Below are 115,343 nucleotides of genomic sequence, written 5' to 3' on the forward strand. Positions count from 1 at the left end.
ATGAGATTTTGACATCGGTTAATCTAATAGGCGGAACTGATGCAATTACATTTGAAGCTTTTATTATCAGAAAACTTGTGCCAAAACTCTGGAAAGGTGCTTGTGTAGTGATGGATAATTGTCCCATTCACTTGGGAGAAGAAGTGAAAAAAGCGATCGAAAAAACAGGGGCAAAATTAATATACTTATCACCTTATTCACCAGATTTTTCACCAATTGAAAATCTGTGGTCAAAACTTAAAATCATTCTCCGTTCTATCAAGACTACTAATTATCAAGAATTAGGAAAAGCCATAGATTTTGCGTTCGGACAAGTTACATCGTCAAATATTTTTAACTGGTTTACACACTGCTGTTATTGTACCTCATCTTTTTGAGAAAGGCTATAAAACTTTCTCGAAACTAACATCTACTGTAGCATTTCTGTCTGCGATCGCACTTTCAGCTTCCAAGATAACGTCTGTCAGTGCAGCAAAGAGTTATGGAATTTGGTTTGTGGCTCTTGACAGCCATGTATTACGAATGTAGTATTGAGTTACGGTAGAAAAGCTCGATCGACCGACACCAGTAAACAAAATTTAGAAAAAACCTATGCAGCCCATCCGACAAGGCGACGTAATTCTCACCCCAGTACAGCAAATCGAAGGAGAAAAAAAATCTCACCTAACTCTCGCCGAAGGTGAAGTCACCGGACATTCTCACCAGATTATTGAGGGACAAGCAGAACTGTACGAAAAAGACGGGACTCTGTACTTGCGGGTGCTTTCACCGACAGCTTTATTGAGTCACGAAGAACACCATGCGATCGCAATTCCCGAAGGTAATTGGATGGTGCGAATTCAGCGCGAATATGAGCCGCAAGGTTGGAGGTATGTCGCAGACTAAGGTTAAAAAACTAACGCCTGAACAAGCAGCTTTGATTCCAGTTTATCGGGAAAAGTGGAGAGCGATATCGCTTTCCACTTTTCCCGATAAATCGCTCGCAAGCTGCGGAAACAATAAAATCGGCTTACAGTGCGATCCGCAAAAAAGCACCAGCAATCATTTTTGTCGATCGTCCCTACGAAGCGGCCGATATAATCGTCAGTCGAGTTGATAATCCCAGCAGCCAACTGCGGAGCGAATTCGAGAGAAAACTTCGCAGCCAGCTAGAAAAACAACTGCGAGGTTATTTGGGGAGCCAACTAGAAACCGAACTGCAAAGCCAACTGCCAACTCAACGGTCAGCTCGACTTTATACTCAACTGCAAACGCAAATGTGGGAGGCGCACCGCAATTATTTAGCTGGCTTCATAGCAAGCCAATTGCCACCGGAAGAGGTGTTCAATGAGCCGAGTCGAGACTTTTACTGGCAAAGATTAGGAACAGAACTATTCAGTAATTGCATTCAACCAGTATTGTGGGCTGCTTATGGCAGTTTCTTGGATTTTTGCATTTCGGTTCTTAATTTACCTCATTCCTACGGCAGAAATTGGATAGTTTTTCAATCGATTGTCCGGGATTGTGGCTTGATTTATCCCTATGACAAAGTTTGCATTGTCTGTGAAAAGCCGAGCGCACTTTCCGCAGACAGCAACTACCGCTTGCACGCCGAAGGAAAACCAGCGGTACAGTTTGCCGACGGTGTTTCGATTTACGCCTATCACGGCGTGATTTTGCCCGAATGGTACGGCAGGCTGCACCCGCACCAGTGGCAGTCTAAGTGGGTGTTGAAGGAACAGAATGCAGAAGTTCGGCGCGCCTTAATTCAGGGAATTACTTACGATCGCATTTGTCAAGAATTAGAGGTGACAGAATTAGATAGTTGGCAGGAATACAGTCTATTAAGCATCGAGTTTGACGATGATTTGGATTGGGTGGGTAATGCAAAGCCAGTTTATTTGTTAAAAATGACTTGTCCAAGTACGGGACACATTCACGCTTTGCGAGTGCCGCCTGATGTGCGATCGGCTCAAGAAGCAATTCGCTGGGTAAATTGGGGAACCGACCCAGAGGAATTTAGCGTGCAAACTTGAAGATTTTTCATTGCCACACAGGCCGGCAGGGGTTTAAACCCCTGCCGGCCTGAAATTTTACCAAACTCAAGTCAGAATTTATCATGTCAGAACCACAAACAAACCAACCAATTAATCTCAGTAGCTTTGCTGAATGGTGAAAACACAAAGATAGTCTTTCAGAAGAGGCAATATATACAGTTGAAGTGCTGTTAAACAAGGCTGGCACTTCTGACTGCAATGAAGCCGATCGGATACTTTCAAACCTCACTGAACTGAATCTTAACTGGAAGGAAATTACCGATATTACTCCGCTTTCGGCACTCACTAACCTGACATCTCTGAATCTCGGCAGCAATCAAATTACCGATATTACTCCGCTTTCGGCACTCACTAACCTGACATCTCTGAATCTCTACTGCAATCACATTACCGACATCACTGGGCTGTCGGCACTCACTAACCTGACCAAACTGGATCTCTCGGAAAATCAAATTACCGACATCACTGGGCTGTCGGCACTCACCAACCTGACACACCTGAATCTCTACCAAAATGAAATTACCGACATCACTGGGCTGTCGGCACTCACAAACCTGACCTACCTGAATCTCTACAACAATCAAATTACCGACATCACTGGGCTGTTGGGACTCACCAACCTGACATACCTGGCTATCAGCGACAATCAAATTATCGATATAACTGGGTTGTCTAGACTCACCAACCTGACATACCTGGCGCTCGGCCAAAATCAAATTATCGATATAACTGGGCTGTCTGGACTCACCAACCTGACAAAACTGGAACTCGGTTGCAATCAAATTATCGATATAATTCCGCTGTCAACACTCACCAACCTGACCGAACTGTGGCTCAGCCAAAATCAAATTACCGACATCACTCCGCTGTCAGGACTCACCAACCTAACCAAATTGAGTCTCTATAGCAATCCTAAATCATTATCATGATTGTGATACAATTATATGCAATACTCGATCGTGACCATAAAAAAATGAATAACTTACAACTGCAACAAAAAGATAGGCAAAAAGAAATAGATTGTTTAGAATCTTTCATTAAAAGCGATATAGATGCCAGAGAACTAAAACGAGCAATAGCTGTAAGGATGGCGCTCTCAGGTAATATCTACCATGAGATCAGCAAAATTTTAGGTGTAAGTAATTTTTTTATTGGTTATTGGAAAAAACAATTTAAAACCAAAGGCATCGCCGGAATCAAACTAGGACATAAAGGGTCAAAAGGGTATTTAACAGCTCTACAAAATACTGAAGTAATCGAGTGGTTAAGAAATAAAGAATATGGGAATTTAGATGAGCTAGTTACTTATTTAGAACAAGAATTTGGTGTGATATATAAATCAAAACAGAGTTACTATGAACTTTTTGACCGGGCGAAAATTAGTTGGAAAAAAACTCAAAAAATTAATCCTAAATTTGATAAAGAACTGGTAAAAAAAAAGACGGAAGAAATTAACGATATTTTATTTAAAAACAAGGCTGGTATAGAGTCTGGGGAAATAATAGTATTGTTTTTAGATGAATGTCATCTACTTCATGGTGATCTGACTGGTTATGTTTGGGGTCAATCCCAAATCCGAATTGAAGTCCCAATTACCAATGAAAAAGATAGACAAACTTATTTTGGCGCACTCAATTATCAAAGCAAAGAATTCCATGTTCAGAGCCATCCATCTGGTGATGGAAAATCAACAGTTAAATTCATAAAATACTTACAAGATAAATATAAAAATCGCAAGATTATCTTGATTTGGGATGGAGCTAGTTATCATAAATATGGAGAATTTAGAGACTTTTTATTAGAACTCAATGCTGCCAAAGAACCTGCTAATTGGTCAATTACTTGTATTTTATTTGCTCCCAATGCTCCCCAACAGAACCCCGTTGAAGATATTTGGTTACAAGCTAAAAACTTTTTAAGAAAGTATTGGTATTTATGTAGGTCTTTTAAGATTGTCAAGTTTCTGTTTGAGTTTTTTACTAACGAACATAAATTTGATTTCCCCAAAATACGTCAATATACTTACACACAGAAAATCATTTAGGATTGCTCTAGATATAGAAAATCATTTAGGATTGCTATACGACAATCCAATTACCGATATAACTGGGCTGTCAGGACTCACCAACCTGACAGACCTGAATCTTCAATGCAATCAAATTACCGACATCACTCCGCTGTCAGGACTCACCAACCTGACCATACTGCGTCTCTACAACAATCCAATTACTGACTTAAATCTGTCGATCGAACTTACACAGAAGTACCTGACGCTCTCCACGACGCCAATTGATGCTAAAAAAGCTACAGAAACCGTGAAAAATATTTATGTAGCTATTGGTCACAAAGCACCCCAAGTTATTGTTTGCAGCAGCCCGCCGGTAGCTGATTTAAATTTTCTCAAACAACTCAAAATTGACTGTATGTCGCAAAATCAAATATCGCCAAAGGCGACTGGTAATTTAGGATGGGGAAAGTCGTTGCTTAAGGAGTTATTTCAATCGGTGGATGTAGGATTAAGTCGGAGGTTTTGGAAGGAGCTGTGCCATCAAATAATACTAGAGCCGGATACCGATTGCACACTCGTGTCAGAATTTCAGGAATTGGCAAAAAATTACCCTGAATCGCGCAAATCTGAGTCTGGATCGTATTCTAACTATCTACAGCCACTAACCCCTACGGATTTGTTGAAGGAAATCCATTTGACTGAATTTGCGATCTCGAAATTTGGTATCACTCTCGACCAAAAAGCCCAAGAATTACTTGGCTGCAAGCAACAGTTGTTCGAGGATTGCGGGTGGATATTTCCGTTTGAGAACATTTGCTTAGTTTGCGATCGCCCCCTGCACCTTCGCTTTGACGCTGAAAATCGGCTACACGCTGAAGGAGAACCGGCGATCGCATTTGCCGACGGCTACAGTTTATACTTTCACCACGGCGTTAAATTACCCGAAAAATACGGAAGAGTACACCCCGATCGGTGGCAACCAGAATGGCTTTTATCTGAAGAAAATGCCGAACTTCGTCGATTGTTAATTCAGAGAATTGGTTACGATCGCATTTGTCAAGAATTAGCGGTGACAGAATTAGATAGTTGGCAGGAATACACTTTATTAAGCATCGAGTTTGACGATGATTTTGATAACGAGGGCAATGCAAAGCCAGTTTATTTGTTAAAAATGACTTGTCCGAGCACGGGACACATTCACGCTTTGCGAGTGCCGCCTGATGTGCGATCGGCTAAAGAAGCAATTCGTTGGGTAAATTGGGATATCGATCCAGAGGAATTTAGCGTGCAAACTTAAAGATTTTCAATCGCCTAATCCATCCAACACAAATCAATGCCCCGCAGTGTGCCAGTTCAAAGGGTGGAATGCACAAACCAGCGATCGCCCAAAAACAGTTAATAACATGAAGAAGAAGCCCACCCTCGATCGAAGGTGGGCTCTGTTCATGCCAGCTTACCGACAGCTAGGCAATCGGGTCTCTTCGCTGGTAGACGTAAAATATCCGAAAAAGATCCGAACGTCCGAAAAAACTTATCGCCCACCATTAAGCTTCAGTTTACCCAACCGGATTGGGAAAATTGCCCCCGTAGCGATGTTCCCCTGAAATTGGGGAACACTGGGGCTTCAACTTTTCAATAGACTTCTGCAAAAAAGCTCGTCTTGAGCCGACAGGATGCCCAACCCCTACTCCGCACAAGAATTAAAATTTTTCGAGAAGTCTCCTAATTCTCCTCTTTAACTTTGATTTCCCAGCCGGTTAGGCATCGTGATCATGTGCAAAGCGACGGAACAGGAAATCTAGGGCGTAGTTCCGCAAATTGTAGTATTCCGGATCTTCCATCATTTGAACCCGATCGCGCGGACGCGGAAAAGGAATCTCCAACACTTCGCCAATTGTCGCTGATGGGCCATTAGTCATCATCACCAGTCGATCGGCCAAAAACAGCGCTTCGTCAATATCGTGAGTAATCATCAACACCGTACAGCGGTGATCGTTCCAGATTTTCAGCAATTCTTCCTGCAATTCCTCCTTAGTAATTGCGTCCAGAGCACCAAAAGGTTCGTCTAAAATCAGCACTTTCGGGCGAATTGCCAAGGCGCGGGCGATCGAAACCCGCTGCTTCATCCCCCCCGAAATTTGCGGCGGTCTTTTCTCAGCAGCTTCCGTCAATCCCACCATCGCCAAATGCTCTTTGACGATCGCATTTTTTTCCACCTTCGACTTATTCGGAAATACAGCATTAACCGCAAGGTAAACATTTTCAAACACCGTCCGCCAAGGCAGCAAAGCGTAACCCTGAAACACCACCATGCGATCGGGGCCCGGCTTCGTAATCCGCTGCCCGTTAATCGACACGGTGCCCTGGCTGGGATGACTAAAACCCGACACCATATTTAACAGTGTTGATTTGCCGCACCCCGAGTGTCCGATCAGAGCAATAAACTCTCCCTCAGCTACATTCAGATTGACGTTTTCTAAAGCCCTGTAACCGTTTGGATATACTTTATAAACATTGTCCATCACCAAAAAAGGTTGGCGGCGGTCTTTTCCTCGCTGGATCTGAGTTTTGGTGTTCGTCTGGTTCTTAGTGGTGTTGAGCATGGGTTTAGGAAATGGTGAATGGGTGATTCGCAAAGAAAGAAGGAAGTTCTGCAACTGATTTAACGGATCTCACGGAGGTCATAAAGAGGGAATTACTAACTAGCAATTAGCAGTTTAAAATTAACAACTAACCGCTAAAAACCAACAACTAACAATTAGCAATTACCCTGTTTTTGTCGAACTAAAAAGCGCTCTAAGCAGCTCGGCGGCCGGAATCGAGTATAACTTCAGCCATCGTGAAATCGCGTTTAATCGCCAGATTGTTGAGATAGCCGATCGGATCGTCAGCATTAAACACCGAGCCGTCAAACAAGCTGAGAGAACCGCGAGTGTAAGTAATATCAGCCATCCCCAGCTCTCGCGCCGCCGTGCTGAACGCACCCACTTTTACCACCCGCTCCAGAATTTCCACCCAGTTGCGCGGGAACACAGTATCGCCCCAGCGCGCCATCTGCACCATGTGCCACAGTTGTTCGGTGCGGCTTGGGCGATTCACCCCCTCTCCAGAAAACAAGTGGTGGGCGTATTCCCGCATCGGAGTATCGAGGTTGCAAGCAACAGATTTCGGGTCGCCTAGTTGGATGTAACTCTTATCAGTAGCGACGTATTCCCTTCCCGCGACAATTTCCGAAACCTCGGCGGCGTGATTTGGATCGGCGCAATAGTGGCAAGCTTCCAGCAAAGCTTTGACTAGAGCAATGTGAGTGTTGGGATAAGCATTTGCCCAGTCTTCCCGCACCCCGAGAATTTTCGCGGGGTGTCCCGGCCACAGTTCCAAATCTGTCGCCACCGTAAAGCCGACTCCTTCCATCGAGGCGCGCAAATTCCAAGGTTCGCCGACGCAGAAACCGTCAATAGTGCCGCCCTGCAAGTCAACGATCATCTGAGCCGGTGGGATATTTTTCAGCAACACATCGCGATCTGGGTCAATGCCACCGGAAGCCAGCCAGTAACGCAGCAACAGGTTGTGCATCGAAGAAGGGTGAACGATGCCCATACGGTGCGTTTGCGCGGGCGTTCTCTGGAGCATTTTTTTGAAATCGGCCAGAGTGTAGATTCCTTGGTCGTAAAAGCGCCTCGCGAGGGTAATTCCGTTGCCATTGCGGCTCATGGTGAGGGCTGTAACCGTCGGAATCGGCTTCTCTTGGTGGCCTCCCAAGCTCAACCACATCGCCATCCCAGAGGGCATTTGAGCTGCGTCTAAGTAACCTGCGGCGATGCCGTCTACAATGCCGCGCCAGCTTGTTTCCCGCACGAGGTGGACTTCATCGAGGCCGTGCTTGGCAAAAAAGCCTTTTTCTTTGGCGATCGCGAGAGGAGCGCAGGCTGCGAGGGGAATAAAGCCGAGTTCGAGGTTGACTTTTTCCAGGCCGTGGCGGGCGATCGCGGGTACTTTCCGTGCCCGCAGTTTTTTCACCCGCTTCTGCTGGTTGAGGAAGTAAATCATTTCGCTACGTAGAGCGTAGTAGCTGGGGTGTGAGACGACTTCCATACGCTTGCGGGGGCGGGGGATGTCTACTTCGAGAATCCCGCCAATCTTCGATTCTGGGCCGTTGGTGAGCATGACGATGCGATCGCTCAGCAACACGGCCTCATCCACGTCGTGCGTTACCATCAGGGCGCTGATTTCGTACTCTTGGCAAATTTCCATCAACTTTTCTTGCAAGTTGCCGCGAGTCAAAGCATCCAAAGCGCCGAAGGGTTCGTCTAAGAGTAACAGTTTGGGGCGCAGGGCCAGAGCACGGGCGATCGCCACGCGCTGTTTTTGTCCGCCTGATAGCAGTGCGGGTTGTTTCTCGGCGTGGGGAGTTAAGCCCACCATATCGATGTGTTTTTGAATGATTTCGAGGCGTTCCGCCTTGGGTAAGCCGCTCATTACCGAGTCTACGGCTAGGGTAATGTTTTCTCTGACCGTCCGCCAAGGTAGCAGCGAATAATTTTGGAATACTACCATGCGATCGGGGCCTGGCTGGGTGATTCTTTGCCCTTCAATTGTCACCAATCCGGATGTCGGCAAATCCAAACCTGCCACCATATTGAGCAGCGTAGATTTGCCGCAGCCCGAGTGTCCAATTAATGATATAAATTCGCCTTTTTTTATTTCCAGATCGATGCCTTTGAGAGCAATGTATGTGCCACCGTCTGATAAATTAAAAACTTTTTCGACTTGTTCTACTGCAATCAAAACAGACATGATTTTCTTGCCTTTTGTGTAGGGGTGTTATTTGACCGTTGACTGTTGACTGTTGACTGTTCGCTGTTCGTTGTTGATATATAACAGCTAATAGTTAATACATGACTGGATACAACAACCTGTTTCTTAAACCAACCAAAAAACTTTTTTTAATCCATTAACAAGAGTTTAAAAAAAAGGTTTGTCAGCCTGGGAGTTCGTAATTCCTGTAACAGTCAACCGTCAACCGTCAACAGTCAACCGTCAACAGTCAACAGTCAACAGTCAACATATCTAATTAGCTACTTTCCTTGACTAGGAGCAATCTTTTGCTGCAACCAAGCCATCATGCGATCGAGCAACAAACCAACAGCCCCAATGTAGAACACCGCTAATAGAATTTCGCTGATGTAGTTTTGCTGGTAAGCATTCCAAATAAAGAAGCCGATACCCGTAATCCCAGACATCACAATTTCCGCAGCAATAATCGCCAGCCAAGCCAAACCGATCGCAATTCTCAATCCTGTGAAGATATAAGGAAGCGCTGAGGGAAACAAGATGTTGATGTAATATTCCTTCCGAGAAAGTTGCAGAACTTTCGCCACGTTGTTATAGTCGTCGGGAATTTGGCGAACACCTTCAGCCGTGTTGATTAAAATCGGCCAAACTGAAGTGATAAAAATCACGAACAAAGCAGCAGGTTCGTTTTGTTGCAGTGCAGCCAGGGCAATGGGCACCCAAGCCAAAGGTGCAACCATCCGCAAAAACTGAAAAATTGGGTCTAAAGCCTTGTTCAGAATGGGATTTGTACCTACCACAACTCCCATGCTAATTCCCACAGCGGCCGCGAGAGTGTAGCCTTTTGCCACCCGTTCCAAACTAGCCAAAGTTTGCCAAAATAAGCCGACTCCGTAGGTTTTGGAGTTCATGAAAGGATACAGCAACAAAATCCGCGTCCGTTCGTCAGTCCAAACGCTGATCGGCCCGGGCAGTTTGATCAGTCCGGTGCTCGACAGGAATTGCCAAACTAACAGAAATCCAATTACTCCCAAAATTGGCGGCAAGATATTCGAGGAATTCTTCTTCCAAAACTCGCCAAATGCTCCTTGGACATCGACTCCGCCTCTCCGACTTGTACTTACAGCCATGCTGCTAATCTCCTATCTCTGGTGCTGTGTATTTTCTAGACTAAATTTCGAGACTAAATTATGGGAAGCTAAGACCCCATCACACTTTTTTAATTGCCAAACTCTTGAGATAAGCTTCGGGATTTTCCGGGTTGAATTCTTTGCCGTCAAAGAACTTTTCAACGCCGCGAGACGTAGTTTTTGGAATGTCAGCATCAGCAACTCCGGCTAATTGAGCTGCTTTTTTCCAGATATCTTCGCGGTTGACTCGATCGATGAGTGTCTTTTTGTCTGCCAAGGTTTTTGTCGGCAGGAAACCCCAGCGCACGCTTTCGGTAATGAACCACAAATCGTGACTCTTGTAGGGATAGGAAACGTTGCCGAGGTCGTCTTTCCAGTACAGCGGACTGCTCTTGAAGTCGTTGATGTCTGGTTTGCCGTCGCCCATAACATAATTGCCTTGATAAGGAGGCGTCAAAACCGTCGGAGATACGTCAAAGAAGTTTCTTCCAGAAACAATGGCGACTAATTCGGCTCGATGTTCGGGCTTGTCGCACCACTGCTGGGCCTCAATTAGTCCTGCGAGTAAGGCTTCGGTGGCTTTGGGGTGTTTGTCTACCCAGTCGCCGCGAATTGCTAGATATTCCTCTGGGTGATCTTTCCAGATTTCGGAGGTGAGGGCGCACATGAAGCCGATGTTTTCTTTGACAATCCGCAGGGGCCAGGGGTCGCCGGTGCTGAAAGCGTCCATACTTCCAGTTTTCATGTTGGCGACGGTTTGGGCAGCGGGTACTGTTAGCAACTCGGCATCGGCGTCGGGATCGATGCCGTTAGCGGCTAGCCAGTAGCGAATCCAAAAGTCTTGGTTGACTTTGGGAAAAGTGTAGGCTGCTTTGAACGGCGTGCCTGCTTGTTTGAGGCCTTTGATGTAGTCTTGGGCCGCTTGATCTAGTTTAAGTCCGAGGCCTTTGCCTTGGTGTTTGGCCGCGATCGCAATTCCATTTCCGTGAGTGTTCAACTGGGCTAGAACATACATCGGGATTTGGACGCTGTTTTTGGTAATCAGGCCTTTACTAATTAGATAAGGCATCGGCATTTGCCACTGGCCACCGTCAATGCCGCCGCCTGCAGATCCGATTTCTACGTTATCTCTTGCCGAACCCCAGTTTGCTTGCTTGGCAATCGTGACTTCGGTCATGCCGTATTTGGCAAAAAAGCCTTTTTCTTGGGCAATGATTAAAGGTGCTGCTTCGACGATCGGGATGTATCCCAATGTGATTTTAGTGCTTTCAATTCCTTCGACTCTTTTCTCGTTGGCAACAGCCACTACTGAGGTAGCTGCGGGTATTGCGCCGTCACCACTGGCAATTGCACCGGGTTCTGGGGGATTTCCCAAACAACCTTTGAGCAGTATGGAACCCAGGGCAGATGCACCTGCTTTAACCATAAATTTACGCCGAGAAAGCGCAGAAAATTCATCTGAAAATCTTGTCATAGCCTAGCCTCGCTGCAATTCATAATCTTCTGTAACAACATTCACTGAAGGTTATCAACACGCTTTTTTGCTGTTCGCTAATTGGGTTTAGCTAACTGTTTTGAGCGCTGGTTGGCAGGAGGGAGCAAAAGATTTATCGCTAGTATAAGTTTATCGCTAGTATAAGTCTTTAAACTATCCCTGCTGATTTGACTTGTTTGATTAATATCGATATTTCGATCGGCCGAGTTGTGTTAACTCACTTTTTGCGAGCCGTACGTTTTCTTGGCTTCGTTATTAGCTTACCGTACTCTTGCAGAAATTATAAAACAATTATTAAATTTAATTGATAAGTAAATCTTTTGGGACTGCGCTATCGATAAGGAGCCGTTGGGAAGAGCGATCGGGTTTGCTTATCAAAACTGGTTCAAACCAAGACTTACTGGGAGATGGTTGTAGCGAAGGACGATCGGGGGGCATTCACATCGATTGTCAATAAGTGGCAAACATCTGAGCGATCGTACATTTACTTTGTTAATATATCTCTACTTTTTTTAAGGTGGCGGTTAATTGTATTTTAAGATACAGAAATAATTACTTTTTTACGATAATGCTGTTTTCTAAGGGTTAACTGGTTTTCATTGGTGGACTAAGATTGGCGCTTAATCGTAAGTGATTTACAAAACTAAATATTAAATCCTAAAACTTTAAAGTTCAGAAAATTAGAGGTACAAGATTATGACGCTTATAGTTGCAAACAAACACATTAATTTACAAAAGTCGATCGCAATTACTTGTAGTGCGATCGCCCTAACATTATGTGGAAGTGGATTATCTGCTTGTGGCGCCGAAACGCGATCGGAAAATAGTAGACAAACATTTGCGGATTGGTGTCGCCAAAAAGCTGATTTGAGTCCGGAAGCTAAACATACTGTTGATGTGCTGTTGAAGAAAGCTGAGACTACTGAGTGCGATGCGGCTAATCAGAAACTTTCGAGTCTCACGGAACTAGAACTCAACAACAATCAAATCAGCGACATCAAACCGCTAGCATCCTTGACTAACCTGACTAAGCTCAACCTGAGATCCAATCAAATCAGTGATATCAAACCGCTAGCATCTTTGACTAACCTAACTTCGCTCGACCTCAGCTTCACTGAAATTAACGACATCAAACCGCTAGCATCCTTGACTAAACTGACTGAGCTCCACCTCAGCGCCAATAAAATCACCGACCTCAAACCGCTAGCATCTTTGACTAACCTGACTCGGCTCGACCTCAGCGTCAATCAAATTAGTGACATCAAACCGCTAGCATCTTTGACTAACCTGAATAAACTCTACCTCAGCTTCACTGAAATCAACGACATCAAGCCGCTGGCATCTTTAATTAACCTGACTTCGCTCAACCTCGGCGACAATCAAATCAGCGACATCAAACCGCTAGCATCTTTGACTAACCTGACTTCGCTCTTCCTCTGGAGCAATAAAATCAGTGACATCAAACCGCTAGCATCTTTGACTAACCTGACTGAGCTCAACCTCGACAGCAATAAAATCAGTGACATCAAACCGCTCGCATCTTTGACTAACTTGACTATGCTCGTCCTCGGCGACAATCAAATCAGCGACATCACACTACTAGCATCTTTGACTAACCTGACTGAGCTCGACCTCAGCAGCAATAAAATCAGCGACATCAAACCCCTAGCATCTTTGACTAACCTGACTTTGCTATTACTCGGCGACAATCAAATCAGCGACATCAAACCGCTAGCATCTTTGACTAATCTGACTTTTCTCAACCTTAGCGGAAATCCGATCGCCCCCAAAACTTGCCCTCTCAAGCCAGAATCTATCTGTAAGTGGTAACCAGAAGCTAAACCATAAAACTTGAGAGTTCAGAAAATTAGAAGTAGAAGATTATGACACTTATAGTTACAGAAAAGCACATGAGTTTACAAAAGTCGATCGCCATTACTTGTAGTGCGATCGCCCTAGCATTATGTGGAAGTGGATTATCTGCTTGTGGCGCCGAAACGCGATCGGAAAACAGTAGACAAACATTTGCGGATTGGTGTCGCCAAAAAGATTCTTTGAGTCCTGAAGCTAAACATACTGTTGAGGTGCTGTTGAAGGAAGCTGGGACTACTGAGTGCGATGCGGCCGATCAAATACTTTCGAGTGTCACGGAAATAGACCTCTGGAGCAATAAAATCAGTGATATCAAACCGCTAGCATCTTTGACTAACCTGACTTCTCTTGACCTCGACAACAATAAAATCAACCACATCAAACCGCTAGCATCTTTGACTAACCTGACTTCGCTCTCTCTCAGCTTCAATAAAATCAGTGATATCAAACCGCTGGTATCTTTGACTAACCTGACTTCTCTTGACCTCGACAACAATAAAATCAACGATATCAAACCGCTGGTATCTTTGACTAACCTGACTTCACTCTCTCTCAGCTTCAATAAAATCACCGACATCAAACCGCTGGTATCTTTGACTAACCTGACTGCTCTTAACCTCGGTGACATTCAAATCAGCGACATCAAACCGCTAGCATCTTTGACTAAACTAACTGACCTCAATCTCAGTGACAATCAAATCAGCGACATCACACTACTAGCATCTTTGACTAACCTGACTTTGCTCAACCTCAACAAGAATAAAATCAGCGACATCAAACCGTTGGTATCTTTGACTAACCTGACTTCACTCTCCCTCAGTGACATTCAAATCAGTGACATCAAACTGCTAGCATCTTTGACTAACCTGACTTCGCTCTCCCTCACCGACTTTCAAATCAGCGATATCAAACCGCTAGCATCTTTGACTAACCTGACTTTGCTCTACCTCGACAAGAATAAAATCAGCGACATCAAACCGCTGGTATCTTTGACTAACCTGACCTCGCTCTCCCTCAGCGACAATCAAATCAGCGACATCAAACCTCTAGCATCTTTGACTAACCTGACCTCGCTCTTCCTCGACAGCAATAAAATCAGCGACATCAAACCGCTGGTATCTTTGACTAACCTGACTTCGATCGAACTCGACAACAATCAAATCAACGACATCACATTGCTAGCATCTTTGACTAAGCTGACTTGGCTCCACCTCGACAACAATAAAATCAGCGACATCAAACCGCTGGTATCTTTGACTAACCTGACTTCACTCTCCCTCAGTGACATTCAAATCAGCGACATCACATTGCTAGCATCTTTGACTAAGCTGACGGAGCTCAACCTCGAAAACAATAAAATCAACGACATTAAACCATTGCAATCTTTGACTAACCTGACTAATCTCTACCTCGGCGGAAATCCGATCGCTCCCAAAACTTGCCCGATCGAGCCAGAGTCTATCTGTAAGTGGGAACCCAGAAATTAAATGCTAAAATTTCACAGTTTCTGTACGACAGAGAAACCGGGTTTCTGAACACCCAAAATTACTAATGGGTGTCAGGCGGTAGGGTGCGTCAGTGGGAAAATCAGAGTTTGTCGTGTTAACGACAAGCCTGACGCACCCTACAGATTAATGGTGAATTAGTTGGGCGGATCGAACCGGTTGACAGACAGAGCAACACCGATCATAGGCAGAGCAACACCGAAGCAAATCAGCCACTGATCCAGATTCATCGGAGCCGTCTCAAATATGCGATTGACAAACGGAGAGTTAGCAAAGATAATCTGCAAAATTATCGCCAGGACAATTCCCACACCGAGGGCGGGCGCGCCGCTAACTTCTTCCTTAGAACCGCTAAATTTAGCAATCAAAGAAGGCAACAACTGGCTGAGACTCAACAGGTAAAAAATTCTCCCCATTACCAAAGCTTGAATCGCCATCGTGCGGGCCAGTTCCAAAGTTCCCCAATCCGCTTGGCGCACCCATTCAAACATTCCGAAAATCAGAGTCCAGTTGTAAAGAGAAATAGCGATGATCCGCTTGATCCGATTTCCGGTGAGAAAAGGTTCGTTTACCGGTCGGGGCTGCTGTTTCATGACTCCCGCTGACTTGGGCTCGAAAGCCAGAGGAACAGTCATGGTGATCGAGTTGAGCATATTCAGCCAGAGAATTTGTAGCGACAAAATCGGCAATTCTCGACCGAGGAGGGTGCTGAGCAAAATTGTCATCGATTCTCCGCCGTTGACTGGGAGAATGAAGCTGATTGCTTTGAGCAGATTTTTGTAAACAGATCGCCCTTCTTCGACAGCAGATTCGATCGACGCAAAGTTATCGTCGGTAAGAATCATGTCGGCGGCTTCCTTAGAAACCTCGGTACCGCTGCCCATCGCAATGCCGATATCCGCTTGTTTGAGGGCTGGCGCGTCGTTAACGCCGTCTCCCGTCATCGCCACGATTTCGCCTTGAAGTTGCAAAGCTTCTACGAGGCGGAGTTTTTGTTCTGGGGCGACGCGGGCAAAAACTGAGCCGGCTTCTACGGCTTCGCCGAGTTCCTGCTTGCTCATTTCGGCGAGTTGAGCGCCGGTATAGGCTACAAGTTCTCTGTGGTGTTTAGTTTTGCGGAATCCCATGCGGCGGGCGATCGCCTTGGCTGTAGCGATGTGGTCGCCGGTAATCATTTTGACTTGGATTCCGGCGGTTTGACAAGCTTGGACGGCTGCGATCGCTTCTGCCCGCGGCGGGTCAATCATGCCTTGCAGTCCCAAGAAAATCAGCCCTGACTCCACATCCGAGTGATCGACGGAATTTTGGCTTTCGGGTACTGGCTTTTTTGCTAAAGCCAAGACGCGCAAGCCTTGCTTTGCCATTTCATCGACTTGATGGTGAATTTGGGCCCGATCGACTTTTAACGGATTTCCTTGGGTATCGAGACTGGAACCGCAGCGGCCGAGAAGTGATTCTACTGAACCTTTGACGTACAAAATTTTGCCACTGGGAGTTCGGTGCAGCGTCGCCATGTATTGAAACTGAGATTCAAAGGGAATTGAATCCAGCCGCTGCATTGACTTGGACAAAACTTGCTGACTCAAATCAGCTTTTTTGCCAACAGCAATTAACGCTCCTTCTGTCGGATCTCCGACGACTATCCAATCATCATCTTTAAATTCCAAGTGAGAGTCGTTGCAAAGGAGTCCGGCTTGCAAACATTCTTGCAAAGTTGGAGCTTGACTGACAGTAATTGGCAGTTGGTTGAGTTGAATTTCACCTTCGGGGCTGTATCCCGTACCGGTGACAGAGTAGGATTCGCCGCCAGAATAGATTTCTTGCACCGTCATTTGGTTTTCCGTCAAAGTTCCGGTTTTGTCGGAACAGATGACTGTAGCGCCGCCGAGGGTTTCCACTGCGGGCAATTTGCGGACGATCGCGTGGCGATTTGCCATCCGGGAAACGCCTACGGCTAGGGTGACGGTAATGACGGCGGGTAAGCCTTCGGGAATTGCGCCGACAATCAGGGCGACTGCGGGTTCGACTGCTTCTTTAAAGGCTGAAACTCCCGCAGGGACTGGCCTCCCCAATCGAACGGCGAAGGTCAAGGTTGCCATTCCCAGCACGAATAACAGCCAGTTTTGACTGAATTGGTTGAATTTGCGGGTTAAGGGGGTGGTGAGGTCGATGTGCCGATCTAATAGTTGGGAGATTTTGCCGGTTTCGGTTTTATTGGCGATCGCAATTACGATGCCGTTACCTTGGCCAAAAGTGACAAAACTGCCGGCATAGGCCATGTTATCCCGTTCTGCTAGTGGCGTTTCTTGTGGCAGAACCAAGTCTCCAGATTGTCCTAATTCTTTTTCGACAGCAACAGATTCGCCGGTGAGTCCCGATTCGTCGATTTGCAAGTCGCGCACTTTCACTAAGCGCAAGTCTGCCGGTACTTTGTCGCCGGAAGTCAGCATTACTAAGTCGCCGACAACGAGTTCTTTGGAGGGAATTCTTAATTTTTTGCCACCCCGAATGACTGTGGCTTCGGTGGTGACAGCTTGGGCTAGGGCTTCAATTTTTTTCTCGGCTCCAGCTTCTTGGATGAAACTAATAGTAGCGTTGGTGGTTGTTACGCCCCAAATTACGCTAGCGTTTAGCCATTCTCCGATCACTGCTTTGATTAAACCTGCACTCAGCAAGATGATCAGGAGGGGTTGGTTAAATTGCAGGATGAATTTTAACCAGGCGGGTTTCCCTGCTTTAACCGTTAGTTCGTTGGGCCCGAATTTCTGTTGGCGATCGTTGGCTTCTGTCGGTTCTAAACCGCTTTCCAGGTTGGTTCCTAAAATAGTTGCAACCTTGGATATTTCTAGGTAGTGCCAATATTGCTCTGCTACGTCTACATCGTTGGCGGCTCTTGATGGCATGATTCTTCCTGAATATTTGGGGTGTCTGACGAGCTTTGATCGCTCCTTAATAGGCACGGCACGCTCAATACAACTCACCGCTCGTTGGAGCGTGAATATATTGAGCGACCTAATTGTGGGTTGATTACTTTAACGGGCTGTGACTTACATCTATATTACAACGGATGTGGCCGTTTGTGGCAAGAGATTTTGGGTATGTTTTCCGGCGCTAAATCTTGTTTGGGACTTGGTGGCTAAGGTGGGGAAAAGTCGATCGAGTTTCTTGACATTTGGCAAATTTTAGGTGTGGTTAAAGAAAGAGGGAATAAGGCCGGAGGCAAAAGAAAAATACTCCCACTCCCCCAGTCTCCTCCTGCCCCGCTCCCCCACGGACGATCGCCGATCGTGTTACAACCTAGTTAAGCGACCATATTCTGAACTTATCGAAATAGTAGTGACGCTGGTGCTGGGTTCGGTGCTGTTAGTCTAGGGAATTCGGTTTGGGCGGGTGTTAGTTAGATCGTCCGTTACTGCTAAGGATTTGTTTAAGCGCAGAAATTCATCGTCCTGGCTTTCGCGATGCGATCGCCTGCAAACATTTTGACTTCAATGCCGGCTGTTTAACAAGCTGGGAGGGCTGCCAGATCAATTCATGACTCAATGCTATATATCGTTTCCGGTTGCATCGGAATAATAAATTCGAGTCAACAGTTAACACTCAACCATTCAGTTTTTCGATCCCTAGTCAACTGTCAACAGTCAACAGTCAACAGTCAACAATAATTCCGGTGCAACCGGAATTGATATCAATTGCTAGTCTGCTAGCCCAAAAGACTGAGAACCCTTTAGACAATTGAATTGAGATTTTGGGCTGCATCGTTCAATTGTTGAGTGCCTACTTTGGTTTGAGTAATACCACTAGCGGTTTCTTTTGCCGATAGGTTGAGGCTGTTCATCGCCTCCACTACTTGTTTAATAGCAACTGCTTGTTGTTGAGCAGTTAGAGAAATTTGTTGATTGTTCAATACCACATTGTTAACAGCATTTGCTATTTCCGAGAAAGCTGCTGCCGTTTCTTGACTAATTTTGGTTCCTTCTTCTACTGTTTTCGTACCTTCCTTTGTCACCGTTACGGTGGAATTTATCGCAGTCTTGATATCATCGACTAGGCGGTTAATTTTCTCGGCCGATTTCTTACTTTGGTCTGCTAGTTTGCGGATTTCTGTGGCTATGACAGTAAAACCTTTGGCATTTTCGCCCGCCCGGACTGCTTCTACTGAGGCATTCAGTGCCAGCATATTTGTTTGATTGGCTAAATCTGTGACAGCAGTAGAGATATTGCCAATCTGATGGGTTTGTTCGCTCAATCGCAGAATTTGTGTCGCGATCGCCCCGACATTTTCTTTCAATATTATCATCGATTCCAAGGTTTGCTCTACTGCTAGGGTTCCCTTTTCAGTGATATTTAAAGCTTGGCGTGCAGAGTCAGCACCAGCTTGGGCTTGCTGGGCTGATTGTTGGGAAGCTGTGCCCAACTCATCCATTGTGATTGTAGTTTGATTTACAGAACTAGATTGCTGTGCGGCTGTACGTTCCTGCTGTTCAACTGTGGCAGCAATCTCTGTGGAAGAACTAACAATCATATTGACGGACTGATTCAGTGTCTTTGCAATGCCTGAAGCAATCCACCGAGCGATCGCAATTGCCATAATCGCCGCTATAGCAGTGCTTAAAATCACCACTGTAGTCAGGAACTCCAAAGCTTGGATTTGCCTTTTTTCTTTTTCTAACAAAATTATTTCTTCAGTGCTTTGAAACTCATTAGCTATAGCATCAACCTGACGAAGCTTTGGTACAATTTGTATTTTCCATAAGTTAACTCCCTCGTCTCGCTTACCTTGATCGACCAAAGAAAACGCTTGTTTGTAGCCTTTGTCTATCTGATCTTGTAAGACATTCATTTCATCTAGCCGCTGGCGCTGTTGCGGGCTTTGAACCCGCTTGACTAAATCTTCATGGAATTGATCGAAGGTTTTTACAGCTTCATTGTATTCAGTTAAGAAACCACTCTCTTGTGCCAAAAAATAGCCACGAGCAGCTTTCTGCATACCTGAAAATCCCAGTTCAAGATCTTTTAAATCTATAACAACCGCATTAGAATTATTTAGCAATTTTGCTTTTTCGCTGACTTCTTTAGCGTTAAAAAAAACCAAAGTAGCAGCTCCCACTGAAAGCAAAATCGGTATGGAATATCCCCACAGGATACGCTCTTTTAATTTTGTGGTTTTGAAGTTAAGCATCTTAAAGTTTTCCTATAATTACACAAAAAATTACTTAATCGCCTTCAAATCAAGGGGAACTCCATCTCCGAGTAACATCTGGTTTCTCAGATTTAAGTTGGCAAACATAGCAATATCTCCTTTTGGGTTAGGTAGCTGAATTATCGGATTGTCAACCATTGATTCACACTCATCAATAAAAACCTGGCAAAACTTAATGTCGAGCAAGCGATGCAGGTCAAGCCTTTAGGATTAAGAATTGTTCTACCTGCTTCAATGTTGGATAAATCCTGTTTATTCGATTGTAGCGAGAAATTGAGGAACGACACCCAAACATCATCAAATTCTCTCCCCCACTCTTTTTATCTCCCACTATTGATTGGGGTTCAAGTCCATCGCATAAATGTTACAACCTAGTTAAGCAACAAAATTTTGAGTTCATGGAAATAGTAGTGACGCTGGTGCTGGGTTCGGTGCTGTTTGTCTGGGGAATGCGGTTCGGGCGAGTGTTAGTTCGCTCTGGAGTGACCGCTAACGATTTGTTTAAGGGCAAAAACTCGCTCGCCCTGCTGTTTTTGGGTTTTTATATTGCTTTGCTGCTACTGGCTCTAAATATGCCTCAAATGCCAGTTTTGCCGATCGAGTGGCGCTTTCACGGGATGCGAGTTACTTGGACTTTGCTACGAGTGATGCTGATGGGAGTCTGCGGTATTGGCTTTACTGTAAGTTGGCAGACGGCGCGATCGCAAGTAATCGCAGTAATTTTAATTTGCTTGTTGGGATTGGGAGGATTTACAGGCGCTGAAAACTATTTTCTGGCGCCAATTTATGCTGATTTAATAGATAATTTGCAGCCCAACGGTGTATTTCGACAAACATCTAGCAGCAGTTGCGCGCCGGCGGCGCTAGCAACAGTGTTGAGGCGTTGGGGAATGGATGCGACGGAATCGAGTGTAGCGCGTTTTGCGGGCACGAGTCGCTTGGGAACTTCGATGCCACAGTTAATAATAGCAGCCAGAGCTTTGGGCATAAATGCGATCGAACTAACGCCCACTTGGGAGCAAATTCAGCAAATTAATCGCCCCGGAGTGCTAGCAGTTTGGCTATTTGACGGCCCTCGGAAGCTACCGCACGCGGTGGCTTTGCTGGGAATGAATGACAGTGTAGCTGCCATTGGAGACCCGGCGCGGGGCAAGATTTTCTATTTAGATAGGGAAACTTTTGCCCTGGTTTGGCGAGAGGAATACGTGCCGATTTTTCGGTCGGCGGATATCTTGTTAAGCGACAAACAAGCAAGGGATTATTTGAGTAAATTAGGATATAATAGCGGGAATTTAAAAGCAGATATCGAGCGCTTTCAAACCGATAAAAAATTGCCAGTCAGCGGCAATTTAGACCGGATGACTGAGTTAATGTTGAGCGGCAGTTTTTTGGAAGGAGTCCCCCGATTGGATGGGAAATAGTTATTAAAAATCATCAAGCCCATAGGCACTCTTGACCCACAGAAAATAGGAATCATGCGGTTTTTTTTCAAACAATCTTTGAGTCATTCGTTCCTAGCGAGCGCAAATATTTGATCGCCCTAGCAGATGAGAGACGATCGCACATTCGTAGCATGGCTGCATGAAATTACCCATATAACCGTAGGCAGTTGCATCTAATTCCTCCTCTACTTTTGGCGTTGCAGAATTTGAGGAGGATTCTTCTGGGGAGTAGGGTTAGGCGTCCCGCCTGCTGTGAAAATACACGCCTTCGGGGTACGAGAGTCCATGCCACAAAACCATCAAAATCATCCCGCAATTATGCAACACCCTATTTTTAGGGTCGATCGCACCTGGGCCACCCCTCACCGTTTTTGACAATTGGGAACAGTTGAATCGCTCTTTTTAGGCTCAGACAGCTTGACTTCCCATCCAGGTAAATTCCACCAATTAACTCGCTGATTCGGCTGAATCCAAAAGTTTAGTTGCGTGATCTTGCCATCCTCAAATCTGAGTGTGGGAAAGGTAGGATAACTGGTATCATCGGTTTCGCGATAAGTGCGTCCCAGGTAATTTAGGCAGGTCGTTAATCCCTCAGCAATTCCCAATTCTTCCACTCCCGTTCCTTTCAATTTTGCATCATCGTAGCTGAAAGAACCGTTGAATGAATTTCCCGCTAACCCGCCTTTGGTAACAGTGATGGTGAAATCGTAGGTTACGGGAACTGCGTAGGCTTGGGTTGCAGTGACAACTGTGCTCAGAAGAGTCGTGGCGATTGCCACCGAGAGTTTTGAAATTGCTTGTACACTCGCCTTCCGAAAAAGAACAACACTATAAATTTCGCTTTCAGCCATCGGAAAACTCCTTGATTACACTTCTCTAGTAAGTGATTTAGCGGATATGATATCATAAGTAATCAGTTAAATGCGATCGCAGCAGACTTCCAAGCTAACAAAAATTATCGCCTCTGCTTAATAATGTAGACTTTTTGGGTACTGAAAACCCCAAGAGTCAACCCTCGTCTTTAATCGCCCAGAATTAACTCAGTAGATTGAACAATATTCATTCCCGCGGCCGCAAATCTTTGAAAAGCCGCATCTGCTTGTTCCGTAAAATCAACAACACCCGGAACAACCACAGGCGAAGTGCAATCTTCCAGCAAATAAACCTTATTTGCAAAATTCGGATCTCGCGCCCAAATTTCCGTTAACAAATCATCAATTGTCCAAGCAACGCAGTGACTTTTGGCTTGTCCGGCAATAATTACTGCATCAAAATCGAGCAATTTATCCATAAACTTAGCATTCTTTTCGGCAATCGGATTGCCGTCGAATCCATCTAAAACTTCCGGTCGCAAAACCGAATAATTTTCGGTTAGCGGATTCCCACCTTTGATTTCAAAAAGTGCTTGGCTGTTGCGGGCGATGCTGTGGAAAAATATTGCTTCTTCCACCGCCGAAACCAGCGCGTGTCCGATGCCGCCCAGCATCGAGTGATAGGGCCAAATTGTCAGAGGATATTTCCCATCGTCGCTGAGTTTTTTGAGGTAGTGGCAAGCCTGTTTTTCGAGTGCGGAAAAATTGCCGCCACTAATGCTATCGGCGACGGCGGGAGTGACTTTCCAAATGCCTTTTTGGACATCTTCAATTGTAATAGAAGTTGCGGCGGGTACGGGGTGTTCGCCTGCTTGGTCGATCCAAAAAATTGGATGAAAAATTTGCAGGGCGGTGTGGGTATCCATTGTGGGCGCAATGGTGGTAATTGCATTTAAATTGCGGTAAATAAATTCGCACAGCCGCCAGTTATCATCAACTGCACCGCTACCGGAACGCCCGCCCACAAATAGTTCAAATTCGGGTAAACAAAAGGTATTTTGGGCATCGATTATCATCAAACAAATGCGGTTTGTGTCCCTTGCGGCGGGCTGGATGTTGTGCTGTTTGGCCCAATCTTTCGCTTGGGTGGCCCGTTCTTGGTAGGGGACTCGCCAGACTTCGCCTACTTTTTTCTGGTCGAAATGTTCGGGGATTGGAAGTTGGGCTTTTGGTGTCATGACCTATCGCTTGTAGGGTAGTTTACACTAATAATTTAAGTTTCGAGTATAATGCTGATAAATACTTGCGAGTAAATCATGACCAAAGAACGAATCCAAGATTATGCTAGGGTAAAACTTAAACGCATAGTGTTGTTTTTTTCGATCGCACTTTTGCTCGCTCTCTTAATTGTAGCAACGAGATCTGCCTACGTTCAAGAGGTTTTGAGAACTCTGTTAATGCGGATCGAGGATTTAGGGTGGTGGGGGCCAGTGGCTTTTGTAGCTACTTATAACTTGGCTACTGTGCTGTTTGTACCGGGTTCCGTACTGACGCTGGGAGGAGGGGCGATTTTTGGTTTTTGGTGGGGTTCTGTTTACGTCTTTGCGGCGTCCACTTTAGGTGCTGTATTTGCTTTTGCGATCGGGCGCTATTTGTGCCGCGATCGCGTGGTAAAATATATGGAATCTCACCCCAAGTTTAAAGCTCTCGATCGCGCAGTTTCCCAACAAGGATTAAAAATAGTTTTTTTGACTCGTCTTTGTCCTTTATTTCCTTTCAATTTATTGAATTACGCTCTGGGAATTACTCAGGTTTCTTTGAAAGATTACGTGCTGGGTTCCTTTGGCATGATACCGGGCACAATTATGTACGTTTACTCGGGTTCTTTGGTGGGAGAGGTTGCTGCGATAGGTAGAGAAACTCTGTATACAAGCCCTCAAGATTCCGCCGTAAAATGGTTGATTAATATTATCAGTTTTATTGCTACAGTCGCTGTTACTGTCTTTATCACTCGCCTAGCCAGCAAAGCTTTGGAAGAAAGTATTTAATTAGGAGAATTTGCGAATGTCGCAGTCAAAAGTCGATCGCGTAACTGTCCCCCCGATGGACGAACACAACCAGAAATTAGTCTCCTATTTGCATCCCTCCGATTGGGTAAATCCCCAGCCGGCTAGTTCTTATAATTTAGTAGTAATTGGCGCGGGTCCCGCCGGATTAATTGTGGCTGCGGGTGCGGCAGGTTTGGGCGCGAAAGTTGCTTTGATTGAAAAACATTTGATGGGCGGCGACTGTTTAAATGTCGGTTGTGTACCCTCAAAAGCTTTAATTCGCTCGTCTCGCACTGTTGGCGATATCTGGGAAGCAAATAAATTTGGTGTTAATGTTTCTGACAGTGTAGAAGTGGATTTTGCCGCTGTGATGGAACGGCTGCGCCGCATCAGGGCGGGAATCAGCGATGTTGATTCGGTTCAACGATATCAGGAGAAATTAGGAGTAGATGTTTTTCTGGGTTCTGGTCGTTTTACTAGCAATAATACAGTTGAAGTTGCAGGTCAAACTCTCCGCTTTAAAAAAGCAGTTATTGCTACAGGCGCAAGGGCGCTACAACCACAAATTCCAGGTTTACAGGAAGCTGGATATCTGACAAATGAAACTGTTTTTAACCTCACGGAAAGACCTCAACGTTTGGGAGTAATTGGCGCAGGGCCGATCGGCTGCGAATTGGCTCAAGCATTCCGCAGGCTGGGTTCGGAAGTCGTATTGCTGCACAAAAATGCTCAGATTTTAGACAAAGAAGATGCGGATGCTGCTAAAATCGTGCAGCAGGCTTTTCTACGCGAAGAAATTCAACTAATACTAGAATCCCAAATAGAGCGCGTTGAGAAGACAAATGCAGGCAAAGTAATTTATTATAAATCTCAAGGTAACGAAGCATCGGTAACAGTAGATGAAATTATTGTGAGTACAGGGCGATCGCCCAACGTCGAAGGATTGAATCTGGAGGCTGTGGGCGTAGAATACGATACACACACGGGCGTATTTGTCAACGACAACTTGCAAACTACTAATCCCCGCATTTATGCCGCCGGGGATATTTGCATGAAACATAAATTTACTCACGCTGCTGATTTTGCCGCGAGAATGGTAATTCAAAACACTCTATTTTTCGGGCGCAAAAAGCTCAGCGCTTTGACGATACCTTGGTGTACTTACACAGATCCGGAAATTGCTCGCGTCGGATTGGGCGATCGCGAGTTGCAAGCCGCAGGGATTGATATCGATACATTTTTAATTCCTTTCAGTCAAGTCGATCGGGCAATTATTGACGGCGAAGAGGAAGGATTTGTGAAAATTCACGTCAAAAAAGGCAGCGATAAAATATTAGGTGCAACTATTGTAGCGCGCCACGCTGGGGATATGATCAGCGAGATTACTTTGGCAATGGTTAACAATATTGGTTTGGGAAAGATTGCTAGCACAATTCACCCGTATCCGACACAAGCTGATGCAATTCGGAAAGCGGGAGATGCTTACAATCGCACTCGTTTGACGCCGTTTGTTAAGAATTTGTTTAATCGTTGGCTGGCTTGGACGCGATAAGTAAATAATTGTGGAACAGGCATCTTGCCGGTTCATTATCGGCTTTTATGGGCGGCGTCTAAGCCTACCACAAAATAAAATTCACTCTCTGTGGAACAGGCATCTTGCCTGTTCATAAAAAAGCTGCAAAATTAGGTGTGTTTTTATCCTTGTGTTTCTGTTTCTGTTTCCAATCCAACACTTTCATACAAAAGTGCGATCGGCAAATCAAACCCAATACTTGATAAAGTGATCATCTCCCCAGCAGTGTAAGAATAGTACAGCCACATTCTGCCCTCTCCCCGACAGTAACGCTCAACAAAAATCTTTTGTGAATCAATCAAGATATACTCTTGCAAAGTCGGATTTTTCAGGTAACAAGTAAATTTTTCATCCCTATCTTTAGCACTTGTACTAGGAGAAAGAACTTCCACAATGATTTTAGGATTCTGAATGAATGTGCGGGAATTCATGTCTTGAGGGTCGCAACTGACTATCACATCAGGATAGTAGTAACGGCTTTGAAAACTGACTTGCAATTTCACATCTGACACGTTCATCCGACAGCCTCTGGAACGCAGATGTGGGCGCAATGCAGTGTAAAAGTTAAGTGCAACATCGTTATGAGGAATTGTACTGCCCGTCATGGCAAAAACTTCGCCGTTGACATATTCGTAGCGAATCTCTTGTTGAGCTTCCCATTCGAGATATTCCTCAACGGTCATTTTTTGGGGTGCTTGGGGAATGGATATCATAACAAAATTTTTTGCAATGTTACTTTGATTTTAGCATTAGGAGTTGGGAGAGCTGCCACGCAAACAAACCCTGCCTTAAAAATCCCCTTCATCTACTTGGAATACAGTCAATCCTAAGCTTCTCCACATATCAACAACTTGCTGGCGATCGTCGAAAACAAACTTAACATTATATTTCCCTACAATATGCCGCCGATAGAACTCCTCTTTAATAATCGAATCCTTCCTCATATCTCCGGTTTTCCGCATATAAAGAGCGGCATAATTAACCTCGTACTGCTGCAACCATTTTTTAGTTTGAGGCTGGCAGTCATCTGTTCGGCCCGACACTATAATAATATGGGCGCTGGACTGCCACTTGCGAACGGTATCTAAAACTGGCGGATTGGGCAAATCGCGATCGCACGTAGAAGCATCAAAAGGATTTCTGCCGTTGAGAAGTGCCAGCGTACCGTCCATATCAACAATAATTGCATCCGGCCAATCCGGGTTATATTCCGGCGGCACAACGGGAACCCGCACGTACTTATTGTACATCTTCATTATCACCTCTTTGCCCACAGAATTAAGCCTTTTCAAATCCCGTTTAATACATTCCTCAACCGGAACTTGCAGGAAAGAATCATTAACTTCGACGATGGCTTTACCTTTTACCAACTGTTTGATATGCTCGATGTGAGACCCGAAATTAGTATCATCAACAATGACGTGCTTGCCGCTTTCCAAAGCCATCAAAATAATCGTATCTCTCAACTGCAAAATAAACTTTTCATTCGCCGGCGACCAATGAGAAGCGTGAGCCATTTCTCTGAGCAAATCTTTATTGCTACGCACCCACTTTGCAGGTTCAGACAGCAGCAATTCCCTAGCAAATTGAGATTTTCCCGAAGCAGGTAAACCGACAAGTACAATAACTCTTTTCATGGTAATTAGAAAGAAGAAGGATGAAGGAAGAATGCTCGTACAGCAAGCTTTTTAGCTGTATCTTAGGTTTAATTAGGTGCATTTCTTTCTTCTGCCACCTAAAATATAATGTTAATCTTCGATCGTAGTGACGACTAAAGTCCTCATTCAAGAAAGGACTGTAGTCGTTACTACAAACCTAGATGGATGTAATCTAAACCCAATAGCTCCTCTATTTTATACATATTAACATCGCGGAGAGCTTCTTTCACTCCCGCAACTCTGCGAGCCCGCAAAGAAAACAAAATCCCAGAATACGGCAAATGTTTTACAGCTAACGCAAAATCTTTCTGAACTTCAATATGTTCGTGCTGTCGGTAAACCTCCTCGATTTCTTGAACTAACAATTCATATTTATCCTTAACTTTTTGATACAACCCAATCCATTCAGGAAAATAAGCTAAAAACTCTTCTCCTTCATTAGTTAAAACAATTTCTATCAGGCGGCGGGTCGAAAACCCTTCGCGCAGATGGGAAATCGCGACATATTGCGGAGACTTAACTTTAACTCGGTTGAAGTTAGCGTCGCAGATAATATAGCCTTCCGAATTCATCGGATCTAAATGTTGAGCCGCTTCGATAACTTCTTTCCAGCTAGTTAAAGGATAGGATGCAACCAATTCCCATCCGTATTTATTTGCCCAAATACTCGCGTCGGTTTCTAGCAGCGTTTGAGTGTTGCGAACCCCGTGCAGCACGATTTGATTGTTTTTGGGCTGGACAACTATTCTATTGTAAGGCGTGATCAATTCAAAGATAAAACACTGGTCGGTTTCTTCCGGCAATTGATATCCCAATTCTTGCCAGACTTTCCAAAAAAGTTCGGCAAAGCTGAACCCAAAACCATTAACTTCGCCGGCGGCGTCGGGAGTGCCGCTAGATTGCACTCTCCATTCTCCTTTGTAAAAATACAGTACAGTCAGAGAACCGTCTAGTTTTTCGTAAACTTTGGCATGACTCCAATCAATTGCAGCCGCGTGAATTTCTCCGTAATTAAAAAATTTGTCGTAGGGATAAGAAACTATCTGCCAATTTTGAGATGAATCTAAAATAATGCCTCGGCACTGCTGGACTATTTTTTCGCCCAGGGGAGATTCTATCTGCGAGTATTTCAGACATACTAGATCGGGATATTGGCGGTGGCGGGTAACTTTGATATGATAAGTTTCGGACAAAGTTTCCAATCCGTGCTGGCGTAAATACTCTTGTAGTTCCACGTTCTATCCCTAAATTTATCTCCTTCTCTATTTTATCTGTAACTGCATATTTGAGGAGTTTTGTAAAAAAAAATTAAACTAGCTTTTGGGCGGAATGCCTATTTTGACTTTGGTATTTTGGAGTATCCTTGTCAATAGGTGAATGCGCTTCACCGAAAAACAGGACTATTTCGAGAGTAAGGAAAAAAATAATGAACAATAAATTATTACTTTTGGCGACTTCGGCGTGTGTATTGACTGTTTTAGTACCTGTATCGCGAGTTTTGGGTGCGTGCGAATTGTCGCAGCGACCGCCGGAAACCAAATCTGTTGCTGTAGCGGGTACTGTTGTGCCGATAAGTCAAATCTTGCAGCAGTTAAAAGGCAAAACACAAGTACCAATTTTCCTCCCCAGCCGGCTTCCTATTTCGCAGAAGCTTTACTATCAAAGCGAAGCGAAAACGGACAGCTATACTATTTCTATGGAGTATACAGCAGATTGCCGAGGTGGCGGAGCTTGCACTTTTGGGGAAATTCGAGGTCACAAAGGCGGTGAGTTTTCTACCAAAGTAGAAGGGGTAACTAAGACTTTAAAAAATGTTCAACTGGCTGACCGAGTGAAAGGAGTTTTTCACAATGGTTGCGGCGCTTACTGCACAGCAACACTTGAGTGGAAAAGTCAGGGCTTTATGTATACCGTAGCCCTTAAGAACGGACGAGAATCTGATTTAATTTTAATAGCAAATTCTGCTATTCTAGCTCGGAAGCGTTAAGTTTTGTAGTGGGGGACGCACAACTTCTATCTGTAGGGTGCGTAAGGGCGCACCTTACCTTTATTGTATGATATATCTTAACTCGCACTCGCCCCTTACAAGATGCTATGGTTTTTTTGCGCTTACCTACTTAGGGAGAAATCAGGATGAGGGGAAGATGGCTATGTGCGGCGATTTTTGCTTGTGTGGTGACTGCTTTTACGATTCCCTTCGGGATAGCTTCGCTTCACGCACCTTTGACACCAAACTCAGCGTTAGCAAGGACTGAACTCCCGATTGCAGAAATCCGCTGGTTTAATTTTTCCCCTGAAGATAGCTGGCAACCGATACAATTTATTGTACCCGATCGCAACACTGCAAAATCGACCGGCAGCCGCAAGTTGCGGTTGTACGATGTTCATATTGCCAAGATGTTTGAGATTTCTCACTTTCTGTGCGATCGCGATCGTGCTTCTGAGGGTTACAATTGGTCTTATCAAGCCGAAAATGGCAATATTGAAATGGGACGCTTCAAAATTAGCTGCAATCTCGCCCGTTCCATAGCCACAGCTTACGGCTTAGGAAAACCAGAAATTACAGTGCTTCGCCGCAGCTTCAATATGAAAAACGGTCGCCCTTCTATTGCGGTAGAAAAATATTCAATTCCCACTTTGAACATTGCTAAAAATAGAGTTTTGCAGTGGAGGGATTTTGTGCAAAAGCTGCCCCCAATTACGGATAATTCAGCAAAACAAGCTAACACTCCTTTTCCGGCGAGTAACATATTTCGGCAAATCAAAGGCAAAACGCGAGTGCCTGTTTTTCTTCCGAGTAGACTTCCTTTATCTGACATTCAGCAACTTGATTTTGATGTGCAAGCGGGGGCCGAGGGTTACATTGTGGGAATGTATTTAGGCAAAGGATGCCGCGCCGGAGCTTGTTATTTCGGCACAATCGAAGCTAAAAGAAATGAACCGTTTTCGCCTCCTTCGCAATTGCCACAGGATACTTACAGAAGCGTTGAATTGGCGGGCGGATTCAGGGGGATGTATTTCAATAATTGCGGTGCTTACTGCACTGTTTTTGTTGAGTGGCAAAGGCTGGGGGTGCTGTACCGAGTCACAAGGAAAAACGCACGGCAGCAAGAAGTTGTCCAGATAGCAAATTCTGCACTTCAAGCAGGGCAACGTTAAATTTTGGTTAGAAATGGAAAAGGGACGCGCGAGCGAAGCTATCTTCCCACAGGGGTTCCCGAAGGCTAGGGAATCGACCTTTTTCGTATTAAATATCCCGTTGCTGTACAATTAAAAAGTAGCTAAAAAACTAATGAGATGCCTGCGATTAGCGTTGAAGAAGCCAAGCAGAGTCTGCAAGCTATCTTGGAAAAGGTGGCCAAAGGAGAAGAAGTGACAATCCTACACGAAGGCCAAGTAGTAGCTCGCGTAGTTCCGCCGCTATCCAAGGAGCAGCGGTTAGCTAGGCGTAAAGCATTCCGAAACTCCATTAATGTCAAGGGCGAGCCGATGAGTGCAACAGTCATTAGGCTAAGAGAGGAAGCACGGTATTGATTTATATAGATACTATTAAAGTAAAATTCAGTTATTAATTGCCGTAGCTGAGGGCTAAAAGTTCGATCGCCCTTTTGTCAACGAAGCTGCACTTATGCCTCCACCAAAGGTGCATAGCAGGATTTCATATCCTCGCGGGAGATGATTTTAGTTGATGTTTCCGCAGGTTCTAATCCCTGGCGAGCGTTGAGCCAAGGTGTCTCGGATTGCGTCAATTCTGCAAGATGTTTAGCACTTAATTCTCCATAAGCATTCCAAACTTCTTCGAGAACCTCGATTTCATCTTCATCAAATTCTTCTTCAAAATTATCGGGAGCGGGAATATCGCTATATTTGTAAGCTTTGTACTCATCCCAAACATCGCGGACAATGGGGCCGGAAACCCAAGCTTCAATATCTTGATCAAATAGCGGCTGGCTTCTAAAGACTAAACTCCAAGCTTGTGCATAATACACGAGCTTTTGCAGTTTCAGCCCAGAAATGGTATCGCCTGCTTCTCGATCGAGACGGCATAAAAAGTAACGAGCTACGTCAAGAGCACTTTTCATAGTTTTAGGATTTGAGTAATTGGACAAATTCACTTTTGATGCTAAGCTATTTGGTGCCTTTAAAAGTACGATCGCAATTACGATCGCCCTTTTCCCCTCACAACTACATTTCTCTCCCCAACTCTCGCAACCTTTGAGCTAATTCTTTCGAGCTGCTGCTGAGCTAACTCGTCATGCCAACCAGGTTCATCCGGCTCGACCCTAGGTAAATCTTACATCGCCGGCAGCCTTTGCTTCGGAATGTCGATCGCCCCCATGCCAGCGACGCACAATGCTGGATGGGAAACATCCTCAAGACTCACTGCTACTGGCAGTCATACCATTTTAGACTTGAGATTTTAGATTTTAGATTGGCAATGACTTATTATGTAAAGGTTTGGAGCTGGCCTACCGTTGCATCCTTTTTTCAAACTGGCGGTCAAAATCTGGTAGTTCTATTTTATCGCCCGAATTATCCCAACCAGCAATTAAAGTCCCCACCTGCGGTACGCTAGATCAGGTGAATATATTGGCTGATTTCAAGCTATCCTCCGATCGATCTTATGTCCCCAACCACATCTGCCCCTTCCCGAACCGTTCGCATCGGTTCCCGCAAAAGCCAACTCGCTCTCGTGCAAACCCACTGGGTGCAAGAACAGCTACAGAAACACTTCCCGGAACACACTTTTGAAGTCCACACCATGTCAACCCAAGGGGACATAATTCTTGATGTCGCCCTTGCTAAAATTGGCGATAAAGGACTTTTCACCAAAGAATTAGAAACGGGGATGATTAACCATGAAACGGACTTTGCCGTTCATTCCCTCAAAGATTTGCCTACCAATTTGCCCGAAGGTTTAATTTTAGGATGCGTCACCGAACGGGAAAATCCCGCTGACGCCTTGGTAGTTCACTCCAAGCACAAAGACAAGCAACTCGACACTCTCCCAGAAGGTTCCGTAATCGGCACTTCTTCCCTGCGGCGGCTGGCTCAACTTCGGCATCATTTCCCTTATTTTGAATTTAAAGATATTCGCGGCAATCTCAATACTCGACTCGCTAAATTAGATGAGGGCGGTTACGACGCGATTATTTTAGCAGTTGCCGGCCTCGAAAGATTGGGAATGGGCGATCGCATCCACCAAATTATCCCTGCTGAAATTTCCCTTCATGCCGTCGGACAAGGTGCTTTGGGCATCGAATGCCGCGCCGGAGACACAGAAATCATGGCAGTGATTAAAGCTCTCGAACACTCGGAAACCGCCCAAAGATGTTATGCCGAACGCGCATTTCTGCGGGAATTAGAAGGCGGCTGTCAAGTGCCGATTGGTGTAAATACCAAAATAGAAAACGGTCAATTAACCTTAACTGGAATGGTATCGAGTCTCGACGGCCAGCGATTCGTCAAAGATACTGTTTCCGGTGCCGCCGAGACGGCTGAAATGCTGGGAATTGACCTCGCTCACCGCCTGCGGCAACAGGGAGCTAGTGAAATTTTGGAGGAAATATTTGTCCAAGTTCAACGTGGTTCCTAAACCCGCTTGGCATTTCTTTGTCAATGCTTTTAGACGCGATATATCGCCTTTTATACAATAAAAATAACAGGCGGTTCGCTTTTGCTTTCACAGGTAGAGTAACAGTATGATTGTAGATTTTTGGTAGGGACTTGAGAGAGGACTTGCGCGATAGATTTCAAAAATATCTGACTAATGTATGACGCTCCGCACGGGTGTTAATTAACCCGGTTTCTGATGTAAGTCTCGCTGTATAGCCCAAGATTTATGGTAAAAACCGGTTTTTTGTCGTAAGTCCTAAAATTCTCAACCGGCCCATCCAAAATCTACAATCAAACATCCAAAATTAATCAGCAATTTATTTCAGGTAAAGGTCAAATATGAGCGCTAGAGAACTTCAATTAAAGCTGGAATTGAAAAAGGTTCAGCAACTGTATAGCAAAATGCAGGCAGACCAACAAGCTTTGCAGAAGCAATTGAAAGAGTTCAAAACTCAAGCAGGAAATTTTTCGGATGTAGTCGAGCAAGTCTTGCCGTCCCTAGTTTCAATTTACGTCATGGATTGGGATACACAAGAAGAGATTTCTTCAGGGAGCGGGTTCTTTGTATCGCCGGACATAATTGTCACTAACTATCACGTTGTAGAAGATATTGCGGATCAAGATTACTTCTATGAAGAAGATGAAATCGAACAGGTTTTAGTGGAAACTAACGACGGAAAATTGAGATTGGCAGAGGTGGTGTTTACTGGTAATGCCGAAGAAGATTTAGCATTACTCTTAATTAGCGATTTTACCTTCGACCCGAACACAGGGGAACAAGTGGAATCTCCTCAAGAATATCCTCCCCTAGAGTTGTCTTTTGATGTGAAAGTCGGAGATAGAGTAATTGCTGTGGGCAATCCTTTGGGGCAGTTTGCTTCAACTGTAACTCAAGGTATTGTGAGTGCAATTCGCCAACCCGAGGAATATGAAGAAGGCGATGACGACGAAGATGATGTGGGTGAGGTAAAGGTGTTGCAAACTGATGCGGCTATTAATCCCGGCAATTCCGGCGGCCCGCTGATTAATATGGCCGGTCAAGTGGTTGGGGTGAATACGTGGGGATGGGAAGATGCTGATAATATTAATTTGGCGATCGCCTCTGAAGCTTTGGATGATTTTCTAGCGGGATTTGAGGAGACTTTTGAGGACAATTCTCAGAATTAGTCGGGAGTTATCCGTAATATGTGATTCGGGCGTTGGCGAAGTTTGCAGAAGAGGATCGCTCTTTTTATGAGAGGGGATGAAAAAGGCGATCGCTATTTCCTTAATTACATACTGATAGCTTGGCGGACGGTTTTACTAATGCGTAAAGATGAGCAAAGTTCATACAATTTTTGATGTTTACCGTCACTCAGAAAGTGACAGATAAATTTGATTAGATCGTGAAAATTGTCGCGGGAGGGAAGTCCGGGCGTTGGCGAAGCTTGCAGAAGAGGATCGCTCTTTTTTTCACCGCACAACGACGCGGATGGAAAAAGGGCGATCGCATTATTGAATAAACTGCGATCGCTACAGCAACTCAGATTTATACTTGTTTTTGGACGGCGCGTTAATATTGTGTCGCTCGCCATTTAAACTTAATCTAGACTAACAATCTCCAGGAACACAAAAAAATAATGCGTATTTTATTTGTATCCGCCGAAGCAGCACCTCTCGCCAAAGTCGGCGGTATGGGCGATGTCGTCGGCGCTTTGCCTAAATTTCTGCGGCGCATGGGACACGATGTCCGCATCTTCATGCCCTACTACGGTTTTATCCCCGACAAAATGGACGTTCCCAAAAAACCCGTTTGGGATGGGGGTGCCATGTTCCAAAGCTTCTCGGTGTTTGAAACTGTTTTGCCGGGAACCGATGTACCTTTATACTTAATGCAACATCCATCTTTCTTGCCGCGCCGCGTTTACGGCGGTTTAGATGAAGATTGGAGGTTCACTTTCTTTGCCAATGCTGCGGCTGAATTTGCCTGGAATCATTGGAAGCCCCAAATTATCCACTGTCACGACTGGCATACGGGGATGATACCTGTTTGGATGAGCCACGATCCTGATATCAGCACAGTTTTTACTATTCACAATTTAGCTTATCAAGGGCCGTGGCGCTGGCGTTTGGAGCAGATGACTTGGTGTCCTTGGTATATGCAAGGTCACAATACAATGGCTGCCGCAGTACAGTTTGCCGATCGAGTAAATACAGTTTCACCCACTTACGCCGAGCAAATCAAAACCCCAGCTTATGGGGAAACTTTGGAAGGTTTGCTGTCTTACATCGGTGGCAAAGTATCGGGCATTTTGAACGGAATTGATACAGAATCTTACAACCCCGCCACAGACAAGTACCTCCATCAACAATTTAGTGCTGATACTATTGAAAAGCGCCCAGCTAATAAAATTGCGCTGCAAGAAGAAGTCGGTTTGGAAGTGAATAAAAATGCTTTTTTGATCGGCATGGTGACGCGGCTGGTAGAACAGAAAGGATTGGATTTGATAATTCAAATGCTCGATCTTTTCATGGCCTATACCGACGCTCAATTTATTGTACTCGGAACGGGCGATCGCTACTACGAAACCCAACTCTGGCAAATGACAGCCCGCTATCCCGGTCGGATGTCTACCCAACTACTTTACAACGAGGCTCTCTCCCGGCGCGTTTACGCAGGCTGCGACAGCTTCCTGATGCCCAGCCGTTTCGAGCCCTGCGGCATTAGCCAAATGCTCGCCCTCCGCTACGGGTGCGTGCCAATGGTTCGCCGCACCGGCGGTTTAGTCGATACCGTTTCCCACAACAACCCGATCGACAATACTGGTACCGGTTACTGTTTCGATCGCTACGAACCCCTGGATTTGTTCACCTGCATGATCAGAACTTGGGAAGGTTTCCGCTACAAAGATAAGTGGAGAGAACTGCAACAGCGCGGCATGAGAGAAGATTTTGGCTGGGATATTTCTGCTCGGAAATACATCAACTTGTACAGCGATATTTTGGGACTGCCACCCGAAGGAATCGCACCGGAACAAGAGCCAGAATTGATTGTTGGCAAGGGTTAATTGGTAATGGGTAAGTTGACTGTTGACAGTTGACTGGTGACAGTTGACTGTTGACAGTTGTTATTTGTTAGTTTTTGGTTCCAATGCCCAATTCCCAATTCCCAATTCCCAATTCCCAATTCCCAATTAATCAACAAATAAATCGAGAGGTAAATGACCGTAAGTGCCACTAACTCCACCTTCTGAGGCAGATTGACACGAAATCAAAACGCCCCGGTAAGTTCCGGGATAGCCGTCAACATAATACGACCCCTTCAAAGTATTGAACTTAATATAAACCGAACCAGCAAAGGTCGAGACAGCATTGGGATCTAAAACAGCTTGATATCCCAAAGCTTTCAAATAAGCTTCTAAAGCTAAAAACCCCTCATCCGTCGAAGCAGCGCACACTCCCAACATTTGATAATCCGACAAACTTGCTACCAGCAAAATCGCTTGACGGAGGGTCTGTTTTTCCAGCGGCGATCCTACAGATTGCATATCCAGACAAGTGAAATCTTTGAGGATTTGCTGTGCTTCTTCAACAGTTAGGGTAGTCGGGTTTTGAGTAGACATGAATTGCTCTGATATTTCCCAAAATTACGATCGACAATCGGGCACTCGTCAACGAATTTCTGTCATTGCAACCCTCAATCGACGGCGGTAACACTTGCACAAGTCCTGATTATAGCCCATTGTGGACTCTGGCAATCAATTCGGGCGATCGTCTTCCAGGGCTTAGCCAAGGCCTGTATAGCACAAAAAATCTAGTAGTTTTTACCAATGTTTTCAAGTTTAGATCAGTCCCCGTTTTTTCAGCTTTGCTAGCGCATCTTCTGCCGCATTTTTCTCCGCATCTTTTTTGCTTTTGCCTTTACCTTCTCCATAGAGTTTCTCTGCGACATAAACTTTAGCCAGAAATTCCGGCTTGTGGGGTGTACCTCCTGCTTGGACTGTCACGTATTTGGGGGGAGTCGTGTCACCGTTGGCTTGTACCCATTCTTGAAAGCGATTTTTCGAGTCTACAGTCGATCGAGTTTCCACAACATTTTCGGGAACAGAATCAAACATTTGTTGCACAAAGTTGCGAACTTTGTCCATATCTTGCGTGTCGAGATAGTAAGCACCAATAAATGCTTCAAAAGTGCTGCTGAGCAAATTTGGATTGGTAATCCCACCTTCTCTATAAGCTCCTTTGCCGAGCCGCATTTTTAAGTCTAAACCTATTTCAGTAGCAAATCTGGCTAATTGTTTTTCATCTACTAATGCAGAACGCCGGCGAGTCAGTTGGTCTTCTCCCATTTCTGGGTGACGCTGATAGAGATATTCGCCGCTGAGAAAAGTCAGCAAAGCATCGCCGAGAAATTCTAAGCGTTCGTTGTCTTCTTCGCGGAATGTGGGGTTTTCGTTGACGTATGAACGGTGAGTGAGCGCTTGGCGCAGCAGTTTTTCATGGTGGAATTCGGGAAGGGTTATTTCTATCTCTTGTGTTGGATTAGTTAATGGCATAGGAATTTTGTAAGGGTTATTCTTTGTGGACTTTGGTGGTGTTAGGTGGACATAAAATAGCCGCAAATAGCGGTTAGTTTGGAGAATCTAGTTTATCAAATAAACTGGATTTTTGCTATCGGCGGTGAGGTGAAATTTAAGAGATATTTGGTGTTATACTATTAGTCCGTTAGTCCGTCAGACCGCCAGGGGTTTTAACCCCTGGCTCATAGCTAAAGTCCTCTGAAGAGGACTGAAGATTGTGTTTTTTTTAACGGTCAGTCGGTTTTAACCGACTTTAGCTATTAGCCAGGGAATTCATTCCCTGGCGGGCTGTGTTGCTTCAAGCAGATAATTTATCTGCTTCTATTGATAACTTTTTTTGATTTTCAAGTTACGGTTTCAATCCTGCACACAAACTAGACAATTCGTCTACATCATGAAAGTTATCCTCACCAACAAGGTTAATCAGTTTTTCGTTGGCACTTTGGCGCCGTGCAAAAACTATGACTGTTTTACCCAAAGCCATCAAAACAGTGATTAAACCTGCAAAGTCCCTATCTCCTGAGACTAGGATGATTATCTCAGGAGAAGGCTTAATTGCAACTCGTTTAATACAGTCAAAGACCAATTGTTTATCTGCACTATCTGGGTCTGAATAGGGGACATCAAGGCCTTGAAAGCCCAGATTTTCTAGCCGATTTTTGTCATCAACTTGATTTTCCTTCTGCGAGTTATAGTAAAACTTTGGGCAATCTAAACGCCCTTTTGATTTGGCAAAATCGACCAATAATGCAGCTTCATTTTGCTTTAAGTGAACGTTCTGACCATCCCAAAGTATAGCAACTCGCTGAAACTGGCTTTTTTGTTTTCCTGTGCTTCGATGATTGTCCGCCATTGTATTATTTCCTAAAATTAGGTGGGCTGGACAGCCTCGACATATCACGCATCTAGCATTAATGGAGTGTTGTCTGTGGGTTTGCTCATAAACGAACTTCCCCCAACCAGACAATCTGTTACCACTAAAACACTGTAACTTTGTAGGGATTTGATTAGCGTCTTAGCTACAGGGTTTACAGAACTGGAACGAGTTTAGTAGCAGCCCGTTGAAGGGAAATGGAACTCAATAATGTTTCGATTTTCTCAAGCTTCTATCAACTTGTTAAAACGACATTAGACTTACTTTCCGCTCAACGGGGTGCTAGAAACTTGCCCCAGTTTTATAAACCGTGTAGCTAAGACGACTCAATCAACATTCCTTCATTTTGAATGCGCTCTTTAGTTTGAGCTGTGCTTTTACGCTAGCCTTCTAATTATTGGATGTCAAGTGTTCACTCAAAATAATTTTCTTACATTCTTAGACATCTCACCAACGTTTTCGCTAACCTGAAAGCGATCGCCCTGATACACTTTACCGGATCGCCCGTCCCCCAATAAAAACCCTCTCCTCCTCCCCCCGCGAGCCCCTCTCTCTGCGGGCCCATCGCGCTGATCTCCGGCATTTGAACACTAAATGTAAAAATATGTTGCAAAGTTGGTACTGTTGTGTTAAGTTTAGTTACATAAGGTTGAAATTAAACGAGGTTTCTGGTCATGGAAAACAAAGACGCAAAGTTGGGCTTCACGGAGTTTGCTGAAACCTGGAACGGCCGTTTGGCAATGTTGGGCTTCGTTATCGGCTTAGCTACCGAATTCCTCACCGGTCAAGGCATTCTCTCTCAAATCGGTTTGATGTAATCAGCTTAACTGCATACAATAGCTGTAATTCTGTCGGGCGATCGACCCCTTCACAAGTGCAAAAGCCCCCCCGCGAATAAGTCCCCTTCACTTCACACGGAAGGGGGCTTTTGCATTTTATATCCAAAAATCCAACAGATAATCCAATCAAAAATCTTTTCTGTCTCCCTCTTTATGGCGAGACTAACTCCAGCAAACTAAGCAATTTCTACAGAATCAAACATCCTCAATTTAGGAGTCAAAGTGGCAACCTTCACCAAACCGTCTCGTTTGTGAGTTCCCGCACCGTTACCTAAAATCATCTCCGACAGATCCGGCATTTCCTGCCAGCAGTGCGAGCAGAACCAATAAACGCGATTGTGGCGAGCGTGGCGGAGCAATTTAGAGGAGCAACAAGGGCAACTATTCATGATATTTTAAACCTTTTTTAAGATAATGCAGCGATAACCGAATCATTACAAAGATTGACGAGTGCCGGTGCATCTCAACTCCAGACACAACAATAAAAAAATTCTTTCACTCACAACTTTGAGCGTCGCGCAAGTAGCGCTTTTGGAGGCCCAACAGTAACACTACAATCAAAAGCTGAACGCTCCAAGGAGCCCAAGAGAAACCCCAAATAAAACAACCCATCCCGGCCCAAGCCACAAGAACAAAAATATCTTGAGAGGTTTGCCAGTAAATCCAGACTGCTGCCAGAGAAACTATTAGTAGCAAAATGTAAGCTGAGGGCATAGTTGTCTTCTCCTAATGTGTCTGCCAACAGTCAGGAGCGATCCCTGACGTTCTGCTTAAACATAAAACTAAAACCTGAAGAACTTATGAAGACGAGTGAGTTGTCACAAAAAGTAAAATACTCCTACCAGCTTATATTTGTCCGAAAAATCCCCAGAAATATTCAGTTCATGGCTGAGGTCGAATAGGGTTAAATAAGCGCCTACCAATAGGGACTTAGGCCTCCCTAATTGGTATCAATTTCACCCCAAGACCGACAGGGTTGAAACTGATACCGGACTGAGGTTTTTAGTCTTAAGCTGACAGAACGAAAGGTAAGGCGCCTAAGTCGCTACAGATATCCTGCCCGCTCGACCCGATTCGATCTCAGGAACCATACCAAAGAAACCAAGTTTTTTTAACTCTCTTGGCCTGCCAAACTACTGCTTGAAAAGCTGCACAATTCCCTGCGCGCGATCGATCTATTCTTGCTCCCAGCCCAAAGCCTCAGCGACCTGAGCCGCCAAAAACATCGGCTCAAAAGGCTTAGCAATCACGCTCACCACCCCCAAATCCGCGAACATCCGCCTGTCCCCAGCCAGAGCCTTAGCTGTCAATAAAATTACCGGAATGTGCTGCGTAGCATTATTAGCTTGTAACTGTAGAAAAGTAGTAGGCCCGTCTTGGTCGGGCATCATCACGTCCAATAGAATAGCATCAGGCTGTTCGGCAAGAGCCTTAGCAACGCCCTCGCGGCCCGAACTCGCTGTCAGGACTTCCCAGCCCCCCACCAGTTCAAGACTGACTTGAGCTACTTCCCGAATATCTTCCGCATCGTCAATAACCAAGATGCGCTTGGCAGTCAAAATTAACATTTTTTTAGGAATGAGAACTGATCACACATTAGAGGCGAAATGTGAATATTTTGTAAAGCAAATTATCTTACCAGATCGGACTTTACAGTAAATTTTCAAAACTGTAGAGCAGATGTTGAAGAAAGAATGAACAAGGAAGACCGAAGTTGCCATCACGCGGCAGGATTTCAACTAAGAACATCCTAACCGTCGGGCGCGGTTGCTGTAAAATATCCCACCCAAAAAAGCCGCTTTTCGACCTCAAATCCCGCTTTTTGCCTGCAATCCCCGAACGGCAGAAAAGGCTGAGATTGTTTGTCGAGAACTCGATCGAACAATCTGCACAAAATCACTAACTTTGGCTACACCTGATGAGTAGAAATTAACTTTCAGTTGCAAGCCCCTCCCTTAAAACAGGCAGAGTTAAGAAAAAAGTGCTGCCCTCCCCCAAAACGCTCTCCACCCACATCCGCCCCCCGTGCTGCTGCACGATACTGCGACAAATAGCCAGCCCCAAACCAGTACCTCCCTTCTGACGAGAATCAGAAGCATCAACCTGTTGAAAACGTTCAAAGACCATCTCCAGCTTGTCTGCGGGAATACCCCGCCCTTGGTCTTTCACAGCAATCATGATGTACCACGAGCTCGTCGCTGACAAGTGCGGATGGGCGGCGGCACGCTCAGGAGACAACAAAGACGGGGACGACATCGGCTTGTGCCCTGCTTTTTCTGGCACATCCGGATTGTGGCTCAACTCCCCGCTCAGCCAAACCGTAGCGCCGGAGGGAGAAAATTTTATAGCATTACTGAGTAAATTTGTCAAGGCTTGAATTAGCCGATCGGGAACAGCTTGCAATTGCGCCGCCACAGGCTTCACCGACAGAGTAACTCCCGCCTGCTGAGCCATTCCCTGCATCTCGTCAGCCGCCTGCAACATCAGCTCAGCCACATTGCAAGTTTGTTTGATAGCAGTGCTGTAACTCGACTCCATCCGCTCTAAATCTAGAATGTCGTTGACCAAGCGCACCAAACGGTCAGTGTTAGTGACAGCAATCTCCAGCATCCGCTTGGCTTTCTGGGGGTAAGCGTCCAGCAGGCCGCTGTTGAGGAGGCCTAGAGCACCGTGAATCGATGTCATGGGCGTCCGCAGTTCGTGGCTGACAACAGAGATGAATTCATCTTTCATGCGCTCGACGGCAAGCCGCTCCGTGATATCTTTAAAAGTCACTACAGCTCCAATAATTTCGCCTTGTTCTCGCATCGGAGCGACAACGTACTCAACCGGAAAACTACTGCCGTCTCGTCGCCAAAAAACCTCATCGGTGACGCGCCGCGCCTCTCCGTCTTCCAAGGTGGCTAAAATTTGAGAACTTACCCGCTGAGACAGCCGTTTGCCCGCCTGCGGTGCGGCGCAGTGTGGAACCCGTTCAGAGGCGGAATTGACGTTTGTTGCAGGTGACAGTTGCTCGATCGCCTTTGAGCCTTCTTCCCGTGAACGATGTAAGCTTTCATAGAGTGGTCGATCGATCAATTGCTTCGATTCGCACCCAGCCATTCTCACCGCCGCAGGATTGACAAAAGTTACTTTTCCCTCTTTGTTCAACCCGCAAATTCCTTCTCCGGCGGAGAACAAAATCATTTCTGTTTGGTGACGGAGTTGTTCAAAGGCTTGTTCGACTCGCTTGCTGTCACTGATGTCGCGAGCGATGGTGGAAACGCCCGTTACCGCTCCAGTGGCATCTTTAATCGGAGAAATCGTCAGGGACACATCTATGTGTTGACCGTCTTTCCGCAAGTGCACGGTTTCGTAATGGTCGATGCTGGCTCCCGCCCTAATATTTTCCAATATTTGGGGCATTTCCTTGGGGCGTTCGGGTATGGCTAAAATCTCGATCGACTGCCCCTTGATTTCCGCCGCACAGTAGCCGTAAATTTTCTCGGCTCCTGCGTTCCAGCTCTGAATTGTCCCGGCGAGGGTTTTGCCGACGATGCCATCGTCGGAAGACTCGACAATCGAGGCCAAGCGCACGAGTTCGTCTCTCGTTTGCTTGTGTTCGGTAATGTCGCGACCCAAAATCACTATACTTTTGCGTCTACCGTCGGGGTGAAATACGGGTACTTTAATGACATCGTAAATTTTTACAGTACCGTCCGATCGGGGAATCATTTCTTCCCCCCTAGAAAGGATACCTTTTTCCCACGCTTCTCTATCGCTTACCTCGCACGCCTGTAGGGCCTCGCGGTAAAAAATGCTGAGTTCTCCTAGCTGAGAATCTTTGAGACCGCGATAGTCTATTTTTTCTAGCCCGAAAACTTCCAATATTGCTTGATTTGCCTCCAGCCACCTGCCCTCGCCATCTTTGAAGCAGACAATATCTGGCATGGCATTGATCAGCGAGTTGAGGTAGGAATTTTCTCGCAGTGCAGTTTCTACCTCGGCCCGCTTGGCGATTTCCCGTTGCAGGTTTTCGTTTGCCGTTTGCAGCGAGTCCTTTAATAAACTTTCTGTAAAAGTCTGTTCTTCTATTACTTTTTGAAGTCTGTGGAGTTCTAGCGACAGCCGCCTGCGGGCCAACAAATTCTCTACCCGCAAGTACAGTTGGGCGGGTTCGGCGGGACTTACTATCAAATCGTCTATTCTGCGATCGAGTTGTTTTGCCTGCGGCGAAAATGGCTGCTCAGAAAGAACAGGCGTTTGGGATTTACTAAAAAGCAAAAACGGTAAAAATATCGGCTCGGCGGCAGCTTTTAATGATTCTACCAGTGGCCCGATACGCTCGAAATTTGCCTCGTCGAGAATGCACAAGTCAAAAGCGATTTGGGGAAAGGGAAATTCGGAGTTGGGATCTAAAGCGCGATCGAGTACGATCACCTCATGCTCGGTGTTGAGGTGGGCGATCGGCAAATTAGGTTGTTGGTGGCGATCGACCAAGAGTAAAATGCGGCTCATTAGTTTGTTAATTTCCCCATGACTAATGATATAATGTCCGGTAAATTAACCATTATATGTTTGGGAGTCAGGACGTAAGTCCTCTTTTTTATGAGGGATGAATCCCTCACTACAAACAAATTTTATAGCCCTCGATCGACCGGACGCGATCGAAACGATCAAGGTATTAGGTAGTCAGACTTGAAGCCCAAATTTAATATAATTTGATAATTATTTAATTGTTTGTTGGTTCAAAAAATGACTAATGACTAAGGACTAAATCAGGGGGCGGGTTTATATTTATTTGGGTTGTCAGTTCTATTTTGCTGGTGAAACCCGCCCCTACAGACTAATGACTAATGACTAATGACTGATGACTTTTTACGGCATTCCGATCGGAATCAAAGCATCTTCCGGCATACAGGTAGAGTAACGCTCCCCTTCCGATAAAACCGCAATCAGTCGCAGCGACCAGTCGGGCATAATCTGCAAATCCGCCCAGGGAACTGCTACCTCCAAACATTTATCCAGTCCTACTTGGGCCCGGCTGATGCGGGGATGCCATTCATCGCCCTCTCCTGCTTCCTGAAACCAAATCGATTTCGTCAGCAAATTAATCTCTAACTGATGGTGGTATCGATAGTTTAGCGGTGCTTCGTCAGGTAAACCAGACAGCGGAATCCGACTGTTGTTCATTGTGTGATCGGGATAAAACCAGAACAAATTTAACTGCTGCGGGCAATCAATTCCCGGCCGCACCCCTACTTTGAAGTCGGCGCGAACGTAAAAATTCAAGTGGTCAACCCCGTACCAAAGGCGCTGAATTGCCGAACTTCGGTGCATCGTACCCCTTGCTCCCCCAACTTCAATCCGGCCCGCTTTGTCCCAATCCTGTTCGTTGCCGATACCGTCAATCACCGGGTGAATAAAGCTCAGCGGCAGGTGGTCGCCTTGAACCTCGTGCACCTCTACTTGCCGGCGCACTTCCGGGGGTACGGGCTCGCCGAGAGCTTCGTAAATTCCCGCTACGTGTTCACGAAATAGCTGGTCGAACATGGCATCTTGGTTCGATGTGTGGCCTTCGCCAAACCACCAGAACCAGTCGGAACCTTCGGCCGCATAAAGCGCTTCCCAAGCTTCTGGGTTGCTTTCTTCTGTGGCCTCTGGATGGTTTGCCAGCATTTGTCTGGCGGGCCCTAACAAGTCCCAAGCGCGATTTTTCGCGGGATCGCCGATCCAAGTTGTGAGGGAACCGTCTACCCAGGAACCGGTGTGCAGTTGGGCTGCGGGAATTGTTTCGGTTGCTGGGAATTTGTCGAGAAATTCCGAGACTGTGACTAATTTGATATCTGGATTGTCGCTGAGAGTTTGATAGAGGGATTCTAAGAACGGTTTGCCGTCTTGGGGATAGAATTCCCAGCAATTTTCGCCGTCTAGGGCGATCGTAACTAACCAGGGATTTTCTAAAGCTGTTTGGCCGTCGGGTTGTCGATGTTTGAGAGTTCTGCCGATCGCTTCTAAGTGTCCAACTAAATCTGATGCTGCTTTTTCCGGTTCCATCGAACCGTAGGTAAACCCGATCAAGTCGGACAATCTGTGGTCTCTAAATACTATGGCTAAATCGCCGTCAGGAGTTTCTAAACGGTAAGGGCGATATAACAATTCTGGTTCGTAGACATTCCCTGCCGCGTCGCGGTTGAAAAAGTGTTTAATTGTCCACCCCAATACTGCTTCGTCCGAGACGATCCATTTAAAGCCTTGTTTGGCAATGTAGGGCAAAATTTCCGGACTGACTGCTTGTTCCGAGGGCCACAAACCGCGCGGTTGGCACTCAAACCGGTCTTGATACATTTCCCAGGCTTTTCTCAGGTGTCGGGGAATATCTTCTTCCCACTGAAACCTGTGTTGTGGCAGCGTCATGTTTGGAATGGCTATGCGACCGCCGTTGGTGTCGGCAAGCAGCGGTAAAATCGGGTGTGTGTAGGGGGTTGTGGAGACTTCCAATTGTCCCTCAGCTTGCATTTTACGGTGCTGGGGAATGATGCGAGCGAGGATTTCTTTTTGTTTTGAGTAGATGTTTTTTCTGTCTACCAAACTAAAATTTTGTCCTTGTTTGAGCCACCCTGCAATCTCGGGGTCGTCCCAAAACAGCGGGTCAATCCAAGCTAAATTGTGCCACGCCAGCAAGTCGCTAAAATCCTGCAATTTCCAGTTTGCCAAACACCACTGAATGCCTTTTTCCTGCCGCTGAGTGTAGAGTTGAGCGTAGCGGGGATGCGGCTGAATCAGGGTGTGGTAATTGGCGTCAAAGAAGTGTTCTAAAATGAACTCTTGTTCTGCGATGTTTAAAGTTTCTGTTGGCTTTAATGTCACCGCCAAGTAAGGGTCTAATGCTTTGTCTGCTATGCAGTCTTCTATCTGCAAAATCAAGGAAGGAACCAGGTTTACAGTTTGATGCAGCTTGGGATATTTTGCCAGCAGGAGAACTAAATCCAAGTAGTCTTTGACTCCGTGCAAGCGTACCCAAGGCAGTCGGTAATCGGCTGCTGCTGTGCTAGTTGATACTCGGGATTTGTAGAGTGGTTGGTGTTGGTGCCAGATGAAGGCTACATAAAGGGGGTGAGACATTGAACTTAGTAATTGGTAATTGGTAATTGAATTTGGTAATTGGTAATTGGTAATTGGTAATTAAATTGGGTAATTGGTAATTGGTAATTAAATTTGGTAACAGTCAACTGTCAACTGTTAACTGGTAATTGGTAACAGTCAACAGTCAACTGTCAACCGTCAACCGTCAACCGTCAACCGTCAACCGTCAACTGTCAACTGTCAACTAACTAATTACATTACCTGTTCGACTTCGGCAATTTCTGGGATGGCCTCGCGCAGACGGCGTTCAATGCCCATTCTCAGAGTCATGGTGGAACTCGGGCAAGAGCCGCAAGCTCCTTGCAGTCTCAGGTGTACGACTGGGCCGTCGATTTCTACGAGTTCGACGTTGCCGCCGTCGGATATCAGGTAGGGGCGCATTTCATCGAGAACTGTTTCGACGTTATCTCTGGTTAGTGCTAGTGTCATATTTCGCCTCTGTGATGATTTCTTGCAGTTGATTGTGTTCGATTTGAGCCAAGGGCAGCATTCTCAACCGCGCGAGATTTAAGAAACCGGGTTTCTTGAAAAAAGACTTGCGTACTCAGATGAGCTAGCTGCAGTAAACCTGGTTTCTGTCACGCTGATGCTCGATCTGAATTCGCTCTCTCGTTCGATCGTAGCGTTAGTTGTTGCTAAATCAAGTTGATTCTCATACGTTAACCAAAAAAACCCGTTTTATTTAAGAAATCGGGTTTTTGATGGCGCTACACTACTGCTGGTTCTAGCAGTTTGACGTTGGAGTAGTTGAACTCGGTTGTTGTCTGTTGACCTTTTTCTTTGGCTCGAACTACTTGCTTGGTCATGACATAATAGTCGCCTACCTTCTCAAAGGTATCTTCAAATTCAAGTTCTCTGATGATTTCGTCTGTTTGGGGGTTGCGGAAAACGGCATCGTAGTGGCTAGCCAAAGAACCTTCGGGAGTCTCTAAGCTTTTGTGCGTGTCAATTACGAAAGCCATGCGGCCCATCACCCGGCTGACTTGACAAATTGAGAGACCTCGGATTTTATAATTCGAGCCCATTGAGTCGCCTTGCACCAAGATGTCCACAGCGTCGGTGCTGTCCGTCTCGCCCAGGGTGAAGCTATTTTTGCCGTGAGATTTTTCAAATGTCGAGCGTTTGCGGTGGGTGACAATATCGCGCATTTGGGTGTAGACGCTTTGCTGCACTTCCTCATCTTCAATGCCGCTGACTTCCACGCTCATGTCGGGTTTGATAGAAACATGACCCGTATATACTTCGTCGCCCTGTTTGAGTTCAATATCGGCACTGTAACCGGGAAAATTGGCATCCCAGGTATAGCGGTGTTCGTAAGCAGCGCGAAACAAATCGCGAGCGTTGGCTTGCTCTGTCATAAATCCCTCTTTCTCTTGACACCCATCTAGTTTAGCTTAACCGCGAGAAGCCCCACATTCACTGGGTAGGGGAGTTACCCGCACTCCTGGCGAGCACTTGTTGGGGGTGCTGCTGGGCTGGCAATTAGGGCGCAACAAGAATTTACTTTCTCTATCGGTTGCTATGATTTGAAAATAAAGTCCCCAAATGCCTGGTTATTGAGAGCGCGATCGGGCGATCGCCAGACACCAGTTTTAGTTATGGGTTATGTTGAAAAAACTTGTGTCCGCTTTTTAGGGGTTGCACCCGCAGGCAACTATTAGATTCCCCCCTTAATAAAATGCTAGAAACTGTCTACAAACACTTAGAAACATTGCAGGAACAAGCTAGGGAATTGCCACCCCCGCAACAGGCAATTTTCACAAAAATTTTGGAAGATTTATCAAATTCTCTACAGGAAATAGCAGGCAGCCGCTTGTTTGAAAGCGCCACAAATAACGCCGCAAAGCTGGTTGAAATAGAAAAAAATAATCGCCTCTTGGAACGCACTGTAGCCCAGCAAGTAGGGCAAATTAGACAACTACGGGAGGAGTTGGAAAAACAAACCAGCCAGCATCGCAGGGACACTCAGGCATTAACTAAAAGTGAAGCCAAACAGCAAGCTATGCTGCGTAATTCTCCCGATCTAATTAGCATTGTTGGCTCCGACGGGCGAGTTCGATACCACAGCGGATCTCTACAGCGGCTTTTGGGTTACAACCCAGAAGAAAGAATTGGCAAATTTCACGGCGAGTTAATCCATCCAGACGATTTACTGGCTTGGCAGGGGTATTTTGGTAAGTTGTTAGAATCTCCCGGAATTGGGGGGGCAATCGAATATCGGAAACGCCACGCTGACGGTTCTTGGATCTACATGGAGTCGATAGGTAACAGTTTGCTTTATGATTCTAGCGTGCAGGGAATTATAATTAATTCGCGGGAAATAGGGGAACGAAAGCAAGCCGAAATCGCAGTCCGAGAGTCGGAACTCCACTACAGAGTTATGTCGCAAATTACTTCGGATTTTGCCTATTCTTTTAAGGGACTGCCCGACGGCAAGTTTGCCTGCGAGTGGGCGACAGAAGCTTTTGAGCGCTGCACCGGGATCGTTCCTGAAGAATTAGAATCGTTTGGTTGGTGGAACTCGGAACTCGTTCATCCCGACGACAGGGAAATGTTAATTAAACAGTTAGAAGGCTGTAATTTCAGCCGCACTGGAGCCAATGAGTATCGCATTATTAATCAAAAAGGCGAGGTGCGCTGGGTGCGGGACTATTGGCAAGTGGTGTGGGACAAAACTGCTGAACGGGTTGTCCGTTTGTGGGGCGCTTGTCAGGAAATTACCGATCGCAAGCAAGTAGAATTGAAACTGCAACTCGTTAACCAAGTTTTGCAAGCCCAGATAGCATCGGCGCCACTGGCGATTAACTGTACTAGCAATGACGGCAATACCGTTGTTTGGAACCGCGCCGCCGAACAACTTTTTGGGTGGACTGCGGCTGAGGTTTTAGGGAAACCTTTACCGAATATTCCTGAAGGCCAAAAGCAAGATTTTTACGCGCTGCTAAAGTCTGCGTCTAATGGCAAACCGCAAAACGGTTTGGAAATATCTTTGTTGAAAAAAGACGGTAGTTCGATCGATGTTTGGCTTTGGGCCGCACGCGTGCGAGATGCGGGCGGCCAGACTCTCGGCAGTATCAACATATTTTCTGATCTTTCAGAACGCAAGCGCATAGAGGAAGAGCGCAAAAAACTAGCAGCGATGAAAGATATGGAGGAGCCTTTTTGGGCGCGCTATGTCAGCCCTCCAAAAACTCCGAAAAAAAAGGGTGAGCGGTAGTTCTATTAAAGCAAAACTTAAAAACATTAAGAGTGTGAAACTGCGGTCTTATGCTGGAAATATTATTTGCGGTAAAATAAGCTATTTGATGGGAGTCGTTCGCGCGGACATACTCGAATAAATATACTGGGCTACTACCTGTAGTAGGTGGGTATACTATGTTCTATAAAACTCTAATTACCTAAAACAAAATGATTAACTAGCTACAGAATTTATTGAGAGAATCTATCGATAAAGTCTCAGATTTTCCCTACGTAATACTTTTCGGGACGGTAAATACTCGATTTGTTGAATACGCCACTCTAATCTTTACTGAGGCCCTGATTTCTCCTGACTCCTAAAAGTGGCTAACTCTGCGTGAGTTTGGCAAGCTTCGCTTAACTCAATGTAATCTAAGATATTGGAAATTACCTGAGAAAGGTGGATAGCCGAACGGTGAGCTTCTTGGATAAAATCTCTCTCCTCGATCGGGTCGTCAGCTTGGTCGTCTATGGTTAGTTGTAGATAGCCGATGATGTGATTTAGGGGGGTGCGGAGCTCGTGGGACGCCTTCAACAAAAATTGCTTTTTGAGCTGAGATAGTCCTTGTACTCGCTTGCTGCGCTCTTGGTACAGGGTGGCGAGGGCGATCGCACTTCCTACTTGATCGGCAAGTTCTTGTGCGAATTCAATCTGGCATTGAGTCCAAGGTCGATCGGCATTACCCTTCCCAGACGATCGGCTTTCGCACCGATGCAAGCTAATTATGCCGTTAGGTTGCTCTTGATAAGCGGTAGCCACGACTAGCAACGACTGCGGCCCAAAAGGGTCATTGGCTGCAAAGGACTCTACTACCACCGGTTCGAGGGTGGCTAGAGCTTGAAGGAAATGAGGTGCTGCTGTGAGCGAGATTTCCATTCCCAGCATCGGTAAAAATGGTTCTTGGCAGTATTCAGCACCTACTTTGACTTGCAGGCTAGAACTTTCATAGGGACAAAGGATACAGCGGCTGACGCCTAGTGTTTCTCCCAGACTGTTAACTGTTTGCTGCCAGATGGTATTGAGATCCAAGGTTCGACGAATATTTCTGCCAATTTGGAGTAAAAGCTTTTGCGATTGAGCTGATATTTGCTGATTCATAGCAACCCTTTTTCTACTAGACTGGCAAAAGTTTACCACTCCGGCAACAGAGCAGGAATTTACTTAATTTGCCAGACGGCCGCCCTCGGACTTATGGATTACGTAATTCTACTTAAATATTGCCACAGGTCGTCAAACATTACTAAGTAGTTGCGGAGTCTTTACAAGATCTTTATGATTTTCACATAGAAGGGAGAGCGTCCTGTTTTCTTAAAAACCCTTTACAGTAGGGGATTGGGAAGCTGAATTAGTGCTAAAAGTAGGCATTAAGTTCTTGTAAAGTTGGCGGTTTGTGGGGGTTTACTAGGACGTGTGAACTGCCAGCCGACAGATTAAAGATGAGCTGTTATCCGTATGCCCCGGATTTGATTTATGCTAATTCTGGGTGGGGATCGGAAGTGGCGTGGGTGATCAATATGAGTGCAAAACTCCCAGGGAGGGAGCTGGGCGACGCATAAAAGTCAAAATTGATACGCTGGTGGGCGATCGAACTGTGTTGGTAGGATAATTACCAATTATCGATGACCTTTATTCACGCAACGGAACTTACGAAGACAGGAATATAGCAATTTTTAAGTGAGTAAGGTACAGTTTGATAATTGGTAATTGGTAAGAAAGCTAGCGAGTACCTCACGAAAGTTGAGAACCGCTATAGCAGTTTTTTTTCGGCTTCCTGATTCGCTCTTGCTTCTTAATTTTTGCTGATTCCTGATTCCTGATTCCTTCAACGTCCCGATGACCAATTACTGATGATCAATTACCGATGATTAATTTTTAAATAGTGGTTCTTGATAAAGCGGCACAGTAAAAGTAACAGTCGATCCGAGTCCTTCCCCCATACTGTAAAAATTTACTGTACCGCCCATTGCTTCTACCAGTTTTTGAGAAATAGCCAATCCCAAACCTGTGCCGCCGTATTGCCTGGTACGATCGCCGTCCACCTGAAAAAACGACTCAAATAATTTATCTTGCTTGTCGAGAGAAACCCCAATCCCAGTATCAGCAACTCGGATTTTCACCATTCCGGGGAACTGCAGGTTGTTAAGAGTCACCTTTTTCTTAATAACTTCAGCACTGATACGAATTCCCCCTTCCCCGGTAAATTTAATTGCATTGCCCGTGAGGTTCAAGATTACTTGAAGCAGGCGTTGGTAGTTGCCATACAAAATAATCTCGTCCTCCACAGCGGGTTTTTGGATTTGAAATTGCAATCGCTTTTGCTCGACTTGAACCCGTGTAAAATTCTCAACTTGTTGCAACAGTTCACCGAGTTTGACGGGAGCGAGGTCTAACTCCATTTTGCCCGCTTCGATTTTAGCGATATCCAAAATATCGTTAATCACATTGAACAAATGTACTGCGGAGCGGTAAGCTTCTTCGATAAATTGGTGCGCTTCTTCGGGGTCATCTGCCATGCCGTCCACAAGCAGTTTTAGGAAGCCGAGGATGCCGTTGAGGGGGGTGCGGAGTTCATGAGAAGTATTAGCAAGAAATTGACTTTTAAGTTGGGAAAGAGCCACGGCTTCGGCGCGGGCCTGTTCTAATTCTTGGTAAAGTGTAGCGTGGGCGATCGCACTGCCGACTTGAGCTACTAACTCGCGGGCGAATTCGAGTTCGACATGACTCCATTTCGGGGAACTGCCGCAGCGGTGCAAACATATCAGTGCATTGGGTTGGTCTTCATAGGAGGTAGCTGCTACGAGCACCGAATGGCGCTGGAAGGGATCGGCGGCGGGGGAGGCGTAATCGACTGCTACTGGTTTTAAGGTGGCTAAAGTTTGAATCCACCCTGGCTGTTCGGCTGCGCGCAGTTCTAATCCCAGCATAGAAGAGTAAGCTTCTTGGCGGTATTCAGCTACTACTTTAAAAGTTTTTGATTGGAGATTTTCGATTTGAGTGGGGGAAATCCGGAGCGAGGGGTTCCTAGCTATTGACTGTTGTAATTCGGCTGCTGCGGTCGATTTTTGCTGATTTTCCGAGGCAAGGAAGGGGGAGGTTTCGAGATTTTCGCTGTCTTTTTTGTAGGAACAGATGATGCAGCGACTCGCGTTCAAAACTTGCCCCAAGCTGTTAACAGTTTGCTGCCAAATAGTGTCGAGATCGAGGGTTTTGTGCAGGTTTTGAGCGATTTGGGAGATGATTTTACGGTCGATTTCCGAGTAGGGAGGGAGCGATCGAGCGGGGATACGGCTCGCTGGAAGCGACATTTGTTGGCGGGCGTCCCAGGGGGATGGCACAGCTCGATAGAGCATAAATTCTGGGGAGTCTGGCCGTTTGTCTGTGGGTTTGTCAGACAGCAACCTTCCCATAACTAAGACTTTTGCAGCTTTGCCGTTTGAGTCGATCGCCGGAGTAAGTGTCATATCGAAGAGAAAATATTGTCCGGCGTGGCCAAATGGATAGCTGAACCGTTGCGGTACGAGGGTTTCGAGCGCTCGCCGCAGGATATCGAGATAAGGCGCAGGGGGGATGGGTTGCAGGGTTTCGCTGAGGGGGCGATCGACAATTTGTTCTGCTGTAAGGTTGTACTGCTCGGCTTTTTGCCAATAAAAAGATAGATATCGACCAGAGGCGTCTTGGGTAAATACTAATTCTGCCCCTAACTCTTGAAAAAAAACTGTAGAGGCGAGGCTCGATCGCCGGAAATCTGTGTTAGAGTCCATCAGAGTAGGGGATGAAAGTAGTTCGGATTTTGGAGTATTGAGTTTTTAATAAAGAACTCAATACTCTCCATTGTTTGGGGCTTCTACTGTTAATTTTTGAGTTATTAATCACTTAAAAAGTTGTTGGCTTTTTAATTAAAATATTAATCGCTCAAAAACCACAATTTGCAAAAACTTTAGGCTTCTACTATTGACTTTTGACTGATTAATGAACTCATCAAATATTAATTATTTAATTCTGAACTCAACTCAAAACTCAAAACTATTCGTTCTCGGCCGTTTTGGGTAATTTAAAGATAAAAATTAAGATTGAGAAATTAGGAATCTGCACCGATTAACTATCAAGTGTGAAAATTACGCCAAAATATGAGGCTGCGAACAACTCTAGTCAGGGAATGGCTCACGCATTTTTTCCCTCACCTGAAATAGTTCCGAGGTTGTGATTTAGCCGAGTTCACTTGCCCACCACCTGTAGCTTTAGCCACGAAATCTGCAGGAGATCGCCCGCGCGATCTAAATTTCACAGCCCGCAGATTTGCGCGCGCCGTCTACGGCCAGAGCACCTCAGTCGTTCCATTCACCACGCGGCGGGACTGGGGGGTTGCGGCGCAAACCCAGAGCCAGTTCGTCTTCGCGGCGCTCACCTCTGAGCCACTGCTTGATTGCTGTTTCAATGACTTTACTGGGGTCATTCGTCAAGTGCTTAATTTGGTCTAGCAGTTCAGAATCGATATGGATAGACAGTTCGACTTTTTCTGACGAACTGTGGGAAGGTATTCTTGATTCGCTCATAGTTAAAAATCCTAGTTTTAATTCTTAAGTTTCAATTCTTTTCAGGACAACCGACTGGACTAGATATTTGAAGTCCCTGATTTGCACCCAACCTTTCCTCAACCGCTTAACCGCTTTCTGTACAATGAGAGAGAGAAAAGTTTTTTCCTTTTGGGTGTCCTGGCTCGGTCGGACACTTGAAAGGCTAATAACTGATACTCTTGAGGTTTGCCTCAGTTGTGGTTTCATCTCAATCCCCAGTAAGAGGTTGAAGTAAGCACTCGACTCTTGCTTGTGTAATCATACAACAAAAAGTATCCTTTGCCGATTAGCTCTTAGATAAAAAACATGACTAACGTCCCTGTATCTCGCATTCGTAATTTTTCGATTATTGCTCACATCGACCACGGAAAATCGACCTTGGCCGATCGCCTGTTGCAGGCGACTGGGACTGTGCAGGCACGGGAGATGAAGGAGCAGTTTTTAGACAATATGGATCTCGAACGCGAACGCGGCATTACGATCAAGCTGCAAGCGGCTCGGATGAATTATACTGCCAAGGACGGTCAGGAGTACGTGCTGAATCTGATCGACACTCCCGGACACGTGGACTTTTCTTACGAGGTGTCGCGATCGCTCGCTGCTTGCGAAGGGGCGCTGCTGGTGGTAGACGCATCTCAAGGCGTGGAAGCACAAACCCTGGCAAATGTCTACCTTGCCTTGGGAAACAATTTGGAAATTATTCCAGTTTTAAATAAAATTGACCTGCCGGGGGCAGAACCGGAACGGGTAAAAGGGGAAATTGAAGAAATTATCGGTCTGGACTGTAGCGGGGCGATTGAGGCTTCGGCGAAGGAAGGAATTGGTATAGATGAGATTTTGGAGTCGATCGTCGAATTGGTGCCACCGCCGCAGGATACTGTTGACAAACCGCTGCGGGCGCTAATTTTTGACAGTTATTACGACGCTTATCGCGGGGTAATTGTGTATTTCCGGGTGATGGACGGAAGTGTCAAAAAGGGCGATCGAGTTTTGTTGATGGTTTCGGGTAAGGAATATGTCATCGATGAATTAGGCATCCTTTCACCGACTCAAGTTCAAGTAGACGAACTGCACGCCGGGGAAGTTGGTTATCTGGGCGCGGCAATTAAAGCCGTAGCTGATGCTCGCGTTGGCGATACGATTACTTTGGTCAAAAAGCCTGCACCGGAGCCTTGGCCGGGTTATACAGAAGCAAAACCGATGGTTTTTTGCGGCTTGTTCCCGATCGATGCTGACCAATTTCCCGATTTGCGGGAAGCTTTAGAAAAACTCGAACTCAACGATGCGGCGCTTTCTTACGAACCGGAAACTTCAAGTGCAATGGGATTTGGTTTCCGCTGCGGTTTCTTGGGTTTGCTGCACATGGAAATTGTGCAAGAAAGACTGGAGAGAGAATACAATTTGGATTTGATTGTTACGGCTCCTTCTGTGGTTTATCAAATCACAACAATTAAAGGGGAAGTGTTAACAATTGACAATCCCAGCCACTTGCCCGATCCTCAGTATCGCGAGAAAATTGAGGAACCTTATGTGCGGGTAGAAATGCTGTCGCCGGAAACTTATGTGGGCGCGCTGATGGAACTGTCTCAAAGTCGCCGGGGCATTTTTATGGATATGAAGTATCTGAGTCAAGGCCGAACTACGCTGGTTTACGAGTTGCCTTTGGCGGAGGTGGTGACGGACTTTTTTGACCAGATGAAATCGCGATCGCGCGGCTATGCGAGCATGGAGTATCACCTCATCGGTTATCGCGAAAATCCGTTAGTGAAAATGGACATTTTAATTAATGGCGATCCGGTTGATGCTTTGGCGATGATCGTACACCGCGATAAGGCTTACAATGTGGGCCGCGGGTTGACGGAAAAACTGAAGGAGTTGATTCCTCGCCATCAATTTAAGGTGCCGATTCAAGCGACAATTGGTGCGAAGGTGATTGCTTCGGAGCACATTCCGGCTTTGCGGAAGGATGTGTTGGCGAAGTGTTACGGTGGCGATATTTCGCGGAAGAAGAAGTTGCTGCAAAAGCAGGCGAAGGGTAAGAAGCGGATGAAGTCTGTGGGTACTGTGGATGTGCCGCAGGAAGCTTTTATGGCTGTGCTGAAGCTCGATCGAGATTCGTAATCTGTGTGGCTTTTTGTCAGGAACAGGCTTTCGGGCCTGTTGCACAAAGAGTGAGTTTTATTGTGGGACGGGCATCTTGCCCGTCCCTAAAAGGCTTAAATTAAAATGGTGTAAAATGTCGGGTATAATTATCGAAATGTTATTTAATCATGTTAAATCTAAAGCTTCCCGAACAAAGGCGAAAACTTTACATTGAAATTGCACTGCGTAGATGTCGTCCCGGTAACGGCAGCAGTCGAGAGTTTCTGAAAAAAAGAACCTGGAAGCATCCCCTGACAAACATTAAAAAATTATTCAAAAGACTCTGTTTGTCGTAGTAGGAGGGATTGCTACGCGCCTCTATATGCCTGAACGAATGACCGAGGATGTGGATATTTTAGTATTAACTGAGGATGCTGCTAATCTTTATCGAGAATTAGAACAAGCTGGTAGCCGAAGAACGGGAAAACTTAGCATTGGGGCCAGCACTTGGGAATTGCCTGATGGTACTTATTTGGATGTAATTGAATCAAGGGATTCTTGGGTACGAGAGGCAATTAGAAATCCAAATAATGCCCCGGATGGGTTGCCAATTATCGGATTGCCTTATTTGGTTTTGATGAAACTAAAAGCTAGTCGCGGTATAGATCTAGGCGATTCTAACGCGGATTTTGGGAGGGGCTGATGAAACTGCTTTGCCGTTGGTAAGAAGGGCTGTACAAGATTTCCTTCCTGATGCTGTGGAAGATTTAGAAAGTTTAATTGTTTTGGGAAAGTTAGAAATAGGTGAGTAAATGCTTTGTTGCAACTCGCGCCGAATTTCATCTACAACTTTGCGATCGCTCAAATCGCGATGCCACCAGTGGCTACAGCCATCTTGACAATATTTGCAGTACCTGCGCGCATCGGCAATTGCCAATAAACTCATTAACAGGAAAAAGGTTTTGATAGATTCTGAGGGCGGCAGTTTCAAAAGCTTTGCCATTTGTTCTTTTAATCGCCCTCTACTCAGCAACACACAAGGGGTGTAAGTTGGGCGAAGTTTTGATTTGGCAATAGCTAGGGAAACATCTTCTTCTCGCGCCCCTGCTTGGAGGGTCATGTAGGATAGCCGCTGCAATATTTCCTGCTGGGATTCGGTTGGGAAGCTTAAAAACCAGTTTTTTGCATCTTCGTGGCTAATTAATTCTTGTTGAATTTGATTGATTCTAATTTCATCGGCTAGATTCATTTGCCTCTCCTAAGTCGGGCTCAAATATAACGTGAGGTTCTCCTGAGATGAGGGGGCCAGTAAAAATATCGATTCCCGTTTCTCGACCTGAACTATTAATTTCGCCGCCACTTGTACCGCGAGGGACGGAACTGCGAGCGGAATGCCGCTGGCGAGAGTTACCTAACATTATATAGTCCCAGTCAGAAGTTGGCGTACTTGTCCCGTTTGCTCGACTGCCAACAACTATGATTGTTTGTTTTGTGCGATCGGCTGCATTCTGAATTCTCCTGGCATCTTCTGGACATATGCCTGCTGCTTGCCATGTTTTTACACCTCTCATTTAATGAATATTAGCATTGCAGTAGGCGAGTTTTTTCGCACTTCTCGATTTAAAATTTAAGCACGATAAATCAAGTTTTAGTTTCAGTCATCTGTTGAGTTGAGCTTGCCGGATGTTTTTGCTTGGTCGATCGCCTCTTGAATCAGAAGGTAGACAAAGTTGGAGATCGATCGCTTTTCGATATCGCACAACTTTTCGATATCCTTTTTAGCCTGTGTTGGCAAAACCACTGAAATCCTCTCGCTGTCGCTCATGCCCTGCAATCTGTTGGAAGTTTCCCCTATTGTGACACCTCGCCCGTCCAGCTTGCAATGGGCGATCGTCGGTCGCTATCGCAGCCGGATGCGGAGGGACATCTTCAGTTGTTTCGGCAACGAGTGCCCAACATCCGATTTGAAGTGGTGTTTGATTTACCCTCTCGCCGAGGATAACTTTTTGAGGGAGGGTTTTTGATAAGTTAACTGTCAAATTATCGAGGGCGATCGCACTTTTGGACATGAAGGGCGATCGCACTTAATTACGAGATAGCCGAAGCAGGAGCAATTTCGCGGAGTGGCATCAGGAATTCTTGCTTTTCTTCGAGGGTGATATAGCCACCATTTAGAGCCATTTCCATAAGTTGTTCGACAAATTCCTTTGACTCTGTTATGACTTGAGTTTTATTCAGTTCAAAATGTTGATTTCTGGATTTTAGGGTAAACTGGTTTGGAGATAAATATCCAAAGTTTTTTAAATTGCAGCTAATTCGATCCTTGGCTAAGGGCTGTAATTCCAGAGTGATGCAAACACTTTCAACAAATTCTATGTTGATGGGTTTTCCTTGGGATAACTCACTCAGTTTTTTGGGGAGTTCATCTTCTAGCAGCATACAGATATCGGGGTCTAAAAAAACGTTTAGTTTTTCTTCACCGATTTCTATTGAGACTAGACGATCGCATTCAAAGCAAAATAGTTTCAGACCTAGTTCAAAATGCGAAAGTTCTCCTAATGTGTCATCTGGTGCGTCAGCATATTTTTCGCCATTAGGTTCTTCTAGGTGAATTGTAAAATTGCTATAGTTATTCATCATCATCGCTCCTATCTAATGAGGACAGCGTAGCATCATTGAGAACAGGATAAGCAGATTTGAATGTTCCATCTGGTTTCCTTTTAATAAAAGCATGGGTAACATTTTCAATTATTGTTCCATCTGGATAGTGAACTTTCCCAATAGAACGCTTGAAATTTATAATGTAACGACCGGGATATTTCGGTGTGACTTGTTCAGCTTTTACCCAGTCTTGAGCATTTAGCCACTGGCCTTGAGGCTGATTTTTTGATGCCGCCCTGCCTCTAAAATTAAGGGGTTTCAGTTTTGGGCCATGATGGCGATCAATATGGTCGTAGGCTTTGATGGATTTTGGATTATGCCACTGAGGTTCTACTCCACTGCCTCTCCAGTCACAACCACTTCCTACTTCAATCGTTTGGTCTATTATATCCTGTTCTATAACTTCTGGAGTGTCTTCAGAAGTATCTCTGCCATTATTCAAAATAATTGGTTGACTCCTAAATGGTATTTGATTGATGATTATACCATTAACTAATTTTAGGAGGGCGATCGCACTTTTGGACATGAAGGGCGATCGCCATTTTGCAAATAAACTATCAGAGATTACTCATTATCATCATCATCATCATTATTTTGAACTACCTTACTACTTAAAAGTCCGAAAATCGCACCCACACCCATATTCCAAGTGCTATTGCAAGTCTCAAAAATGCGAGCTTGTTGGGGAGATGGCTGATCTTCGGTACTAATTCGTAAAGAGACTCCTCCAGAAAGTAAGGTAAAAAAGATAACAGTGGCGAAGACGTACTGGAAAGGAGAGGGAGATTGAGGAAAAGTGTTTTTACGAGTCATTTTAGTAGATTTGGGTTTAGCAGGTGTGATATTTGGTTTAGCTTTCATGATTGCTACTTTCTTATTGGAGATGTTTTAATCTTAAAGGGGAAAAGCTTGAAAGTCAGCCTGTGTATAGGTTTCAATTAGTATGAGTTTGGTATGCGTTTGGTATGCGTTTGGTATGCGTTTGGTTGGCGATCGCTTGCTACAATACTTAAAAGGTTTGTAATTTGGCTATGCCACAACCAACGCTCAAAGCATCCCAGGCAGGAATCGAAAAAGCACAAATAGCTCTCACAGACAAAGGCTGGAGTCGCCAAGACTTAGCTGATTGTGTTGTGATAGGGGAGGGCAAAAAGTCACAGACAGGCATCGGTCTTGGTAGAGTTAATAATTTTTTCAACTGTAAGGGTGTCAAGCCCCAGTATTTTGTGGCAATTTGCAAGGCTTTAGGATTGGATTGGCAAGAAATTCGAGAACCCAATGGAACGCCATCGCCCCAAAACTCATTACCAAATGACAATCCAATAGCAGAATTAGAACAGCTAAATATCAACCACAATAATCCCTTTATTCCCCAGCATGGCAAGATAGACGATCAGAAATTTTTCTTTGGCAGAGAAAGGGAAATTCGGCGGGTGTTCGAGACGCTGAATAGTGGCAGTAGCGTAGCAATCATTGGCGAAAGAGCGATCGGCAAAAGTTCTCTCCTACAAGCCATTTACCAAAAAGCACCTAATCAACTCCATTCTCCACGCCAACCCATTTACCTGAATTTGCAAAATGTTCGCGATGAAGATGACTTTTATGGTGCTTTGTGCAGCTTAGTGAGTATCGAGACAGCAAAAGGATATTTACTACAACGGGCTTTAGAATCGCACCGATTGCTGTTGCTTTTAGATGAAGTCGAGAAAATGACCTGGGATGGATTTACTAACCAAGTACGCGGCCAATTGCGGGGTTTGGCGGAGGGAAATAACGCACCTTTGCGTCTAGTTGTCGCCGCCTGCACCTCTCTCGATACGCTGTTTCCTGACAGTCAAGATAAAAATATGACATCTCCTTTTAAAGGGATTTGTATTGAGGAAAATCTGACGCAATGGGATGAAAGAATCAGCCGCGAATTTATTGTTAGTCGCCTCCAGGCTTCCTGGTTAACACCTGTTGCTCAGCCCGTGAATTTTACTGAGAAAGAAATTGCGGAGTTAATTGCTGAAAGTGGCGGCTATCCTCAGAAATTGATGCAGTTGTGCTATCAAACTTATGCTGGTTATATCAACTAGGACTTAAACATGGGGGCCCAGAAACCGGGTTTTTTACGAAAATATTTCGTTAGAACATCGCAGATTCGGTAAAAAACCCGGTTTCTCACCACCCGTGCGTAAGTCCTGTTTATTCATCCCCACTTATTTATGAGTCAAAACGATCGCCCTGTTCCTCGGTTAGATTTAGCTCCCAAACTGAAGCGTTCTCTTTCTTTGTGGAATCCTTTAGATTACCTGCGATTGTTATATTGGGTGTTTTTCTTTCCTCAAGCTGTGCGGTGGTATGAGTCTACTTTTGGGGGTAAATCTAATTTACAAGACGCCAAAACCTGGCGAGAAAAGTGGGACTGGTTGCGTCAAAATTCCGTCCAGCGTCAGTTAATTCTACAAGCCTTGATGTTAATCATTGTTATCCCCGTAGGCTTGAGTAGACTTTTCGAGGAAATAGGCGTTTCTATCGATTGGTCTGGCGTGGCGTTGGGCGTGGCGTGGGGCGTGGCGTTCGGCGTGGCGTGGGGCGTGGCGTGGGGCGTGGCGCGGGCCGTGGCGTCCGGCCTGGCGTTGGGCGTGGCGTTGGGCGTGGTGTGGGGCGTGGGATCCGGCCTGGCGTCCGGCGTGGCGTGGGGCCTGGGGTGGGGCGTGGCGTCCGGCCTGGCGTGGAGCGTGCCGTTGGGCGTGGCGTCCGGCGTGGCGTTGGGCGTGGCGCCCGGCGTGGCGTTGGGCGTGGCGTCCGGCGTGGCGTTGGGCGTGGCGTCCGGCGTGGCGTTGGGCGTGGCGTCCGGCGTGGCGTCCGGCGTGGCGTTGGGCGTGGCGTTCGGCCTGGCGATCGCCACGCCGATCGCACGTCCTGAAAATTGGCTTTTCGCTTTACCGTTTACCCTACTCCAGCGTCAACAGCAAAATAGACAATTTCCCCACATTACCCCACTTCCCCTTCCCTACCTATCTTCGCAAATAGCTAATTGGCTGAGGCGGGATTGGGAAACAGGATTGCATAACATTAACCAATTACTAGGATTTACCCTTCAGTTTATCCCTGTTGTTAAAGCTGTAAATCGTGTACTGGCAGAGACACCAAAAGACCAACTTATCTATCGCGTCGCTCAATTATCAGAAGATCCTTATGATTGGAAGTTGGTGCGTTTTGCCTCAGCTTCTCTAAGTGAAGGAATGAAGTCAGAAGCAGTAGCAGGTTTTTTCATCACCGCACCTTGGCCACAACAAATTCAAGCTCTTTTTCAAACAGAAATTCGTTTAAATACTCCTGCCCGTGCCTCTGCCGCTGGTTTTTGGTATCTCCACGAGCAAAAAGCAGAGAAAGCCACAGAAGCTTTCGCTGTAGTGCGAGATCTGCTTTATGGAGACGAGATGTTTACCTTAGCGCAGATTCTCACAGATTTTCACCAAACAGGAGAACTAGCCGAGATTGCTTTCCTGAAACTGCCTGCTTCCCCAAATCCACCTCTGCTGCGTGAGACTTCTTGGACAGCAATTGCCTCTCTACGGCGGGTAATTGCCGATGTTCAAGTCGTCCACAATAGCGTATCTCGTTCTGCCCGTTCCCTTGCCCTCAACCGAGCATTAGGTGAGCTTGAAACTATCCTCGATACTCCAGATATTATACCACAATGTGAACGAAATTTAATTATTCAAACTGCCCAAAAATGGCAACAAATATTACTGCAAGTGACCGGAAAAATCGGAGATATTTCGATTACTCAACCTGTCAGTATCCCCTATATAATTGGCGATCCAGTTCAAGGCAAGCTATTTGTCGGCCGCGAAGACATCATCAGACAGCTAGAGGAGTTGTGGGTAAAAGGCAATCCGCTTCAATCTGTGGCTCTCTACGGTCATCGGCGGATGGGAAAAACTTCGATTTTGTTGAATGCTAGCAACTGCTTAGGCTCCAAAGTACAGGTAGCTTATGTCAATTTGCTGCGGGTAGGAGATTGCTCTCAAGGAGTCGGCGAACTGCTAATATTCATCACCGATGCCATTGCCAAAACAGTCAAAATTGCACCTCCTGCCGATCGCGATTTACTCGATTTACCCTATGTCACTTTTGGACGCTACATCGAACAAGTAATAGCAAATGTAGAAAGTGGATTGATCGTTGCTTTAGACGAGTTTGAAAAAATAGAAGAATTGATAGACGCTGGGAACATCAATCAAGATTTTATCGGTTTTTTGCGAGGGATGGTGCAAATGAGTTCTAAAGTAGCCTTTGTTTTTGCCGGATTGCACACCTTGGATGAAATGACCGAGGATTATTTCAATCCTTTTTTTGCTAGCATTATTCCCATCCGAGTAGGTTTCCTGAGTCTAGGTGCAACTCGCCAAGTTTTAGCCAATCCCGATGATGATTTTCTCCTCGACTACAAACCTGAAGCACTCGATCGCATTTATGAACTAACTCACGGCCAACCCTACCTCACGCAATTGGTAGGATTTCTGTTAGTCCGCCTCTACAACGACCAAGTATTTGAAATGGGACGCCCCCGCGATCCAATGTTTACACTAGAAGACGTAGCAACTGTCATCAATGACCCGGAATTCTTCAGCCGAGGTCGCTACTATTTTACAGGAGTTTGGGGTCAAGCAGCGCAAGGCGCATCGGGACAACAGGAGATTTTAAAAGCCTTAGCACCTCACTTAGAAGGAATGAATCTCGACAGGCTGAGTCAAGAAACAGGGATGGATGAGACCATTTTACAGGAAGCACTAAAAACTCTCGAACGCCACGATGTGGTTCGAGAAAGTGATGGTTGCTACAGTATTACTGTCGAACTATTCCGCCGCTGGGTTGAGATGTCATGGGGAGGGAAGGGATAGTTAGTTATCCCTTTGAGGATTCGGCGGTTGAAACCAATCCTACACCAACTCTCGTCCCAGCAGAGGGCGACTAAGAGACAAGCTATAAAATTAATATTACTATTAGGCCAAATATTTACATGGTTGGCGGCCCTAATGGTTCAAGTAAAACTACGGTTTTCCCGATATTATTACCAAATTTTTATTTTGAGAATGTTTTGAATCTGTCAATGCAGATGCGCGGTCGGAATGTCCCCATTCAATCCAGAGTCACTTACTATCCTCGCAGCACGCTTAATGATACAAAGACTGCGAACTTTATCAGACTCTGGCACGGATTTCGCCTTCGAGACAACTTTAGCCGATCGTAACTTTGCTCGATTCTTGAGAAACTGTAAAACTAAAGGCTACAAAATCCACCTGATTTAGTTCTGGCTGCAATCTCCATAACTCGCAATTGAACGGGTGCAACCCAGGGTTGAAAGTGGCGGACATCCTCTTCGCCAAATCGACATAACTTCTCTCATATTGCTTTTGAGATAAATCCACCCTTGTTTTTTCCAACAAGCCCCTGAAGCGCAGCTATCACGTAGGGCATCGCCCAACCTTAAACCGAAGTCATCAACTAACTAATAACCATTAACAAATAACAAAAGTATTGTCAACAGTATTTTTTCGGAAATAGTGAAACTTAAATAAAAATTGCTAGCGAAGATTTTGGAATTATAGCACTTTGTTCAAAGTCTTGGAAAATGCTAAGTTAATTAAAGATTTTATAAAAGTAACGCATAAGTCTTTACATTGTCGATCGCAATTTTGTTATTCTATTAGTAAGTTTCATTCGAGCGACTGAATTTTTGTACTCCAGTCCTACCCCTAAACAGAACGGCAGTTTCCACAATGAGAATTTTAGTCACAGGCGGTGCGGGTTTCCTCGGTTCCCACCTAATCGATCGCTTAATGGCCCAAGGACATGAGGTAGTCTGCCTGGATAACTTTTACACCGGGACTAAACGCAATATCCTCAAATGGCTGGACAACCCGTATTTTGAGCTAATCCGCCACGACATCACGGAACCGATTCGGTTAGAGGTAGATCAGATTTACCATCTGGCCTGTCCCGCTTCCCCCATACACTATCAGTACAACCCTGTCAAGACCATTAAAACAAATGTCATCGGCACGATGAATATGTTGGGATTGGCAAAACGGGTAAAAGCAAGATTCTTTCTCGCTTCCACTTCCGAAGTGTATGGAGATCCTGATGTCCATCCGCAAACAGAAGATTATCGCGGCAACGTTAATTGTATAGGAATTCGCAGTTGTTATGACGAAGGGAAACGAGTAGCTGAAACCTTATCTTTTGATTACCATCGCCAAAATGGAGTAGACATTCGAGTTGTACGAATCTTCAATACCTACGGCCCCCGAATGTTGGAAAATGACGGCCGAGTAGTGAGCAATTTTATTGCTCAAGCTTTGCGGAATCAACCGCTGACAGTATACGGCGACGGTTCCCAAACACGGAGTTTTTGCTACGTTTCTGATTTGGTGGAAGGATTTATTCGTTTGATGAATAGCGACCAAATCGGGCCGATGAATTTGGGGAATCCCGGCGAATACACTATTTTGGAACTGGCAGAAAAAATTCAAAATATGATAAATCCAGGGGCAGAAATTATCTTTAAACCGCTGCCGGAAGACGACCCCAAACAGCGACAACCGGATATTACTCGTGCTAAGAGTTGGTTGGGGTGGGAGCCAACTGTGCCGCTGGATCAAGGTTTAGAGTTGACTATAAAGGATTTTCGCGATCGCATTGAGGGAAACCAAAAGTAGAGACGGCCGATTTGTAGGGGCAAACTCCCCGTAGTTTGCCTCACTAAGGGTAGGCACAGGGGCAGTACCCCTACAAACTGTTTTTCCTTCTTTCTTTCATCTGATTTATTTACTAACTTTGAGGAGATTTCTATGCACGTTTGCGTCATCGGTACAGGATACGTTGGTTTAGTCACCGGCACTTGCTTGGCCCACATCGGCCACCACGTGATTTGCGTAGACAACAACGAAGAAAAAGTTAAATTAATGAAGTCTGGACATTCGCCAATTTTTGAACCCGGACTGTCTGAATTAATGTCTTCTGCATCTGAATCTGGCAATCTAGAATTTACTTCGGATTTGGCCGCCGGAGTGGCTCACGGGGACATTTTGTTTATTGCCGTGGGGACGCCTCCTTTGCCTACTGGGGAAAGCGATACTCGCTACGTGGAAGCGGTTGCTCGTGGGATTGGCGCTCACCTCGACGGCGATTACAAAGTAATCGTAAACAAGTCAACGGTGCCCATCGGTTCGGGGGATTGGGTGCGAAGAATTGTACTCGACGGTTTAGCAGAACGTCAAAAACCTCAAAGCGGTGAGGGGGCTACTGGTGAGGAAGTAGCAGCAAAAAAAGGTGTTCAATTTGATGTGGTTAGCAACCCGGAATTTTTGCGCGAGGGCTGTGCTGTTTTCGATACTTTTAATCCCGATCGCATTGTTCTCGGCAGCACCTCTCGGCGGGCCATGGATATGATGCTACAGTTATACCGGCCGATTGTCGATCGCAAGTTTGCAGAAAATCCGTCTTTGCCGGAGGTTCCTGTGGTGATGACTGATATCAGTTCAGCGGAGATGATTAAGTACGCAGCTAATGCTTTTTTGGCTACGAAGATTAGCTTTATTAATGAAGTTGCTAATATTTGCGATCGCGTTGGTGCAGATGTTAGTCAAGTTGCCCGAGGTATCGGCTTAGATTCGCGCATTGGCAACAAGTTTCTGCAAGCTGGCATTGGTTGGGGTGGTTCTTGTTTCCCCAAAGATGTCTCGGCTTTAGTTCACACTGCTGAGGATTACGGTTACGAGGCGCATTTGCTGAAAGCAGCGGTGGAAGTTAACGAACGCCAGCGCTTGATTGCTATTGAAAAGTTGCAACAAGTTTTGAAGATTCTCAAAGGTAAAACTGTCGGACTTTTGGGTTTGACTTTCAAGCCGGATACTGACGATTTGCGAGATGCTCCTGCGCTGAATTTAATCGAGAGTTTAAACCGATTGGGAGCGAAAGTTAAAGCTTACGATCCGATTGTTTCTCAAACTGGGATGCGTCACGGTTTGTCGGGAGTGTTGGTAGAAACCGATCCGGAAAGACTGGCTGATGGTTGCGATGCTTTGGTGTTGGTGACTGACTGGGAACAGTTTCGTAATTTAGATTACGATAAAATGGCGAAGTTGATGAATCATCCGGTGATGATTGATGGCCGCAATTTCTTAGACAAGAAGGCTTTAGAAGCGTCTGGTTTCCAATATGTGGGGATTGGAAGGTAAAGGGTGAGTTTTGAGCATAATTTCTCTCCCGTAGGGTACTAGCAGAGGTAGGGACACGGCAGTGCCGTGTCCCTACGGCATTCGCTCGCGGAGTGTACTTCATACACCTCGAATCTGCTGTATATTGCTGGAGACCCACAATCGCGGGTTGCTCCGCCCCGCCTACTTTAAAAATGTTCCATCAATGTTTTTTCTTGAGCGTAAACATCTCGTAGCTGTTGCAGCGCTGAGGCACAAATTACCGATTTAACTGTAGCGACTAATTTACCCCACTCAAGCAAGCTGTCAACTGAAACAGCCGTTTTGAAGTTGTACGTATAGAATTTAGTCCAAAATTCTGGTGCTTGTGTCCGTTTCCAGCGTTTGTACCATGCGACAAAATCTTGAGCACAGGGCGGTTTTACTTCTAAGATTGGGGGGAAATCGGCGTAGCTGACAAATCGACTCAGGCCTTTGGCATGAACGTACACCACGTTGTGGCAGCATTCGATCCGGTATATCTGTTCGGGTGAGATGTTGAATAGGAGTGCTACTGTTTCTTCGGTGACAAATCTCGATCGCGGATTGACGATCGACGATTTGTGAATAATTTTTGATGCGCCGATCGCTGACGATCTTAACTGATTTTCTGATACCATTGTAGTTGCATCTGGTGGTGGTAGGTAAATCTATCTGCTAGGTGCGATCGACAGAAATTATCTGTCGGGATTAATTTTAACTGGCGATCGTCTTTAGTTGGCCGACCGAGGGCGATCGCTTTTTGATATATTATACTAAATCCAAAATTTTGTAAATAGTCAATATGAGCAAAGGCTTAGTCAGATTGCGGGTTCGAGAGTTGGCTGCCGAGAAGGGATGGACGCTCAAGGAAGTTGCGGAGCGATCGGGCGTGGGCTACAGTACCATTAGCAATTATGCCCGTTCTCAGGGTATGGCAATGGTTGACTTTGCAGCAGTCCACAAGCTGGCTCGAACTTTTGATGTGATGATTGAGGATTTCGTGGTAATCCTAGAAAAATAGTTGAAAGTTTTGCCTAAATTCAATGTTTGAGCGATCGACCAAAAGCAGATGCGAACAAATAGTTTAACCTGCGATACTAATTCACAGATGCGATCAACCGAGCCTCCCAAAGACTCCCTCAAACCATGCCCAAGCCAAAAAAGACCCCCGCCAAAACCTACACTGAAATCAACCTCAGCGATCCTCAATACTACTTCAACCGAGAACAAAGCTGGCTAGAATTCAACAACCGCGTGCTCCACGAAGCCCTCGACCCCCGCACGCCCCTGCTAGAAAGACTCAAATTTCTCGCTATTTTTAGCTCCAACCTAGACGAATATTTTATGGTGCGCGTGGGCGCCCTCAAACAACAAGTACACGCAAAAGTCAGCAAATTGACCTCCGACGGCCGCACGCCCCAACAACAGCTAGATGCCCTGAACAAGCGGCTTTTGCCGATGGTTACTCAGCAGCACTCGTATTTTGAGCAAACCCTGCGGCCGAAACTAGCAGCAAGCGAAATCTACATTCTCGACTACATTGACCTCAATCAAGAACAGCGCAATTACTTGCACCGCTACTTCAAAGAACAAGTATTTCCCGTACTCACTCCCCTAGCAGTTGACCCCAGCCACCCATTCCCCTACCTTTCCAATCTCAGCCTTAATTTAGCAGTAGTAGTCAGAGACCCTGACACGCGGGAAGAATTATTTGCCCGTGTCAAAGTACCGCAGGTACTGCCGAGGTTTTTGCCACTACCGGGGGATTTGCAGTGGCAGCAGAGGGGCAAATCTCCTGTTTGGACTGGCGTGCCCCTAGAACAGGTGATTGCCCACAATTTAGAAGCTTTGTTTCCGGGGATGGACGTTGAGGAATATCACCCGTTCCGCATTACTCGCAATTCCGATTTGACGGTGGAGGAAGATGAGGCAGAGGATTTGCTGCTGGCAATAGAACAGGAGCTCCGCAAGCGCCGGTTTGGAGGTTCTGCGGTGCGGATGGAAATTCAAGCGATTATGCCGCCTGCGCTGCGAGATATGCTGATGGAGGAACTGGACCTCGGCGAGCAAGATGTTTACGTCGTAGAGGGGCTGCTAGGCCTCAAGGATTTGATGTCTTTTGTGGGGCTGCCAGCGCCGGAACTGAAAGACCCGCCTTGGACTCCGGTTGTGCCGCCGCGCTTGCGAAACTCGGAACCGGCAAGGATTTTAGACAAATCGAGGTTGGATGCTGAGGAGGGCGAGGATATTTTCACCGCCATCCGCCAGGGCGATTTGATGCTGCACCATCCTTATCACTCGTTTGCGGCGACGGTACAGCGGTTTATTACTGAGGCGGCGCACGATCGCTCGGTATTAGCGATTAAAATGACTTTATACCGCACTTCTGGAGATTCGCCGATCGTCAGCGCCTTAATTCAAGCAGCAGAAAACGGCAAGCAGGTAGCCGTTTTAGTAGAGCTCAAAGCTAGGTTTGACGAAGAAAATAATATTCTTTGGGCTCGTAAATTAGAACAAGCTGGAGTCCATGTAGTTTACGGTTTGGTGGGACTCAAAACCCACACCAAAATTGTGATGGTAGTGCGTCGCGAGGAGGGGTACATCCGTCGCTACGTCCACATCGGCACGGGCAATTACAATCCCAAAACAGCCGGACTGTATACCGATGTGGGTTTGTTGAGTTGTCGCGAGGATTTGGGTTCGGATTTGGCGGATTTGTTTAATTATTTGACTGGTTATTCGCGACAGGTATCTTATCGCAAATTATTGGTAGCGCCGGTCAATATGCGCGAGCGATTTTTAGCTTTAATCCGGCGCGAGGCAGACTTCTGTCGCTTGCAGGCCGAAAGCGGTATCAGTAGCTGCGGCCGCATAGTCGCTAAAATGAACGCTTTAGTTGACCCTCAAATCATTGTTGCTTTGTACGAAGCTTCGCAAGCGGGAGTTAAAATTGATTTGATTATCCGGGGGATTTGCTGTTTGCGTCCCGGCGTTGAGGGTGTTAGCGAAAATATCCGAGTTATCAGTATTATCGGTCGCTTTTTAGAGCATTCTCGGATGTTTTATTTTTTCAACGGTGGCAACGAAGAGGTGTATATTGGTTCTGCTGACTGGATGCAGCGCAATCTCACCAGACGGGTTGAGGCCATAGTTCAGGTGGAAGACCCGACAATTGCCATGGAATTGCAAGAAATTTTGGGGGTAATGCTGGCTGACAACCGCCAAGCTTGGGATTTGCAGTCTGGCGGACACTACTCTCAGCGGCGGCCGCCTGCTAATTGCCCAGAAGTAAGTTCTCAGCAAATTTTGATGGATATGGTGATGAATTAGTTATTAGTTAGTGGTCATTAGTCAGTAGTCAAATTTGCAGTTAGCAGTGGTCGGTTCTTGTTAGCTATTAAGCTGTACTGCATTTAATTTTAACTTTTTGGGCGGGTTCTCCTGCCCACCCCACAAGATTTTTAGTAAACACAACTATAGCAATCCTTGCAGGATTTCTGGGATGGGCTAGAAGCCCGTCCCTCCCAGTTGTGGGATGGGCTTCTAGCCCGTCCCGACTAGAAACCCAAACCACGTTTATAACTGACGAAAGGATTGCTACGTGCAAATTAAATGCGCGGCAGGTTAGCCGACTACTGACTAATGGCTACTGACTAATGACTACTTAACTGTTAAAAGTCCGCTTAAATTCTTCTAAGAGATCGTCAATTTCTTCGATCGCCTGACTCACATCTATTCTCACGGCTCCCAAGTCCGATCGATCTAACAGCCGCACGAGGGATTCCCGCTTGCTCTCGATCAGTGCTACGCGCTCTTTGATTGTTTGTGCATCCATGGTTTTTTGCCTTTGCTACTATTAACAAAAATATTTGACATTCCCCCCTGCGAACAGACGGAGATTCTTAATCCACCGACATACCTTTTTGGGCAAATCCTTCACTGTTTTTATATGGGAAGTGATGAACCTGCTCAGGGTTTTTGGGTCTGTGTTATAGTTTGATTGTACATCAAAACTTCCCCCAAACTTCAGCCAAATTTTAGCGCAAAAAAGGCGGACGTTTGGTATCTGCGGGTTTATTTTTCATCATTCCGGCTAAAAATCGCTTCAGGGCCTTCTCCCGGTTTTTCATAAAAGCAGCCCAAAATCCCGGTTGATATTCATCCATCGTCTTGGCTAGGGCCCAGACATCGATCGCTAAGATATTATAAAGCCTTTCATCTTCGCGTTTGAGCGAGTTAATCTGCTCCAAAACCGCCTTGTTTGCTCCAGCAGTTTGTTTGTCTTCGTCTTTAATCATGTCCGAAAAATGGTTTAAAGGGCAAGAGTGTCTGCGATCGCCACTCTGTATACTTTGATGATACTGCCGATCTCGATTGCCTTCTGGAACCAACGCCGCGCAATTAACACGGATATTTACCGATGGCGTGCCCGGGCGAGTCCGGCAGGATAAGCTTCTGAACCTAGAGACAAGACTGTGGATGCACACCGCTCCCGCGCTCATAGATGCTAGCAGTTTTTGCAGGTCTTTTGGCAAAAAAACTAAATTTATTCAAGACTTTTTGACAGATAATAATTAAAGTATATTATTTCTGTCCGACTACTTACCTCACTAATATGTTACGTAAAATTTCTTTAGCAAACCTAGCCTTAGTTGTGGGCGGTATTATAGCAGCAGTCGGGTTCGGAGCATACTTCACAGATAGACCTACCCTGAACCTAGCCGGTTTTTTTTATGGAATTCCGCTGTTGCTGGGAGGTTTGGCCCTGAAAGCGGCTGAACTCGAACCAGTGGAGTTCACCGAACCAACTTCTCCCGAAGTTCTTCTCCTGCGAGAAAGTCAGGCCACAGATACTCAAAACCAAGTCCGCAAAGATATTACGCGATTTCGCTACGGCCAACCCGCGCACTTAGATGATGCTTTGGAGCGCTTGGGCCTGGCCCCAACAGACGAGGAACGGCCGCTCCTGCAAGGGTTGCGGGAAGTTAATGTTGATGGTGCTTATGGGTTAATTCTAGAGTTTTATTCGCCGCTAATGTCGATCGAAGTCTGGGAAGAAAAGCAAGAAAAAATAGCTACTTTTTTTGGGCCGGGTTTGCGCGCGCAAGTGAGTCACAAGGCTGGTGACAAAATTGAATTGGCTCTCATTAAAAATACTCAAGCTTAAAGTAGTCTTAAGTTTGGAGTGCGTCAATTTTGAACTCGTCAATTAAAAATTAATCCTGCACCAGTCGAGATACTGATAATAGCTGCAGGTTTCAAGCTGTCGCTATTATCAGCAAAAGCTCAATCCGCAATAGAGCGATCGCGCAAATTAGATTTTCCTTAATTACAATAATAGTTGAGAACCGATCGGCAATCTTAAATCAGGAGAAGCACAAATGGTTTCGTCCCAAAGTAGGATAGGTATTATCGGCGCAGGAACATCAGGAGTTTATCTAGCAATTCTGCTGATTCAACAAGGGTTTCAAGTTGACTTGTTTGAAAAAGCACCCCATCCGCGCACCGATGGCTGTGGTATCCTGATCGTACAAGCAGGTATGCAAGCACTTCATCAAGGCAACCCTGAAATCACCGAAAAAATTATCAACTCAGGCGATCGAGTTAAACTATTCGAGTTTCGCAACCTCCGCGGCGGTGTCATCAATTCCGAACCAGTCACCTACGAAGAACATGAACTTCCAGGAATGCTGGTACACCGCAAAGCTATTCTAGAAGCACTCCTCGACAAGTTACCCCCTGAGTGTATTCATTTTAATGCGGAATTAGCATCGATCGCCCAAACCGAGCACAGTGCGATCGTCCACTTCAAAGATGGCCGTAAATGGGAAGGCGATCTTTTAATTGGTGCAGATGGAATCGTCTCCAAGGTTCGTCAGTATATAGTTCCAGGTGTTGAACTCTTCTATTTAGGCGATATCGTCTGGCGAGGAATTGTCGAAGATCACAGCTTCTGTCCAGAAGGAAACTTTTTTGTTTATGTACGCGGTCGAGGAATTTATGCCAACTTCTTTCACATTGGCGGTGGTCGCACTCATTGGGGTTTCTTTATTGAAAAAGAGCGCACAGACTCCGAAACCGGGAAACTCCAACCTAATAATATAGCATTTCTTACAAAGGTGAGGTACAATAACAGCAGTGAGTAAACCAATTCCAAATATTTGCTGATGTAACTTCACTAAATGCAAACTCTATGGCTTTTGCTAACTCTTTATAATTAGGTGTCTTGATAGAACGGAGAATATTTTTAAGTTTTGACCATAAATTTTCAATTGGGGAGAAATCCGGCGAATAGGGCGACAAGTATATTAATTTAGCCCCTTTTTTTTGGATGGCTTTTTCTACTTCTTCTCCGGTATGAATAGTACAATTATCCATGACTACACAAGCACCTTTCCATAACTTTGGCACTAATTTTCGGATAATAAAAGCCTCAAATGTAATTGCATCAGTTGTACCTATTAAATTAACTGATGTTAGGACTTCTTTGACCGATATAGCTCCAATTATTGAGACATTTCTTCCGCGTTTATTCGGTTTTGATCCCTTGGCTCTTGAACCTTTTAGAGATCGAGCATATAACCTAACCATTGCCAAGTTTACTCCACATTCATCAATGAATATTAAGTCTTTGAAACAAACTTCTCTAATTTTTTGCCAGAACTCGTATCGCAGGTTCTGAACCCTGTCAGTGCCTTTGTCTGACGGGAAAAGAGTTTTTTTTTCAAAGTCATGTTTAAGAGTTTTGCCATTCTTCCCATCGTTGCTACGCTGATGGTAAAACCAATTTTTTGGTACAGTAAATAACGGAGTTCTTCGAGAGTTGCATCATTGTTTGCTTCAATCAATTCCGCTAAAATTAGCAGTTGTTCTGCATTCAGTTTTAATTTGACTCCACATCGCTCAGTGCGAGGAGCAATGTTTTGGGTGTCACGATACTGTTTAACCAATTTTTGGACAAAACTTAGGGCTACACAAAAACGGTTAGCTATTGCTCTTTGTGACAGCGGTTCATTATGGTACACATCCATAATTTTTTGTCTAAAATCAATCGAATAAGTTTTCATTTTTACTAATGCGTGATCCTTGCTAAAATTTGAGATAGTTGTCATTCTAGTGACTGCTGCGGGTCGAGGGACTACTGCTCGAAGATCGCCCTATTTAATTAGAGCTGTATAACATTTTGAAGTTCTATATTTTTCACTCCGTTTAAGTCAGTTATATTATACCTCATCTTTCTAAGAAATGCTATATTACCATTCCTCCCCAAGAACTAGCCAAACTCCCAGAGGATGCGCGAAAAGTAATTGAATCAACCCCTGTGGAAAATATTGTCTGTCGTTTTTCCTATGACATTGACCCCCTACCAAAAATCTATGATGGTCGTGTTATCTTAATTGGAGATGCGGCCCACGCGAAAAGTTCCACACGCGCTAGAGGTATGACTTCCGGTTGGGAAGATGGTCTGTGTTTAGCACAACATCTCAGAGATAGTGCTAATATTGCCGAAGCGCTGGAAAATTTTCAAGCGGAAAGATTACCTATTGTCCATGAATATCAACGCACTAGCCGTGAAATGAGTCTGAAAATAGGCCGTCGTTAGCCCACTTAAAAATCATCAATATACCCAGATGCCCGACTTCGTGAAGAAATAGGGTATCTCAGAAAAAAGCATTTTACTCGATCGCGTTTTGTAAAGAAAGTGGAGGCCAATCAATGAGTAACGATTTGGTGATTCATCAAGATACTCTCCCCCCTCTAAATCCTCCTGATTTAGAGAAAGTTCCTGAAATTTTCACGCGTCATATTGGCACTTGGCAAGGTGAGTATATTAAGACCGATACTCGCGGACATTTTTCTCGCAGCTTCTTGGGTAATTTTACCATCTCGATTGAGGGGAGTCGCTACCGACAAGTTAACAATTATGAATATTCAGATGGTTCTCGCCTCCAGTTAAATTTTGAAGGTGAATTTGAAAATCGGATGCTGAAAATGTCTTCTAACAGTTATTCGGATTTTTCCGCGATCGCCTGGGATGCAGGCCAGGAAACCGTTTGCTTTCGGGCAACTAAAACCCAAGATAACGCATTGATAACCTTCGTTGAAACAATGACATTACTCAGCGAAAATCAGCGAGTTCGTAGCACTCAAGCCTTTAAAAATGGCATTTTCGATGGTATCTCCTTTATTGAGGAAATACGTTTGTAGTCGAAGCAACAACTGCATCTTCTTCTTTTTCTTCCTTCGCGTTCTTAGCGCCTTCGCGGTTCATTTAATCTTACTCCCTAAGCGATTGGAATAAAAAAAAACAGGTTAATCAGCATTAACAAACAACCGGGAACGAGTAATAAAACGCTCTCCCTCCGGCCCTTCCAGGGAAAAATCGCTGCCTCCTGGCCCCGATGCCACGTCTATAATTAACTGCGTGTGCTGCCAATATTTGTATTGCTGGGCTGCAATATAAAAGGGACAACCGCCTATTTCGCCCAGCAATACGTCACCATCACCGATTATCAATTCGCCATCGGGAAAGCACATGGGGGAACTACCGTCGCAGCAGCCGCCGGATTGGTGAAACATCAATTCTCCGTGTTTAGTTTTGAGATGGTTAATTAATTTTAAAGCCGCTTCTGTTGCGGTGACTTTTGCAGTTTCCATTGCAGTCTGTTTACAAAAATCTCTAGTTATTATTATGAGCTTATAGTAAGCTATCAGGCATCTAAATTGTATTTGTGGGCGGGCGGTACACCCCACAAGCAGAAAATTCCCTCTTTGTGGAACAGGCATCTTGCCTGTTCCTGACATAATTTAATAGTTGAAGGACTTTACTCCTCACTACAAACCCATAAGTGAAGACTTTAGAAAAAACCTAAAGCTTTCGGGCTGTAGCTGACAAACAAATTCTTAGTTTGCTGGTAGTGATCTAACATCATTTTGTGATTTTCGCGGCCGATACCAGATGATTTGTAGCCGCCGAATGCTGCGTGGGCTGGATAGAGGTGATAGCAGTTTGTCCACACGCGGCCTGCTTGAACGGCGCGACCCATGCGGTAGGCGGTGTTGATGTCGCGAGTCCAAACTCCTGCACCTAAACCGTAGAGAGTATCGTTGGCAATTTCTAATGCTTCGGCTTCGTCTTTGAAGGTGGTGACTGCTAATACTGGGCCGAAGATTTCTTCTTGGAAAATTCGCATTTTGTTGTTTCCTTTGAAGACTGTCGGCTGGAAATAATAGCCGTCTTGCAAGTCGCCGGATAAGATGTTTCTTTCGCCACCAATTAGACATTCTGCGCCTTCGGCGTGACCGATTTTGACGTATTCGGCGATTTTTTCCATCTGGTTGACGGAGACTTGCGCGCCGAGGGCGGTTGTCGGATCTAAGGGGTTGTCTTGTTTGATTTGACGGATGCGATGGATCGCCCTTTCCATGAATCGATCGTAGATTGACTCCTGAATTAAGGCGCGGGAGGGACAGGTGCACACTTCGCCTTGGTTGAAGGCAAACATGACTAATCCTTCGACTGCTTTGTCGAGAAATTCGTCGTCTTGGGCGCAGATATCTTCAAAGAAAATGTTGGGGGATTTGCCGCCTAATTCTAGGGTGACGGGGATGACATTTTGGGAGGCATATTGCATGATTAGCCTGCCGGTGGTGGTTTCGTCGGTGAAGGCGACTTTGGCAATCCGGCGACTGGTGGCGAGGGTTTTGCCGATTTCGGCGCCGCGCCCGTTAATGACACGGTGGTTTCGTCGAGTTCGCCGATCGAGCCTTCTTGAGCTCCGATGCAGCTTGCGAAGTAATTGAAAAAATAGTAAATAAGTGCATTCATCATTATCAATGTGACGCTCTTGCATAATATTTATTAGCACCATAAGCAATAAAGGTTAAAACACTCAATGTCTGCTCAAGGGTTCTATCGTCGTTCACTCCCCGATTCTGCTATTGCCTTTTCCTCCGTAGAGGGAAGGCAAATTTTTCGAGAAGCCTTGGCATTGGGAGGTATGGAAGGGTATTTTGCTCTAGCTGAACAGTTTCATACTCAAGCAGAACCCGCTTTTTGTGGATTGGGTAGTTTAGTTGTTGTTCTTAATGCCTTATCCATCGATCCGGGTCGCATTTGGAAAGGGGTGTGGAGATGGTATGGAGAGGAATTTTTAGACTGTTGTTTACCTCTTTCAGTCATTAAAGAAAACGGTATCACCTTTGATGAGTTTGTCTGTATAGCACGTTGCAACGGTGCTGTTGTAAAACCTAACCGTTACTACCAAAGCAGCTTGGAAAACTTTCGGCAAGCAGTTGAGGAGGTGACTACGGCGTCAGGTGATATTCATCTAGTTGTTTCCTACAGCCGAAAGGTATTGGGACAAACGGGTGATGGTCACTTTTCACCAATTGGTGGCTATCATCCACAGCGGGATCTCGTTCTTCTGCTGGATGTTGCCCGTTTCAAATATCCACCTCACTGGGTTTCTTTGCCTTTGTTATGGCAAGCATTTGAACCTGTCGATCCCGTCACTAATCAATGTCGAGGTTATATTTTATTGCAGAAGAGTGAAAGGTTGCCAGAAACCTTTTTTCATGTTGCTTTTGATTTACATCAGTGGCGTAGTGTTGCTCCTTACTTTACAGAAATACTCCCAGACATTCTGAGAAAAGAGCAACCTGATTCAATTGCTTCAGTTGGCAGTACCATCCTGCACCATTTGCCTGTTGAGTTCACAACTATGGTGCATACTTCGTCAGAGACAGGAGAGAAACTTGAGAAATTACGGGCAGCTATTCACTTAAATTCACTGTTTGATATTGTTCACCAATGCTTGTCAAGCGATGACTCGGATGCAATGTCTGTTGTACGCAAGTGGCGATCGCAACAGCCATTCGTAGCAGAGATAATAACAGCAATATTACTGTCGTGTCCCGAAACGCTCTATGCAACTCTCAAACCCGAGTTACGACTGTGGTTTAGTGAGGTTCGCCACCTTGAGAAACTACTCCCTCCCTTGGATATAGAGATATCTAGATTGAGAGAACAAATGTCCGCACTCCAGGAGTTTTACACTTTATATTCCAAGGGACATCAGTGTAATATCCCTAGTGCGGGCTTTGGAAACTGGCAATGAAAACTGGCTGCGCTGCGCCCTCCAAGACAAAATTCACCAGCCTTACCGACAATCTCTGATTAAGGGATATGAAGCGGTGCAACAAGCCGCCGTGAATGCAGGGGCCTATGGAATGGTAATTAGCGGTGCCGGGCCAACACTTTTAGCTTTAACGGATGTGGCTAACGCTGAGGCGGTTGAGAGGGAAATGGCTGCTGCTTGGATGGAATTTGGGGTAAAGGCTGATGTAAGGGCGATCGGGCTTGATACTCAAGGAGCACAAGTTTCGACTGAATTAAGTTAGTTTACTTAAACAATCGTTCAATTCCCCTACCAACCATTCTTTCTCAGCTTGCGGCAAAAATAAGCCAAAACAATAGTTACGCGACTTGGCGCGAATCAGGCAAAAAGTCATCGATTTTTTGAGCAATGGCAAATGAATTCCGCTTAACTTTACCCGCTGGATATCTTGAGGGGTGATTTGAATTGGTTTAGTGAATAGACGAGAAGCAATCCTACACAAGCACCTACATAAGAACATCAAAGCATAAAATACGGTAAATATTATTACAGCTTGGATTGATATAAAGAAAAATGGCTCAAATAATTTATATAGCCAGTCGGCCACAGCGTATTTAAACAAGCCATATGTCGAACTCGACTGTCGGCCTATCTCCCCTAGGCTTACAAAAAATCCCAGAATCAAAGAGAAGGGAAGTAAAACTTTATAACTCAGATGAATGAATTGGAAAAACGATTTGAGTTTGCTAGGTAAACGATTGGGGTATATCTTAATGAATAACCACCGTTTAGCGTCAATTAAAGTAATTCGGGATTGGGGCGATATCTTAAACATTTTTTCGGGATTAATCCCGCTTGGCTGTTCCCCTCGCAACGCTGATAAAGCATTTTTTGCTGAGTGAAATCGATCTTCAATTGCGGGTTCAATTATCTTCTCTAACCAGTCGGCAAACTCTGGAGAAATAGAGACGCGATCGCGGAATTTTACCTTCAGCTTGTGTCTGGGTAAATCAGATGGAAATTTCTGGGTTAACAGGAAAAGCAGCGTTGTCCCTAATCCATACAAATCTGTTGATAATACAGCTTTTCCCCTGAATTGTTCTGGTGCCATGTAACCGTAGGTTCCGACAACGGTACTGCCTCCAGTAACGGTATGATGGTAAGTATTTTGAACGGCGCCAAAATCAACTAGGAAGACTCGCCCATTTTTTTGCAGAATAATATTTTGGGGTTTAATATCTCGGTGGATAGTAGCAGGTAACAGCGATTGCAGATAAGCCAGAATTTCTAGCAATTGATAGGCGATATGACGAACTTGCGCTTCATTTGGTTTCCAGCCATTTTCTATCAACTGTGCGAGAGATTTTCCCGGTGCGAGTTGTTGGGCGATATAAAAACAACGATCTTGGGAAGTATCAACTTGAAAGTAGTCAATGTAGCGAGGAATTCCCGGATGATTCAATCCCGATAAAGTTTTTGCTTCTCGTTCAAATAACTCGATTTTCTTCCATTCAGTAGTCAGGCGCAGGGACAAAGCTTTGAGTGCAACTTTTTGATTGCTGTTTAAATCTACAGCAGCATAGGTGATCCCAACTCCACCCTGTCCTAATTTACCGATTATGCGATATCTTTCAGCAAGGATTTTTTCCGATAGTTGTAGTATTTCCATATTTTTCTGCCTGGGTTGATTTTGGATAATTAGTCTGTTGCGCCGTGAGATCTAAGTATTTCGGCTGCTGCTTCTCGGTCGGGGTTAGAGTTGGTTTCTGCTATCTTTAGCGACGTGTCGCCATAAGAGTTTGTAGCGTCAATCTTTGCACCTTTAGCAATCAGCAATTTTAAGATTTCTAGAGTCCCATAATGTGCGGCTTGGTGGAGTGGAGTTGTGCCAGATACATCTATATTATTAACATCTGTACCGTTGTTAATTAGCAGTGCAGCAATATCATTGTGTCCGAGCGCGATCGCTCGATACAATGGAGTTTGACCCTTCACATTTCTAACGTTAACCCTTGCACCTTTAGCAATTAGCAGTTCAACGATATCTTGAGATCCTCGAGTAGTGGCAAGATGCAGGGGAGTTTGAAGCAAGTTATTTTTGGCATTAACGAATGCACCTTTGGCAATGAGTTGTTTGGCTACATCCTTAAGTTTGAAATCGACAGCGATATGCAGTAAGGTTCTGCCATATTTGTATTCACTATTAACATCTGGGTGTTTACTAATCATCAACGCTACTGTATCCTCAAGTTGCCTGTCTACTGCGATATCCAGTGGAGTTGTTTTGTTATTATCCTGGATATTAATTTCTGCACCATTCTCTAGCAGTAGTTGATTGATATTCTGCATATTTTTTGATACAGCAATATGTAGTGGAGTCGCTCCATAACTATTTTTAACATTGAGTTGCGCGCCATTAGCAATTAAAAAAGAGACGATTTCTGGGCGAGCGTCTTGAATAGCTAGGTGTAACGGAGTATTTCCATATTCGTCCTTAGCATTGATATCCAGCATTAGCAAAGTGGCCACTTCTTTGGTGGCTGCATAGTGCAGTGGAGTTCTTTTTTTACTATCCCTGATAACAATATTTGCGCCGTTGTTAATTAGCTGTTGTACCAACTCCTTAAAGCCTATTTTTGCTGCGTTATGTAATAAAGTTGTACCCTTGCCATTTCGGGCATTTTCTTCTTTAATGTTAATTTTTGCGCCTGCAGCGAGTAGTATTTGTGCGATCGCCTTCGATTGCGCCGTATGTAGAGGAGTTATGCCATTTTTGTTTTTGGCATTGACATTCGCGCCTTTAGCAATCAGCAACTTGGCCATTTCAGGCGATCTCGCAAAGAACAGAGGAGTTGTACCCTTACTATTGCCAGGTAAAGAGCTTCGCAATCTATAAGTCCTTATAGGACTCCAGCTATAAAAATGAGTTTCTCTTTCTGTTTGGGCGTTAATATCTGCACCTTTAGCAATTAGCGTATGTGCCACTTCTATGCGATCGAATCCAGCAGCAAAGTGTAACGGGGTAAAGCCAAGTGCATCCTTAGCTTTGACATCTACACCCTTGGAAATTAACAATTCTGCCACCTTTTTTGAGCCAGCAAAGTGTAGTAAATTCAGGTTGTTTACCCTTGTATTGGCACTAATACCAAGATCCAGATAATGCCTAACAGTTTTAGTATCTCCCTGTTCAACAGCGTTGACAACTGCATCGGGGGTAAATCCAATCCGGTTGAGGATGGGATATTTAAAGTGATTTAAAACAGCAACAGTAGAAATAGTAGCCACAGCAGCAATTCCTATTTTGAGGCGTTTTTCCCATTGCGTCGATAGATTGGATTTAACGCTAAATATTCGAGGATTGCGAAGCGATTCAAGCGCTTCTTTTGCCGCTCGAAAGCGGTTTTCTAAATCTGACGCGATCGCTTCTTCTAACCAATCGGCAAATGCTGCTGAAATCTGAATTTGAGAGCGAAAATCTTTCTCTAGTATATTTGTTGGTAATTCGGCGGGGGAACGATGGGTTAGTAAATACAACAAGGTCGCTCCTAAACCATATAAATCTGTTGCAGGTACGGCTTGTCCGAGACATTGTTCTGGAGCCATATAACCATAGGTTCCAACTAGGGTACTTCCTCGCATTAAAGTATTGTAATAAGTGTTTTGCACTGCTCCAAAATCTACTAAGCAGACTGCCCAGTCTTTTTCTTTGTGGGAATCGATCGGCGATTTGAAAACAATATTTTCTGGTTTAATATCCCGGTGGATCACAGGTGGTGTCTGTGAATGGAGATAAACTAAAATCTCCAAAATTTGTGTTGCAATGCGTTGAATTTCAGGTTCACTAGCGTGCCAGCCATTTTCGACTAAACTGGCTAGAGATTGCCCTTCTGCCAGTTCTTGTACTATATAAAAACAACGGTTATCGGGAGTATCGACATAAAAATAATCCAAATAACGCGGAATTCCCGGATGATTCAATTTTGATAAAACATTGGCTTCTCTTTCAAATAGTTCCAGCACTTTCCAGTCGTTCATCTTCTGTAAAGACAAAGCTTTTAGTGCGACTCGCTGGTTTGTTTTGAGGTCAACGGCTTCATAAGTTGTGCTACTACCGCCTTCTCCGAGTAGCTTTTTAATTTGATAGTGTTTGACTAAGTTCTGGGGAATTTGTTCAACAATATCCATAGCATTATCCTGGGTTGATGAGTACCAACAAACATTTTATATTTGGGTTTTTAAAACCCAAATTTTGAAAAATTTATGCAATGTGAATTGAGTGTTTGAGTATATTTCAAACAAGTCAATAGAAAAGTCAATGACGGACTCTGTATATTTGCTTAAATTTCAATTACCGTATTTCTATGGATAACTTACCCAGAATTTTGGAGTGTCATATCACCTTTGGCGAAAATTTACGTACGGGATATTGATCGTAATCGAGCCGATAATCATAGCCGACGCGATCGTAAATGCCTGCAAGCAATTCCGGCAAATTAACAATAGGTTCTACATCTTCTTCGCGCAAAGGAAGTTGTCGGTCTTTTTGAGATGCTAGCCAACGTTCGTAGGCTTCTCTATCGCCACTTTTTCTCTCAGCGCCCTCTGCGTCCTCTGCGGTTAATCAAAAAAAGTAGTGATTTTGGATACAATTCCCGACTCAACAGTCGATCGAACTCCTCAATTTTCGATGCGGATCTAAAATTCACCTAAAGTTCGACGCCCTTTGGCAAAACCCTTCCTAAGATAGAAGTTGGGGGACGATCGGTCTTTTAGCCGATTCAGGAGTAAGTGTCAAGCACTCCATCGAACCCAAACTCAGAGCCGCAAGACAGGGAGGTTATCAATATCATGGTACAAGCGCCGACAGGGGAAGCCCGACTGGGCCCGATGGATCAGGTGCAAGCCCTAGACCGCGATTGCACAACCCTATCTCGTCACGTACTCCAGCAACTCCACAGCTTTTCAGCAGATGCTCAGGATCTCAGTGCGCTGATGAATCGCATCGGGCTGGCGGCAAAGCTGATCGCGAGGCGGCTCAGCAGAGCCGGATTAATGGCAGATGCCTTGGGGTTTACAGGGGCTACGAACGTGCAGGGAGAATCCGTCAAAAAGATGGATATCTATGCCAATGAAGTGTTTATCTCGGTATTCCAGCAAAGCGGACTTGTGTGCCGCTTGGCTTCCGAGGAAATGGAAAAACCCTACTACATTCCCGAAAATTGTCCGATCGGGCGTTACAGTCTGCTCTACGACCCCATAGACGGTTCTTCCAATCTTGACATCAATCTCAATGTAGGCTCCATATTCAGCATCCGCAAGCAAGAGGGGGACGATGAAGACGGTTCGGCCTCCGACTTGCTGCAACATGGACACAAACAAATTGCCGCTGGTTATGTACTCTACGGCCCGAGTACCATGCTGGTTTATTCGATCGGTCAGGGCGTTCATTCCTTTACCCTCGATCCCAGTTTGGGCGAGTTTATTCTAGCTAACGAAAACATTAAGGTTCCCGATCGCGGCCCGATTTACAGCGTTAATGAAGGCAACTTCTGGCAGTGGGAGGAATCTTTGAGGGACTACATTCGCTACGTACACCGCAGCGAAGGCTACAGCGCCCGGTACGGCGGGGCTTTGGTGGGAGATTTCCACCGGATTTTATTCCAGGGAGGCGTGTTTTTGTACCCGGGAACGGTGAAAAACCCCGAGGGCAAATTGCGCTTGCTCTACGAATCGGCTCCTTTGGCGTTTTTGATGGAGCAAGCCGGCGGGCGGGCAACTACAGGTATTCAAGACATCTTGGATGTAGTGCCGACCAAGCTGCACGAGCGATCGCCCTTGATTATCGGCAGTAAAGAAAATGTAGCGATGGTCGAGTCTTTTATTCAAGATCGAGCGCGCAATCCTAGAACAGTCCAAGCGTGAAGGAAAAGGGAAGTTCGGCAACGGATTATGTAACGGATGTAACGGATGTCAGGAAGAAGGAAGAGGGTTTTAACTTATAACTTTCGGCTCCCAATTACCAATTCCCCATTGCCAATTTTCAATTACCAATTTTCAATTTTCAATTCCCAATTTCCAAGTCCCAATTAACAGCTATCAAATTGTAGGAGTTACAGTAATGACGACAACGCCAACGAATCACCTGTTAGAAATCAAAGAAATTGGCCAAAGTATCTGGATGGACAATTTGACTCGCAATCTGATCGAGTCCGGCGAACTCAAACAGATGATTGAAAGTCGGGGACTGCGCGGGATCACATCTAATCCGGCGATTTTCGAGAAAGCGATCGCAGGTAATGTGATTTACGACGCGGATATCGAAGCGGGCATCCGGGCGGGTAAATCTGTAATGGAGATTTATGAATCTCTGGTATTTGAAGATATCCGCAACGCTTGCGACATCTTCGCCCCGGTTTACGCAGAGTCGAAGGGTTTGGACGGTTACATCAGTATCGAAGTGCCACCGACGATCGCCAACGACACAGAAAGCACGATTAGCGAAGCCATGCGCTATTACCAAGCCCTCGGCAAAGAAAACGTGATGATTAAGATTCCGGGAACCGCTCAAGGTTTGCCCGCAGTCGAGCGAGTCATCAGCGAAGGGATTAACGTTAACGTGACTTTGCTGTTCTCGGTTGACAGCTACGTCGAAACCTTCTGGGCTTACATTCGCGGTTTGGAAGCGCGGGTGGCTAAAGGTTTGGATGTGAGTAATATTGCTTCTGTGGCCAGTTTCTTCTTGAGCCGGATCGACATCAATATCGATGGCAAGATTGATGAGAAACTCAAAAATGTCACAGATATTTCCACCAAAGCCAAACTGGAAACAGTGAAGGGGAAAGTTGCGATCGCCAATGCGAAGGTAGCTTACCAGAAGTATAAAGAGATCGTAGCGAGCGATCGCTGGCAAGCTTTAGCGGCCAAGGGAGCGAAAGTGCAGCGCTTGCTGTGGGCTTCCACCAGCACCAAAAACCCCCACTACAGCGATGTCATGTACGTCGATGAACTAATCGGCCCGGACACGGTTAACACTTTGCCGCCGAACACCGTTGAAGCTTGTTTCGATCACTGCGATGTCGCACCCCGGATTGAGAACAATGTTGCAGAAGCTTACACTCTGATCGAAAGTCTCAAAGATCCCGACATCGACATCAACTTGGATCAAGTGATGGCAGAGTTGCTCTTGGACGGGATTGAGAAATTCGTCACCCCGTTCCAATCCCTGATGGATTCCTTGCAAGAGAAAGTCCAGAAGTTGTCAGCCGTCGCTTAGGCAGATATCTGTATCCTGAAAGGCAGAAGCATTTAGGAATCGGAATAGATAATTATTTGGGTTCTTAAATGCTGAGTCTTAAATCCTCTCTAGGAATTTTGAGATTAATGGATGTCATAGTTCCTAGAGAGCAAAATCATCTGCCTCCTCTAGCAGTATTAAGAACCGATTAACTCTCTCACCCAGCAACTAGCAGAAATGACCGTAAACTATCATGGTGTCTTGGCAGGGTTGACAGCACTAGAACAAGGAAAATAAATAATGGTAACGCTACTTGAAAATCCACTGCGCGTCGGTTTGCGAAAAGAACGAGTGCCGGAACCACAAATTCTGGTAATCTTCGGAGCTTCTGGGGATCTCACCCAGCGCAAACTGGTACCTGCAATTTATCAGATGAAGCGCGATCGACGCTTGCCACCGGAAACTACCGTAGTGGGAGTAGCCCGCCGTCCTTGGAGTCACGATTACTTCCGAGAGCAAATGCGCGAAGGCATTGAAGAATTTGGCGGCGGCATTGGCAATGAAGAATTTTGGCAAGATTTCGCTCAAGGTTTGTACTACTGTCCGGGCGACATTGACAACCCCGAAAGCTATGAAAAACTCAAAGCTTTCTTAGCCGAACTCGACGAAGAAAGGAGAACTCGCGGCAATCACATATTTTATCTCTCGGTTTCCCCGAACTTTTTCCCAGAAGCAATTAGGCAACTGGGCGCGGCTCAAATGCTGGTTGATCCAGTAAAACACCGCTTGGTAATTGAAAAACCCTTCGGCCGCGACTTGAGTTCGGCAAAAGCTCTTAACCGAGTCGTGCAGAAGGTTTGCCAAGAACAGCAAGTTTACCGAATTGACCACTATTTGGGTAAAGAAACTGTTCAGAATTTAATGGTGTTCCGGTTTGCTAACGCGATTTTTGAACCGCTGTGGAATCGGCAATTTGTCGATCACGTACAAATTACAGTTGCAGAAACAGTAGGCGTAGAAGACCGGGCGGGTTACTACGAATCCTCTGGGGCGTTGCGGGATATGCTGCAAAACCACTTGATGCAGATTTTCTGTCTGACGGCGATGGAACCGCCGAACTCGCTCGACGCTGACAGCATCCGCACCGAAAAGATGAAAGTTCTGCAAGCAACTCGCTTGGCAGATTTGCATAACTTGGACTTCTCAGCGATTCGGGGTCAATATTCCGCAGGTTGGATGAAGGGCAAACCCGTGCCAGGATATCACGAAGAACCGGGGGTTGCTCCCAACTCGACAACGCCGACTTTTGTGGCGATGAAGTTTATGATTGACAACTGGCGCTGGCAGGGAGTGCCTTTTTACCTGCGAACCGGCAAACGGTTGCCGAAAAAAGTTAGCGAAATTGCGATTCAGTTCCGCGAAGTTCCGCTGCTAATCTTTCAGTCCGCGGCCCAACAAACTACTCCTAACGTTTTGACCATGCGCGTGCATCCCAATGAGGGGATTTCGCTGAGGTTTGAGGCGAAAATGCCGGGGCCGGATTTGCGGACGCGGACGGTGGATATGGATTTCAGTTACGGTTCTTCCTTTGGGGTGACATCTTCGGATGCTTACGATCGCCTGTTAATTGATTGTATGCTGGGCGACCAAACTTTGTTTACCCGTTCTGATGAAGTGGAAGAAGCTTGGCGGGTGGTAACGCCGGCGCTGATGGAGTGGGAATCGTCCAGCGACCAAGATTTTGTTCCTAAATACGAAGCGGGTACTTGGGAACCTGCGGAAGCAGAACTGCTAATTAACAGAGACGGTCGCAAGTGGCGCAGACTTTAAGAGTGATTAGTCAGCAGTCATTAGTTATTGGTCAGCATTAGTATTAGTGATTATCTAATAACTACTAACTAATAACTACTAACTAATAACTAATGACTAATAACTAATGACTAATAACCAATGACTAATGACTGATAACAAAGGAGAGAAGATTTATGACGATGACACCGATGAAAGCTCCGCCTCTGGTTTCGCTGCAAAATCCTAAAGATGTGTCGATCGACCAGATAGAGGCCGAATTGAGTCAAATTTGGGAAAGTTACAGAGAATCTGGTTCAAAGGGCGATTCTCCGATCGCTAGTAGGGCAACAACTTTTACTTTTGTAGTCTACGAACCCGAAGAAACTCAGCGGTTATTAGCGGATCTGGGGTTTTACGACGGGCCGGTGGACGGTATTACCGGGCCGATGACGGCATCTAGCATCAGGGCGGCTCAAAAAGCTTACGGGCTGCCGAGAACTGGCAAACCTAACGCTGAATTGCTGGCGACTTTGCGGGAAGAAGTGGCTCGCAAAAATTCCAATGGCGAGGAGATGGGATCGAGTGGTTTGGGTTCCGGGGGTTCGGGGGTGGCTGACGCGATCGTGGCTGCCAATCCCTGCCGGATTATTGCTCTGTGTCCGACGGCGGGGGAAGATACGGGCGTGCAGGCTCAAGTGGCTGCTTATTGTCCGGTTCACAAGCGCACCACCGGCAATCTGATCTGCTGCGAGTACATTACACTCCGGGGTACGGAAGCTGCGCTGGAACGGGTGAGCGGCATCGTGACGGCGTTGACTATCGCTGATTTGCCGACGCTGCTGTGGTGGAAAGCGAATCCTGATGCCGATCGAGGTTTGTTCCAGCGGCTGGCGACAATTAGCAGTTCTGTGATTGTTGACTCTAGCAGCTTTGCCGAGTCTGAATCTGAATTGCTGTTGATGCACAGTCTGATCGAGGAGGGAATTCCGATCGCGGATCTGAATTGGCGCCGGCTGGCTGCGTGGCAGGAGTTGGCTGCTGAGGCTTTTGACGCCCCGGAACGTCGCGCTGCGATTCGGGAAATCGATCGGGTGACGATCGACTACGAACAAGACAATTCTACTCAAGCGCTGATGTATTTGGGTTGGCTGGCGAGTCGGCTTCAGTGGCGTCCGGTTGCTTTCAAACAGGAAGAGGGCGATTACCACATCAAGCGAATTAAATTCGCGGGGCCCGACGAACGGGTTGTCGAAGCCGAGTTGGCTGCTATTCCTACTGCTGATTCGGGCGATGTCGCGGGCGATTTGATTGCTGTGCGTTTGAATTCTACAAACGAAAAGGCTGACTGCGGTACAGTTCTGTGTTCCGAAGCGGGCGGCTGTATGCGGATGGAAACGAAGGGCGGCGCTCAAACCGATCGGTTTAACCAGGTGAGTCCTCTGTTCGATCAGGTGACGGAACAGTTGCTGGGCCAGCACTTGCAGAGTTGGGGCCGAGATGTGCTTTACGAAGAAAGTTTGGCAGTGACGGCTCAAATGCTGAAGTTAGCTAAGCGGTAAAAAGAGGGAAGAAGGAAGAAGGAAGAAGGAAGAAGGAAGAAGGATTGAGTTAATATTCAGTGGGGCAGGCAATGTCTGCCCTACTTTTTTAGGAGTTATGAATTTTAAGTTAGGAGTTTTGAATTAATCATGTTATTTAACTCAAAACTCTACATTACTTTCCAAAAGCCACTAAATTACCTCTCTTCTTCTCATTCTTCCTTCGCGCCCTTCGCGTCTTCGCGGTTCGTTAAATATGTATTTTTTGTAACTAATCTAGAACTATGGCTTTAGTAATTGCTGGCGAACGCAGCGGTGCGGGAAAGACTACTGTAACGATCGCCCTTTTAGCTTATTTAATCCGTCGCGGCTTGAATGTTCAATCTTTTAAGGTAGGCCCGGATTACATCGATCCGATGTTTCATGCTTTTGTCACTGGTCGCCCCTGTCGGAATTTAGACGCGATATTAACATCTGAATCTTATGTGAAAAAGTGTTTTTCTCGTCATATTCAAGATGTCGATTATGCCTTAGTTGAAGGGGTAATGGGTTTATTTGATGGAGTGAGTCGAAGGAATCAGGAATCACGAAGCCACGACACGGATTTTGAGACGGATACACGGATTAATTATCGAAAAGAAGAAGGCAATTATGATTTTTCCTTTGCTTCTACGGCTCATGTTGCTTATTTGCTGAATTTGCCGGTATTGTTTGTGATAGATTGCAGCAGGCTCTCAGGTTCTGTGGCTGCGATCGCGCACGGTTTTCGTTCTTTTAACCCTGACCTTAAATTCGCTGGTTTGGTGCTGAATCGGGTGGCGAGCGATCGACATTTGGAACTCCTTCAAGATGCTCTCAAACCGCTCCATTTACCGATTTTAGGCGTTTTGCGTAGGGATGAGGCTGTTACTATTCCCGATCGACATTTGGGGCTGATTCCTGCTGAGGAGTTGCCGAATCTTCATGCTGCGATCGATAAACTGGCTGATTTGGCTGCTGTTAGTTTTGACTGGGAGCAACTTTTGCCTTTGTTGGCTGCAACTCGAAATGAGGGGGGTGAGGGGTCAGAGCAACTTTCGGGTAGACACAATCTCCCTCCGGTTATTGTAACTAAAAAAAATGATGTTGTCAACTCTTTGGGAAAACAATTTGGAGTGAGGATTGCAGTTGCGCGCGATCGGGCTTTTAATTTTTACTATCAGGACAATCTTGATTTGTTGGAAGAGTTGGGTGCGGAGTTGGTATTTTGGAGTCCCCTTGATGACTCGGCTTTTCCTGACAATGTGCAAGGGTTATATTTTGGTGGTGGTTTTCCCGAAGTTTTTGCTCAAAAATTGAGCGGTAATGTTTTAATTCGGGATGCAGTAAAAAGTGCGATTTTTTCGGGAATGCCGACTTATGCGGAATGCGGCGGTTTGATGTATTTGTGCGATTCTATTGTAGACTTCGATGGCAATTCTTGGCCAGGGGTGGGAGTGTTGCCGGCTGTTGCTGCGATGGGAAAGCGTTTGACGCTGGGATACCGAGAAGCTGTGGCGGTGAGGGATAGTTCGGTGTTAACTGCTCTTGATGAGGTTTGGGGACATGAGTTTCATCGATCGCATTTAACTGTGGAACCGAGTAATCCAGTTTATCACAGTTGGAGGTATGGGAAGCGGGGGGAAGTTGAGGCGGTTGCTGAAGGTTGGGGAGTTTGTCAGGTACACGCTTCTTATTTGCATTTGCATTGGGGTGCTCGGCCTGATATTCCGGCTCGTTTTTTGCAGCAGTGTGCTGATTTTGATTGTAAGGGTGTTTTGGGCGATCGAGAAAGCGAACTAGATTGTTTTATTTAATTAACCGCACAGGACACAGAGGGTACAGAGAAGAGAAGAGAAGAGAGCAGTGCGCTAAATTTGATTGTAAGGGTAATTTGGGCGATCGAGAAAGGGAACTAGATTTTTTTATTTAATTAACCGCAGAGCACACAGAGAAGAGACGAGAGAGGTGGTGAGGAGTTACTGTATTAGAATGTTTTTGATGGAAAGCAGGGAGGGGATATTGGGATTTATGAGCGAATCAATTTCGACTAAGCAGTTATCCGCACAATTGGTGACACCGGAGAATTTTCGGAGTTACGGTCAAGTTATCTTTGCGGCTGTTGATGGCAAGTCTTTCGATGCTGAGGATGCTCAGTTAAATTTGCAAAATGGTATTCCTAGATTTTACATTATGCGGCTACACCATAAAGGTCGCAAGTTTGGCAAAATTACACGCCACGTTCAATGTACTCAGTCTTTGGGTTCTTTGGAGGGGAAGGATTGGTTGATGGCGGTTGCGCCTCCTGGGGATAGCTATAAACCGAGTTTAGAGGATATGGCTGCTTTTCGGATTCCGGGCAATTGTTTTATTAAGTTAGAGGTGGGGACTTGGCACGCTGGGCCGTATTTTGATGCGGATTTTGTTGATTTTTACAATCTGGAGTTGAGCAATACTAATGTGGTTGACCATTTTAGCTTTGATTTGGTGAAAAATCACAATCTGGAGTTTGAGATTGTCTGATGTTGGCGATTTGTAGTTGCGCTTTTTTCAGGGTGATTCTCGTTATAGGTTGGTTTTTTGAGTAAGATTTTTTAACCGCAGAGGGCGCAGAGGACGCAGAGGAGGAGAAGGAGGGGATTCGCAATTGAGTGGGGAATTCTTTTGGTCTCACTAGGCTGAGTAGCAACTAGGAAGGATCACGTTTACAAGTGTTAAATTTAGGTGCAATTGTCATGCCTGAGCAAAAGTATAGCATTGTTCTGCGCCAATGTCGTTTGTTAGGTGCGGGCGACGATCGCCCAACGGTAGATATTGCTATCGATGATGACCAAATAGTTGCCGTTTCGCCGCACATCTCAGAATTTGGCGAACGCGAAATCGACATTCAAGGCAATTTAGTTAGTCCTCCTTTTGTGGAGTCGCACATTCATCTCGATTCGGCTTTGACTGCGGGGGAACCGCGATGGAATCAAAGCGGCACTTTGTTCGAGGGAATTCAAATCTGGGGGGAACGAAAGCAAAGTTTAACTCTGGATGATGTCAAAAAACGGGCTGTTGAAACTTTAAGGCTGCAAGCGTCTCAAGGGATTTTGTTTGTCAGGAGTCACGCTGATGTTAGCGAACCGACGCTGACTGCTTTGCAAGGACTTTTGGAAGTTCGAGAACAAGTCAAAGATTGGATGACTCTGCAAGTTGTGGCTTTTCCCCAAGACGGGATTTACGGAAGTCCAGAAAATGACAAACTTTTAGAGAAATCTCTGGATATGGGTGCGGATGCTGTGGGCGGGATTCCGCATTATGAGTTGACGCGGGAAGATGGGGTGAAGTCGGTTGAGCGAATTTTTGAACTTGCGGAAAAATACAATAGATTAATAGATGTTCACTGCGATGAAATCGATGATGAACAGTCGAGATTTTTGGAAGTTGTAGCAGCTTGTGCGATTAGAAGCGGCGCTGGTTCGCGGGTGACGGCTAGCCACACGACGGCCTTCGGTTCTTATAACAATGCTTATGCTTTTAAGCTGATGGGAAGTTTGGCAAAATCTGGAATTAATTTTATTGCCAATCCTTTAATTAATATTACCCTGCAAGGCCGCGCTGATACTTATCCCAAACGCCGTGGGGTGACGCGGGTTAAGGAATTGTGGCAGCAGGGATTGAATGTGAGTTTTGGCCACGACTGCGTGCAAGATCCTTGGTATAGTTTAGGTACGGGAAATATGTTGGATGTCGCTCATATGGCGGTTCATGTTTGTCAGATGACCGGAATGGCTGAGATTGCAGCTTGTTTTAATATGGTCACTGTCAACGGTGCTAAAACTCTCTATCTGGGAGATGAGAATTATGGGATAGATGCGGGGAAACCTGCAAATTTGATTGTGTTGGATGCTGAGGATTGTTATGATGCAATTAGGAGGCGCGCTGCGGTTCGGTATGTGATTTCGCGGGGTAAATTGCTGGCGGAAACTGAACCGGCAAAAACAAGTTTTTTCTGACTCTCAAACCGCAGCAAATTTTAAACATAAGGTCGTACAGACCAACAAACTCATTCCATATGTAAACTTCAAATAGATCTCGGTTTGAAATCGGTATTGACTAATACAAGTAATTATGATAATTTATCAAAAGTTGTGAAAAAAAAACAAATATGAATGCTAAGTTTAAAAATTTAGACGGCGAAACAGATATTTTACTGATTCAAAAAGATACTTTTACAGTTAATAGATTTAAAGAATTAATGAGTAATAAACTTGCTGAAAGGCTGAACAAAAGACACGATGGATCGAGGAAGGGTAATCCAATATTTTTTGATTTATTTTTTAATTTTTCTATGGGAGGAGTAAACGTTAGTGTTTTTGAGAGTAAATGGATTTTTCCTTCTCAAGGAATAGATTGTCAGCTTCTAAAGATTGGTTCTCAAGGCTGGCAAAAAGGCAAACTCAGAATAGAAGCATCTCTAAGTGAGGCAACAAGCACTGGCTACTGCACAATCGAGGTAATTAAATTAGAATTTTGTCCTGATGAACCTGCCGAACCGGAATCTATTTTAGATGACATCCGCCAATCTGAGGACTACAAAAACCTCACTAATAACACCTGATAGCCCGACAAAGATACAAAGGCAGGGCTATAAAATCACATAAATTATTGCGAAAAAGTAACAATAAATTTGCAAGAACAACAAATTGGGAAAATCATGAAAATTCGCTGTATTGCTTATACAGGTAATGCTCTCCCTGAAAGTTACCTCAAGCCTGAGTTCTATTTTACTAAAGAAGTGGAATTTCCCCTAACGCTTGGCAAAGAATATGTTGTCTACGCTCTCTACCAATCGCAGGGTAATGTTTGGTACTATATCTGTGACGATAACTACACCTATTATCCCATGCAGAATCCTGCACCGCTGTTTGACGTGGTTGATAGTAGAGTTTCTAAGTATTGGCGGTTTGAACTAGCACCGAATGGGCGGTTAGAGATGGCGTTTGAGCAGTGGTTTACTGACCCTTATTTTTATGATAAGCTGACGGATCAGGAAGAGGCGGAGGTTGAGATTTTTGAGAAGGTTAAGGAATTGATGGATGCTGAGGATTTTACTTTGCCTCCGCTGGATGTTGCAGTTGAGAAGTTGCGGGAAACTGCCAGTGTTTGAGTGGGAAAAGTGCGAGCGCAAATTGTTTCTTTATCAGCTTGACTCAGAGATATTGAAATGGTATTAAAGAGGAATAACCCGAATTTTGAAAAAAAAATGAACGATAAAATTGAATCCAATAAAAACTATGAGGCAGTAGGCGATGATGATGTTTTGTTATTCGGTCAAACAACTTTTTTGGTACGAAAGTTTAAAGAGCTATCGGGTAGCAAGTTGAGTGAGATCCTGGGGATTCCCGCAAATGGACAATACATAAGGGATTGGATGAGAGAGCTAAAGATTAACCCAGAAACAATAATTAGTGTAGGCGAGATAAACTGGAAATCGCATGAAGAAGGAATCGATTGTCAAATTATCAAAATTGGTTCCAAGGGTTGGCAAAAAGGAAAGGTTCAAATCGAAGTTAATAAAAACATAAAGTCTGGGGAAACGCAGACATCTATAAAATTTTGCCCAGATGAACCACCAGAGCAAAAATCGCCTCTAGATGATATTAGACAATCCGAGGAATACAAAAAACTGAGCAATAACAACTGACAGCCCGATCGCGATTACAATACAATAATCGATCGCACTTATATCTGAACCTGAGATTTTAAACCGCAGATGAGGGCAGATGTACGCGGACGAACGCTGATGTTTTTTTGGGAGGGACTCATGGTAAATGTAGAAGAATATGTCGATCGCACCGCCGAACTGATAAACTTACCCTTAGACCCGGAACATCGTCCAGGCGTTGTGGTAAACTTCGAGAGGATAGCTGCGATCGCCCGACTCGTTACTGAGTTTCCTTTACCCCCCGAAGTAGAAGTCGCGCCGGTGTTTGAACCTTAGATTTTTAGCCGCAGATGAGGGCCGATGAACGCAGATGAACGCAAATGTTTTTTAGATAAGGCTGATGCGGTTGCTACGGCAGCGGCGGTTAAATGTGGTAAGGTTACGGCTACAGTGGCGGTAAATGCTGCTTTGGAACGGATTGCTGTTAAGGATAAAGCTTTTAATTGCTTTACTGCAATCACTGCATCAAGCGCACTCGCAGCAGCCGAAAAAATAGATAATTCCATCGCAAATAACGAAAACCCAGGCCCTTTAGCAGGCGTTCCCTTCGCTGTCAAAAACCTGTTCGACATCGGCGGAATTACCACCCTAGCAGGGTCAAAAATCAACGCTGACAATCCTCCGGCTACCCAGGACGCGGCGGTGGTCGCCCGACTAAAACAAGCCGGGGCTGTCCTCGTAGGTACTCTCAACATGGATGAGTACGCCTACGGTTTCGTCACGGAAAACAGCCACTACGGCCCAACTCGCAATCCCCGCGATACTACCCGCATCGCCGGCGGTTCCAGCGGCGGTTCCGCAGCAGCAGTCGCCGCCGGTTTTGTACCCATCACTCTCGGTTCTGATACTAACGGTTCCATCCGCGTACCGGCTGCTTTGTGCGGTGTCTTTGGGTTTAAGCCTACTTACGGCCGTTTGTCGAGGGCTGGCGCTTATTTATTTTCGAGTAGTTTGGATTGTGTGGGGCCGTTTGGGCGATCAATCAGAGATATGGCGCTGCTGTACGATATCCTGCAAGGCCCTGATTCTCGTGACCCAGTTTGCACTCAACGCCCGCCTGAACTTTGTTCGCCGCAGTTAAATCAAGGCATCGAAGGATTGCGAATTGCTGTTGCTGACGGGTATTTCGCCACAGGGGCCGCACCGGAAGCAATGGAGGCTGTAGAAATAGTTGCTAAAGCCTTGACAAATGTCTTGGATTGTGGTAGACGCACAGAAACAACAACAAACCCCCCAAAAATAGGGGGGCTTGCAACTGTCACTATACCGGAATCCCATCGCGCCAGGGCTGCGGCGTTTATCATTACCGCTTGCGAGGGGGGAAACTTGCATTTGGACAATTTGCGATCGCGCCCTCAAGACTTCGATCCTGCCACGCGCGATCGCTTTTTAGCGGGAACCCTGATCCCTGCGACTTGGTACTTGCAAGCGCAGAGATTCAGACAGTGGTACCGCGATCGAATTCGCGAAATATTCCAACACACAGACATCATCCTCGCACCCGCAACCCCGATAGCTGCCCCTGAAATTGGCGTCGAGAAAATGGTAATAGCCGGACAAGAAATCTTAGTGCGTCCCAATCTCGGACTGTTCACCCAACCCCTATCATTTATTGGCTTGCCCGTTCTTTGCGTGCCCGTACAGCGGCCCGGCGCTTTGCCTTTGGGGGTACAAATTATTGGTGCTCCCTACAGCGAAGCGATGATTCTCCGAGTCGCTGCGGTACTAGAATCGCAAGGCATTATATCTGCCGAATCAATTTAGTGCTAATTCTAGGGTTTGTTGTTGCGGTGAAAGCGTCTCTTAGTCCTTCTGGCAATAGCTTTGCGCTTCTGCTTTTCCAACGGGGTTTCAAAGTGGCGGTGCTTTCTCATGTCGGGGAAAATACCCGCTTTAGAAACTTGTCGCTTAAACCGTCGCAGGGCTGACTCAATCCCTTCATTTTCGCCTATTACAACTTGGGTCATTATTTCTCCTTTTGTTCGTTAGATCAAGTTTTATCATATCAAGGTTTTTGGCCGCGCGACCTGTTGAAGGTCGGGCGATCAGCCAAAACCCCAAAATTATAGCAAATCCGCTGCCATCACCGCTCTTGATTCTTTAGTTTGCACAGCCAGACTTTGTATGTCAAGGCGCGAATTAGATTCGCGCGGTTGAATCAGTTTGGGCTATCAACTGATTTTCCTGCCGCAGGTAAGCTTGAATAAACGGGTCTAATTCGCCGTTCATTACATCTGCGATGGCGGTTGTTTCCACCCCAGTACGCAAATCCTTGACCATTTGGTATGGGTGAAAAACATAATTGCGAATTTGCTGGCCCCAAGCCGCCTCCACCATGTCGCCGCGAATCTCGGCAATTTCCGAAGCCCGCTGTTCCTTAGCAATCACCAACAGCCTAGCCTTGAGTAATGCCAAAGCTTTTTCCTTGTTTTGCAACTGACTGCGTTCTTCTGTACAGCGGACGGCCAAACCGGTAGGAAGGTGAACGATGCGGACTGCGGTTTCTACCTTGTTAACATTTTGCCCGCCCTTGCCGCCCGCGCGGGAAGTAGTGACTTCCAAATCTTTTTCTGGAATGTCCAACTGTACGGATCGATCGAGAATTGGCATCACTTCAACGCCTGCAAAACTGGTTTGACGCTTGTCGTTAGCGTTAAAAGGCGAAATTCTGACCAAACGGTGAGTGCCTTTTTCTGATCGCATATAACCGTAAGCGTAGCGGCCGACAATTTCCAAAGAAGCAGATTTAACACCTGCTTCCTCTCCCTCGGAAATTTCCATTAAATGTACTTTGTAACCTTGACTTTCCCCCCAGCGGGTGTACATCCGCAGCAGCATTTCCGCCCAATCTTGAGCATCTGTACCGCCGGCCCCGGCGTTAATTGTCAAAACAGCGCCGCCTTCATCGTAGGGCCCAGATAGTAATTGTTGCAGTTCCCACTGGTCGAGTTCGCGGGTTAACTGAGAAAGACTCGATGTTGCTTCTTGAAATAGCGACTCGTCGGCTTCTAACTCCAGCAGTTCTAAAATAGCTTTAGCATCTTCTAAGCTAGTTTGCCAATTGCTGTATTGGTCTAAGTGAGATTTGAGGTCATTGAGTTCTTGGAGAGTTTCTTGAGCTCGATCTTGGTCGTCCCAAAATGCTGGTTGGGCGCAAATTTGCTCTAAGTCTTGAATTTTGGCTGTGAGTGCGGGGATGTCAAAGATAGTCCTGGGTTGTACCCAGTCGATCGGACAATGTTTCGATATTGTGTTTGATGTCTAGAACTTCCACTGTGAGTTCTCCTAGTTGTGGGGTGTATTTTTGAGTGTAGCTGAAATTGGGATATTTCAACAAAATGTTATTGCTTCTTCCTGATTAAATATCCTGCGAACCAGTTAAACTTTAAATTTAACCGCATTAAAAATTAAAAAAAAGTTGCTATAATCTAAAATCAGGTTAACGATCTCGATGGAAGTTAACTGCCATGATTTCCCCAGAACTAAAATTCAGCTTGCCGTCCACCGAAGACCTGCCCTGTTCGGACGATACGCCTGTGGATAACGAAGACCAGAATCTGCTGCCGAACCTATTGTTGTTTGTCCTGACCAGCATTTGGTCCGATCGCATGGATTGGTACTTTGGGGTGGATATGGCGGTGTATCACACGACGGGAATCAGTCCCAAAGTGCCTGTCGTCCCCGACGGGTTTCTCAGTTTGGGGGTGGAGCGCCGAAAAGGAGGCAAATCTCGCCGCAGCTATGCTGTCTGGGAAGAAAACGAGGTTGTGCCGATCGTAGCATTGGAAATGGTGTCTCACAAACCCGGTGGGGAGTACGACGAGAAGATGTCGATTTATGCCGGGTTAGGGGTTTTGTACTACATTATTTACAACCCCGAATTTTGGCGGCGCGATCGCCATCAACCGTTTGAAGTGTACAAGCTGATTGACGGGCAGTACCGGCAGCAGATTGGCGAACCCTATTGGATGCCAGAAGTGGGATTGGGCATGGGGCGATCTGGGCAAGTTATTGGGGGCATCGAGCAAGAAATTCTGGTTTGGTATGATGAGTCTGGAAATATCTATCCCCTGCCGGATGCAGCGGCGGGGCAGATGCGCGAAGAGTTGAGGGTAGAACGACAGCGAGCCGAACGCCTAGCTGAGTATTTGCGCTCGCAAGGGATCGATCCCGATAACCTGCCTGAATCGTGACATGAAATTTGATCGGCTTGAGCGCATTCTTCCTTGTGACTAATGACTAATAACTAATGACTAATGACTAATGACTTCTTAGATATACTGCGAACCTGTTGAATTGAAAGTTTTACCGCATTCGTGAGCGCATACATCCAACCTTTTAGAACAGGAAAAACTTTTTGTGAGGTCTTCGCGAAACCAATCTCTGGCGATCGCATCTTTCACCGATTGAGTTCTGAGAGAATTAAAGCCATTTCCGTACTTTTCAATTAAAGCCAGCATTTGCGGTCTGTAAGTGTGGTTATAAATAGCGTATTTAGTATGGCTTACCCAACAGCAAGGCCAGAGTTCCGCTTCAAAACTGATGAAAATCTCTTGGGTGGCTTGAGTTTGACAGCTAATTTCTACATTTCGGTAGTAATTATTTAGGCTACCAAATGTTTTTACGGCTTGGATAAATTGGTCTCCCTGTGGATTTTTATATTGTTCCAATGATGGGGGTTGGAGTTCTTGGCTGGCTGGCTTTGATGGGATAGGCTGAGTTTGAGCGGGTGCTTGAGAGGTTTCGATAGCTATAGCTTGATACCAAGCATAATTGGCTTTTTCTGGTTGCCCCAACTGTGTCAAGACTTTAGCTAAATTGCGATAAGCTCCGGCAAAGTTTGGTTTAAGCTCGATCGCCTTTTGGTAATAAGCACTAGCGGGCTGCCACTGTTGCTGTTGAGCATAAAGACTGCCGACATTAGCATAAACTTCGGGAAAATTAGGCTGAATTTTAAGTGCCTTGGCGTAACAATCTGCTGCTGCTTGCATCTTCCCTAAACCTTGAACAGCATTGCCTAAAGTTTTCCAGGCTGCTGCAAAATTAGGTTGAATTTTTAGGGCTTGTTGGCTGGCTGCGATCGCCTCTGAGAGTTGTCCTTGTTTCAAACAGTGCTCAGCTTGTTGGTGCAACCCAACAGCCGTCTGTGTTTGATTTTGAGCGGCTGACGCATTAGTTGTTTCTGGTTGGTTGGGGCGATCGCTCTTAGCATCTACCTGAGAGTTTTCTGCTTTCTGAGGCTCTTGATTTGCGGACTCTTTGTCATAAATTTCTTTCGCCACAAAACGAGAGGTAGCTTTCGGTACAAACTCGACAAATCCTAATTGTTGGGCTAAATTCCGCGCTGCTTCTACTTGGTGCTGGTTGTGTTCAAATATCAAGTAGTGCCATACAGCTTTTCCACCAGCTTGGATAAAGGCATTAACCGACTGCATTATCCTGTCCCAGTTGGTATTTTGGCGGTAGATGCTGTTAGTATCAGCCAAGCCGTCGATACTAAAAATTACGCGATCGTGTTCTCCTGTCATCGCCTTTGCCAGGGCTTGCCACCAGTCGGGATTGCGTCCGCTACCATTGGTGTACAGGCTGATATGAGGAACTCCCATGCGGTGCAAATATTCGATCGCGGGAATTGTGGTATTGCTAGTCATAGCATCCCCGTAGTTGCCGCACATATACACCAAATCCAACTGAGAGCAAAACTCTTGTGGGAAAATTTTCTCAATATCCTCCATCTTTAATTCTGCCCCCGGCAAAATCGGGTTGCCGGTGCGGGGACACTGCGGACAAGCTGCATTGCACCGGGAGGTAATTTCTACGCTGACTCTCCGGATATCTTCATATTTTAAGTACATGAGTTTTCCCTGATTAATTTGTGATTAATATTGAAATCGCGATCGACACAATTAGATAACAAGAGGTTTGATTGAGTGATTAAAAAGTAAAATTATACCTTATGCCTGCCGACTTTGAACATGATATAAGTTTTTTGTATGTGGGAGAGAGGAGGCGATGACGACTATCTTGATTCCAAATCTTAATTTAAAAAAAACCGCGGCCCGATGTCGATCGAGCCGCGGTTTTTTTTTAAGCTAAAGTTTCAATTACTCGCGGCCGTTGAGAGCAATCAACAGGCGCAGAATGAAAATGAACAAGTTGATGTAGGTCAAGTACATCGACAGAGCGGCGGGCAAATACTGGTCGTCGCGGTAGCTGCGGGGTAATATGTAAAAATCGACGATCGCAGCGCCGGCAAATATAAACACGCCGATGCCAGAAATGCCAATTTCCAACCAGGTTGGGGTGTAGACGCCAAATAGTGAGAGCAGAAACTGACCGCCAACAACGACGAACAAAGCAATCACACCTAAACTGATAGTTTTGGTGAGGGCCATGCCGTCTTGTTCAGAAAGGTTGGAGCCAATTTGGCGGGCGGCGATAAAAGTAATGCCGCATCCGAGGGCGGCAAAAGCGATGCCGGAGATGCCGACGCCTTGGGTTCTGAGGGCTGTAAATACCAATCCGCTGAGGGTGTAGCCGGAAAGCAGGCTGTAGGTTGCCAGCAGGGGTAAAGCGGTGTTTTTGTTGCCTTGTTCGGCGGCACCGCGGGCGATGAAGAATAGAATTAATTCTACGACGATCGCCGCGATGAAAGTGGGAAAGAAGATCCCGGGATAGTTACGAATCACTCCGAGGCCGCCGTAGGTGCCGACAGCAGTTAAGACAAGTCCGCCGCCCACGAAGGGGAGAGCGTTGGAGATGACGTTGGGGCCTACGAGCGCGTGGTTTTTGGCCTCGCGCACGGCTTCGCGGAAATTGCTAGTGTTACTCACGAGGATTTACCTAATTTTGGCTGAGAATTGATATCTATCATTTTGACAGCTTTATACTGTGTTTGCAAAACCTGAAAGAGTTTAAAGATTTGATAAAGAACGGGGGTGAAATCACTCCAAAGCAGGGATCGATTGTTTATAATCGACTGCGTATAGGTCTGTGTCGTGTCGCCCTCTCGCACCGTTGCGCGTCGTGGCAAAGCTATAATTAAGGTTAAATGGCCCGTGCTATCTGTGACCAGGGACGAGCTTAAAGTCGATCAAATCCCAGATAGCTGAAGTCAATCAATTTTGGATGGGGGATTTACGATTGGGGAGTAAGGAGTATATGCTAGAGGCAGGGGCGACAGGGGATTTTAGGTTTTTGATTGGCAACTTAGTTGAAACTGGGGATCAGAAAGTTCAATAATCTAAAATATTAAAATATAAAATATAAAACCTAAAATCGGTTTCGTTAATTGCTAAGGTAGCTCAGACCGTAGCTCAGACAGAGGATGCCCAGAAAATTAATGAATAGATCGAGTTCTATCGACAAAATGCTAAATAGGTAATTTCCCATGCCCACTTTTTTTGATCGCAAATTATTGCCACCTACAGCCGGAATATTATTGGCTGCCGCCGTTATTTCTGGCGGTCAAGCTGCCGTTGCAGCTAATGTCGGAGTCGTTGCTACCGCTGCTTCAGGGCAGGGTTCAGCAAATTTGCGGCTGTCTGATATCCGTCCACCCCGCCAAGGTACAAATTCTCCAAGCCCGCTCCCGGAGAGGGTAAACCGGGTGCCTCGGCCCGTAAGAATTCCTGAGCCTTCGGCTGTGGTAGGCTTGGGTTTAGTTGCGGGTTCGCTGGCGGTGACTCGCCGGAGAGTGAGAGTTAAAAATTAGACTTTTGGCAAAAAAAAGTCTAATTTTTGGATTTTTAATCGCACATAAACGCGGATATTAGGATTTTAGCCGATCGCGTCGCGCAGAGCATTTTTAGTCATAGCTGCGATCGACTGTTCGGTAGCTTTCGGTAAGTGATAGTATTTCCCTCCCGAAGTCTTGGCTAATTCCTTCGCAAAGCCAGTCGAAATAAACTTGCTCTCGGTATCAATCACCAGCAACTGCATTCCCAACCCACGAATTTTGGCAGCAATTTCTAACAATTCCTTTTTAATATCAGGCTTTTCTCCATCTACAATCGGTTCCCCCAAAGAACGAGCCAAAGGAATATTACCGCGTCCGTCGGTAATGGCGACAATCGCAACTTGACCGATATCTCCAGACTGCCGCGCGTTGACTCCCACTCGCACTGCTTGAGTCAAACCGTGGGCCAGGGGAGAACCGCCGCCGCAGGGCAACCTTTCCAAGCGCTTGCGGGCCAAGGCTATTGAGCGAGTCGGCGGTAGCAGCACTTCTGCTTGTTCTCCGCGAAAGGGGATGAGAGCAACTTGGTCGCGGCTTTGATAAGCTTCTGTGAGTAGCTGCATGACTGCACCTTTTGCCGACTGCATCCGGTTGAGGGCCATCGAACCGGAGGCATCGACGACAAAGACGACTAAAGCTCCAGCTTTTCTGGCCAAGCGCTTCGCCCGAATGTCTCCCTGTTCCACAAATACACGGCGCTGAACCCCCTCTTGCCCGCCCTTGCTGGGGGGTTGGGGGGGGTTAGAATTCCTGTCGCGGCGGGCTTTTTGGTAGGGTGCGGCGGCTCGGAGGGTGGCATCAACGGCGATGCGGCGGACGGGGCCTTTGGGTAATACTGGCTTGACGTAACGGCCTCTATCTTCGGAGAAAATGGTGCTGCGGCTTCCCGATTTGCCTTGGCGGTTGGCGGCTTGGGCGAAGAAAAGCACGCTGGGGTCGAGAATTACGCCTTCGGGGTCGAAGAGAAATTCTTCGGGAATGGTATCTTTTTCTGGTTCTTCTTCAGGTTCCGGCTTATCTTCATCCTCTTGGTCTTCTTCGTCTTGTTGCTCGTTTTCTGGTTCGTCTTGTTCTTGTTCTGACTGCTTTTGGGGAGGCGGTGGCGGGGGAGGAGGAGGAGAGTTTTCGTCTGGGGGAGTTTGGATGATGGTGGCGCGGGGTACGATGACTAATTCTACGGCGCGGCGCAGGTCTTCGGCGTTAACTTCTGTGCGTCCCTCCATGGCGGCGCAGGCTTTGGCAACGCGGACTGCGAATATTTCGGCGCGGTGTCCTTGAACGCCACCCCGGATGGCTTCTTCTACTAGGTAAGCAATTTGTTCGCGTTTAATGCTGACATCTTTGAGCCATTCTCTGGCTAGAATGATTTGGGTTTTGAGGTTGTCGGTGTCTTCGCTGTATTGATTGAGAAATTCTTGGGGGGAGCGGGAGTAGGATAAAGCTTGTTCTACTGCATAGACTCTTTCTTCTAGTTCGAGTGCTGCATCGGCTGAAAGTACGATCGCAATGCGATCGAGCAAATGTTCTCTCAGCGGCCCTTCTTCGGGGTTGTAGGTGGCGATAAATAGAGGCTTGCAGGGGTGTTGAAAGCTGATGCCTTCGCGCTCTATTTGGTTGCGTCCTTCGGTTAATACTGTTAGCAATTGGTTAGAAATGTTGTCATCGAGGAGGTTAATTTCGTCTACATAAAGTACCCCTCGATTTGCTTGGGCTAAGAGTCCGGGTTGAAATACGGTTTGACCGAATTTCACTGATTGTTCGACATCGACTGAACCTAAGAGTCTGTCTTCCGTGACACCCAAAGGAATTTGAATGAATGGTGTGGGAATTATTTCAGTAGTTAAGGAATTAGTATCGGTGGTGTGGGCATCTTGCCCGCCATTTTCTGGTAACAAGCCTGATGCCTGTTCTGCAATAATTTCATTAGGTTCGGCGTTGCAAAAAGAGTCTTTAACAATTTCAATGGGTGGCAGTAGGGAGTGTAAGGCGCGGGCCATTACTGATTTTGCTGTCCCGCGGCGGCCTGCGATCGCAACTCCTCCCAATCCGGGATCGACTGCTGCTAACAGCAGGGCTAGTTTGATTGCTTCTTGCCCGACTACGGCGGTGAGGGGAAAGGCTGTGGTGGAAGGGCTAAGGTTGGCTGCGGGCATAGGATTTTCGGATGTAAAAATTTGAACTTAATCTTTAACTTACTTCTTGGAGTATTTTAACTTCTTGCGGCAAAATCACGGTAAAAGTTGAGCCGACTCCGATTTCTGATACTAGCTCGATTTTGCCTTGCAGCAGCGTGACGAGCCGCGATACTATTGCTAATCCCAGGCCAGTGCTTTCGGCAGGAAAGAGCTGTTTGCCGGCTTCTCCTGCTTGAAAGAAGGGGTCAAAGATACGGTTTGTATATTCGGGGGCGATGCCAATGCCGGTATCTCTAATTGCGATCGCCCACTTTCCTTCTCCGGCACACCTGCAACTTAATTCAATGCTACCGGCTTCTGTATAGCGAATGGCATTGCTCAGCAAGTTGATCAGAATTTGTTGCAGCCGCCCAGAGTCGGAGATTACTTGTCTTGGGGCGCAGTCGCTGGTAACAGCGAGCTTTAGTCCTTTAGCATCAGCAATTGGCTGCATCATTTCTACTACTGTGTTAATTACAGATTGTACATTAGTTGGCCGCAGGTTAAGTTTAATTTTTCCGGCATCGGCGCGAGAAAGTTCTAGTGTGTCATTAATCATGCGGAGCAACTGTCTGCCGTTACGCAATACTCGCTCGATGTGTTCGATGCCGGGGAGGGTATCTTTGACTTCAGATTGCCATCTTTCTTTTCGCAGGAATAGTTCGGAATAACCAATAATTGAGTTGAGAGGAGTTTTGAGTTCGTGAGCCAAATGGTAGACGTTTTCTTGATTGACGCTGACAAGGCGAGAGAGTTCTTGATTGGTGAGTTGTAACTGAGTTTGGATTTGTTGAAGTTCCAGCAGCCTCTGAGCGACGTAGCTATTGAAACACTGGGCAATTGCTTCGTCTACTACGGCATCTATCAGCCGAAAAGCTCTGAATACGTCGGCGGTGGTTCCTGCTAGCAAATCTGCTTCTAACTGCGAGAATATTACTTGACGCAATAAGTGGTATTCTCGGGCTACTTCTGCAGGATCGTAGCCTTGTTCGGCTCTGAGAAATCCATGATCTAAACTGGCTTCAATTATTAGTTTTATTTCGCTGTTTTGATATTGGGAAAGCACTGTGGTCATCGCCGCCAGCAGGTGAGGTATGTGATTTTCGATTGCTGAGTGCGGTAAGGCATCAGCGCTTTCAATTTTCCGATCCTGACGAACTGCTTCAATCCAGGTCTTGACGATTGTATCGGTTTTGTCGGCGAGCACTTGGCTGTAGTCCATGATGTCTGCGTGGGGGTTAAGTTTGGCAGAGATTGCCCATGCTTCATTGTAGTTGAGCGATCGCTCGATCGCCATATCAAACTTCGGGCAAGGGCGACCCTGCCAAAAGAAGTAGTTTTGAGGTGATTTTTCCCTGCGCTGGAGATCTCTTTAGGAGTCGCTCCCAGCTTGTTGCTGCCAAAATCAGCACTTAAATTGATTGACAGAATAGCCAGAAAGTAGTATATTCACTCGAACCGAGACTTTTTAATTTTTAAGTTTTATTTTTTTCAGGGGACTAAATGGAAACAGTGCAAGCTGCGATCGCTGCAACAACATTTATATGTGTAATTTTCTTAATAATTACAGAATGGATACACCTCACAGTTGCGGCATTTCTGGGAGCGGTGATTCTGGTTTTTACCCACGTGATGACGTTAAACAACGCGATCGAATATATCAGCCGCAGTCACGCAACCCTGGGATTATTCTTCGGAGTCATGGTAATGGTGAGAGCCTTTGAGCCTACCAAAGTATTTGAATACTTGGCAACTCAAATTGTGCTTTTGGCTAAAGGCAAAGGCAAAAATCTCTTGCTGGGTATTGTCGCGATTACTACGCCAATTTGTGCAGTTTTGCCCAATGCCACGACAGTCATGCTGCTAGCACCATTAATTCCGCCAATGGCAGAAGAAGTCGGTGTAGATTTTGTGCCGTTACTTATTTTAATGGTATTTGTGGCTAATAGTTCGGGGCTGCTGACAATCGTAGGCGATCCGGCGACATTCATTGTCGGCGATGCTATTAACATGAGCTTTGCAGATTACCTGGTAAAGTTAAGTTTGGGCGGGGTAATTGCCGTAGCAGTTATATTAGTTATGTTGCCTTTGCTGTTCCGCGAAATTTGGCACAAAAACTTAGACGATTTGGAACATTTGCCGCACCCAACAATTAATCACCCGCGAGTCTTAGCAGTGGGCGGTGTAATTATAGCTTTCGTGCTGACATTTTTTGTAATAGGAGAGTCTCTGCCCGTGCCTATTTCACCGGCAGCGGTTGCTTTGTTGGGGGCTGCTTTGGCAATGCTCTTAGCTCACCATTCCCAAATTGCTTCTGTTAATAATATTTTGCGGGATTTAGATTGGAGCACGCTGCTATTTTTTATGTCTATCTTTGTGCTGATTGGCGGTTTGGAAAAAACCGGAGTAATCGGCAATATATCTGGAATATTAGCAATGATTTTAGGTAAAAATATTTTTCTTGGTTCTTTAGTTTTGTTATTTTTTGTGGGTTTGATGTCGAGCGTTGTGCCAAATATTCCGCTGGTAGTGGCGATGGTGCCGCTGCTAAAACAGTATGTTGTCAATATCGGGCTCGCACCACCAGAGGTGCTGGCTCCGGATTTTGCAGGGCAGTTTCCACCTGCTGTGCTGCCACTGTTTTATGCGATGATGTACGGAGCAACTTTAGGCGGAAATGGCACTTTGGTAGGAGCTTCTTCTAATATAGTGGCGGCGGGAATTTCTGAACTGCACGGGCGCCGGATTTCTTTTCAAACTTTTATGCGTTACGGGCTGCCTGTGATGGCGGTTCAATTGGTGGCTGCGGCTGTTTATTTAACTATTCGGTTTCTGATTTAAAGAAGTCATTAGTCATTAGTTGGCAGTTGGCAGTCAACAGTCAACAGTCAACAGTCAACAGTCAACAGTTAACAGTAATCTAAAATCCATCCAACTCAAAAGGGAAAATTACAGTAAAGGAGGAGCCAACTCCTAGTTGAGAAACTAATTCTATTTTACCTTGCAAAAGGTTGACTAATCGAGTGACAATGGCTAGGCCTAAGCCGGTACTGTCAGGAATGCGAGAACTCAGGGAGTTGTCGGCTCGAAAATAGGGTTGAAAAATCCGCTCGCAGTCTTCGGGATCAATGCCCATTCCTGTATCGGAGACTGTTACTTTCCAATATTTTTTTGGTAAAATTTCGCTTTTTATGGTAACAGTACCTGCTGGGGTGTAGCGAATGGCGTTGCTGGTTAAGTTGGTGATAATTTGCTGCAAGCGCAAGCAATCTGTCACAACTTGATCGTCCGACATATCGCAATCAACAGCTATCTCTAAATTTTTTGCTTTCGCTAACGGCTCGATTATTTCGACAACATTGTTGAGTACCTCTCGCAGGCTGATTGCAGTTAGCTGTAACTTTATTTGTCCAGCTTCGTACCGCGAAATTTCCAGAGTATCGTTGATCAATCTCAGCAACAGTCGGCCGCTGTTGAGGACTCTATCAATATGTCCTATATTGGGAACAGAACCTTTAATTTCGGAATAGTTTTGTTGCTGGCGCAAAAACAAATCTGAGTAGCCGATAATAGAGGTGAGGGGAGTTTTTAATTCGTGAGCTAAGTGAGATAAGTTCTCTTGATTGGCGCGAACTAAGCGAGTCAGTTCTTGATTTGTAAGTTGCAATTGGTTTTGCAAATCCTTTAGTTCTTGGAATCTTTCCTGGGTAAAGGTTTGGAAACATTTAGCAATTACTTCATCGAGCGCCGTGTCAATTAAGCGGTAAGCTCTGCTGACTTCGGTGGCAGAGGCTTTTAACAATTCTGGCTCTAAAGCCTCGAAAATTACCCAGCGCAGCAAGCGGTATTCCCGCGCAATTTCCTCGGCGTCGTAGCCTTGTTTTGCCCTGAGAGTTCCGTGTTCTAAACTTTTTTCTACGAGTGTGCGAATGTCACTCTCTTGAGATTGGGAAAGCATGGTGACGATCGCTTGCAGTACAATGGGAACGCTGTCGCGCACGCCATTGTAGGTGAGTTCCTTAGCGGTTTCGAGTTGGTCGTCGCAGCGTACAGCTTCGATCCAGTTTTGTATAATTGTGTCGATTCGATCTTGCAGCGCGACGCTAAAGTCTCTCATAGCTCAAGTAGAGAAATAAGTGGACGATCGCATTTTATCTCTCTCAGCTAGTTTAATAGTTAACTTTTTGAATTTTCTCTCAACTTTTGAGCTTTGCCGATCGCCAATGGCTACTTCTCAAGACATATTGACAAACTTAAATGCTGGTGCTACCTTATGTTAAATTGGCTTAAAAAGTCAAGCCTAATCCAGGACTGCGCCATCAAACCAAGCGTGTGGCTGGAGCGGAGGAACCAATTTTCGGGGCGAATCTCTACAGAATTAAAAAGCAAAGTTAAAAATTGCCAAATTTGAGTGTAGTTTTTGATTTTGAAATCTCAGGAGAAGGACATCTCTCAGTCCTAGCCCGTCAGCTAACTTCGCAGGCATTGAGAAGAGACTGAAAAGCCAAATTTCTGAACAAGATAGTTTGGCTTCGTCAGTGTCTCAGGTTGGTATTGTTCAAGATTTTTGTACCTGCCCTGACTCTGAAGGAGATTGAAATTTTCAGACAGCTTAATTTATCTGCGATCGCACTTGCAGGAGTTGCAAGTGCGATCGCGTCAAACCCGTTGTCATCCGAGATGCTGTTTTGTTGCCGACGGCTGGTTTTGACTGCACGGGCGTCGGATTTCTTTTCAAACTTTTCTGCGTTACGGGCGGGCTGTGATGGCGCTGCAATTAATAAGTGCGGCTGTTTATGTAACTATTCGGTTTCTGATTTGAAGAAGTCATTAGTCATTAGTTGGCAGTCAACAGTCAACAGTCAACAGTCAACAGTCAACAGTTAACAGTAATCTAAACTCCATCCAATTCTAAGGGAAAAATTACAGTGAAGGAGGAGCCAACTCCTACTTCAGAAACTAATTCGATTTTACCTTGCAAGAGATTGACTAATCGAGCGACAATTGCTAGTCCTAAGCCTGTACTGTCCGGCATCCCAGGAGCCAGGGAGCTGTCGGCTCGAAAATAGGGTTGAAAAATCCGATCGCAGTCTTCTGAAGCAATGCCAATTCCTGTATCGGTGATGCAAAGACTCCAATGTTTGTCTGGCCATAATTCGGTTTTTATGGTAATAGTACCAGCTTGGGTGTAGCGAATGGCGTTGCTCGTCAAGTTGGTGATAATTTGCTGCAAGCGCAAGTAATCTGTTATAACTTGATCGAGAACCGGATCGCATTCAAGGGCGATCTCTAAATTTTTTGCCTTGGCCAAAGGCTCGATTATTTCGACAACAGTGCCGATCGCCGATCGCACATTTGTAGCAGTTAGCTGCAATTTTATGCGTCCCGTGTCGTACCGCGAGATTTCGAGAGTATCGTTAATTAATCTAAGTAATAGTCTGCCGTTGTTGAGGACTTTATCAATATGTGCCAAATTGGGAGCAGAATCTTGAATTCTAGGATTGTTTATTTGGCGCAAAAACAATTGTGAGTAGCCAATAATAGAGGTGAGGGGGGTTTTCAATTCGTGAGCTAAGTGAGATAGATTCTCTTGACTGGCGCGAAGTAAGCGAGTCAGCTCTTGATTTGTAAGTTGCAATTGGTTTTGCAACTCCTGTAGTTCTTGGAGTCTTGCCTGGGTATAGGTTTGGAAACAGTCAGCAATTGCTTCGTCGATGGCACCGTCAATTAAGCGATAAGCTCGGCTCACTTCAGCGCCCGAGCCTTTTAGCAATTCTGGCTCTAAAGCGTCGAAAATTACCCTCCGCAGCAAGCGGTATTCCCGCGCAATTTCTTGGGCATCGTAACCTTGTTGGGCCCTGACAGTCCCGTGGTGTAAACTTTCTTCTATGACTGTCCCAGTGTCGCTGTCTTCTGATTGGGACAGCATAGTTACCATCGCTTGCAGTACGACGGGAAGGCTGTCGCGCACGGAATCGTAGGTGAGTTGTTTGGCGGTTTGGATTTGTTCCTCGGCGCGAACAGCTTCGATCCAGTTGTGGACAATTATGTCAATTTTATCTTGTAGCGCTTGGCTAAAATCTATCATGGCTCTTAATATATAAATTAAGTCAGTGATCGCATTTTATCTCTCTAAGCTAGTTTAATAATTAACTTTTTGAATTGTTTGTCAACTTTTGGGCTTCGCCGATCGCCAATGGCTACTCCTAAAGACATATTGACAAACTTAAATGCTGGTGATACGTTATGTTAAATTGGCTTAAAAAGTCAAGCCTAATCCAGCACTGCGTGATCAAACCAAGCGTGTGGCTGGAGCGGAGGAACCAATTTTCGGGGCGAATCTCTACAGAATTAAAAAGCAAAGTTAAAAATTGCCAAATTTGAGTGTAGTTTTTGATTTTGAAATCTCAGGAGAAGGACATCTCTCAGTCCTAGCCCGTCAGCTAACTTCGCAGGCATTGAGAAGAGACTGAAAAGCCAAATTTCTGAACAAGATAGTTTGGCTTCGTCAGTGTCTCAGGTTGGTATTGTTCAAGATTCTTGTACCTGCCCTGACTCTGAAGGAGATTGAAATGTTCATACAGCTTAATTTATCTGCGATCGCACTTGCAGGAGTTGCAACGTGGAAGCGTGTAAAACCCGTTGTCATCCGAGATGCAGTTTTGTTGCCGGCGGCTGGTTTTTTGGGAATTCTTGGCTTGTGGTGGATTGTTGCCAGCTTCAACAGCGATTTGATTCCCACTCCCTATCAGGCTTTAATAGCTAATTTAGATTACATATTGCATCCATTTTATCAGCGCGGGCCTGGAGATTTAGGCATTGGCTGGCTGCTGCTAGCGAGTTTGCGGCGCGTCTTGGTGGGATTTTTGCTGGGTGCAGCAGTTGCGATTCCCGTGGGATTTCTGATCGGGATGTCGAAACCGGCAATGATGGCGCTCAATCCGCTGATTCAAATCTTCAAACCGGTGTCGCCGCTAGCGTGGCTGCCGATAGCTTTATCGATTTTTAATTTAGCAGAGCCGTCGGCAATTTTTGTCATATTCATCACGTCTTTGTGGCCGACTATTATCAACACAGCTTTGGGAGTTTCTAGCGTTTCCCAGGATTATCTGGATGTGGCGCGAGTGTTGGAAATGCCGCGCTGGAGGCGGATTACCAAGATAATTTGGCCGGCGAGTTTGCCATACATTTTTACAGGTTTGCGGATTAGTTTGGGGATTGCTTGGCTGGTGATTGTGGCGGTGGAAATGCTTACAGGTGGTGTGGGAATTGGCTTTTTTGTCTGGGATGAATGGAGCCGTTTGAACCTGAGTTCGGTATTTTTAGCGGTGTTTGTAATTGGTTTAACTGGACTGTTGCTCGACGCTGCGGTTGACAAAGTTCAGGAATTAGTAACGCATCGATCCGTCATTAATCATTAGTCAGTTTGCAGTTTGCAGTTGTTAGGAAAGCAGTTGTCAGTTGTCAACAGTTAACAGTCAACAGTTAACAGTCAACAGTCAACAGTCAACAGTCATTAGTCAAATTAAATATGAGCGACAAGTTTTCCAATGAATGGAAGCGCCGAGAGTTTTTGCAAGGAATGGGCTCGGTGGCGGCAGGAATGGCTTTATCTGGTTGTGGAATTAGCGCGGATCGATCGGCAAAAGGACTGACTGAAGAAGCCTCAGCCGTAAAGCCGATCGTCGATTCCCGAACCTTAGAAAAACCAAATTTAACCGTAGGATACGTGCCGGTTAACGATTGTGCCCCATTTGCGATCGCCTGGAAAAAAGGCTTTTTCCGCAAATACGGTTTAAACGTCACACTCAACCGCGAAGCAAGCTGGGCAACCTCCCGCGACGGCGTAATCTTCGGCCGCCTCGACGCCTCCCCAGTCGTATCCGGCGCCGTCACAAACGCCCGAGTTGGCGCCGAAGGAGCGCGTCACGCACCTCTGTGCGCGGCAATGACTATTCACCGCCACGGCAACGCCATGACGATGAACAAAGCTATGTGGGATTCCGGTTTACGCCCGTGGCACGAATACAACGGCAATTTGGAAGAATTTGGCAAACAATTTCGAGCCTTTTTTGACAGTCAGCCGTCGGAAAAAAGAGTTTGGGCAGTGGTTCTGAGTTCTGCGATTTACGAATACTTTGTCCGCTACATATCGGCGGCTGCGGGTGTCGATCCGTTCAAAGAATTTCGGGTAATTATTGTGCCGCCGCCGCAGATGGTAACGAACATCAGGATTGGCGCCATGCAGGCTTACATGGTGGCCGAACCTTGGAATACGCGGGCAATTCAAGGCAATTTGGGAGTGGGTTTTACCTTCGTGCAAGGCAAAGAAGTTTGGCTGGGACATCCCGATCGCCTTTTGGGAGTAATGGAATCCTTCATTGAGGAAAATCCGAAGACTTATTACTCGCTGGTTAAGGCAATGGTGGAAGCTTGTCAGTATTGCAGCAAGCCGGAAAATCGCAGTGAAATATCGGCGCTGCTGACTGAGCGATCTTTTACGGGGGCGCGATCGCAAAAAGGGGCGATCGACAAATTTACGCGACCGGCAATAGTTGGCGACTACAACTATGGAGGGTTTGACGGAAAAGACCGCACCCTACAATCGGAAGATTCAACTATTTTCTATGACATTCCTAAGAATTTGCCTCAAATAGCGGGAAATCATTCAACATTTATGTGGCAGTCTCAGAGTATTTGGTTGATGACTCAAGCTGCTCGCTGGGGACAGATTAAAGAAGTGCCAAAAAATGCTGAGGAATTAGCTAAAAAAGCTTGGAAAACCGACCTTTATCGCAAGATTGTTGCCGAAATGGGTATCAATTGTCCCCAGGAGGATTACCAAGTGGAACCTGCGGAACTTTTCATTGATAAAAAGGCATTTGATCCTAGCGATCCGGTGGGTTATTTGAATAGTTTTGAAATTCGAGCCAACCGCCCTCAGTCTTTTTTTCAGGCTTAATGTTTGAGATGTTGCGCTTTTCCTGATGTCCAGCCAAGGACTTAAGTCCCTGGCTAATAGCAAAAGTCGGTTGAAACCGACTAAAAGATTTTAGAGATTACGCAACCGCAAGGAAATCAAATTAACACTTTACTACTTTTTAGGAGAATACCATGACTCAATACTTTTCTACTTCTATCGACGAAGCCAGCAGCCAAGTCAAGAAGCACCCTGAATTTCTGGAAATTAACAACTTGTTCAAGTCGTATAAAAATGCTGACGGTAGCGAATTTAGCGTTTTGGACAATATCAATTTAAGTATTGGAGAAAACGAATATATTTCGGTAATCGGTCACTCGGGTTGCGGCAAATCAACGCTGCTAAAAATAGTGGCTGGTTTGGAAAAACAGAGCGCGGGAATGGTGACACTGGAAGGAAAAGAAATTCGCAAACCGGGAGCCGATCGCATGATGGTATTTCAGCACTACGGATTGTTGCCTTGGCTGACGGTGCGGGAAAATATTCGGCTGGCAGTTGATGAAGTTTTGCGAAGTCTTAGCCGCCCGGAGAAGATTAGTCTTGTCAACGAACACCTCGCAATGGTAAACTTAACAGCAGCAGCCGATAAATATCCAGACGAAATTTCCGGAGGCATGAAACAGCGGGTTGGGATTGCGCGAGCTTTGGCGCTTCGACCGAAAATGTTATTAATGGACGAACCGTTTGGAGCGCTGGATGCTCTGACTCGCGGCAAGTTGCAGAAACAGGTGCTGGATATCTGGGAAAATCACAGACAAGCTGCAATGATGATTACTCACGATGTGGATGAAGCTATCTATATGTCCGATCGCATTGTGCTGATGACAAACGGCCCGGCTGCGACGATAGGTGAAATTTTGTCAGTGCCGTTTGCGCGCCCGCGCGATCGCCAAGAGTTGCGGGAATCGAAGGATTATTACGAACTCCGTAACTATGCTTTGAATTTTCTCGATCGCTACTTTACTCAAGACGAATAACACCCGACGGATCGACATAACAATTCACTTAAGAGAGGTTAAGCCTGTGAATCTCAAAACAATGTTAGCGCGTTTTGAAAGTGCATTGGGATACCAAAATTTAGCAGAAGAAATGGTCTTGCTGCCGGAGCCAACATTACCAGTTTCTAAGAAATCAAAACCCTCAAAACCGGCCAAAACAATCAATTTTATTGTCGGTTACAACAGTTCTCCCCAAAGTCAAGTAGCTCTGGATATTACCCTGTGGATGGCGCATCAAACTCGTTTAGTAACAACTAAAGAAGTCACGGTTCAAGTCGTCTACGTGATCGACGAAGCGCCAACAAGTTACGGTGAAGATCCTTGCAAATTTGCTGTAGCAAATGCCTTGACTGCAGAGCAGCAAGTCTCTAATTTAGAGGAAACATTCGCCCTTAATTGTGCAGCGCCTGCGATCGCTTTACCAACCGAAATCCAATCGGTATCCCAGCCAAAAAGTTGGATCGATCCGCATTATTTTCAAGAAAATTTTGGTCAAAAGAATGAGTATGAGATAGCAGATAAGTTGCTGTGGCAAGCGCGTTGTTTGGCTGAGGAATGGCGCGGTTTATTCAAAGCTCATTTACGCATCGGACCGGTTGCTACAGAACTGAGAAACGTGGTGGAATTAGAATCCGCAAATTTACTATTCTTGGGCTGCCATTCG

The 115,343-nt window shown here is 45.7% G+C and carries 107 protein-coding genes, 1 pseudogene and 2 riboswitches (2 of these 110 only partly in view); of the genes and pseudogenes, 55 read left to right on the forward strand and 53 right to left on the reverse strand.

Annotation, left to right across the window (positions count from 1 at the left end; all coding sequences use genetic code 11):
* The 6 genes and pseudogenes from D0A37_RS15275 to D0A37_RS29040 form a co-directional block, all read left to right on the forward strand.
* Positions 1-377 (forward strand): annotated as a pseudogene (locus tag D0A37_RS15275) (IS630 family transposase); it begins 579 nt to the left of the window's first position.
* A gap of 214 nt (positions 378-591) precedes the next feature.
* Entirely contained in the window at positions 592-885 is a 294-nt protein-coding gene (locus D0A37_RS15280) for a DUF8820 family protein (RefSeq protein ID WP_242715576.1), read from the forward strand.
* 287 nt (positions 886-1,172) lie between these two features.
* Positions 1,173-2,015, forward strand: a complete 843-nt coding sequence (locus D0A37_RS15285) for a DUF6745 domain-containing protein (protein ID WP_445242404.1) — start codon at positions 1,173-1,175, stop codon at positions 2,013-2,015.
* Between the two features lie 185 nt (positions 2,016-2,200).
* Positions 2,201-2,965: a leucine-rich repeat domain-containing protein gene (locus D0A37_RS15290; protein ID WP_242715578.1), complete on the forward strand. Its 765-nt coding sequence runs from the start codon at positions 2,201-2,203 to the stop codon at positions 2,963-2,965.
* A 44-nt stretch (positions 2,966-3,009) separates the two neighbouring features.
* Positions 3,010-4,080 (forward strand): IS630 family transposase, encoded by a 1,071-nt coding sequence (locus tag D0A37_RS15295; RefSeq protein ID WP_242715580.1) that lies wholly within the window; start codon positions 3,010-3,012, stop codon positions 4,078-4,080.
* 31 nt (positions 4,081-4,111) lie between these two features.
* Positions 4,112-5,341, forward strand: a complete 1,230-nt coding sequence (locus D0A37_RS29040; protein ID WP_278187069.1) for a DUF6745 domain-containing protein — start codon at positions 4,112-4,114, stop codon at positions 5,339-5,341.
* A gap of 460 nt (positions 5,342-5,801) precedes the next feature.
* Here D0A37_RS29040 and D0A37_RS15305 read toward each other — a convergent pair whose 3' ends face one another.
* The 4 genes from D0A37_RS15305 to D0A37_RS15320 form a co-directional block, all read right to left on the reverse strand.
* Complete coding sequence (locus tag D0A37_RS15305; RefSeq protein ID WP_242715582.1) at positions 5,802-6,647, reverse strand: nitrate ABC transporter ATP-binding protein; 846 nt, start codon at positions 6,645-6,647, stop codon at positions 5,802-5,804.
* A 193-nt stretch (positions 6,648-6,840) separates the two neighbouring features.
* On the reverse strand, positions 6,841-8,841 hold the full coding sequence (locus D0A37_RS15310) for an ABC transporter ATP-binding/substrate-binding protein (protein WP_242715584.1): 2,001 nt from the start codon (positions 8,839-8,841) through the stop codon (positions 6,841-6,843).
* 281 nt (positions 8,842-9,122) lie between these two features.
* Entirely contained in the window at positions 9,123-9,968 is an 846-nt protein-coding gene (gene ntrB, locus D0A37_RS15315) for a nitrate ABC transporter permease (RefSeq protein ID WP_242715586.1), read from the reverse strand.
* 79 nt (positions 9,969-10,047) lie between these two features.
* Positions 10,048-11,442: a CmpA/NrtA family ABC transporter substrate-binding protein gene (locus tag D0A37_RS15320; RefSeq protein ID WP_242715588.1), complete on the reverse strand. Its 1,395-nt coding sequence runs from the start codon at positions 11,440-11,442 to the stop codon at positions 10,048-10,050.
* A 717-nt stretch (positions 11,443-12,159) separates the two neighbouring features.
* On the opposite strand from D0A37_RS15320, the gene D0A37_RS15325 reads away from it, so the two are divergent.
* Positions 12,160-13,293, forward strand: coding sequence for a leucine-rich repeat domain-containing protein (locus tag D0A37_RS15325; RefSeq protein ID WP_242715590.1), 1,134 nt, complete (start codon positions 12,160-12,162; stop codon positions 13,291-13,293).
* Positions 13,294-13,346: 53 nt separating this feature from the next.
* Entirely contained in the window at positions 13,347-14,822 is a 1,476-nt protein-coding gene (locus tag D0A37_RS15330) for a leucine-rich repeat domain-containing protein (RefSeq protein ID WP_242715592.1), read from the forward strand.
* A 155-nt stretch (positions 14,823-14,977) separates the two neighbouring features.
* Here D0A37_RS15330 and D0A37_RS15335 read toward each other — a convergent pair whose 3' ends face one another.
* Complete coding sequence (locus D0A37_RS15335; protein ID WP_242715594.1) at positions 14,978-17,743, reverse strand: HAD-IC family P-type ATPase; 2,766 nt, start codon at positions 17,741-17,743, stop codon at positions 14,978-14,980.
* Positions 17,744-17,882: 139 nt separating this feature from the next.
* Here D0A37_RS15335 and D0A37_RS15340 point away from each other — a divergent pair, with 139 nt between their 5' ends.
* Positions 17,883-18,026 (forward strand): hypothetical protein, encoded by a 144-nt coding sequence (locus tag D0A37_RS15340; protein ID WP_242715596.1) that lies wholly within the window; start codon positions 17,883-17,885, stop codon positions 18,024-18,026.
* Positions 18,027-18,567: 541 nt separating this feature from the next.
* On the opposite strand, the gene D0A37_RS15345 is transcribed toward D0A37_RS15340, so the two are convergent.
* Together D0A37_RS15345 and D0A37_RS29045 are read right to left on the reverse strand one after the other, a co-directional pair.
* Positions 18,568-20,022, reverse strand: coding sequence for a methyl-accepting chemotaxis protein (locus D0A37_RS15345; protein ID WP_242715597.1), 1,455 nt, complete (start codon positions 20,020-20,022; stop codon positions 18,568-18,570).
* Positions 20,023-20,052: 30 nt separating this feature from the next.
* The gene (locus D0A37_RS29045; protein WP_278187070.1) at positions 20,053-20,181 is read right to left on the reverse strand and encodes a hypothetical protein; all 129 of its coding nucleotides are present in this window, start codon (positions 20,179-20,181) and stop codon (positions 20,053-20,055) included.
* A 260-nt stretch (positions 20,182-20,441) separates the two neighbouring features.
* Between D0A37_RS29045 and D0A37_RS15350 the strand changes: the two genes are divergently transcribed.
* Positions 20,442-21,464, forward strand: a complete 1,023-nt coding sequence (locus tag D0A37_RS15350) for a cysteine peptidase family C39 domain-containing protein (RefSeq protein ID WP_242715598.1) — start codon at positions 20,442-20,444, stop codon at positions 21,462-21,464.
* Between the two features lie 383 nt (positions 21,465-21,847).
* On the opposite strand, the gene D0A37_RS15355 is transcribed toward D0A37_RS15350, so the two are convergent.
* A complete protein-coding gene (locus tag D0A37_RS15355) occupies positions 21,848-22,336 on the reverse strand; it encodes a hypothetical protein (RefSeq protein ID WP_242715599.1) in 489 nt (162 codons plus the stop codon).
* A gap of 170 nt (positions 22,337-22,506) precedes the next feature.
* Positions 22,507-23,535 (reverse strand): cysteine hydrolase family protein, encoded by a 1,029-nt coding sequence (locus tag D0A37_RS15360; RefSeq protein WP_242715600.1) that lies wholly within the window; start codon positions 23,533-23,535, stop codon positions 22,507-22,509.
* Between the two features lie 78 nt (positions 23,536-23,613).
* Between D0A37_RS15360 and D0A37_RS15365 the strand changes: the two genes are divergently transcribed.
* Together D0A37_RS15365 and D0A37_RS15370 are read left to right on the forward strand one after the other, a co-directional pair.
* The gene (locus D0A37_RS15365) at positions 23,614-24,345 is read left to right on the forward strand and encodes a TVP38/TMEM64 family protein (RefSeq protein ID WP_242715601.1); all 732 of its coding nucleotides are present in this window, start codon (positions 23,614-23,616) and stop codon (positions 24,343-24,345) included.
* Positions 24,346-24,361: 16 nt separating this feature from the next.
* Entirely contained in the window at positions 24,362-25,897 is a 1,536-nt protein-coding gene (locus D0A37_RS15370) for a mercuric reductase (protein WP_242715603.1), read from the forward strand.
* A 143-nt stretch (positions 25,898-26,040) separates the two neighbouring features.
* Here D0A37_RS15370 and D0A37_RS15375 read toward each other — a convergent pair whose 3' ends face one another.
* From D0A37_RS15375 to D0A37_RS15385, 3 genes are all read right to left on the reverse strand, one after another.
* A complete protein-coding gene (locus D0A37_RS15375) occupies positions 26,041-26,631 on the reverse strand; it encodes a Uma2 family endonuclease (protein WP_242715605.1) in 591 nt (196 codons plus the stop codon).
* A 75-nt stretch (positions 26,632-26,706) separates the two neighbouring features.
* Positions 26,707-27,555, reverse strand: a complete 849-nt coding sequence (locus D0A37_RS15380) for a phosphatase domain-containing protein (protein ID WP_242715607.1) — start codon at positions 27,553-27,555, stop codon at positions 26,707-26,709.
* Positions 27,556-27,725: 170 nt separating this feature from the next.
* Complete coding sequence (locus D0A37_RS15385; RefSeq protein ID WP_242715609.1) at positions 27,726-28,811, reverse strand: T4 RnlA family RNA ligase; 1,086 nt, start codon at positions 28,809-28,811, stop codon at positions 27,726-27,728.
* A gap of 191 nt (positions 28,812-29,002) precedes the next feature.
* On the opposite strand from D0A37_RS15385, the gene D0A37_RS15390 reads away from it, so the two are divergent.
* From D0A37_RS15390 to D0A37_RS15400, 3 genes are all read left to right on the forward strand, one after another.
* Positions 29,003-29,563: an MDR/zinc-dependent alcohol dehydrogenase-like family protein gene (locus D0A37_RS15390; protein WP_242715611.1), complete on the forward strand. Its 561-nt coding sequence runs from the start codon at positions 29,003-29,005 to the stop codon at positions 29,561-29,563.
* A 146-nt stretch (positions 29,564-29,709) separates the two neighbouring features.
* Positions 29,710-30,735: a hypothetical protein gene (locus D0A37_RS15395; protein ID WP_242715613.1), complete on the forward strand. Its 1,026-nt coding sequence runs from the start codon at positions 29,710-29,712 to the stop codon at positions 30,733-30,735.
* Positions 30,736-30,873: 138 nt separating this feature from the next.
* Positions 30,874-31,110: a type II toxin-antitoxin system Phd/YefM family antitoxin gene (locus D0A37_RS15400; RefSeq protein WP_242715616.1), complete on the forward strand. Its 237-nt coding sequence runs from the start codon at positions 30,874-30,876 to the stop codon at positions 31,108-31,110.
* A gap of 92 nt (positions 31,111-31,202) precedes the next feature.
* Here D0A37_RS15400 and D0A37_RS15405 read toward each other — a convergent pair whose 3' ends face one another.
* Positions 31,203-31,658: a Panacea domain-containing protein gene (locus D0A37_RS15405; protein WP_242715618.1), complete on the reverse strand. Its 456-nt coding sequence runs from the start codon at positions 31,656-31,658 to the stop codon at positions 31,203-31,205.
* Between the two features lie 19 nt (positions 31,659-31,677).
* Between D0A37_RS15405 and D0A37_RS29050 the strand changes: the two genes are divergently transcribed.
* From D0A37_RS29050 to D0A37_RS15415, 3 genes are all read left to right on the forward strand, one after another.
* Entirely contained in the window at positions 31,678-31,800 is a 123-nt protein-coding gene (locus D0A37_RS29050; RefSeq protein ID WP_278187071.1) for a hypothetical protein, read from the forward strand.
* A 400-nt stretch (positions 31,801-32,200) separates the two neighbouring features.
* Positions 32,201-33,172 (forward strand): hydroxymethylbilane synthase, encoded by a 972-nt coding sequence (hemC, locus tag D0A37_RS15410; RefSeq protein ID WP_242715620.1) that lies wholly within the window; start codon positions 32,201-32,203, stop codon positions 33,170-33,172.
* 359 nt (positions 33,173-33,531) lie between these two features.
* A complete protein-coding gene (locus tag D0A37_RS15415) occupies positions 33,532-34,359 on the forward strand; it encodes a S1C family serine protease (RefSeq protein WP_242715621.1) in 828 nt (275 codons plus the stop codon).
* A gap of 104 nt (positions 34,360-34,463) precedes the next feature.
* Here D0A37_RS15415 and D0A37_RS15420 read toward each other — a convergent pair whose 3' ends face one another.
* The gene (locus D0A37_RS15420) at positions 34,464-34,766 is read right to left on the reverse strand and encodes a hypothetical protein (protein ID WP_242715622.1); all 303 of its coding nucleotides are present in this window, start codon (positions 34,764-34,766) and stop codon (positions 34,464-34,466) included.
* A gap of 45 nt (positions 34,767-34,811) precedes the next feature.
* Here D0A37_RS15420 and glgA point away from each other — a divergent pair, with 45 nt between their 5' ends.
* A complete protein-coding gene (glgA, locus tag D0A37_RS15425) occupies positions 34,812-36,239 on the forward strand; it encodes a glycogen synthase GlgA (protein WP_242715623.1) in 1,428 nt (475 codons plus the stop codon).
* A gap of 126 nt (positions 36,240-36,365) precedes the next feature.
* On the opposite strand, the gene D0A37_RS15430 is transcribed toward glgA, so the two are convergent.
* The 3 genes from D0A37_RS15430 to D0A37_RS15440 form a co-directional block, all read right to left on the reverse strand.
* Positions 36,366-36,794 (reverse strand): DUF1824 family protein, encoded by a 429-nt coding sequence (locus D0A37_RS15430; RefSeq protein WP_242715624.1) that lies wholly within the window; start codon positions 36,792-36,794, stop codon positions 36,366-36,368.
* Between the two features lie 219 nt (positions 36,795-37,013).
* Positions 37,014-37,727 carry a ribonuclease III gene (gene rnc, locus D0A37_RS15435; protein ID WP_190739146.1) on the reverse strand — a complete coding sequence of 238 codons (714 nt, stop codon included), beginning with the start codon at positions 37,725-37,727 and terminating at the stop codon, positions 37,014-37,016.
* Positions 37,728-38,100: 373 nt separating this feature from the next.
* Positions 38,101-38,604, reverse strand: a complete 504-nt coding sequence (locus tag D0A37_RS15440; RefSeq protein ID WP_242715625.1) for an NYN domain-containing protein — start codon at positions 38,602-38,604, stop codon at positions 38,101-38,103.
* A 695-nt stretch (positions 38,605-39,299) separates the two neighbouring features.
* On the opposite strand from D0A37_RS15440, the gene D0A37_RS15445 reads away from it, so the two are divergent.
* Positions 39,300-39,443 (forward strand): CAB/ELIP/HLIP family chlorophyll-binding protein, encoded by a 144-nt coding sequence (locus D0A37_RS15445; RefSeq protein WP_006632525.1) that lies wholly within the window; start codon positions 39,300-39,302, stop codon positions 39,441-39,443.
* 197 nt (positions 39,444-39,640) lie between these two features.
* Here the strand turns inward: D0A37_RS15445 and D0A37_RS15450 are convergent, their stop codons facing one another.
* The 7 genes from D0A37_RS15450 to D0A37_RS15480 form a co-directional block, all read right to left on the reverse strand.
* Positions 39,641-39,853, reverse strand: coding sequence for a hypothetical protein (locus tag D0A37_RS15450; RefSeq protein WP_242715626.1), 213 nt, complete (start codon positions 39,851-39,853; stop codon positions 39,641-39,643).
* A gap of 106 nt (positions 39,854-39,959) precedes the next feature.
* Complete coding sequence (locus D0A37_RS15455) at positions 39,960-40,178, reverse strand: hypothetical protein (protein ID WP_242715628.1); 219 nt, start codon at positions 40,176-40,178, stop codon at positions 39,960-39,962.
* A 461-nt stretch (positions 40,179-40,639) separates the two neighbouring features.
* Positions 40,640-41,032 carry a response regulator gene (locus D0A37_RS15460; RefSeq protein WP_242715629.1) on the reverse strand — a complete coding sequence of 131 codons (393 nt, stop codon included), beginning with the start codon at positions 41,030-41,032 and terminating at the stop codon, positions 40,640-40,642.
* Between the two features lie 361 nt (positions 41,033-41,393).
* Positions 41,394-43,961: a PAS domain S-box protein gene (locus D0A37_RS15465; protein WP_242715630.1), complete on the reverse strand. Its 2,568-nt coding sequence runs from the start codon at positions 43,959-43,961 to the stop codon at positions 41,394-41,396.
* A gap of 360 nt (positions 43,962-44,321) precedes the next feature.
* Positions 44,322-46,568 carry a glycoside hydrolase family 57 protein gene (locus D0A37_RS15470; RefSeq protein WP_242715631.1) on the reverse strand — a complete coding sequence of 749 codons (2,247 nt, stop codon included), beginning with the start codon at positions 46,566-46,568 and terminating at the stop codon, positions 44,322-44,324.
* 213 nt (positions 46,569-46,781) lie between these two features.
* A complete protein-coding gene (locus D0A37_RS15475) occupies positions 46,782-47,018 on the reverse strand; it encodes a NifU family protein (protein WP_006632519.1) in 237 nt (78 codons plus the stop codon).
* A gap of 278 nt (positions 47,019-47,296) precedes the next feature.
* Positions 47,297-47,947: a DUF3386 domain-containing protein gene (locus D0A37_RS15480; protein ID WP_242715632.1), complete on the reverse strand. Its 651-nt coding sequence runs from the start codon at positions 47,945-47,947 to the stop codon at positions 47,297-47,299.
* A 168-nt stretch (positions 47,948-48,115) separates the two neighbouring features.
* On the opposite strand from D0A37_RS15480, the gene D0A37_RS29055 reads away from it, so the two are divergent.
* Positions 48,116-48,250 (forward strand): hypothetical protein, encoded by a 135-nt coding sequence (locus D0A37_RS29055; protein ID WP_278187072.1) that lies wholly within the window; start codon positions 48,116-48,118, stop codon positions 48,248-48,250.
* A 17-nt stretch (positions 48,251-48,267) separates the two neighbouring features.
* A complete protein-coding gene (locus tag D0A37_RS15485; protein ID WP_242715633.1) occupies positions 48,268-49,806 on the forward strand; it encodes a PAS domain S-box protein in 1,539 nt (512 codons plus the stop codon).
* Between the two features lie 309 nt (positions 49,807-50,115).
* Here D0A37_RS15485 and D0A37_RS15490 read toward each other — a convergent pair whose 3' ends face one another.
* From D0A37_RS15490 to D0A37_RS15500, 3 genes are all read right to left on the reverse strand, one after another.
* A complete protein-coding gene (locus tag D0A37_RS15490) occupies positions 50,116-50,925 on the reverse strand; it encodes a GAF domain-containing sensor histidine kinase (protein WP_242715635.1) in 810 nt (269 codons plus the stop codon).
* Positions 50,926-51,692: 767 nt separating this feature from the next.
* Positions 51,693-53,588: an ATP-binding protein gene (locus D0A37_RS15495; protein ID WP_242715637.1), complete on the reverse strand. Its 1,896-nt coding sequence runs from the start codon at positions 53,586-53,588 to the stop codon at positions 51,693-51,695.
* A gap of 564 nt (positions 53,589-54,152) precedes the next feature.
* Positions 54,153-54,380, reverse strand: coding sequence for a type II toxin-antitoxin system CcdA family antitoxin (locus D0A37_RS15500; protein WP_006632513.1), 228 nt, complete (start codon positions 54,378-54,380; stop codon positions 54,153-54,155).
* A gap of 327 nt (positions 54,381-54,707) precedes the next feature.
* Here D0A37_RS15500 and lepA point away from each other — a divergent pair, with 327 nt between their 5' ends.
* The gene (gene lepA, locus D0A37_RS15505) at positions 54,708-56,522 is read left to right on the forward strand and encodes a translation elongation factor 4 (RefSeq protein WP_242715639.1); all 1,815 of its coding nucleotides are present in this window, start codon (positions 54,708-54,710) and stop codon (positions 56,520-56,522) included.
* A gap of 343 nt (positions 56,523-56,865) precedes the next feature.
* The gene (locus D0A37_RS15510) at positions 56,866-57,186 is read left to right on the forward strand and encodes a hypothetical protein (protein WP_242715640.1); all 321 of its coding nucleotides are present in this window, start codon (positions 56,866-56,868) and stop codon (positions 57,184-57,186) included.
* On the opposite strand, the gene D0A37_RS15515 is transcribed toward D0A37_RS15510, so the two are convergent.
* The 7 genes from D0A37_RS15515 to D0A37_RS15545 form a co-directional block, all read right to left on the reverse strand.
* The gene (locus D0A37_RS15515; RefSeq protein ID WP_242715642.1) at positions 57,151-57,732 is read right to left on the reverse strand and encodes a DUF5958 family protein; all 582 of its coding nucleotides are present in this window, start codon (positions 57,730-57,732) and stop codon (positions 57,151-57,153) included. The two genes, D0A37_RS15510 and D0A37_RS15515, sit on opposite strands and share 36 nt — an antisense overlap.
* Positions 57,716-58,054: a nucleotidyltransferase domain-containing protein gene (locus D0A37_RS15520; protein WP_242715644.1), complete on the reverse strand. Its 339-nt coding sequence runs from the start codon at positions 58,052-58,054 to the stop codon at positions 57,716-57,718. Before D0A37_RS15520 ends, D0A37_RS15515 begins: the two co-directional genes overlap by 17 nt.
* Positions 58,055-58,137: 83 nt before the next feature.
* The gene (locus D0A37_RS15525; protein ID WP_242715646.1) at positions 58,138-58,284 is read right to left on the reverse strand and encodes a ribbon-helix-helix domain-containing protein; all 147 of its coding nucleotides are present in this window, start codon (positions 58,282-58,284) and stop codon (positions 58,138-58,140) included.
* Positions 58,262-58,567 (reverse strand): hypothetical protein, encoded by a 306-nt coding sequence (locus D0A37_RS15530; protein ID WP_242715648.1) that lies wholly within the window; start codon positions 58,565-58,567, stop codon positions 58,262-58,264. The genes D0A37_RS15525 and D0A37_RS15530 overlap by 23 nt, the downstream gene beginning before the upstream one ends.
* A gap of 4 nt (positions 58,568-58,571) precedes the next feature.
* On the reverse strand, positions 58,572-59,126 hold the full coding sequence (locus D0A37_RS15535; protein WP_242715650.1) for a hypothetical protein: 555 nt from the start codon (positions 59,124-59,126) through the stop codon (positions 58,572-58,574).
* Entirely contained in the window at positions 59,113-59,670 is a 558-nt protein-coding gene (locus D0A37_RS15540; RefSeq protein ID WP_242715652.1) for a hypothetical protein, read from the reverse strand. Before D0A37_RS15540 ends, D0A37_RS15535 begins: the two co-directional genes overlap by 14 nt.
* Positions 59,671-59,708: 38 nt before the next feature.
* Positions 59,709-60,005 carry a hypothetical protein gene (locus tag D0A37_RS15545; RefSeq protein WP_242715654.1) on the reverse strand — a complete coding sequence of 99 codons (297 nt, stop codon included), beginning with the start codon at positions 60,003-60,005 and terminating at the stop codon, positions 59,709-59,711.
* A 170-nt stretch (positions 60,006-60,175) separates the two neighbouring features.
* Between D0A37_RS15545 and D0A37_RS15550 the strand changes: the two genes are divergently transcribed.
* Both D0A37_RS15550 and D0A37_RS15555 read left to right on the forward strand, forming a co-directional pair.
* Entirely contained in the window at positions 60,176-61,222 is a 1,047-nt protein-coding gene (locus D0A37_RS15550; RefSeq protein WP_242715656.1) for an AAA family ATPase, read from the forward strand.
* Between the two features lie 129 nt (positions 61,223-61,351).
* Entirely contained in the window at positions 61,352-64,039 is a 2,688-nt protein-coding gene (locus D0A37_RS15555; protein ID WP_242715658.1) for an ATP-binding protein, read from the forward strand.
* Between the two features lie 336 nt (positions 64,040-64,375).
* Here the strand turns inward: D0A37_RS15555 and D0A37_RS15560 are convergent, their stop codons facing one another.
* Entirely contained in the window at positions 64,376-64,567 is a 192-nt protein-coding gene (locus tag D0A37_RS15560; RefSeq protein ID WP_242715660.1) for a hypothetical protein, read from the reverse strand.
* A 351-nt stretch (positions 64,568-64,918) separates the two neighbouring features.
* Between D0A37_RS15560 and D0A37_RS15565 the strand changes: the two genes are divergently transcribed.
* Both D0A37_RS15565 and D0A37_RS15570 read left to right on the forward strand, forming a co-directional pair.
* Positions 64,919-65,857, forward strand: coding sequence for a UDP-glucuronic acid decarboxylase family protein (locus D0A37_RS15565; protein WP_242715662.1), 939 nt, complete (start codon positions 64,919-64,921; stop codon positions 65,855-65,857).
* Positions 65,858-65,989: 132 nt separating this feature from the next.
* On the forward strand, positions 65,990-67,378 hold the full coding sequence (locus D0A37_RS15570) for a UDP-glucose dehydrogenase family protein (protein ID WP_242715664.1): 1,389 nt from the start codon (positions 65,990-65,992) through the stop codon (positions 67,376-67,378).
* A gap of 167 nt (positions 67,379-67,545) precedes the next feature.
* Here D0A37_RS15570 and D0A37_RS15575 read toward each other — a convergent pair whose 3' ends face one another.
* On the reverse strand, positions 67,546-68,016 hold the full coding sequence (locus D0A37_RS15575) for a hypothetical protein (protein WP_242715666.1): 471 nt from the start codon (positions 68,014-68,016) through the stop codon (positions 67,546-67,548).
* A 164-nt stretch (positions 68,017-68,180) separates the two neighbouring features.
* Between D0A37_RS15575 and D0A37_RS15580 the strand changes: the two genes are divergently transcribed.
* Both D0A37_RS15580 and ppk1 read left to right on the forward strand, forming a co-directional pair.
* Positions 68,181-68,399: a helix-turn-helix domain-containing protein gene (locus tag D0A37_RS15580; RefSeq protein ID WP_006632503.1), complete on the forward strand. Its 219-nt coding sequence runs from the start codon at positions 68,181-68,183 to the stop codon at positions 68,397-68,399.
* A gap of 125 nt (positions 68,400-68,524) precedes the next feature.
* Positions 68,525-70,708: a polyphosphate kinase 1 gene (ppk1, locus tag D0A37_RS15585; protein ID WP_242715668.1), complete on the forward strand. Its 2,184-nt coding sequence runs from the start codon at positions 68,525-68,527 to the stop codon at positions 70,706-70,708.
* 334 nt (positions 70,709-71,042) lie between these two features.
* Here the strand turns inward: ppk1 and D0A37_RS15590 are convergent, their stop codons facing one another.
* Together D0A37_RS15590 and D0A37_RS15595 are read right to left on the reverse strand one after the other, a co-directional pair.
* Positions 71,043-71,213, reverse strand: coding sequence for a hypothetical protein (locus D0A37_RS15590; protein WP_242715670.1), 171 nt, complete (start codon positions 71,211-71,213; stop codon positions 71,043-71,045).
* Positions 71,214-71,415: 202 nt separating this feature from the next.
* Positions 71,416-71,676 (reverse strand): hypothetical protein, encoded by a 261-nt coding sequence (locus D0A37_RS15595; RefSeq protein WP_006632500.1) that lies wholly within the window; start codon positions 71,674-71,676, stop codon positions 71,416-71,418.
* 317 nt (positions 71,677-71,993) lie between these two features.
* Here D0A37_RS15595 and D0A37_RS15600 point away from each other — a divergent pair, with 317 nt between their 5' ends.
* Together D0A37_RS15600 and D0A37_RS15605 are read left to right on the forward strand one after the other, a co-directional pair.
* Complete coding sequence (locus D0A37_RS15600) at positions 71,994-72,545, forward strand: DUF2854 domain-containing protein (protein WP_242715672.1); 552 nt, start codon at positions 71,994-71,996, stop codon at positions 72,543-72,545.
* Between the two features lie 214 nt (positions 72,546-72,759).
* Complete coding sequence (locus tag D0A37_RS15605; RefSeq protein WP_242715674.1) at positions 72,760-73,524, forward strand: NAD(P)-binding protein; 765 nt, start codon at positions 72,760-72,762, stop codon at positions 73,522-73,524.
* Here D0A37_RS15605 and D0A37_RS15610 read toward each other — a convergent pair.
* Positions 73,490-74,445, reverse strand: a protein-coding gene (locus D0A37_RS15610) for an IS630 family transposase (RefSeq protein WP_242715677.1) whose coding sequence is annotated in 2 segments (ribosomal slippage) — positions 73,490-74,112 and positions 74,112-74,445 — 957 coding nt in all. Because the reading frame shifts where the segments join, the coding sequence is not laid out codon by codon here. The genes D0A37_RS15605 and D0A37_RS15610 overlap by 35 nt on opposite strands.
* A gap of 254 nt (positions 74,446-74,699) precedes the next feature.
* Between D0A37_RS15610 and D0A37_RS15615 the strand changes: the two genes are divergently transcribed.
* Entirely contained in the window at positions 74,700-74,981 is a 282-nt protein-coding gene (locus tag D0A37_RS15615; protein ID WP_242715679.1) for an FAD-dependent oxidoreductase, read from the forward strand.
* 113 nt (positions 74,982-75,094) lie between these two features.
* Positions 75,095-75,586: a hypothetical protein gene (locus tag D0A37_RS15620; RefSeq protein ID WP_242715681.1), complete on the forward strand. Its 492-nt coding sequence runs from the start codon at positions 75,095-75,097 to the stop codon at positions 75,584-75,586.
* A 105-nt stretch (positions 75,587-75,691) separates the two neighbouring features.
* On the opposite strand, the gene D0A37_RS15625 is transcribed toward D0A37_RS15620, so the two are convergent.
* Both D0A37_RS15625 and D0A37_RS15630 read right to left on the reverse strand, forming a co-directional pair.
* Positions 75,692-76,165, reverse strand: a complete 474-nt coding sequence (locus D0A37_RS15625; RefSeq protein WP_242715683.1) for a DUF779 domain-containing protein — start codon at positions 76,163-76,165, stop codon at positions 75,692-75,694.
* 71 nt (positions 76,166-76,236) lie between these two features.
* Positions 76,237-77,250: an aldehyde dehydrogenase family protein gene (locus D0A37_RS15630; RefSeq protein ID WP_278187073.1), complete on the reverse strand. Its 1,014-nt coding sequence runs from the start codon at positions 77,248-77,250 to the stop codon at positions 76,237-76,239.
* A gap of 24 nt (positions 77,251-77,274) precedes the next feature.
* On the opposite strand from D0A37_RS15630, the gene D0A37_RS15635 reads away from it, so the two are divergent.
* Both D0A37_RS15635 and D0A37_RS15640 read left to right on the forward strand, forming a co-directional pair.
* Positions 77,275-78,498: a phytochelatin synthase family protein gene (locus D0A37_RS15635; RefSeq protein ID WP_242715685.1), complete on the forward strand. Its 1,224-nt coding sequence runs from the start codon at positions 77,275-77,277 to the stop codon at positions 78,496-78,498.
* On the forward strand, positions 78,482-78,781 hold the full coding sequence (locus D0A37_RS15640; RefSeq protein ID WP_445242405.1) for a homoserine kinase: 300 nt from the start codon (positions 78,482-78,484) through the stop codon (positions 78,779-78,781). The genes D0A37_RS15635 and D0A37_RS15640 overlap by 17 nt, the downstream gene beginning before the upstream one ends.
* Here D0A37_RS15640 and D0A37_RS15645 read toward each other — a convergent pair.
* From D0A37_RS15645 to D0A37_RS15655, 3 genes are all read right to left on the reverse strand, one after another.
* Positions 78,773-80,167: a serine/threonine protein kinase gene (locus tag D0A37_RS15645; protein WP_242715687.1), complete on the reverse strand. Its 1,395-nt coding sequence runs from the start codon at positions 80,165-80,167 to the stop codon at positions 78,773-78,775. The genes D0A37_RS15640 and D0A37_RS15645 overlap by 9 nt on opposite strands.
* Before the next feature lie 29 nt (positions 80,168-80,196).
* Positions 80,197-82,683 carry an ankyrin repeat domain-containing protein gene (locus tag D0A37_RS15650; RefSeq protein ID WP_242715689.1) on the reverse strand — a complete coding sequence of 829 codons (2,487 nt, stop codon included), beginning with the start codon at positions 82,681-82,683 and terminating at the stop codon, positions 80,197-80,199.
* Positions 82,684-82,888: 205 nt separating this feature from the next.
* Positions 82,889-83,023 carry a DUF4058 family protein gene (locus tag D0A37_RS15655; RefSeq protein ID WP_333038323.1) on the reverse strand — a complete coding sequence of 45 codons (135 nt, stop codon included), beginning with the start codon at positions 83,021-83,023 and terminating at the stop codon, positions 82,889-82,891.
* 323 nt (positions 83,024-83,346) lie between these two features.
* On the opposite strand from D0A37_RS15655, the gene fbp reads away from it, so the two are divergent.
* The 12 genes from fbp to D0A37_RS15715 all read left to right on the forward strand — a co-directional run bounded on the left by fbp (position 83,347) and on the right by D0A37_RS15715 (position 96,553).
* Entirely contained in the window at positions 83,347-84,420 is a 1,074-nt protein-coding gene (fbp, locus tag D0A37_RS15660; RefSeq protein ID WP_242715691.1) for a class 1 fructose-bisphosphatase, read from the forward strand.
* A gap of 196 nt (positions 84,421-84,616) precedes the next feature.
* Complete coding sequence (tal, locus tag D0A37_RS15665; protein ID WP_242715693.1) at positions 84,617-85,771, forward strand: transaldolase; 1,155 nt, start codon at positions 84,617-84,619, stop codon at positions 85,769-85,771.
* 261 nt (positions 85,772-86,032) lie between these two features.
* Positions 86,033-87,562, forward strand: coding sequence for a glucose-6-phosphate dehydrogenase (zwf, locus tag D0A37_RS15670; protein ID WP_242715695.1), 1,530 nt, complete (start codon positions 86,033-86,035; stop codon positions 87,560-87,562).
* A gap of 155 nt (positions 87,563-87,717) precedes the next feature.
* Positions 87,718-89,082: a glucose-6-phosphate dehydrogenase assembly protein OpcA gene (gene opcA, locus D0A37_RS15675; RefSeq protein ID WP_242715697.1), complete on the forward strand. Its 1,365-nt coding sequence runs from the start codon at positions 87,718-87,720 to the stop codon at positions 89,080-89,082.
* A 263-nt stretch (positions 89,083-89,345) separates the two neighbouring features.
* Positions 89,346-90,896 carry a cobyrinic acid a,c-diamide synthase CobB gene (locus D0A37_RS15680; RefSeq protein WP_242715699.1) on the forward strand — a complete coding sequence of 517 codons (1,551 nt, stop codon included), beginning with the start codon at positions 89,346-89,348 and terminating at the stop codon, positions 90,894-90,896.
* 214 nt (positions 90,897-91,110) lie between these two features.
* On the forward strand, positions 91,111-91,602 hold the full coding sequence (locus tag D0A37_RS15685; protein ID WP_242715701.1) for an ureidoglycolate lyase: 492 nt from the start codon (positions 91,111-91,113) through the stop codon (positions 91,600-91,602).
* 212 nt (positions 91,603-91,814) lie between these two features.
* Entirely contained in the window at positions 91,815-93,077 is a 1,263-nt protein-coding gene (gene codA, locus D0A37_RS15690; RefSeq protein WP_242715703.1) for a cytosine deaminase, read from the forward strand.
* Between the two features lie 152 nt (positions 93,078-93,229).
* Complete coding sequence (locus D0A37_RS15695) at positions 93,230-93,682, forward strand: KGK domain-containing protein (RefSeq protein ID WP_242715704.1); 453 nt, start codon at positions 93,230-93,232, stop codon at positions 93,680-93,682.
* Positions 93,683-93,751: 69 nt separating this feature from the next.
* On the forward strand, positions 93,752-94,231 hold the full coding sequence (locus tag D0A37_RS15700) for a hypothetical protein (RefSeq protein WP_242715706.1): 480 nt from the start codon (positions 93,752-93,754) through the stop codon (positions 94,229-94,231).
* Positions 94,232-94,327: 96 nt separating this feature from the next.
* Positions 94,328-94,768 (forward strand): KGK domain-containing protein, encoded by a 441-nt coding sequence (locus D0A37_RS15705; protein WP_242715708.1) that lies wholly within the window; start codon positions 94,328-94,330, stop codon positions 94,766-94,768.
* Positions 94,769-94,888: 120 nt separating this feature from the next.
* A complete protein-coding gene (locus D0A37_RS15710) occupies positions 94,889-95,065 on the forward strand; it encodes a DUF4089 domain-containing protein (RefSeq protein ID WP_015176516.1) in 177 nt (58 codons plus the stop codon).
* Between the two features lie 24 nt (positions 95,066-95,089).
* Positions 95,090-96,553, forward strand: a complete 1,464-nt coding sequence (locus tag D0A37_RS15715) for an AtzE family amidohydrolase (RefSeq protein ID WP_242715710.1) — start codon at positions 95,090-95,092, stop codon at positions 96,551-96,553.
* Positions 96,554-96,561: 8 nt separating this feature from the next.
* Here the strand turns inward: D0A37_RS15715 and rpsU are convergent, their stop codons facing one another.
* Positions 96,562-96,756 carry a 30S ribosomal protein S21 gene (rpsU, locus tag D0A37_RS15720; protein ID WP_006632476.1) on the reverse strand — a complete coding sequence of 65 codons (195 nt, stop codon included), beginning with the start codon at positions 96,754-96,756 and terminating at the stop codon, positions 96,562-96,564.
* Positions 96,757-96,928: 172 nt separating this feature from the next.
* Positions 96,929-98,063 (reverse strand): peptide chain release factor 2 gene (gene prfB, locus D0A37_RS15725; protein ID WP_242725559.1). Its coding sequence is split into 2 segments (ribosomal slippage): positions 96,929-97,990 and positions 97,992-98,063, totalling 1,134 coding nucleotides; the frame shifts between segments, so codons are not numbered across the junction.
* A gap of 193 nt (positions 98,064-98,256) precedes the next feature.
* On the opposite strand from prfB, the gene D0A37_RS15730 reads away from it, so the two are divergent.
* Positions 98,257-98,982, forward strand: coding sequence for a Uma2 family endonuclease (locus tag D0A37_RS15730; RefSeq protein WP_242715712.1), 726 nt, complete (start codon positions 98,257-98,259; stop codon positions 98,980-98,982).
* A gap of 78 nt (positions 98,983-99,060) precedes the next feature.
* Here D0A37_RS15730 and D0A37_RS15735 read toward each other — a convergent pair whose 3' ends face one another.
* Together D0A37_RS15735 and D0A37_RS15740 are read right to left on the reverse strand one after the other, a co-directional pair.
* Positions 99,061-100,644 carry a radical SAM family protein gene (locus tag D0A37_RS15735; RefSeq protein WP_242715714.1) on the reverse strand — a complete coding sequence of 528 codons (1,584 nt, stop codon included), beginning with the start codon at positions 100,642-100,644 and terminating at the stop codon, positions 99,061-99,063.
* 249 nt (positions 100,645-100,893) lie between these two features.
* Positions 100,894-101,622, reverse strand: a complete 729-nt coding sequence (locus D0A37_RS15740) for a Bax inhibitor-1/YccA family protein (protein WP_242715716.1) — start codon at positions 101,620-101,622, stop codon at positions 100,894-100,896.
* Positions 101,623-102,179: 557 nt separating this feature from the next.
* On the opposite strand from D0A37_RS15740, the gene D0A37_RS15745 reads away from it, so the two are divergent.
* A complete protein-coding gene (locus D0A37_RS15745) occupies positions 102,180-102,503 on the forward strand; it encodes a PEP-CTERM sorting domain-containing protein (RefSeq protein WP_242715718.1) in 324 nt (107 codons plus the stop codon).
* 65 nt (positions 102,504-102,568) lie between these two features.
* On the opposite strand, the gene bchD is transcribed toward D0A37_RS15745, so the two are convergent.
* Complete coding sequence (gene bchD / locus D0A37_RS15750; RefSeq protein WP_242715720.1) at positions 102,569-104,680, reverse strand: magnesium chelatase ATPase subunit D; 2,112 nt, start codon at positions 104,678-104,680, stop codon at positions 102,569-102,571.
* A gap of 34 nt (positions 104,681-104,714) precedes the next feature.
* Entirely contained in the window at positions 104,715-105,998 is a 1,284-nt protein-coding gene (locus tag D0A37_RS15755; RefSeq protein ID WP_445242406.1) for a sensor histidine kinase, read from the reverse strand.
* Positions 105,999-106,204: 206 nt separating this feature from the next.
* Here D0A37_RS15755 and D0A37_RS15760 point away from each other — a divergent pair, with 206 nt between their 5' ends.
* Positions 106,205-107,542, forward strand: coding sequence for an ArsB/NhaD family transporter (locus D0A37_RS15760; protein ID WP_242715722.1), 1,338 nt, complete (start codon positions 106,205-106,207; stop codon positions 107,540-107,542).
* A 79-nt stretch (positions 107,543-107,621) separates the two neighbouring features.
* On the opposite strand, the gene D0A37_RS15765 is transcribed toward D0A37_RS15760, so the two are convergent.
* The 3 genes from D0A37_RS15765 to D0A37_RS15770 all read right to left on the reverse strand — a co-directional run bounded on the left by D0A37_RS15765 (position 107,622) and on the right by D0A37_RS15770 (position 110,789).
* Complete coding sequence (locus D0A37_RS15765) at positions 107,622-108,818, reverse strand: sensor histidine kinase (RefSeq protein ID WP_242715724.1); 1,197 nt, start codon at positions 108,816-108,818, stop codon at positions 107,622-107,624.
* Positions 108,819-108,988: 170 nt separating this feature from the next.
* Positions 108,989-109,201, forward strand: a riboswitch (cyclic di-AMP (ydaO/yuaA leader).
* 112 nt (positions 109,202-109,313) lie between these two features.
* Positions 109,314-109,439: a hypothetical protein gene (locus D0A37_RS29060; RefSeq protein ID WP_278187074.1), complete on the reverse strand. Its 126-nt coding sequence runs from the start codon at positions 109,437-109,439 to the stop codon at positions 109,314-109,316.
* 156 nt (positions 109,440-109,595) lie between these two features.
* Positions 109,596-110,789, reverse strand: coding sequence for a sensor histidine kinase (locus D0A37_RS15770; RefSeq protein WP_242715726.1), 1,194 nt, complete (start codon positions 110,787-110,789; stop codon positions 109,596-109,598).
* 172 nt (positions 110,790-110,961) lie between these two features.
* Positions 110,962-111,174: riboswitch (cyclic di-AMP (ydaO/yuaA leader) on the forward strand.
* Positions 111,175-111,273: 99 nt separating this feature from the next.
* On the opposite strand from D0A37_RS15770, the gene ntrB (D0A37_RS15775) reads away from it, so the two are divergent.
* The 4 genes from ntrB (D0A37_RS15775) to D0A37_RS15790 form a co-directional block, all read left to right on the forward strand.
* Complete coding sequence (gene ntrB, locus D0A37_RS15775; RefSeq protein WP_242715728.1) at positions 111,274-112,122, forward strand: nitrate ABC transporter permease; 849 nt, start codon at positions 111,274-111,276, stop codon at positions 112,120-112,122.
* A gap of 110 nt (positions 112,123-112,232) precedes the next feature.
* Complete coding sequence (locus D0A37_RS15780) at positions 112,233-113,663, forward strand: ABC transporter substrate-binding protein (RefSeq protein ID WP_242715730.1); 1,431 nt, start codon at positions 112,233-112,235, stop codon at positions 113,661-113,663.
* A gap of 152 nt (positions 113,664-113,815) precedes the next feature.
* Positions 113,816-114,658 carry an ABC transporter ATP-binding protein gene (locus D0A37_RS15785; RefSeq protein ID WP_242715731.1) on the forward strand — a complete coding sequence of 281 codons (843 nt, stop codon included), beginning with the start codon at positions 113,816-113,818 and terminating at the stop codon, positions 114,656-114,658.
* Positions 114,659-114,704: 46 nt separating this feature from the next.
* On the forward strand, positions 114,705-115,343 hold the 5' portion of the coding sequence (locus tag D0A37_RS15790; protein WP_242715732.1) for a universal stress protein. Its footprint extends 147 nt past the window's final position; only the first 639 of its 786 coding nucleotides appear in the window; it begins with the start codon at positions 114,705-114,707; its stop codon lies beyond the right edge, outside the window.

The organism is Microcoleus vaginatus HSN003, from assembly GCF_022701255.1.
Classification (GTDB): Bacteria; Cyanobacteriota; Cyanobacteriia; order Cyanobacteriales; family Microcoleaceae; genus Microcoleus; species Microcoleus vaginatus_B.

Bases quoted from the DNA above. Each gene is read 5' to 3' on its own strand.
- D0A37_RS15555 (WP_242715658.1), top strand. From the start codon at position 61,352: ATGAGTCAAAACGATCGCCCTGTTCCTCGGTTAGATTTAGCTCCCAAA.
- D0A37_RS15475 (WP_006632519.1), bottom strand. From the start codon at position 47,018: ATGACACTAGCACTAACCAGAGATAACGTCGAAACAGTTCTCGATGAA.
- D0A37_RS15490 (WP_242715635.1), bottom strand. From the start codon at position 50,925: ATGAATCAGCAAATATCAGCTCAATCGCAAAAGCTTTTACTCCAAATT.
- rpsU (WP_006632476.1), bottom strand. From the start codon at position 96,756: ATGACCCAAGTTGTAATAGGCGAAAATGAAGGGATTGAGTCAGCCCTG.
- D0A37_RS15455 (WP_242715628.1), bottom strand. From the start codon at position 40,178: ATGCCCTCAGCTTACATTTTGCTACTAATAGTTTCTCTGGCAGCAGTC.
- opcA (WP_242715697.1), top strand. From the start codon at position 87,718: ATGACGATGACACCGATGAAAGCTCCGCCTCTGGTTTCGCTGCAAAAT.
- D0A37_RS15545 (WP_242715654.1), bottom strand. From the start codon at position 60,005: ATGAAAGCTAAACCAAATATCACACCTGCTAAACCCAAATCTACTAAA.
- D0A37_RS15445 (WP_006632525.1), top strand. From the start codon at position 39,300: ATGGAAAACAAAGACGCAAAGTTGGGCTTCACGGAGTTTGCTGAAACC.
- ppk1 (WP_242715668.1), top strand. From the start codon at position 68,525: ATGCCCAAGCCAAAAAAGACCCCCGCCAAAACCTACACTGAAATCAAC.
- D0A37_RS15625 (WP_242715683.1), bottom strand. From the start codon at position 76,165: ATGCCTGTTCCACAAAGAGGGAATTTTCTGCTTGTGGGGTGTACCGCC.
- D0A37_RS15375 (WP_242715605.1), bottom strand. From the start codon at position 26,631: ATGATATCCATTCCCCAAGCACCCCAAAAAATGACCGTTGAGGAATAT.
- D0A37_RS15440 (WP_242715625.1), bottom strand. From the start codon at position 38,604: ATGGCGGACAATCATCGAAGCACAGGAAAACAAAAAAGCCAGTTTCAG.
- D0A37_RS15590 (WP_242715670.1), bottom strand. From the start codon at position 71,213: ATGGATGCACAAACAATCAAAGAGCGCGTAGCACTGATCGAGAGCAAG.
- ntrB (WP_242715728.1), top strand. From the start codon at position 111,274: ATGTTCATACAGCTTAATTTATCTGCGATCGCACTTGCAGGAGTTGCA.
- D0A37_RS15330 (WP_242715592.1), top strand. From the start codon at position 13,347: ATGACACTTATAGTTACAGAAAAGCACATGAGTTTACAAAAGTCGATC.
- D0A37_RS15765 (WP_242715724.1), bottom strand. From the start codon at position 108,818: ATGAGAGACTTTAGCGTCGCGCTGCAAGATCGAATCGACACAATTATA.
- codA (WP_242715703.1), top strand. From the start codon at position 91,815: ATGCCTGAGCAAAAGTATAGCATTGTTCTGCGCCAATGTCGTTTGTTA.
- D0A37_RS15390 (WP_242715611.1), top strand. From the start codon at position 29,003: ATGAACAATAAATTATTACTTTTGGCGACTTCGGCGTGTGTATTGACT.
- D0A37_RS15415 (WP_242715621.1), top strand. From the start codon at position 33,532: ATGAGCGCTAGAGAACTTCAATTAAAGCTGGAATTGAAAAAGGTTCAG.
- D0A37_RS29045 (WP_278187070.1), bottom strand. From the start codon at position 20,181: ATGGTTGACAATCCGATAATTCAGCTACCTAACCCAAAAGGAGATATT.
- D0A37_RS15535 (WP_242715650.1), bottom strand. From the start codon at position 59,126: ATGATGATGAATAACTATAGCAATTTTACAATTCACCTAGAAGAACCT.
- D0A37_RS15405 (WP_242715618.1), bottom strand. From the start codon at position 31,658: ATGAAAAGTGCTCTTGACGTAGCTCGTTACTTTTTATGCCGTCTCGAT.
- D0A37_RS15310 (WP_242715584.1), bottom strand. From the start codon at position 8,841: ATGTCTGTTTTGATTGCAGTAGAACAAGTCGAAAAAGTTTTTAATTTA.
- D0A37_RS15565 (WP_242715662.1), top strand. From the start codon at position 64,919: ATGAGAATTTTAGTCACAGGCGGTGCGGGTTTCCTCGGTTCCCACCTA.
- D0A37_RS15305 (WP_242715582.1), bottom strand. From the start codon at position 6,647: ATGCTCAACACCACTAAGAACCAGACGAACACCAAAACTCAGATCCAG.
- D0A37_RS15460 (WP_242715629.1), bottom strand. From the start codon at position 41,032: ATGTTAATTTTGACTGCCAAGCGCATCTTGGTTATTGACGATGCGGAA.
- D0A37_RS15730 (WP_242715712.1), top strand. From the start codon at position 98,257: ATGATTTCCCCAGAACTAAAATTCAGCTTGCCGTCCACCGAAGACCTG.
- D0A37_RS15685 (WP_242715701.1), top strand. From the start codon at position 91,111: ATGAGCGAATCAATTTCGACTAAGCAGTTATCCGCACAATTGGTGACA.
- D0A37_RS15645 (WP_242715687.1), bottom strand. From the start codon at position 80,167: ATGGAAATACTACAACTATCGGAAAAAATCCTTGCTGAAAGATATCGC.
- D0A37_RS15325 (WP_242715590.1), top strand. From the start codon at position 12,160: ATGACGCTTATAGTTGCAAACAAACACATTAATTTACAAAAGTCGATC.
- D0A37_RS15365 (WP_242715601.1), top strand. From the start codon at position 23,614: ATGACCAAAGAACGAATCCAAGATTATGCTAGGGTAAAACTTAAACGC.
- D0A37_RS15470 (WP_242715631.1), bottom strand. From the start codon at position 46,568: ATGTCTCACCCCCTTTATGTAGCCTTCATCTGGCACCAACACCAACCA.
- D0A37_RS15495 (WP_242715637.1), bottom strand. From the start codon at position 53,588: ATGGACTCTAACACAGATTTCCGGCGATCGAGCCTCGCCTCTACAGTT.
- D0A37_RS15350 (WP_242715598.1), top strand. From the start codon at position 20,442: ATGGAAATAGTAGTGACGCTGGTGCTGGGTTCGGTGCTGTTTGTCTGG.
- D0A37_RS15580 (WP_006632503.1), top strand. From the start codon at position 68,181: ATGAGCAAAGGCTTAGTCAGATTGCGGGTTCGAGAGTTGGCTGCCGAG.
- D0A37_RS15355 (WP_242715599.1), bottom strand. From the start codon at position 22,336: ATGGCTGAAAGCGAAATTTATAGTGTTGTTCTTTTTCGGAAGGCGAGT.
- D0A37_RS15710 (WP_015176516.1), top strand. From the start codon at position 94,889: ATGGTAAATGTAGAAGAATATGTCGATCGCACCGCCGAACTGATAAAC.
- D0A37_RS15630 (WP_278187073.1), bottom strand. From the start codon at position 77,250: ATGGTGCTAATAAATATTATGCAAGAGCGTCACATTGATAATGATGAA.
- D0A37_RS15500 (WP_006632513.1), bottom strand. From the start codon at position 54,380: ATGAGCGAATCAAGAATACCTTCCCACAGTTCGTCAGAAAAAGTCGAA.
- D0A37_RS15680 (WP_242715699.1), top strand. From the start codon at position 89,346: ATGGCTTTAGTAATTGCTGGCGAACGCAGCGGTGCGGGAAAGACTACT.
- hemC (WP_242715620.1), top strand. From the start codon at position 32,201: ATGTCCCCAACCACATCTGCCCCTTCCCGAACCGTTCGCATCGGTTCC.
- D0A37_RS15635 (WP_242715685.1), top strand. From the start codon at position 77,275: ATGTCTGCTCAAGGGTTCTATCGTCGTTCACTCCCCGATTCTGCTATT.
- D0A37_RS15400 (WP_242715616.1), top strand. From the start codon at position 30,874: ATGCCTGCGATTAGCGTTGAAGAAGCCAAGCAGAGTCTGCAAGCTATC.
- D0A37_RS15760 (WP_242715722.1), top strand. From the start codon at position 106,205: ATGGAAACAGTGCAAGCTGCGATCGCTGCAACAACATTTATATGTGTA.
- D0A37_RS15540 (WP_242715652.1), bottom strand. From the start codon at position 59,670: ATGTCCAAAAGTGCGATCGCCCTCCTAAAATTAGTTAATGGTATAATC.
- D0A37_RS15395 (WP_242715613.1), top strand. From the start codon at position 29,710: ATGAGGGGAAGATGGCTATGTGCGGCGATTTTTGCTTGTGTGGTGACT.
- rnc (WP_190739146.1), bottom strand. From the start codon at position 37,727: ATGCCATTAACTAATCCAACACAAGAGATAGAAATAACCCTTCCCGAA.
- fbp (WP_242715691.1), top strand. From the start codon at position 83,347: ATGGTACAAGCGCCGACAGGGGAAGCCCGACTGGGCCCGATGGATCAG.
- D0A37_RS15770 (WP_242715726.1), bottom strand. From the start codon at position 110,789: ATGATAGATTTTAGCCAAGCGCTACAAGATAAAATTGACATAATTGTC.
- ntrB (WP_242715586.1), bottom strand. From the start codon at position 9,968: ATGGCTGTAAGTACAAGTCGGAGAGGCGGAGTCGATGTCCAAGGAGCA.
- D0A37_RS15510 (WP_242715640.1), top strand. From the start codon at position 56,866: ATGCCTGAACGAATGACCGAGGATGTGGATATTTTAGTATTAACTGAG.
- D0A37_RS15605 (WP_242715674.1), top strand. From the start codon at position 72,760: ATGGTTTCGTCCCAAAGTAGGATAGGTATTATCGGCGCAGGAACATCA.
- D0A37_RS15780 (WP_242715730.1), top strand. From the start codon at position 112,233: ATGAGCGACAAGTTTTCCAATGAATGGAAGCGCCGAGAGTTTTTGCAA.
- D0A37_RS15335 (WP_242715594.1), bottom strand. From the start codon at position 17,743: ATGCCATCAAGAGCCGCCAACGATGTAGACGTAGCAGAGCAATATTGG.
- D0A37_RS15715 (WP_242715710.1), top strand. From the start codon at position 95,090: ATGAACGCAGATGAACGCAAATGTTTTTTAGATAAGGCTGATGCGGTT.
- D0A37_RS15705 (WP_242715708.1), top strand. From the start codon at position 94,328: ATGAACGATAAAATTGAATCCAATAAAAACTATGAGGCAGTAGGCGAT.
- D0A37_RS15465 (WP_242715630.1), bottom strand. From the start codon at position 43,961: ATGAGCCGCATTTTACTCTTGGTCGATCGCCACCAACAACCTAATTTG.
- D0A37_RS15360 (WP_242715600.1), bottom strand. From the start codon at position 23,535: ATGACACCAAAAGCCCAACTTCCAATCCCCGAACATTTCGACCAGAAA.
- D0A37_RS15520 (WP_242715644.1), bottom strand. From the start codon at position 58,054: ATGAGAGGTGTAAAAACATGGCAAGCAGCAGGCATATGTCCAGAAGAT.
- D0A37_RS15575 (WP_242715666.1), bottom strand. From the start codon at position 68,016: ATGGTATCAGAAAATCAGTTAAGATCGTCAGCGATCGGCGCATCAAAA.
- D0A37_RS15570 (WP_242715664.1), top strand. From the start codon at position 65,990: ATGCACGTTTGCGTCATCGGTACAGGATACGTTGGTTTAGTCACCGGC.
- D0A37_RS15755 (WP_445242406.1), bottom strand. From the start codon at position 105,998: ATGGCGATCGAGCGATCGCTCAACTACAATGAAGCATGGGCAATCTCT.
- D0A37_RS15620 (WP_242715681.1), top strand. From the start codon at position 75,095: ATGAGTAACGATTTGGTGATTCATCAAGATACTCTCCCCCCTCTAAAT.
- D0A37_RS15420 (WP_242715622.1), bottom strand. From the start codon at position 34,766: ATGGCGAGCGACACAATATTAACGCGCCGTCCAAAAACAAGTATAAAT.
- glgA (WP_242715623.1), top strand. From the start codon at position 34,812: ATGCGTATTTTATTTGTATCCGCCGAAGCAGCACCTCTCGCCAAAGTC.
- D0A37_RS15600 (WP_242715672.1), top strand. From the start codon at position 71,994: ATGTTACGTAAAATTTCTTTAGCAAACCTAGCCTTAGTTGTGGGCGGT.
- D0A37_RS15515 (WP_242715642.1), bottom strand. From the start codon at position 57,732: ATGAATCTAGCCGATGAAATTAGAATCAATCAAATTCAACAAGAATTA.
- D0A37_RS15450 (WP_242715626.1), bottom strand. From the start codon at position 39,853: ATGAATAGTTGCCCTTGTTGCTCCTCTAAATTGCTCCGCCACGCTCGC.
- D0A37_RS15480 (WP_242715632.1), bottom strand. From the start codon at position 47,947: ATGACAGAGCAAGCCAACGCTCGCGATTTGTTTCGCGCTGCTTACGAA.
- D0A37_RS15280 (WP_242715576.1), top strand. From the start codon at position 592: ATGCAGCCCATCCGACAAGGCGACGTAATTCTCACCCCAGTACAGCAA.
- D0A37_RS15550 (WP_242715656.1), top strand. From the start codon at position 60,176: ATGCCACAACCAACGCTCAAAGCATCCCAGGCAGGAATCGAAAAAGCA.
- D0A37_RS15485 (WP_242715633.1), top strand. From the start codon at position 48,268: ATGCTAGAAACTGTCTACAAACACTTAGAAACATTGCAGGAACAAGCT.
- D0A37_RS15735 (WP_242715714.1), bottom strand. From the start codon at position 100,644: ATGTACTTAAAATATGAAGATATCCGGAGAGTCAGCGTAGAAATTACC.
- lepA (WP_242715639.1), top strand. From the start codon at position 54,708: ATGACTAACGTCCCTGTATCTCGCATTCGTAATTTTTCGATTATTGCT.
- bchD (WP_242715720.1), bottom strand. From the start codon at position 104,680: ATGCCCGCAGCCAACCTTAGCCCTTCCACCACAGCCTTTCCCCTCACC.
- D0A37_RS15380 (WP_242715607.1), bottom strand. From the start codon at position 27,555: ATGAAAAGAGTTATTGTACTTGTCGGTTTACCTGCTTCGGGAAAATCT.
- D0A37_RS15370 (WP_242715603.1), top strand. From the start codon at position 24,362: ATGTCGCAGTCAAAAGTCGATCGCGTAACTGTCCCCCCGATGGACGAA.
- tal (WP_242715693.1), top strand. From the start codon at position 84,617: ATGACGACAACGCCAACGAATCACCTGTTAGAAATCAAAGAAATTGGC.
- D0A37_RS15785 (WP_242715731.1), top strand. From the start codon at position 113,816: ATGACTCAATACTTTTCTACTTCTATCGACGAAGCCAGCAGCCAAGTC.
- D0A37_RS15345 (WP_242715597.1), bottom strand. From the start codon at position 20,022: ATGCTTAACTTCAAAACCACAAAATTAAAAGAGCGTATCCTGTGGGGA.
- D0A37_RS15295 (WP_242715580.1), top strand. From the start codon at position 3,010: ATGAATAACTTACAACTGCAACAAAAAGATAGGCAAAAAGAAATAGAT.
- D0A37_RS15695 (WP_242715704.1), top strand. From the start codon at position 93,230: ATGAATGCTAAGTTTAAAAATTTAGACGGCGAAACAGATATTTTACTG.
- D0A37_RS15430 (WP_242715624.1), bottom strand. From the start codon at position 36,794: ATGTCTACTCAAAACCCGACTACCCTAACTGTTGAAGAAGCACAGCAA.
- D0A37_RS15650 (WP_242715689.1), bottom strand. From the start codon at position 82,683: ATGGATATTGTTGAACAAATTCCCCAGAACTTAGTCAAACACTATCAA.
- D0A37_RS15745 (WP_242715718.1), top strand. From the start codon at position 102,180: ATGCCCACTTTTTTTGATCGCAAATTATTGCCACCTACAGCCGGAATA.
- D0A37_RS15320 (WP_242715588.1), bottom strand. From the start codon at position 11,442: ATGACAAGATTTTCAGATGAATTTTCTGCGCTTTCTCGGCGTAAATTT.
- zwf (WP_242715695.1), top strand. From the start codon at position 86,033: ATGGTAACGCTACTTGAAAATCCACTGCGCGTCGGTTTGCGAAAAGAA.
- D0A37_RS15595 (WP_006632500.1), bottom strand. From the start codon at position 71,676: ATGATTAAAGACGAAGACAAACAAACTGCTGGAGCAAACAAGGCGGTT.